Source organism: Promicromonospora sp. NPDC050249 (genome assembly GCF_040656015.1).
Classification (GTDB): Bacteria; Actinomycetota; Actinomycetes; order Actinomycetales; family Cellulomonadaceae; genus Promicromonospora.
In genome coordinates this window covers 1-114897 of record NZ_JBFAKY010000010.1, presented here as the reverse complement: position 1 = coordinate 114897, position 114897 = coordinate 1, and the positions used below count along the sequence as shown (strand labels likewise).

The following is a 114897-nucleotide window of genomic DNA, read 5'->3' as shown; positions in this document are numbered from 1 at the left end:
CGGCCGTCCAGCCCTCCCGCTCCAGGGCCTGGGCGATCGCCCGGGCCGGCTGGGTGTGCAGGGAGTTGTCCGGGCCTGCCACCTGCCCGTGCGCGCGAACCGTCGCGAGCACCGGCACCCCCGCCGCTTCCGCGCGGCCACGGGTGGTGAGCACGAGCGCCGAGGCGCCGTCGGAGATCTGTGACGAGTTGCCCGCCGTGAGCGTTCCCTCGCCCGCGAACGCGGGGCGCAGCTTCGCCAGCGACTCGGGCGTGGTGTCGGGTCGGACGCCCTCGTCGGTGCGCACCTCTACCGGCTCGCCGCGGCGCTGTGGCACCGAGACCGGTGCGAGCTCCGCCTCGAAGACCCCGTCCTTCCACGCAGCCGCGGCCCGCTGGTGCGAGGCCGCCGCGATGGCGTCCTGCTCCTCGCGCGACACGAACACCGAGCCGGTGTTGTGGTCCTCGGTCGAGATGCCCATGGAGACGCCGTCGAACGCATCGGTCAGGGCGTCGTGCGCCGTCGCGTCCAGCAGCTCGGCCGGGCCGTAGCCGAAGCCGAACCGCGAGCCGGGCAGCAGGTGCGGAGCGTTCGTCATCGACTCCTGCCCGCCCACCAGCACCACTGCGGCCTCGCCGGTCCGCAGCAGCCGGGCGCCGTCGATGATCGCCGTCAGCCCCGAGAGACACACCTTGTTGACGGTGACCGCCTGGACGTCCCAGGAGACGCCTGCGGCGACCGCCGTCTGCCGGGCCGGGTTCTGCCCGGCACCCGCCTGGATCACCTGGCCGAAGATCACCTTGTCGACGTCGGCGGCAAGCGGGCCGGCGCCCTCCAGGGCGCGTCGCGCGGCTACCGCGCCGAGCTCGACCGCGCTCAGCGTGGCCAGCGAGCCCTTCAGCCGTCCCTGCGGCGTCCGCGCCGCCGAGACGATCACCACGTCGTCAGCCCTGTTGCTCTGAGCGTTGTTCCGAGCGCTGGTCTTGTCAGCGCGGTTCTCCGCACCCGGGGCCGCGCTTGTGGCGCTTGCCGGAGCGTTGATCGGGTCAGTCATGAGACCTCCTTTGGCCGTCGTACTTCAGCGTATCGCCCGGTGCCCTGCACCCCGTAGCCCTCACACCATCGGCTCGACGAGCTCCACGGTGAGCTCCGGCTCCGTCTTCTCCACCACCTCGTCGGCGGTGACCCCGGGTGCGAGCTCGCGCAGCACCAGACCGGACGGTGTCACGTCGAGCACCGCCAGGTCGGTGATGATCCGGTTCACCACGCCCTTGCCGGTCAGCGGCAGCGAGCAGGTGCGCAGGATCTTCGGCGACCCGTCACGCGCCACGTGCTCCATGAGGACGATCACGCGCCCCGCGCCGTGCACCAGGTCCATGGCGCCGCCCATGCCCTTGACCATCTTGCCGGGGATCATCCAGTTGGCCAGGTCGCCCGTGGCGGAGACCTGCATGCCGCCAAGGATCGCGGCGTCGATCTTGCCGCCACGGATCATGCCGAACGACATCGCGGAGTCGAAGATCGACGAGCCCGGCAGGAGCGTCACCGTCTCCTTGCCCGCGTTGATCAGGTCGGGGTCCACCTTGTCCTCGGTCGGGTACGGCCCCACGCCGAGGATCCCGTTCTCGGACTGCAGCACCAGGTGCCGGCCCTCCGGCACGTAGTTCGGCACGAGCGTCGGCAGCCCGATGCCCAGGTTCACGTACATGCCGTCGGTCAGCTCGCGCGCGGCGCGCGCGGCCATCTCCTGTCGGGTCAGTGCCATGGTTCAGGCCCCCTTCGTGTCCGGCGTGGCGGACGACGGCGTGGACACCGTGCGCCGCTCGATCCGCTTCTCGATGTCGGTGCCGACGTGCACCACGCGGTGCACGTAGACCCCCGGCAGGTGCACGGTGTCCGGGTCGATCTCCCCCGGTTCGACGAGCTCCTCGACCTGGGCGATGCACACCCGCCCCGCCATCGCGGCGAGCGGCGAGAAGTTGCGGGCCGACTTGTTGAACACCAGGTTCCCGTGCCGGTCCCCGCGCAGCGCGTGCACCAGCGCGTAGTCGGTGCTGATCGACTCCTCCAGCACGTACTCGTCGGTGCTGTCCCCGAACGTGCGCACCTCCTTGGCCGGCGACGCGATGGCAATACCGCCGGCGCCGTCGTACTTGCGCGGGAGACCGCCGTCCGCCACCTGGGTGCCCACGCCCGTACGGGTGAAGAAGGCTGCGATGCCCGCGCCCCCGGCGCGGAGCTTCTCGGCCAGCGTGCCCTGCGGGGTGAGCTCCAGCTCGAGCTCCCCGGACAGGAACTGCCGCTCGAACTCCTTGTTCTCCCCCACGTATGAGCTGGTCATCTTCGCGATGCGGTGGGCGTTCAGCAGCACGCCGAGGCCCCAGTCGTCGACGCCGCAGTTGTTGCTCACCACGGACAGGCCGGCGGTGCCCTGCGCGAGCAGGGCCTCGATCAGCGCGATCGGGTTGCCGCACAGGCCGAACCCGCCCACGGCGAGCGACGCGCCGTCCGGTATGTCGGCGACCGCCTCGGCCGCGCTCGCGACCACCTTGTCGAACCCCGTGCTACCCACTTCAGTCATCGTTGACTCCTCCATCGGGCCAGTGCCGGCAGGTCGTGCCATGTGCCAGTGTCACACCCGGTCAGCGCGCGCTCCATCCGCCGTCGATGGTCCACGACGCGCCGGACACCATGGCGGCCTCCGGACCCGTGAGCCACCCGACCAGTGCGGCCACCTCCTCGGGTTCCACCAGCCGTTTCACGGCCGCCTGCTCGAGCATGACCTTCGCGAGCACCTCCGACTCCGGGATACCGTGCGCCTTCGCCTGCTGGGCGACCTGCTTCTCGATCAGCGGCGTGCGGACGTAGCCGGGGTTCACGCAGACGCTCGTGACCCCGTGCTCGCCACCCTCCAGCGCCGTCACCTTCGACAGCCCTTCGAGCCCGTGCTTGGCCGCCACGTACGCCGCCTTGTACGGCGACGCGACCAGCCCGTGCACCGAGGAGATGTTCACGACCCGGCCCCAGCCCCGTTCGTACATGCCGGGCAGCGCGGCCCGAACCAGCAGGAACGGGGCCTCCAGCATGATCCGCTGGACCAGCCGGAAGTCGTCGGGCGCGAAGTCCTGAATGGCACTGACCCGCTGGATGCCCGCGTTGTTCACGAGCACGTCCGTGTCCAGGCGGAGGGAGTCGAGCGCCTGGGTGTCGGACAGGTCCACCACCCAGGCCTCGCCGCCGACCTCCTCGGCGACCGTCTTGGCGCCGTCGCCGTCGACGTCCGCCACGGTCACGTGCGCGCCACGGGCCGCGAGCTCCCGGGCGCACGCCGCGCCGATGCCGCTCGCGCCGCCGGTCACGAGGGCGCGGCGGCCCTCCAAGATCGAGCTCAAGACCGGCCCTCCGCAAGTGCCCGTTCGCGTGCCTGGTCCTCGGCGTCGAGGGCGTGCAGCGACGCGCCCCTGGTCTCGCGCAGCGCGAGCGCCGCGACCAGCGTGATCGCAGCCGCTACGAGCATGTAGACCGCGGTGGGCCACCAGGAGCCGGTGTTCTTGAGCCAGGTGGTAGCGAGGATCGGGGCGAGGGAGCCCGCCACGATCGAGGTGACCTGGTAGCTGATGGAGACGCCGGAGTAGCGCATCCGGGTGGGGAACATCTCCGACATGATGGCCGGCTGCACCGCGTACATCATGGCGTGGAACAGCAGTCCGGCCATGAGGACGGCGAGGATCACCCACGTGTTCCGGGTGTCCATCGCGGGGAACGCGAACCAGCACCAGGTGGCGCCGAGCACCGCGCCGGCGATGTACAGGGGCCTGCGGCCGATGCTGTCCGCGATGCGCCCAATGGCCAGGATCATGACGAAGTGGAACGCGTGCGCCGCCGCGACGACGCCGAGGATCCGTGTCGTGTCCATGCCGAGAGCGGTGCCGAGATAGACGATCGAGAAGCTCACCACCAGGTAGTACAGGATGTTCTCCGCGAACCGCAGGCCCATGCCGGTCAGCACGCCGCGCGGGTAGCGCCGGATCACCTCGAAGACGCCGTAGCCCTTCACGCCCTGGTCGATCTCAGCCTTCGCCTCTTCGTAGATGGGGGCGTCCGAGACCCGGGTGCGCACGTAGTAGCCGATGACGATGACCACGGCGGAGAGCCAGAACGCGACGCGCCAGCCCCAGGAGAGGAACGCGGCGTCGGTGAGGGTGGCGGACATCGTGTAGAGCACGACGGTGGCGAGCAGGTTGCCCGCGGGCACGCCCGCCTGCGGCCAGGCCGTCCAGCGAGCCCGCTCGTCGTCCCGGCTGTGCTCCGCCACGAGCAGGACGGCGCCGCCCCACTCGCCGCCGAGCGCGACGCCCTGGACGAAGCGCAGGATCACCAGGAGCGCCGGGGCGAGGAAGCCGACCTGCTGGAACGTGGGCAGGCAGCCCATGAGCACGGTGGCGACGCCGATGAGCAGGATCGTGAACTGGAGGGTGTGCTTGCGCCCCAGCTTGTCGCCGATGTGGCCGAAGATCACGCCGCCGAGCGGCCGGGCGAGGAAGCCGACCGCGTAGGTCACGAAGGCCGCGATGATCGCGTCGTACTCGTTACCCGTCTCGGGCATGAGGACCTTGTTGAACACGAGCGCCGAGGCGGTCGCGTAGAGGAAGAAGTCGTACCACTCGACGACGGTGCCGGCCATCGAGGCGGCGACGATGCGCCTGATCAGCGACCGGTCGTCCGGTGCGCGGGTGCTCTGCTGTGCAGACATGCTGCTCCTAGGTGTCGACTCTGACACGGGTACTGGCCGGCCGGTGCGATCCGCGCGGCCTGCCACGTGTGACTCGCCAGAGTTTTCCCGGGAAGCACTGTGCGGAGCAATGACGAAGTGGGCAGACCAGGTGTGCACGGATGCACACTTGGTACGGTCGCCGCATGCCAGCCCGCAACGACCCGCCGGCCAGTCAGGTCGCCGACCAGCTCCTCGTGCTGCTGCAGGTGGCGCGCACGGGCCGGTACACGACGGCGGCGCAGGCCCTCGGCGTCAACCACACCACCGTGGCCCGTAACATCACCGCGCTCGAGCGCTCCCTCGGTGGCCGCCTCCTGGTGCGCGGCGCAGACGGCTGGGAGCTCACCTCGCTCGGCCGCCGCGCGGCGCGCGCGGGCGAGGCGGTGTCGGACGCGGTCGACCGGCTCGTGGCCGGTGACACCGAGGCCGACCCCGTCACCGGCGTCGTGCGGATGACGGCGACCGACGGGTTCAGCGCCTACATCGCCTCCCCGGCGATCGCCAGGCTGCGCGGCGAGCACCCCGAGCTGTCCGTCGAGCTCGTCACCGTCACCCGCGTGGCGACCCACCACCGTTCGGGGGTCGACATCGACGTCGTCGTCGGGGAACCGAGCGTGCAGCGCGCCAAAGCCGTGTGCCTCGGCGAGTACGTGCTCGGGATGTACGGATCGCGCGACTACCTGGCGCGGCACGGCACACCGGCCACGGTCGACGAGATGTCCCGGCACGGGCTCGTCTACTTCATCGACTCCATGCTCCAGGTCAACCACCTCGACGCACCGCGCCGCCTCGTGCCGGGCATGCAGGACGCGCTGGCCTCGACGAACGTGTTCGTGCACGTCGAGGCCACCCGCGCCGGGGCGGGCCTCGGGTTCCTGCCCTGCTTCATGGCCGACCGGCACGACGACCTCGTCCGGCTCCTGCCCGACGAGGTGACCGAACGTCTGCCCTACTGGGCGGTGGTCCGCAGCGAGTCCTGGCGGCGGCCCGCTGTGGCCGCCGTCGTGCAGGCACTGCTGGCGGAGATGGCGGAGGAGCGGGACCGAATGCTGGGTTTGTCGACGGGCCGCTGATGGCCGGCTTCCGTCGTGCGGGGCCCGTCGGTCGGGTGTAAGCGAGCTCCCGCGAATGGCGGGTGCAGGACATTCCGGGAGTGAACACACGCAAAATCGACCGGGTGATAAATGCGCTCTAATCTCAGCTCGAATGAGCGCCCGAAATATTACGGCTGCTGCTTGCCGGAGGTCGACGGACGGCACTAACATCGGCTCGTCGTTTCGACGAATCCGGCTTGTGCAAAATAGGAGGCGAGCGTTGACGAACGCGCGCGCGGAGAACTGCGATTTCTGCGAGATAGGACACGATGGTCTTGTGGGTGGCGATCCGGGATTGGCCGCGAGGCAGTTTCATGGGGATCCCGGAACAGAGCTCGGTGTGTATGCCGACATCGCGCCGGTGAAAGCCGGGCACCTCCTGCTCATCGCATCAGGCCACGACTTGACCATGGCTGCCGCACTCGCCGGGAGCGAGGAACGATGGCGCTACGTGGACGCGGTGCGCGAGGCGTACCTGAGGACGTTTCCGGGCGACGGTCTGACGATCCTGGAGCACGGTTCGGGCGGCATGGGGCATCGGCACGATTGCATCGAGCACGCACACTGGCACCTTCTTCCGTTTGAATGCGAGCTCAAGGAGATCATCGACGATGATCTCCGCCCAGCCATGGCGGCCGGGCATGTCAGGAAAAGTCGTCTGAGCGACATGCGCGCTCTTGACGATCGCTATTGCGAACGCAACTATCTTCTCTACCTCGACCATGGAAAAGATCCCGCGCCGGCGAGCCCTCCGGCTCGCGTGTGGGTCTACTCGCTGGAGACGTCACTGCCTTATCAGCAGTACACAAGGAGTGTCGGATATCGGTACACCGCGGGGGTGAAGGGCTCTCCCGTCAGCACTCTGGACTGGGACTGGGCCCTTCACGCCGGCGGCGAGCTGGTCCAGCGGACGATGACCAGACAACACGAGTTCGCAGGGCACGTCGACGCAGCCTTGGAACGGACTGTGAGTGACGCGCCCGGGGCAATGGCTGACACGCCAAGCATCTTGGCCATTGCATAACAATGCCACCATGAGCCCTTTGGACGAGCCTGCTCGCGTAGTCAGGCTCGCAGCGATGCTTCGCAGCGATGCCTGGTCAGCCACACTCCCCGGCGGCGCATCGATCTCGCTGGTCACCGGCGTGTCCGCCCGCGACGACTGTGCCGTCTACTCCCTGCCTGGTATGGATCTGGTGGTCGGGACCGACTTCGTCCGAGGCGTCGGGTTCTCGATGTACGAGAACGGGCAGATGTCGTACCGCGACCTCGGCTACTACCTGGTCGTCGCCAACATCAGCGACGTGGCCGCGATGGGCAGCCTGCCCACCGGAGTGCTCGTAGTGATCCGCTACCCACAGGACTTCGCGAACACCGCGTTCGAAGAGGTGATGCGCGGCGCCGACGATGCCGCCCGGCACCATGGGACCCGCATCGTCGGCGGCGACACGGGCACGGCTGACGACCTCTACCTGTCCGGCACAGCCATGGGCGTCAGCGAACCGGGCACTGCGCTGCTCCGGTCCGGTGCGCGACCGGGTGACCACCTCTTCATCAGCGGTGACACAGGGATCGCCGAAGCCGCGCGACAGTACTTCAAGCAGGTGGCCGCCGGTGGAGCCCGCCTGGTCGACGACGTCGAGCAGGCGCTCGGCGAGTCCTGGCGCCGCCCCCGTGCCGAGGTCGAGCTCGGGCTCGCGCTCGCGAGGTCGGGCGTCGTGACGAGCTGCCAGGACACGTCCGACGGGCTCAAGGCCACGATCGAACAGATCGCCGAGGCGAGTGCTGTCGGCTTCGACGTCGAAGCCGACAACGTACCCGTCTCGCCGCTGGTCGAGCAGGTGTCCGCAGTGACGGGCCGCACCGTGGAGGACCTGACCTTCGGAGGATCCGTGGACTTTCGCCTGGTCTTCACGGTGGACGGCGGCGCGATGACCGCGCCCGACGCCGAGGAACGATTCCCCGGCGCAACTCGTCTCGGGACGGCGGCCGATCACGACGCGGTGCGACTGGTCCGATCCGACGGATCGGCGTCACCGCTCCCCGGCAGGCCATGGCGGCACTCCTGACAGAGCACGCCGCGGCCCGCTCGGGCCGGGCCTACGGGCCATCATCACTCCGTGCATCACTCCCTGCATCACTCCCTGCATCACTCCCTGCCGGTCCAGTTCAGGACGATGGTCGTGACGACGCCGGCTGCCACGCTGGCCACCGTGGTCAGCACCGCCGTGACCCAGCCGGGAAGACCTGACGTCAGGACGAGGAAGGTCGTCGCGACCGTGACGATCGACCATCCAGCTATCGCCACGGTGGACGAAGGTAGCCGACGAAACCAGCTGAACAGCTTCATGTCCTCGAAGGCCACGCCCGTTGCCACCCGCGCCATCTGAGCCTCGCCCAGGAACCGGTCGAGCCAGTTGATGTCGACGAAGGACACGCGGTCACTGTGTTCCGCACGCAGACCTCCGTGCACCGACACGTCGTTGCACAGCTGCCTCACGAGATCGCGCACACATCGGTCGTTGATACGTTCCGGTTCAGCGACGAGCAGCGCATGAGCGACGATCACCCGCTCGGGGAAGAGCATCGTGTGGTTGCGCACCTCGTTCGGCTTCGGCACGAAGAACAGCCGGGGTACGTGCTCGATCGAGCGCCCGCGCTGGGCCCGGAGCCAATGGCGGAGCTCCGCAGCCGTGAGGCGCAGCACACGGTCGATGCTCTCCGTCGAGTAGCCCTCCCTGCGCAACGTGCCGAGGGCGATCGCGACGTAAGCCTTCTCCAGGGGCCTGAGCCGGTCGTTGTCGAACAGTTCCTGCTCGAGCCACTCCACGGCACGGTGCACCGCCTCCGAGTCGACCAACCCCGGGATCCGTCCGAGCACGACCACGGCGTGCGCCGTCGTGAGCACACGCGGACGATCGGGCTCCACCCGGATCGAGTGCCAGCCCCAGCCGCGCCCGTCGAGCATCCCGTCCACCAGACGGCGGACCACAGGTCGCGACTCGAGGTCCGGAGCACCTGCGTCGACGAGAGCCTCGACGATGGCCGTCACCTTGAGGGTGATGACGAGGTCGGTCTCGTCGAAGAGCCGCACCGAAGGGTCCTCGAGAGCCGCCTCGGGCAGCAGCTCCAGCGTCCGCCACGGCGCACGTCCATGGCGGGCGAGGGTCGCGCACGCCGCGCTCGTCCCGTGGATGCCGAACTGTCTGGTGTGGATCAGCCCGTCCGCGAACTGACCCCAGACCAGGTGATCCTGGACGTGCAGGGCGGAGTTCTCGATGGTTCGGACGAGCTGGTGGCGGGCCGCATCCATCCGCCCGAAGTCACCCGGCTCCATCTGCCTCGTGTCCATCGAGCCTCCCATTGCCCATAGAGAGACCCTTATTTTACCAACTTATTACCACAGACTCCACTAAAATGTCGCCTATGTCGTAGGCACCCTCAGCCCTCCGGAGCGTGCCGCTCCAGGAACCGGTAGACCTCCGTGGTCTCCACCCCCGGGTACGCCCCCGAGGGCATCGCCGCCAGCATCGACGCGTGAGGCCGCGCCGAGGGCCAGGCGAAGTCGCCCCACTTCGCGGAGAGCTCCTCGGGCGGACGCCGGCAGCACGACTCGTCGGGGCAGCGCGAGGCCGTCCGCTCCGTCGTGTCCCGCCCCTCGAACCACTTGACGTCCGCGAACGGCACGCCGACCGACACCGAGAACGCACCGTCCGCCGTGTTCTCGACGCGCGAGGTGCACCAGTACGTGCCGGACGTCGTGTCGGTGTACTGCGCGTACGGGTTGAACCGGTCCTCGACGTCGAACACGCGCCGCGCCGTCCACTGTTTGCACACGTGCTGGCCCTCGACCGCGCCCAGCGCGTCCGAGGGGAACCGCACGCCGTCGTTCTCGTACGCCTTGTGCAGGATCCCGGACTCGTGGACCTTCATGAAGTGGACGGGGATGCCGAGGTGCCTGGTCGCGAGGTTGGTGAACCGGTGCGCCGCGGTCTCGAACGACACCCCGAAGGCGTCGCGCAGGTCCTCGATGGCGATGGCGCGCTCGTCCTTCGCGTCACGGAGGAACTTCACGCCCGGCTTTTCCGGAACCATCAGGGCCGCCGCCAGGTAGTTCGCCTCAACGCGCTGGCGCAGGAACTCGCCGTAGTCGCCGGGTTCGGTGTGGTCCAGCACGTGCGACGCGAGCGCCTGCAGCAGCGCCGACCGGGTGTTGGAGCGACCGCGGAAGCCCTTGGACGGCAGGTAGAGGCGCCGGTTCCGGGTGTCGATCACCGAACGCGTCGAGTGCGGCAGGTCGCTCACGTAGTGCAGCGTGAAGCCGAGGTGCGCGGCGATCTCGGCCGCCATGCGCTGCGGCAGCGGGCCTGACGTGTGCCCGACGTCGGCGAGCAGCTCCTTCGCGACCTGCTCCAGCTCGGGCAGGTAGTTGTCCTTGGCGCGCATGTCGTCCCGGAGCTCACCGTTGGCCCGGCGCGCCTCCTCCGGCGTGGCCGCACGCTCGGTGTGGAGCCGCTCGAGCTCGCGGTGCAGCGCCAGGATGGTCGTGAGCGCGTCGTGGGGCAGCGACTTGCCGATGCGCACGCCCTCGATGCCGAGCGATGCGAACAGCGGGCCGCGCTGCACGCGCTCCAGCTCGATCTCCAGCCCGTCGCGCTCCGACGGCGCCTCGGCCGAGAGCAGGTCGTCCACGCCGACGCCGAGCGCCCGGGCGATGGTCTGCAGCTGCGAGAACTTGGGCTCCCGCTTGCCGTTCTCCAGCGTGCTGACCTGGGACGGCGCCCGGTCGATCGCGGAAGCGAGGTCGTCGAGCGTCATGCCCTTGCTGGTCCGCAGGTGCCGGATGCGCCGTCCGATGGTGAGGGCGTCCGGCTCCGCCTCGGCCGGACCTGTCGCCGGCGTCGAGGCCTGACTGGGCACCCGCCCGAGAGCCTGACCGGGCACCCGGGCGCGCGACTGGCCCGCCGTCCGTCCTCCACCGTTCTGCGTAGGAAGCGAAGAAGTGACGTTTCGCGCGGTTCTGCGATTGCCGGGGGTAACTGCCATGCCCGAGGGTGACATACGAGAAGGCTTCCGTTCAACAGAAGAACTGAAGTTCTTCTACCCAGATCTGCTTGTGAAGGGGGTTGCGCAGGGCAGAAGGTCGTAACACGTCACCCGGCAGGCGCGGTGACGAGGTTCCACCGAAGTCCCAGGAGAAGGAGAACGCCATGAGCGCACCCACCATCGATTCCCCGTCAGAGGCGACTGTGTCCGCGACGACCGCGTCGACTCCCGTGCGCACCGGCGACCAGGTGCAGACCGCTGCGGAGCTGCAGCAGTCCTGGGAGTCCGACCCTCGCTGGGCCGGCATCGAGCGCACCTACACTCCCGAGGACGTCGTCGCGCTGCGCGGCTCGGTCGGCGAGGAGAACACCCTCGCCCGCCGCGGCGCCGAGCGCCTGTGGCGCCAGCTGCACGAGGAGGACTACATCAACGCCCTCGGGGCGCTGACCGGAAACCAGGCGGTGCAGCAGGTCAAGGCGGGCCTGCAGGCCATCTACCTGTCCGGCTGGCAGGTCGCGGGTGACGCGAACCTCTCGGGCCAGACCTACCCCGACCAGTCGCTGTACCCGGCCAACTCGGTGCCAGCGGTGGTCCGTCGCATCAACAACGCGCTCCTGCGCGCCGACCAGATCGACGTCTCGGAGAACGGCACGCCGACCCGTGACTGGCTGGCCCCGATCGTGGCCGACGCCGAGGCCGGCTTCGGCGGCCCGCTCAACGCGTACGAGCTGATGAAGTCGATGATCACCTCGGGCGCGGCCGGCGTGCACTGGGAGGACCAGCTCGCCTCGGAGAAGAAGTGCGGCCACCTGGGTGGCAAGGTGCTCGTCCCGACGCAGCAGCACGTGCGGACGCTGAACGCGGCCCGCCTCGCGGCTGACGTCGCCGACGTTCCGTCCATCGTGATCGCCCGGACCGACGCCGAGGCCGCGACCCTGATCACCTCCGACGTCGACGAGCGCGACCTGCCCTTCATCACCGGCGAGCGCACCGCCGAGGGCTTCTACAAGGTGACCAACGGCATCGAGCCGTGCATCGCCCGCGCCAAGGCCTACGCGCCGTACTCCGACCTGATCTGGATGGAGACCGGCACGCCCGACCTCGAGCTCGCCCGCAAGTTCGCCGAGGCCGTGAAGGCAGACTTCCCGGACCAGATGCTGAGCTACAACTGCTCGCCGTCGTTCAACTGGAAGAAGCACCTGGACGACGACACGATCGCGAAGTTCCAGCGCGAGCTGGGCGCGATGGGCTTCAAGTTCCAGTTCATCACCCTGGCCGGCTTCCACGCCCTGAACTACTCGATGTTCGACCTGGCCCACGGGTACGCCCGCGAGCAGATGACCGCGTACGTCGAGCTGCAGGAGAAGGAGTTCGCCGCCGAGTCGCGTGGCTACACCGCCACCAAGCACCAGCGCGAGGTCGGCACCGGCTACTTCGACCGCGTGGCGACGGCGCTGAACCCCGACTCCTCCACCACGGCTCTGGCCGGTTCTACCGAGGCGGCGCAGTTCTGATGACCGCGACCATCGACACGCGCCCGCAGGGCGCCAACCCCTTCGACCCGGACGCCGGTCTCGCCGGGATCGGCACGCCGCCCGCAGCACGTGCGGGTTCCACGCCGACGTCGGCCGCACGCCAGGCCTCGGCACGCCAGGCCACCGGGCACCCGGCCGCCACGCCGGCACCCAGGAGCTCCGCGCCGAGCTCGCTGCCGAACGGTGGGGTGGGTGCCTCACGGACCGGCTCACGCCGGGGCGTCATCACCGTCACCGGATCGGTCGGCCCGCGCTACGGCGAGATCCTGAGCGCTGACGCCCTCCAGTTCCTCGCCCTGCTCCACGACCGGTTCGACGCCGCCCGCGACGAGCTGATCGCGCAGCGCCAGCTGCGCCGTCAGGACATCGCGGACGGCAGCGACCCCGACTTCCGGGCCTCGACACGTCCGGTGCGCGACGACCCGCACTGGCGGGTCGCCGGCTCCCGGAAGGCGCCCGGCCTGGAGGACCGCCGGGTCGAGATCACGGGTCCCACCGACCCGAAGATGACCATCAACGCGCTCAACTCCGGTGCCCGGTGCTGGCTGGCCGACGCCGAGGACGCATCCAGCCCGACGTGGCCCAACGTGGTGGAGGGGCAGCTCGCGCTGCACGACGCCATCCGCGGCTCGCTGAGCTTCACCAACGAGGCCGGCAAGGAATACACGCTGCGGTCCGCGGACATAGTCGACCTCCCGACGATCGTGTTCCGGCCGCGTGGCTGGCACCTCGACGAGGCTCACCTGCGCTACACGGACGCGAACGGCATCACGAGCGGCGCCCTGGGCAGCCTCGTGGACTTCGGGCTCTACTTCTTCCACAACGCCGCCGAGCTGATCGCTCGCGGCCGGGGCCCGTACTTCTACCTGCCCAAGCTGGAGGGGTACAAGGAGGCGCGGCTGTGGAACGAGGTGTTCGAGGTCGCGCAGGACGCGCTGGGTATCCCCCGCGGCACGATCCGCGCCACGGTGCTCATCGAGACGCTGCCCGCGGCGTTCGAGATGGAGGAGATCCTCTACGAGCTGCGTGACCACTGTGCGGGGCTCAACGCGGGTCGCTGGGACTACCTGTTCTCGATCATCAAGTGCTTCCGCACGCGCGGCGACTCGTACGTGCTGCCGGACCGCGCGCAGGTGACCATGACCGCACCGTTCATGCGCGCCTACACCGAGCTGCTCGTCGCCACGTGCCACAAGCGCGGGGCGCACGCCATCGGCGGGATGAGCGCGTTCATCCCGGACCGCCGCAACCCTGAGGTCACGCGTCAGGCGTTCCAGCAGGTCGCGGCCGACAAGAAGCGCGAGGCCGGCGACGGCTTCGACGGCACGTGGGTGGCCCACCCCGACCTGATCCCCGTGGCCGAGGCCGAGTTCGACGCCGTCCTCGGGGACGCGCCGAACCAGGTGTCGCGGCAGCGGCCGGACGTCGTCGTGGGGCAGCACGAGCTCCTCGACATCGCCTCCGCGCGGCGCGCCGGGGCGACCGTGACCTCCGCCGGGCTGCGGTCGAACGTCTCGGTGGCCGTCCGCTACATCGACGCCTGGCTGCGCGGTACCGGAGCCGCGGCGCTCGACAACCTGATGGAGGACGCCGCCACCGCCGAGATCTCCCGGTCCCAGGTGTGGCAGTGGATCGCGTCAGGCACGGTGACCCACGACGACCGGCTCCCGATCACACGGGAACGGGTCGAGACGATCCTGCTCGACGTCGTCGCCTCGCTCCCGCAGGAGCACGGCAGCCGGCTCGACGACGCGGCGGCGATCTTCCGCCAGGTCGCGCTCCAGGACGACTTCCCGGCGTTCCTGACGAACCCCGCCTACCAGGGACACCTGGTGGACTCCCCGGCCGACCAGGTCTGAGTTCGCCTCCCCAGCTGCCCGACGCCGTGCCGGTTGCCGTCTCTCTCCGCCCCACCACCCCGGGGGCTACCGGCCCGGCGTCGGGTCTTGAGGCTGCCGACAGGCGCCGGACGTCTCATGTTCACCCCTGTGCCTTCGAACGGCGCAACCCTGTGGCGTTACCCAGAACTGCCGCAGGAGGAACCATGCCCCACCCGTTCCGTGCCACGGATCTGCCCGCCTGGGCCGATCCGTCGGTCCCGGCCTCGTCCCTGGACCCGCAAGGAGCCTCCCGCCGCACGTTCCTGCGGCTCGGTATGGCCGGTGGGCTCGCGCTCGCCACCGGCGCGCACGCCGGAACCGCCGTCGCCGCGGACCGGCACGGGGATCCTCGGCTCGCCTGGCTGGTCGGCGACCACCACGTGCACTCCCGGTACAGCCACGACGCCAAGTACGACTTCGACCAGCTCGCCAGGAAGGGCGCGGAGCTCGGCCTCGACTGGATGGTCTTCACGGAGCACAGCAACCTCGGGCACCGCGACAAGGGAGCCGCCGCCGAGCACGAGGAGATCATGGCCGCGCGGGCGCGCAACCCGCGCCAGCTGATCTTCCAGGGCCTGGAGTGGTACATCCCCGCTGCCGAGCACGGCACCGTGTTCACCGCACCCGGCCGGCACGAGGTCGAGCTGCTGCGCGAGTTCGAGCGCCGGTGGGACGGCAAGCTCAACGGCTGGGCCGCTGACCTGCCCGAGAACGAGCAGCGCGCGGTGGACGCGCTGCAGTGGCTGGCCGCCCAGAAGTCGAGCGGCTACGTCGACGACGTCCTCGTGCTGGCCAACCACCCGTCCCGGCTCGGCATCGACTCCCCGCACGAGATCCGGGCCTGGCGCGACGCCGCCCGCGGGATCTGCATCGGCATGGAGGGCGCGCCGGGTGCCCAGGGCGACGCGGACCCGGACTGGGTCGCGTACCGCGGCAGCACGCGGGCCCAGCGCGGCGAGTACAGCAACGCGCCGCGCCCGGACTCCTACCCCGGCTACCCGGCCGAGGCGTACCGCACCTTCGGTGGTTTCGACTGGATGACGGCGACCGTCGGTGGCCTGTGGGACGCGATGCTGGCGGAGGGCACCCTGTTCTCGATCACCTCCAACTCCGACAACCACCGCACCATCTGGGACACCTGGCGCGACGGCGACATGCCGCCCGGCGAGAGCTTCGACTCGCTGGGCTGGAAGCCGTCACCCGTCGACACCGGGACACCCCAGCCCGGCAGCGACTTCTGGCCCGGCGAGTTCAGCCGTACCCACGTCGGCGTGACCCGGCACGGCTACCTCGACATCATGGACGGTATGCGCCGCGGCCGGGTCTGGGTGGACCACGGCCACCTCGTCGACGGGCTCGACGTCCGCCTGGTCGGAGCACGGGGCCGGAGCAGCACCCTTGGCGGACGGCTCACCGTGGAGCGCGGGACCTCGGTGGAGCTCACGGTCAAGGTGCGCAGCGCGCACCGCCCCAACCCGCACGGGGTGCTCCCCCGGCTCGCCCACCTTGACGTGATCCGAGGCGCCGTGACCGGGCCGTCGACGGACCGCGACAGCTGGCAGGCACCCGACACGCGCGTGGTCGAGCAGATCGACACGAGCAGCAGGTCCGGCACCTATCACCTGCGCATCCCGCTGGGCCGCATCACGCAGTCCTGCTACATCCGGCTGCGCGGCAGCGACGGAAAGCGGCACGGCGCCGGATATCTCGGAGCCTCGATCGACCCCGACGGCCCGCTGCCCCACGACGACAACAACGGCGACCCGTGGGCGGACACCTGGCTCTACACCAACCCGATCCACATCGACGTGCGGTAACGCCGCACCGGAAAATCACCCGGCTTGCCCTCCCGCGTCTTCCCCGCGCGGAAGTGCTCCTCTAAAGTCACCCGAGTCACGCTTTCTTCACATAAGGGCCACCGGGGTAGTAATCGGTGACCTCCCGAACGGGGAGCACGAATGAATCGCAGCAGGTACCTCGGAGCGCTCGCCGCGCTCGCGCTGGCTGCCGGGGGTGTCACCGCCCAGGGCCTCGCCGCCCAGGGCGCGACAGTCGGGGGCGCGGGCGCCATCGACCCGATAGCGCCGGTCCACGAGATCCCGGCCTCCGTCGACACCAGCCTGGTCAACGAGACCAAGGGCTCATGGTTCGTCGAGCTGGAGAGCGAGCCGGCGTCAGCGGGCACCGACAGCAAGACCCTCACGGCCGAACGCCAGGAGTTCCGCGCGGCCGCGAAGGACGCCGACGTCGACTACTCGGTCCGGCGCACGTTCCACACCCTGTTCAACGGCTACTCCATCGACATGGACTCGGCCCAGCTCGGGAAGCTGCAGCGCACCGAGGGCGTCAAGGCGATCTACCCCATGACGCAGATCGAGATCCCGGAGACCGTCCCCCGCAACGAGCCGGACATGGCGACGGCGCTCGGCATGACGGGTGCGGACATCGCGCAGAACGAGCTCGGCCTGACGGGCGAGGGCGTGAAGGTCGCCGTCATGGACACGGGCATCGACATCGACCACCCGGACCTGGGCGGCCCCGGCTTCCCGAACAGCCGCGTGATCGCGGGCTACGACCTGGTAGGCGACGACTACAACGAGGCCTCGAGCGACCCGGACCGGCGGGTCCCGCACCCCGACGCCGTCCCCGACGACTGCCAGGGGCACGGCACCCACGTGGCGGGCATCGTCGGCGCGAACGCCGAGGGCCGGGCCGACGGGATCACGGGCGTGGCGCCCGGCGTCTCCTTCGGGGCGTACCGCGTGTTCGGCTGCGAGGGTTCCACCTCCGCCGACATCATGATCGCGGCCATGGAGCGTGCCCTGGCTGACGACATGGACGTGCTGAACATGTCGATCGGCTCCTCCTACTCCTGGCCGTCGTACCCGACGGCTACCGCGAGCGACCTGCTCGTCGACCGCGGCATGGTCGTCGTCGCCTCGATCGGCAACTCGGGCGCGTCGGGCCTGTACTCGGCGGGCGCGCCCGGCCTGGGCGAGAAGGTCATCGGCGTCGCGTCGTTCGACAACACCCACGTGACCGCACGCTCCGTCGTCTCGAACCCGTCGGGCACGGCAGTGCCCTACCTGGGGCTCGGCGACGTCGCGGACCCGCCCACCGAGGGCACCACCGACCCGCTGGTCGACGCCGGAACGGTCTGCCCCAGCGTCGGCATACCGCTGGAGGCAGACGTCGCGGGCAAGACCGCACTCATCGCACGCGGTTCGTGCTCCTTCGACGAGAAGTACTCGACGGCGCACGCGGCTGGCGCAACGGCAGTCGTGATCTACAACTCGAGCCCCGGCCTGTTCTCCGGCGGTGGCGTCGTGGACCGCGACATCCCTGGCATCGGTATCCCGCAGGCCGAGGGCAAGGCCCTCGTCGCCGAGCTCGCCGCCGGCACCGAGGTGACGCTCACGTGGTCCGCCGGCGAGGTGTCAACGCCCAGCCCGACCGGCGGCCTGATCAGCTCGTTCAGCTCGTACGGGCTGTCCCCGGACCTGGCCCTCAAGCCCGACATCGGCGCCCCCGGCGGCAACATCAACTCGACCCTGCCGCTGGAGCAGGGCGGCCACGGCGTCAACTCCGGCACGTCGATGGCGTCGCCGCACGTCGCGGGCGCCGTCGCCCTGCTGCTGGAGGCGCAGCCGCGCCTGCGCGCCTCGCAGGTCCGGAGCATGCTGCAGAACAGCGCGGACCCGGCCGCGTGGTCCGGGGCCCCCGTCGGCCATCTCGACAACGTCCACCGGCAGGGTGCGGGCATGCTCGACATCCCAGGGGTCGTCCAGGCCGGCGCCAGCGTGCGGCCCGCGAAGCTCTCGCTCGGCGAGAACACGAAGACCGGAACCATCACCAAGTCGGTGACGGTCCGCAACACGACCCGCAAGACGGCCACGTACACCGTGTCGCACAAACCTGCGCGCGGGACCCACGGCAACACCTTCGCGCCGTCGTTCGCCAACGCGTACGCGGACGTGTCGTTCAGCCGCGAGTCGGTGACGCTGCGGCCGGGCGACTCCGGCGTGGTCCGCGTGACGGTCACCGCGCCCGAGGCGACGGACGCCAACCAGCTCATCTACGGCGGGTACGTCGTGGTCACGGCCGGCGACGGCACCGCGTACTCGGTGCCGTACGCCGGGTACGCGGGCGACTACCAGGCGATCGACCCGATCACGCCGATCGTGTCGGGGGGCGAGGTGGTGGCCGACCTGCCGTCGGTCGGGAGCATCACGACGTGCACCGAGTTCATCAACCTCGACTGCATCGACCCGCAGGGCGACTACGAGCTGAAGCCCGAGGGTGCCGCGTACTCGCTCGGCACCGTGAACGGTCTGCCCGACATCCCGTACACGCTTGTCCACTTCCAGCACCAGGTGGAGACGCTGCAGGTCACGGTGCTCGACGCCGAGACCGGTCGCCCGGTGGACCGCCGCGGCGCGTTCGCCGTCGACGTGACGGGCGTGGAGCGGAACGAGACGGCCGGCGGGCTCACCGCCTACGCGTGGGACGGCTCGTACACCACGCTCCGCGGGGTTACGAAGGCCGTGCCCGACGGCGACTACGTGCTCTCCCTCAAGGCCCTGAAGGCCGACGGCGACACCTGGAACCCCAAGCACTGGGAGACCTGGACCTCGCCGACGATCACCATCGACCGCGCGTAGCGGGCAGCTGAAACCGCGGCCCTCGTCGCTCGCCCCGCGGCGGGCGACGAGGGCCGCGTCACGCACCGGGGTGATCTTTCTGCGATCTGTTGTTTTTCGGGCTTTTCGCCAGTTTTCAGCCAGTACGTTGCCCGCATGTCCGACGACGAGCGTGCGCGTCCCGCCGCTGAGCTGAACCCCACCCCCGAACCCGACCTGGCGCCTGCTGCGCCGGAGGGAGACCTGCCGGCCGGCGCCGAGCCCGCCGCGCCTGAGCCCACATCTGCACCTGCACCTGCTGCTGCGGCTGATCCGGAGCCCACGCCCGCTGCCGCGCCTGCACCTGCTGCGGAGCCCGAACCCGCACCCACGTCCGAGCCCGCACCGCCGAAGGCGCCCCACAAGGCCGTGGCCTTCGTCAGGGCCAACGTCGCGGTGATCGTGCTCGCGGTGCTGCTCGTCGGCGCCGTCGTATGGGGAGCGCTCGGTACGGTCTCGGCCGGCGACTGGGAGTCCCGCGCCACGTCGCTCTCGGCCGACCTGACGAGCGCCGAGAAGAGCCTCGCCGACGCCCAGGCGACGATCGACGACCTGGAGACCGCCAAGTCGCGTGCCGAGAGCACCGCGACGGCCTGCATCGGTGCGATCGGCGACGCGGACGCGATGCTCGAGGTCTCCGCAAAGCTGGACGAGAAGACCGTCACGTACATGGACGGGCTGAACGACTTCATGGCCGCCATCACCGCGCGCGACATCGCGGCGGTCGAGACGATCGGCGCGGAGATGGACAAGCTCACCCTGCAGATCGACGACCTGTCCAAGGAGATCGAGGCGCACATCGACGCGTACGGCGACTCCGCCGAGGGCTGCCACGTCGACGACGCCCAGGACGTCTGACCCGAGGGCCTGAGCGGTCCTCTCGGCTCCGGGCGGACGCCCGGAGCCGAGAGGGTCAGCCCTGGTCGAGGCCGAGCAGGTCGTCCTCGGTCTCGCGGCGGACGAGCACCCGCGACGCACCGTCGGACACCGCGATGACCGGCGGACGCGGCAGCATGTTGTAGTTCGACGCCATGGACCGCCCGTAGGCGCCGGTCGCGGCGACCGCGAGCAGATCCCCGGCCCGCACGTCCGCGGGGAGCTGTACCTCGTGCACGACGATGTCGCCCGACTCGCAGTGCTTGCCCACCACGCGCGCCAGCACCTTCTCCGCGGCGGACGACCGGCCGACGATCTCCGCGTGGTACGCCGCCCCGTACAGGGCAGGGCGGATGTTGTCGCTCATGCCGCCGTCGATGGACACGTAGGTGCGCGTGAAGTCAGCGCTGCCGTCGTCCGACACTGTGACCGGCTTGACCGTGCCGACCGTGTAGAGCGTGAGGCCCGCCGGGCCGACGATCGCCCTGCCGGGTTCGATCGAGAACCGGGGCAGGTTCGTGCCGAGCTCCTTGCACACCCCGGTCACCGACTGTGCGATGTCCTTCGCCACGCGCTCCGGGTCGAGCGCGACCTCACCGGGCAGGTAGGCGATGCCGTAACCGCCACCGAGGTCGACCTCGTCGACGAGCAGGCCGGACCGCTCCGCCAGGTCGGCCCGCAGCCGCAGCACCACGCGTGCCGCGGCCTCGAAGCCTTCGGGGTCGAGAATCTGGGAGCCGATGTGCGAGTGGATGCCCAGCAGCTTCAGCTCGGGATGCTTCAGCACCGCGAGGAGCGCGGCCATCGCCGGGCTGGTCGCCCCGGATCCCGCGTTGACCGACAGCCCGAACTTCTGGTCCTCGTGCGCCGTCGCGATGTACTCGTGGCCACCTGCGTGCACTCCGGTGGTCACCCGGACCATCACGGGCGCCACGACCCCGCGCTCGCGCGCGAGGCGAGCGACCCGCTCGATCTCGACCAGCGAGTCCACGATGATGCGGCCCACGCCGGCATCGAGCGCCCGCAGGATCTCGGTGTCGGACTTGTTGTTGCCGTGCAGGCCGATCTCGGCGCCGGGAATCTCGGCCCGGAGCGCGATGGCCAGCTCGCCGCCCGACGCGGTGTCGACCCGCAGGCCCTCCTCGCGCGCCCAGCGCGCGACGGCCACGGTGAGCAACGCCTTGCCCGCGTAGTACACGTCCACGCCCGTGCCGACGGCGCCGAACGCCGCCTCGAACGCCGTGCGGTACGCGCGGGCCCGCATGCGGAAGTCGGCCTCGTCCAGCACGTAGGCGGGCGTGCCGTGCTGAACGGCGAGCTCGCGTACGTCGACTCCCCCGACGGCTACCGCACCGTCCGGCAGGCGGCCGACGCCGCTCGACCAGGGCGGTCCGCTCACGTCAGAGCCCATCACGTACCCGCCCATCACATCCGCTCCGGAGCGCTCACGCCCAGCAGGTCCAGGCCGTTGGCGAGGACCGTGCGGACGGCGTCGTTCAGCCACAGGCGCGCGCGGTGCGCGTCCGTGACCTCCTCGTCCGGGTACGGCGTGACACGCAGCTTCTCGTCGTCGTTGTACCAGGCGTGGAAGTCGCCGGCGAGCGCCTCCAGGTACCGGGCGACGCGGTGCGGCTCGCGCAGCTCGGCAGCCTGGGCCACGATCCGCGGGAACTCGGTGAGCCGACCGATCAGGGCAGTCTCCGAGGCGTGCGACAGCTGCGCCGGGTCGAACCCGTCGGCGCGGCGCACGCCGCGCTCGACGGCCTTCGCCCCGATCTGGACGGTCCGGCTGTGCGCGTACTGCACGTAGAACACCGGGTTGTCGTTGGACTGCTTGATCATGTCCTCGCCCTGCAGCTCCAGCGGCGTGTCCGCGGGGTAGCGGGCCAGGGAGTAGCGGACGGCGTCCTTGCCGATCCAGTCGACGAGGTCGCGCAGCTCGATGATGTTGCCTGCGCGCTTGGACAGCTTGGCGCCCCCGACGTTGACGAGCTGGCCGATCAGCACCTCGATGTTCGTCTCCGGGTTGTCCCCCGCGCAGGCGGCGATCGCCTTGAGGCGGTTGACGTACCCGTGGTGGTCGGCGCCGAGCAGGTAGATCTTGCCCGGGAACCCGCGGTCCTTCTTCGACAGGTAGTACGCGGCGTCGGCGGCGAAGTACGTGGGCTCGCCGTTCGCCCGGATCATCACGCGGTCCTTGTCGTCCGTGAAGTCCGTCGTGCGCAGCCAGACCGCGCCCTCCTTGTCGAACACGTGCCCCTGCTCGCGCAGGCGGGCTACCGCCTTCTCGACGGCGCCCGAGCTGTGCAGCTCACGCTCCGAGAACCAGACGTCGAAGTGCACGCCGAAGCCCTCCAGCACCTCGCGGATCTCGGCGAGCTGGTGCTTGTAGCCTGCCTCGCGGGCGACGGCGATCGCCTCGTCGCGTGGCAGCTCCGGCAGGTCGGGGTGGTCGGCGAGCACCTTGGCGGCGAGCTCCTTGACGTACTCGCCGCGGTAACCGCCCTCGGGTACCTCGGTGTCCGTCGCCCGTGCCAGGACGGACTCGCCGAAGCGGTCCATCTGCGCGCCGGCGTCGTTGATGTAGTACTCGGCGGCCACCTCGGCGCCGGCAGCGCGGAGGATGCGGCCCAGCGAGTCGCCGAGCGCGGCCCAGCGGGTATGGCCGATGTGCAGCGGACCGGTCGGGTTGGCGCTGATGAACTCCAGGTTGATGACCTGGCCGGTCAGGGCCTCACCCCGGCCGTACGCCGCGCCCGCCTCGACGATGGTGCGCGCGAGCTCGCCCGCCGCTCCGGCGTCGAGCGTGATGTTGAGGAAACCCGGGCCGGCGACGCCCACCGACTTGATGCCGGGCGTCGCGCCGAGGCGGGCGGCCAGGTCCTCGGCCAGCGCGCGCGGCGTCGTACCGGCCTTCTTCGCGAGCTGCAGGGCCACGTTCGTGGCCCAGTCCCCGTGCTCTCGCTGCCTGGGTCGCTCCACGTGGACCGACGCCGGCACGGCGTCGGCGGGCAGGGCGAGTGTGCCATCGGCGACGGCCGCGGCAAGGGCAGCACTGAGTGCTTCGGAGAGCTGGGTAGGTGTCACTCGACGATTCTACGGGCGAGCGCCGACACGAGGCCCACGCTTTCCACAGGCCGGGAACGAGCTGTCCGACGCCGGCCGGTGCACCGAGGCGCACCCGCCGGCGTCGGACAGGGATCAGGGCGACGTCAGATCAGTAGCGTCCAGCGACGCGAGGATCTGCCACCACCGTTCCTCGGTCGCTCCCGAGCCCTCGTACCGGACCTCGAACGCGTTGCGTCCGTCAGGCGTCAGGTAGAAGGCAGAGCGTCCCAGGAAGAGCGGCTCGCCGGTGTCGGTGCTGGTCCCGACGGTCGCGACCCCGCGCGCCGTGCCGGGTGGCTCGTACCGGTACCCGTTCTCGTCGAGGCCGAGAGGCTGGTCGTACGCCTCCATGTCCCAGGGGGTGATCAAGAGCTCCTCCCAGGTGTCATCGGAGTCGCTGGTCCAGATACCCCACGTCCCCTCGTCGCTCTTCAGCTCCGGCGGCAGCTTCAGGCGAATGCCCTCGAACGTCTCCGGCCTCCAGTCCGACGGCGGGTCCTGCAGCAGCGGGTCCGCGGAATCCAGCTTGTCGTAGGCAGTGGCTCCCTCCTTCGACTCCTCCGTGAAGCCGAGACTGCCGAGGAGCGCGGCGAGGTCGTCCTCGAGGTCCCCGGCACCCGGGTAACCGGAGAGGTTCACCATGTAGCTCCTGCCGTCCGCGCGGCGGACCTCGATGTAGGCCCGGTACTCGCCGTCGAAACGCTCGGTCCGGACGATCGACACGTCGGCGTCCGCCAGCTCGAAGCGATAGAGGCCCGGGAGATCGAGCGCGCCGCCCGACTCGAAGTTCTCCAGCCGGTCGGCCACGGCGAGCTGCAGCTCGGCCTTGCCGTCCGGCCGTCTCAGGAGCAGCGTGTCGGCCGGGTGCTCGGCACCCTCGCCGTCGACCGCCGTCCAGTCTCCGGGAGCCGCATAGGTCAAACCGTGGAACTCGGCCCCCGCCCAGCTCTCGGGCGCATCCGTGGTCTCGATGGGCGGCAGGTCCTCCTGGATGGTCGCCGGCGGTCCGTCCGGCGCGACGACCTCCCCGTCCACCTCCACTGTCCTGACGAGCCGTTCGAAGGTGTCCTGCGGCGATTCGTCGTCGGTCAGGCTCATGGTCAGACGGACCACCGTTCCCGTGTGCAGCTCGACGTCCAGCTCACCGACGAAGTCGCCGTCCCCCGGCTTCCGCTCCCAGTACCCCGGGAGGGAGACGTCGTCCGCCGAGTACCAGGACCAGCGCGCGGACACGGCTCCGGGTACATCGACGTCGGTCACCGGGTTGCCGACGAGCTCGCCGACCAGGGGTGCGTCCTCCGCGGGCGCCGTGGCGATCCACGAGGGCGCATACGCGTTCTGCCCTTCCATGGCCTCCGACTCGTTCGGGATCACCGGGTCGAGTCCCCACATCGGGTCCCCGGTGGTGGTGAACTCCTCGTAGCCTTCCGGCAGCTCGAAGACCAGCTCGTCCGAACGAACCTCTGCCGCGTCGCGCGTCCACGGCAGACCCGCCGGAAGCGCCGGTCGCTCGGCAACCCAGAGCGCCGTGCCCAGGACTGCCAGCACGATGGCAACGGCACCCCCGATCACGCCTCGGCGCGTGCGCTCGTGGCGGATCGCCCGCCGTGCCATGGCCTCGCCATCGATCCCGTCCAGCGGCCCGACCTGCCCCGCGGCGTCGTGGATCAGCTTTACCAGGATGTCGCTCTGTTCCTTCATGACTGCGCCTCCTTCCGCGAGGTCGTGCCGTTCGTCGCCGTCGCTGACCGTGGGTTTTCCGTGCCCAGGAGCTCCCGCAGCCGGTCGAGGCCGCGCGACGCGCCAGACTTCACGGCGCCCAGGGAGATCCCCAGGTCCTCGGCCGTCTGCTTCTCCGTGCGATCCAACAGGTACCGCAGGACGACGACGCGCCGTTGTGCCGCCGGGAGCTGCCGGAGCGCCCCTACCAGCTCGTCACGGTCGACGACGTGCTGCGTGCCGTCCGGCGCGGAACCCGGCCGCAGGTCGGTGGGAGCGACGAGGACGTCATGCTTGGTGCGCCGCCAGGAGTCGATCCGCGCCGTGGCGATCACCCTGCGGGCGTAGGCGAACGGGTCGCCGTCGCCGACCTTGCCCCAGGCCCGGTACGTCCGCTCCAGGGCCAGCTGGACCAGGTCGGCGGCCCGGTGCACGTCGCCGCACAACAGATAGGCGATGCGGGACAGCTCGGGCGACCGGTCTCTCGCGAAGCTCGTGAACCGCTCGGCCGCAGTGCCTGTGGCCACCACGACGGCATCGGGACCGTCCAGGACGACCGCGTCGTCACTCACCATGTCCACACCTCGTTCATCGTCGCCCGCGTACGTCAGTACGCCGGTGGGATCGGGCTCTTCGTCGATTCATGGGACACAGACGCAGGCGGTCGACGGAAGGTTGCCAGACGAGTGTCACAGGTATCGATGCACGCCACACGTCGGTCACCTGGTAGTCTCGTTTCGGCCGATACGGTGAGCGTCAGCTCATGGATCTCGGCCACGCGCCTGTAGCTCAGTGGATAGAGCATCTGCCTCCGGAGCAGAAGGTCGGGGGTTCGAATCCCTTCAGGCGCACCACCCGAAAAAGGGCCCCTCACCAGGCATAACGCCGAATGAGGGGCCCTTTCTCTGTCCGGGACCAAGAGCCGTTCCCCACCAATCTCCCCACCACAAGTCAGTGTCCCGCGTACTTATCCATGGCAGCAGCGGCGCGCGTCAATGCGTCATCGTGGGACCTCGCGTAGAGGTTGGTCACCTTGATGTCCTCGTGTCCGAGGATGTCCCGGACGACGTTCACCGGCACGCCGGCCGCGAGGTAGTTGGTCGCCGCCGTCGCCCGCAGGTCGTGGACTCGGAAGCCAGCGAACCCGCGACGAGCGACGAGTTTGGCCCAGCCCACGCGCCGTTTGAGGACGTTCCCCCGGATGACCTTTCCGCCGCGCTCAGACCCGAAGACGAGATCGCCACGCCCCTTGCCGGCGGTGTGAGCGCGCAGCGTCGCGGCCATGTGACGAGGCGACGGGACGATGCGGGTCTTCTCCCCCTTGGGCGGTCCCCACAGCAGGCTTCCCACCCGCCGGTATTCCGAGGAAAGCGTCTCGTTCTCGTCCTTCGAGACCTCTGTCACCTGACGCTGGACCTCGATAAGCCCCCGGTTGAAGTCGAGGTCACCGACGTAAGACCTTCCCGACCTCGCCGCCGTCCTAGTCCGAGTTCGCGCGCTGGACGGCTACCCCGTCGAGGGTGTCGCGGACCCCGAAGGCTGGCTGCGCCACAATAACGAACTCCAGAGTTGGACCGCCGTCGAGGACGGCGAGCCCGTCGGGCAGATCACGCCCACACGAGCCGTGCCGGAGGACGACGCTGCCCGAGCCTGGCACGACCACGCAGGCGGGGACATCGACCGCTTGGCTATCCCGGTACGCCTCTTCATAGACCCCGACCACCCGGGGCAGCGGCGCCGGACGACTCCTCATGGAAGCTGCGTTCGAGTTCGCCCAAGACCAAGAACTCGCCATCGCGTTCGACGTCATGCTCAAGGACAAGGCCGCGATCAGACTCTACGAACGACTCGGCGCTCAGCGGATAGCCACCCTCACGCATTCCTACGGCGATGGCCTCACCGAACCTGCCGCCGTCTACGTCGTGCCAACCAGTCGTTAGCCTGCCGGACTCAGGAGAGACCTCGTGAGTCCGGCTGCACCGCCGGGACTTTGATGCGTAGCCCCGCGCTCTACGATGCAGTCGTGACGGTAGATGAGATCGAGTTAATCGGACTCCTTATCGGGTCGGCAGGGCTTCTTGTTGCGCTGCTTGGCTCGGTCTTCGCCTGGCTCGCTTGGCGCGAGGCAACGCCGGTGCAGCCCTTCGAAGTCACCACGGCCTCAGAGAACATCTTCGGTCTGCGATGGCTGCGCTGGAGCCCTGTCAAAGTGGAGTACGTGATGATCCCCCATCACGCATCGATCACAACCCCCGATGGAATGCACGGCCCGTTCATTCTCAACCGTGGCCGGCAGGTCTTCTTCGACATCGCATCCGGGCCAGGCAGAGACACCGGGATCGGAGCCCCGATTGACATCGTCGTCTTCTGGCGCCCGTACGGCTGGCCAGCACGGATCTTCCAACGCGTACTCCCGCGACGGGAGCCGAAGTCATGGAGAACCCACGTCCTGGCGTCTTAGCAGGAGATCGCGACCGCGTCCGCTAGTCAGATCTCCGCAGGACCACTGCCGAATTGACCTCTATAAGATCAAGGGCGCGGCTCCGCCGCGCCGCCGGCGGGGCCCCGCGATGGGGCCCCGCGCTCCGGGCCGCAAGCGGCCCTTCGCGCACCCCACCGCACCCCGCCCGCTATTTCAGGTGATTGCTCGTCGCTTCGCGGCGGTTAGCGCGTTCGCAACGGAGCTGCCGGCAGGTACCGCAGCCTCCAGGCGGGTAGCCCTGGCGAGCAGGAAGTAGGCACGCAGTCGTCCGATCCACGGGTTCCAGACCACGGCCAAGGCAGCGCGCCCGGCTAAAGCAACGAGTTCGTCCAGGTTTCCGGGAAGGCCACCGCCCTCGGGCGTAGGAAACTGGTCGTAGTCGTCCTTGCTGACGATGCTGGCCGCGTGTGCGCACAGCAGGTACCGGCGAGTTACGGCCCGAGGTACGCGGGCGAGCATGAGGGCGGCTCCGGCATCGCGCATCGCAGCACTCAGTTCGCGTGCATCAAAGGGTGCCCATCGCAGTTCCTCAACGTGTTGAATCGCTGCGAGAGCACGGCTCCGTACCTCGCGCCTGTCTTTCGCGGCCGCGAGGAGGTGGCCCAGGATGGTTCCCAAGCCAGCGGCGCCCAAGACCGCAATGAGGGACTCGACCGAGACTAGGGGCTCGGCTTCGGCGGGAGTCATGTGCACACGATGGCAGTCACGGCTGGCGATGCACAGCCCTTGTCTAATTTCCGTAGATCGCGGACGGTCACGGCGGCCGGCGCCCGTAGCCAGCCACGTCGAGCACCCGCCTAACAACCGCCCGCCCGACGCCAGCGTGCCAGACCACCCGGCGTCGGACATGATCACGGGCAGCTGCCGGTGGTCATCTCACCAGTGGAACGACGTCCGGCTCTCGGAGGATCTTCATCGACGCGGCACCACGTCAAGACCGCTCCGCGTCACTGCGCGATGGCGCAAGCGCCAGCCTTGACCCGGCACCACGACGACGAAGAACGTGGCAGGGAGCCGGACGACGCCCCACCCCGGACGCACCAACAAGTCTCCGTTTTCGCTCCGGTTTGCCGTCGAAGGTCGTGCCAACGCATCCAAGTCGGTCGAGCCGCGATCAAGCTATCTGCGCAGGTCAGGCGGGTTGTGTCGTTCCACGTGCAACGCCGTACAAGTGCCCTCTCCAACCCCACCGCTAGCGCTGGCCAGTGCTAGAACCTACTCAGCGGCCAGCGTGTCGGAAGCGTGCTGAACTGCCCTGCCGAGCGCAGTTGCCCAATACAAGGTGCTCCCGAAGAAGTCGCCACTCCACGCGACAAGGCCGGTTCCCACCAAATCGGAGAGGCACCAGGTGACACGGTCCTCATCCAGCCCCAGCGCTTCGGTGATGCGGGCGGTACTCCATCCGGACGGCGTACCGCCCGCAGTCGGTCGCGGCCGGCTGCACATGAATCGGAGGATGCGGAAGTGGCGGGGTGTGAGACGGCTCATCGCCATAAGTGCCTGGTCTGCGTCGGCGATCGCATCGGCGGCCTCGGTGCCTGAGGCGTTCACTGCCTCCCCGAGTGTCGCGCCCATCGCTCGCAAAGTCTCGTCGTGGCCGTTCATGCCTGCGGCCCAGAGCACTCGAAGGTATAGGGGCGTGAGCTCAGGGTTCGTTTCCAGCAATTCTTCAAGGTCCTCACGTGACCGGCCCGAGATAGTCTCTGCGGCTCTAAGTGACTGAGAGGCGTTGCGCTGCCATTCTTTGCGCACCAGGGAGAGTGCTCTAGCGATGAATGGACCGGAACCAGGGATGACCGCGCCTACGACCTCACCTGCCGCATCTTCGCTCGGGTGTCTGGCTTCGCTCATCCAACAACGATAGCGAGACAGGTCCGAGGCCGGCGGACGGTCACGGGCACCTCGGACGCACCAGCACTCCCCCACCGATCTCCCCACCGGAGCATCGAAACGAGCCGCGCGACGCCGACTTTTCCGGGGGAACCGTGCCACGACAACCGCGAGATTTTCCGCCAATCCGGATCGATCCAGGATGCTCCGGAGCAGAAGGTCGGGGGTTCGAATCCCTTCAGGCGCACAGACGAAAACAGGCCGTGACCAGTACTTTCGCTGGTCACGGCCTGTCGTTTTGCCCGCTCTCTCGACCTCCTATCGGCTACTGCTGGCCTAACTGCTGGCCTACGGGTCGCTGAGTACGCTGTCCATCGCCCGCGCGCCGTTCTGGAGCACGGGGCGCAGCTCGTGCCGGTAGACGTTCTCCGTCGTCCCGATGTCGCTGTGCCCGACGAGCCGCGAGACCTCCTCGATCGGAACGTCGCCCTGGGAGAGCAGCGACACGAACGTGTGCCTCATGTCGCGCGGAGTCCACTGCTCCGGGGTGATACCCGGCACGTCACGGAGCAGGATGCGGAAGTCTCGGCGGACGTTCTCGGGCCGGAGCGCGGTCCCGGCTCCCGTCGTGAAGACCAGTTCCGGGCTTGGCCACGCCTCCCCCATCGCGCGGCGCCGGTCGTCCTGCCATGCCCACTGCCGGTTGAGCGCCCGCACGGCCAGGCTCGGCAGCGCCAGCGTGCGGCGAGACCTCTCCGCCTTGGTGTCACCGCCCTCGCGGACGGAGCGCCAGACCCACACATGCGGCACTGGAGAGAGGTGGACGTGATCCCAGCGCAGTGCCCGCGCTTCCTCGGTCCGCAGACCTACCGTGAGCGACACGACGACGTACGGGTACATCCAGTGCGCGCCGGCCGATGGGCTGTTCAGGATCGCCCGCACCTGGTCCAGCGTGAACGACCTCGACTTGCGGCCCGCGCGTCCCTTCGGGAGCTGGACCAGGGTCGTGACGTTCCGCTCCGCGAGGCCGAGCGCCACGGCGCGGTCGGGGGCCGTCGAGCAGGGCGAGACGTTCGAGCAGGCAGCCGTCCGCGAGACTGCCGAAGAGACGGGGCTCACCGTCGATGTCGTGAAGCTGCTGGGCGAGCGCGTACACCCGAACACCGGCCGCCTCATGGGCTACGTCGCGTGCGACGTCGTCAGCGGCGAGGCGTACGTCGCCGACACCGAAGAACTCGCAGACATCGTCTGGGGGTCTCCTGACACGTTCTCCGACTACGTGCCCTACGGTTTCGCGCCAGCGGTGCAGGACTACCTCACGACGAAGGTCGGATGACGAGGTAGCGGTAGCGCGGGTAGGGACTACCCGCAGAGCGCCAGAACCCCGGTTTTGGGCCATATCGAGGGTCTGGGCTGAAGGCCGCTACTCCGCTACCCCTGGTGAGAATCGTTGGAATCTAGCAGCTCCAGGGGTAGCGGGTGAGGTAGCGCCGCCGCTACCGGTAGCAGGTCGCTCCGCTACCTCCGCTACCTCGGCCTGGGTGCCGTGGGTGTGGCCGGAGGCGGCCACGGTGCTGCCCGTAGGTCACGGCGGCTGTCGTCGTCGTCGGCTGGCTCGATCCTCCGCCTAGCAACCGCCCGCCCGGCACCGCGTGGGGACGCTAGCGCTAGCGGCGTCGGCCCTCACTGGAATCTGGAGCGGGCTGGTGAACGAGCCTCGCGGCGCCGCACCTAGTGGTACAGCCGCAGATCAGGGTTCCAGAACATCTGCACCCCTCGTAACTTGCACGGTATGACGAATTCCGTAACGTTCTGGGCGCAGCCGAACAAGGCGACGCACTACGGGCTTGCGCCCGCACGGCACGGTTGGACACTCGTCGTCTCGAGCGTCTTCGCGCTCGGCTGCATCGTGGGAACCGTCTTGATCGTGCGTCACGTCGCAGCGCTCGACTGGGATCAGTACTCCGCTTGGAGCACGTTGGCGCATCGGCAACTCGCCAACAGCATCCTCGTGGGTCTGGCCCTCTCGCTCGGCGCTGTCGGGCTCGTCTATGCCAGCCACCACAGCATCCGTGGTTTGATCCGCAACAAGGCGGACGCACGACGAGACGACGCGGACACCAGCCATCAGGCGCAAAAGGCCGCTCTGACGTTGAACCAGGAAGGCTTCAAACACTGGGCGGCTCGACCGACACGAGCACCTGTCCCTTGGACCGAGGTCGTCTCCTGGACGGCAACGCAGTGCGACATCAACATCACGCTCACCGACCAGCACCACGACGGCCAGGTTGTGAACATCCCATTCGCGGACATCAACGCGGCACGGCGTCAGATCACCGCTGCGTTCGAACGCTTCAGCGGACAGCCACCGACCAACCCGCCCCCACGGAGTGACACCGCTACCTGCGATTCCTGATCAACGAACCAATCTGCGGCTGTAGTACCAGCGCACTACATCGGCGGTATCTCGTGGCTCATGGCGCTAGTGGGCTTACTAGCGCTAGCAGGAGCTGTCCCTAGCGAGACTGCCCGGTCCAGCGGTCTTAGCGCCTCTGGGCTGCTGGGCTATCTGCTGGCCTAACTGCTGGCCCATGGGGGCGACCACGCCCGGACAGCCCTGCACGGATCCGCACAGTTCTGCGGCGGGCCGACCACGACAGGGCAGGCGGAAAGTCGACCGGTTTTGGCTCCGGAGCAGAAGGTCGGGGGTTCGAATCCCTTCAGGCGCACCCATCGAACAGGCTGTGACCAGCGCGAGTGCCGGTCACAGCCTGTTTCGTTCTTTGCCTCTGCAGCCCTGTCACAGGAGGAGCGGAGCGACCGTCACGCGGTGGTTGGCGCGCTCGACGATCCACGTGTCACGTTGACGGCGACGATCTGGGTTGCGCGTGCTGTGGGGCTGGTCGGTCAGGCCGGCGCGACAACCTCTGCTCCGCAGGAGAGGCACATCAGTGTGTACTCGACTACTTCACCGTGCTGAAAGCGCACGCCCATCTCGACGGAGTACTCGTCGCACTCCGGGCACGTCCAGGTCCAGACGCCATCCTCGTCATCCTCGTCGCCCTGCTTCGCCGATCGGATGATTTCAGCCCATTCGTCGTTTTTCACGGCCAGAGACCATACCGTCTCTTCGAGGGAGAGCAAGCAGTCCAGCGCACCTGGTCCCCACACATCCACATGCCGTACGTTCGGCCGCAGGACCCACGACGCACCCGGCGTGCAGGGCGATGAAGGGAACTCAGATGGCTCTCGGGACTTACTACTACGTCGTCGAAGGCACCGGCGACAGCCAGTACCTCGCCCAGGTGAAGAACCCCGCGGCTTTCGCGGAGACCGGCACGAAAGTTCTGCGGGTCATCGTGCCCACGGGCGGCACTCACCTGATCAACTCCGGTGCGGACGGCTTCGAGGACGTCCAGTACGGCGTTCTGTCGATCCGGTCCCGGGCGGAGGGACCGGTGCTGCGGTCCTACCACGAGTGGACTCTCTCCGAGCGGGTGCCGTTCGACGGCAAGTAGCGGACCGCGCTCAGGACCGGCCCTGCGAGCGGACCGCGACCCGGAACCCGAGCGTCCGCAGCACCCGCCAGAAATACTCAGCGACCTCCTCGGCCGACACGTCGTCGGGATAGTTCGTGAGGTGGACCGCCACGGCACCAGTGAGCATCGCCTGGACCATCTCGACGTCGGCATCCGCCGCCAGCTGGCCCTCCTCGCGGGCGCGGATCACCAGATCGTGGACGCTCTGGTCGCGCGAGCCGGCGCTCGCCGCGCGAAAGGCCGCCCACAGCTCAGGGTGCTCACGCGGCACCGACATCATGCGGCGCAGCAGTATCCGGGACCGCGGCTCGCTCAGCCCGGCCGACCAGGTGGCGACCAGGTCGGCGAGGCTCGGCTGGTCGGGGACCTGGAAGGAGACGAGCACCGCCGCCTCGTTCGCCACGAGGGCTGCGACCGCCAGGTCGTCGCGCGTCGCGTACCGGCGGTAGACGGTGGTGCGAGCGACCCCCGCGCGCTTCGCCGCCTGATCGATACTCACGCCCTCGACGCCGGCCTCGGCGATCAGGTCGAGCGCCGCACTCAGAACCGCGCGGTCCGCCTCCGCATTCCGTGGCCTGCCCGGCGCCCGACGCTGCTGGGCCGTCACTGTTCAGTCCTCACCCAAAAACGATACGGCCCTGTAGCGTATTACTCGACCGGAGCGTGTGATCGGTCCCGCCGGGTGGGCGGACCACAGCCGTCCGAGCACGTCGCCGTAGAGTCCACCTCGCCATGGACACCGCACTGGACCTGACGGTTCCCGTCATCATCGGCGGCACGATCGCCGCGCTCCTCATGGGGCTGGCCAAGACCGGCCTACCTCCCTTGGGCGCACTCGGCGCCGCCGTGATCGCCTCGGTGCTCCCACCGGTGCCGGCCGCCGGGGTCGCGCTGCCCCTTCTGATCGTCGGCGACCTCGTCGCGGTCAGCACCTACGGCCGGGACGTGCGGTGGCACGTCCTGCGCGCCCTCGTGCCCAGCGTCGCCCTCGGGATCCTGGTCGGCTTCGCCGCCCTGCGCTGGGCGCCATCCGACGTCAGCGCTCGGATCGTCGGAGCCCTGCTCCTCCTCGCCGGGCTGGGCGACCTGGTGCGACGGCTCGCCGCTCGCAGAGCGGCCCGCCGTCCGGCACCCGACCCAGCGGGCAACCCGGCGCCAGGCCCGGCGACGGGCCACGCGGCCAACGGCCACACGGTGCCGGCCTCCGTCCGGCTCCGTCACCGGCTGACCCGCGCCGCCTTGGGCGCGACGGCCGGCGTCTCGACGATGATCGCGAACGCGGGCGGCCCGCCCATGAGCCTCTATCTGTTGCGCGCCGGCGTCTCGCGGGCCGGGCTGCTCGGCACGGTCGCGCTGTTCTTCCTCACGATCAACATCGCGAAGCTGCCGTTCAGCACGACCCTGGGTCTCATCTCGGCGGAGTCGCTGCACGTCTCGCTGGCCCTGTTCCCGGGCATGTTCGCGGGGCTGCTGCTCGGCCGCCTCGTCGCGCACCGCATCTCCGGCCCGGTGTTCAGCACCGCCGTGCTGGTCGCTACGGCCCTGGCAGGAGCGCGGCTCCTGCTCGGCTGACGCCGATGACGCCACTGAGCTACTGATTCGTTACTTTGTGGCGCTACTGTCCCGGTATGCCCGACGAGTCCGTGGACTTCTATCCGTCCCGTGCGCACGTTCTCACGCTCGCCCTGACCATCCTCGCGCTGGTGGTGCTGTGTGCGGTGGCCGCGCGTCTCGGCTTCGACGCCGCGCAGACGAGCGCCGCACCGGCCGCGCTGGCCGTCGTCTCGCTGAGCGCCATCGGCGTGCTGGTCTTCACCGGCCTTGGCCTCATCGTCGTGCGCCGCCTGCTGCTGCCCACCTGGCCCGTGCTCACGCTCGACGGCGAGGGGCTGACCGACTGGCTCCCCAACCTGGGCGTCGAGCAGGTGCTCTGGACCGAGGTCACCGGTGTGCGCGAGGCCCGGCTGGCCTTCCGGCAGGTGCTCGCCGTGGACGTCGCGGACCCGAGGGCGGTGGTCACGCGCCAGCGGACGTTCGTCCGGCGTATCGCCGCCTCGGCCAACATCGCCCTGGTCGGCACGCCGGTCGTGCTGAAGCCCGGGAGCATCGACAGCCGCCCCGAGGTGATCGCAGCGGCCCTGAGCGAGTTCGTGGGCGACAGGTTCGTGCACGGCACGGCGCCCCGCACCGAGCCGGTTGCGTAGACTTCTTGAATCATCCGCAGACAACCATCTGCGGAACGGTAAGTACGAGAAGCACCTACCGAGCATCAGCTGCCGATGGCGAGGGACCTCACATGAGCGATGATCGCTTCGACGAGCCCGCCCCGGCCGACGCCGACCGCGGCTACGCCGACTTCGAGTTCGAGCGCCGGTTCTTCGTGCGCGACCTCCCTGCGGAGCTCCGGGACGCGCCGGCCCTCATCGTCCAGTCCTACTTCCTGGCCGACGACGGTTACGCCCTCCGGGTCCGCGTCCAGGCCGGTGACATCGACGCCGACCTGACGGGCGACACCGACCCCGCCGAGATCCTGCGGGCGCACGTCGCGGACATCGACTTCGCGGCGGTCACGGTGAAGGGGCCGGCGGTGGGTGGCACCCGCTACGAGGCGGAGCGCGAGCTGGACCCGAGCATCGGCGTCGAGCTGGTCCGCCGCGGCGGGGCACCGATCGTCAAGGTCCGGTACGCCGTCTGGCTCGGGGCGGACGGCTGGTCGATCGACGTCTTCGGCGGTGCCAACCACCCGCTGGTGGTGGCCGAGTGCGAGCGCTCCGGCCCGGTCACGGGCCTGCAGATCCCGGACTTCTGCGTCACCGAGATCACCGACGACCGCCGGTTCTCCAACGAGTCGCTCGCCATGGAGCCCTACAGCGCGTGGGCGCCGTCGTTCGCCGCCGAGCTCGCGAGCGACGGCCCGGTGTTCCGCCAGGACTTCGGACCGAACACCCACCTGCGCTTCTGATGCGCCTCTAGACCGTCAGCCCTGCCACTCGCCCTTCTCGACGACGCCCGACACGAACTCCCAGTGCCACGGCTCGTACTTGCTGCCGCCGAGCTGGGCCCACGAGGGGTTCTGCCAGCCGTAGGACGGCGCGTTGGCCCAGAGCCACGAGAAGACCTCGCTGTCCCCGGTCTCCTTCGAGCAGAGGTCGATCGCGAGACCCCAGCCGTGCATGGACGTGCCCGGCGAGGCCGCGAAGTACCCCCTGGAGGCCTTGAGCTCGTACTGCGTGTCCAGGTCGCGGTAGCTGGCCACGAGGCACATCTCCCGGCCGAACGACGCGCGGAACGCCTCGTTGAGCGCGCTGAGCGACATCGCGGCGTCGGGCCGCAGGTACTCCCCCGCCTGCCACAGCTCGCACAGGGAGTGGTCCGCGAGCGCCCCGTTGGTGCCCTCGACGGGAGCGCTGACGTCGCAGTCCGGCAGCGGGCTGCGGTCGAGCGAGCGGCTGGCGGCCGACTCGGGCCGGGTGATCGCCTCGGCCCGCAGGACGGCCCCTGAGGTCTTCGGGCGTTCGACGGGCTGGGTCACGAGGTCGAGCACGTTCGGCCCGGTGTGCGGCGCCTCGACGTCGAACGGGGACTCGCCCGACTCCGCGGTGCCCTGCACGAACGGTGCCGCGATGGTCGCGGCGGCCAGCGTGCCGATCACGGCCGCCCGGGAGACGAACCGCTGCCCGGCGGGCACGGACGACGTCGCCCTGACTGGCCGGGTGATGGCTCCGGTGACCACCTGGTCGAACGACGTGGCACTCCGGGTCGCGACCGGCTGGCTCGCCCGAGCGGGCGTCGGCTGGATCTGCGGGCGCTGGGCCCGCGCTCCCTGAGCCCGCAGCACGTGTGCGCGCAGGGCCTGGGCGTGCTGCTCCTGCGCCTCGCGCCGGGCCCGGCGCGTCATGGGCGCAGGCTGCAGGCTCGTCACAGCCGTGGACTCCACTGATCCTCCGTCGTCGAGCGTCCGCGGCCCCTCGCGGTGTCTATGTCGCACGAGACACTAACCGGGGCGAGGCCGCCTGCCAAGCCCCGCCGGGACATCGCCCGACCTGCACATGACGTGCTCACTACCTGTCCATGCCTTCCCGCCGCCACCATCTCAACGGCGCCGGATCTCAACGGCGCTGCATCGCATCGCGCACCTCGCCCACGAGCTCCTCCAGGATGTCCTCGAGGAAGACGACGCCGAGCACCTGCCCTTCGGTGCCCTCGACGCGAGCGAGGTGCGACCCGGAGCGCTGCATGACCCGCAGCGCGTCCTCGACCTCGTCATCGGGCCCGACGGCGGCCAGTGCGCGGACCCGCCACACGGCCACCGGCTCGAACCGGGCGGGCCCCGTCGCGTAGAGGACGTCCTTGAGGTGCAGGTAGCCCACCAGCTCGTCGCCGTCGTCGCCGTGTGTCACGACGGGGAACCGGCTGAAGCCGTGCTTCGACACGAGCCGCTCGACGTCGTCGGGCGTGCTGTTCTCGTCGACGGCCACGAGGCCGCTGACGGGCACCATGACGTCGCTCGCCGTGCGGTTGGAGAACTCGATGGCGCCGGTCAGGAGGCCCTGCTCGTCGCGCAGGACACCCTCCGCCTGCGAGTGCTCCACGATGGACTGCACCTCCTCCGCGGTGAACGCGGAGGCGACCTCGTCCTTGGGCTCGACGCCCGCCAGCCGCACGGCGTGGTTGGCGATCCAGTTCAGGCCGCCGATGACGGGACGCAGCATCCGGGCGAGGAGCACCAGCGGCGGCCCGAACCACATGACCGCCCGGTCCGGGCCGGACACCGCGAGGTTCTTCGGCACCATCTCGCCGAGCACGACGTGCAGGTACACGACAAGGGACAGCGCGATGACGAGGGCGATCGGGTGGGTGAGGTCGTCGCTCACCCCGATGCTGTGCAGCGGCCCCTCGAGGAGGTGCGCCAGCGCGGGTTCCGCGACGATGCCGAGGCCGGTGGAGCAGACGGTCACGCCGAGCTGGGCGCAGGCCAGCATGAGCGACACGTGCTCCATCGCCCACAGGACGGTGATGGCCCGCCGGTCCCCCGCCGCCGCGAGGGGCTCGATGGCGCTGCGGCGCGCGGAGATGACGGCGAACTCCGCGCCGACGAAGAAGGCGTTGCCCGCGAGCAGCACGAGGCCGACGATCAGTGCGGTGGTCGTGCTCATCGGCTCGTCCCCTTCTCGCTGCGCGTCCGCTCGGCCCGGACCCGGTCCGGCCGGGACCGGTCGTTCCGGGCCCGGTCGTCGCCCGGCCGGTCGTCGGGCAGCGGGCGAACCCGCACCCGCTCGACGCGGCGCCCGTCCATGGCCTCCACGCGCAGGGTCACGCGGGCGCCTGCGGTCCCCACCGTGACCTCGTCGCCGACCGTGGGCATGCGACCGAGCTCGGCCATGACGAGGCCACCGAGCGTCTCGTATGCGGCCCCCTCCGGGACCTCGATCGCGGTGTACTCGACGAGCTCGTCCGGACGCAGCACGCCTGGCACTATCCAGGACCCGTCGGCGGCACGGGCCGCGCCGGCCCGTCGGGGGTCGTGCTCGTCCGCGACGTCGCCCACCAGCTCCTCGACGACGTCCTCCAGCGTGACGACGCCGGAGGTGCCGCCGTACTCGTCGACGACCACCGCCATCTGCATACCGAACCCGCGCAGCTCCACGAGCAGCGGGCCCAGCCGTACCGTCTCCGGGACGCGGGGCGCGTCCACCATGAGGGCGGCCGCCGGCACCTCGCTCCGGCGGTCGTGCGGCACGCCGACCGCACGCCGCAGGTGCACGAGGCCGACGACGTCGTCCCGGTCCTCCCCGATCACCGGGAACCGCGAGTGGCCGGTGCGCCGGGCGAGCGCGACGACGTCGTCCGCCGTCGCCGTCCGGTCCAGCACCGACATGCGCAGGCGGTCGGTCATGACGTCGCGCGCGCTCAGCGTGTCCAGCTCGATCGAGTTGGTGAGCAGCGTCGCGACGGACTCCTCGAGCGTGCCCTCCTCCGCCGAGCGGCGCACCAGCGAGGCCAGCTCGGACGCGGACCGGGCTCCGGAGAGCTCCTCACGCGGCTCGACGCCGATGCGCCGCAGCAGGGCGTTGGCTGAGCCGTTGAGCACGGCGATCAGCGGCTTGAACGTGATGGTGAACACCCGCTGCACCGGCACGACGATGCGTGCGGTGGCCAGCGGCGCCGAGAGCGCGAAGTTCTTGGGGATCAGCTCACCGCACACCATGGAGAACACGTTGACCAGCACGACGGCCAGGACGCCGGCGAGGCCGGCGGAGACGGCGGTCGGCACGGACGTCGCGCCGAACCCTGCCGAGAGCAGGGAGTTCAGCGCCGGCTGCGCGGTGTAGCCCAGCAGGATGGTGGTCAGCGTGATGCCGACCTGGGCGGAGCTCAGCTCGGTCGAGAGGTGGCGCAGCGCGGTGCGTACGCTGCGGTCCCGCATGCTCTGGCCGAGTACGGGCCGGGCAGCATGGCCGGACCGGGGGTTGGACGTCGCGGAGGACTGGGGGTCGGACCGGGTCCGGCCGGGTCTGTCCCCCTCCGAGTCGTCGGAGTCACCGATCACCGCGGGGTCGATGGTGACGAGGGAGAACTCCCCGGCCACGAAGACAGCTGTACCTGCTGTGAGAAGGACGCCGACGGCGACCAAGATCCAGTCGCCGGTCATCTCATGCTCCGGAGGGCGTTCGGGGGGTCTGGATTCTTCCAGGATCTTCGGTCGGGATATCGCTCGATCATCGTGCGATAGATCGTAGCGGGAACGCTCCGGAAGGGCTGCGCGCACTCGCGACCGGGCGCGCTGACACGCAGTCAGGCCGTTATCAGGGTCTTATCAGGTAGGTACGGGCATGATTGACCTATGTCATCTGGTAACCCCCAGCCGTCTGGGGCCTCGCAGCAGCCCGGTCCGGCGTCGGCCGCAGCCTCGACCGGTCAGCAGAGCGCGACCGTGCTCGTAGTGGAGGACGAGCCGACGATCGCGACGGCCATCGCTCAGCGGCTGTCCGCCGAGGGCTGGCGGGTCGAGGTCGCGCGCGACGGCTTGTCCGGCGTCGACGCCGCCTCACGGCTGCGCCCCGACCTCGTGGTGCTCGACGTGATGCTGCCAGGCATCGACGGGCTCGAGGTCACGCGGCGCATCCAGGCCGAGCACCCCACGCCGATCCTCATGCTCACCGCACGGGACGACGAGACCGACATGCTGGTCGGCCTCGGCGTCGGCGCCGACGACTACATGACCAAGCCGTTCTCGATGCGCGAGCTCGTGGCCCGGATCAAGGCGCTGCTGCGCCGCGTGGACCGTGCGGCACAGGCCGCCGCCACGACGCCGGCCGACCCGCCCATGATGATGGGCGACGTCACGGTGGACCGCGCGCAGCGCCGCGTCTATCGCGGCGGCGAGGAGGTCCACCTGACCCCCACCGAGTTCGAGCTGCTCGTCATGCTCGCCGGATCGCCCAAGACGGTGCTCACACGCGAGCGCCTGCTCGCCGAGGTCTGGGACTGGGCGGACGCCAGCGGCACGCGCACGGTGGACTCCCACATCAAGGCCCTGCGCCGCAAGCTCGGCCCCGACCTGATCCGTACCGTGCACGGCGTCGGGTACGCGTTCGAGCCGCCCGCCAACCAGGCCAGCCAGTAACTCAGACGAGGATCCGATGAGACCGCACGTACCCCGCGTCCCCGACGTGCGGCCGCTCGACCCGCTGCGCTCGCTCAAGATCAAGCTGGGCGTGCTGGTGGCGGTGACGGTCTCGGCGGCGGTGCTGATCACGTGGCTCGGCCTGCAGGCGTCCCTGGGGCCGAGCCGCACCTTCCCCCTGGCCATCATCCTGTCGCTGCTGCTCACGCAGGTCCTGGCCCGCGGCATGACGTCGCCGCTGCGGGAGATCACCGAGGCCGTCGAGGCGATGGCGGACGGCGACTACACCCGCCGGGTGCGCGCGACGAGCAGCGACGAGGTCGGGCAGCTCGCGCACGCGTTCAACCGCATGGCCGAGGACCTGGCCTCGGTCGAGCAGACCCGCCGCGACCTGATCGCCAACGTGTCGCACGAGCTGCGCACCCCGGTCGCCGCGCTCAAGGCGCAGCTGGAGAACATGGTCGACGGCGTCGTCGAGCCCACCCCGTCCGCGCTGGAGCAGGCGCACGCCCAGACGGACCGGCTCACCCGGCTCGTCACCTACCTGCTCGATCTCTCGCGCATCGAGGCGGGCGCCTCGGCGCTCAACGTGGGCAAGATCGCCGTCGGCGACTTCCTCGAGGACTGCGCAGAGGACCTCTCGATGGTCGACGCCGCCAAGGACCTCCACTACGTCGTCGACGTCACGCCGGAGGACCTCTCCATCGAGGGCGATGCCGAACGCCTCCACCAGGTGGTCATGAACCTGCTGCAGAACGCGATCCGGCACTCGCCGCCGGGCGGCGTCGTCCGCCTGGACGCCTACCCCGTCGACGGCACGGAGGGCGCCGACGTCGTGCTGGAGGTCAGCGACGAGGGCCCCGGTATCGCCGCGGCGGACCGCGAGCGGATCTTCCAGCGGTTCGTGCGCGGCACCGGGTCGACGGCGGACCGGACCGACGACAGGGGCTGGAACGGATCCTCGGGCGACACGTTCGGCGGCAGCACGGTCGGGAGCACCGTCGGGTCGAGCGGCGGCACCGGGATCGGCCTGGCCATCGTCCGCTGGGCGGTCGAGCTGCACGGCGGGCACGTCCAGGTGGTCGACTCCGACCGGGGCGCGACGATGCGGGTCACCCTCCCCGCGCGGGCACACCCGGCACCGGGCGTCTCGACCACGCACACGGACTGATCGCATCGGACTGACCGCATGCGCACCGATCGGGTAGTTTCCCGTGAGAAACGGAGAAGCCTAGGGGCGCGAGCGGTCGGAGCGTGAGACGGAGTCGCGTGATTTCTGTCACACGCCCCAAAGATTGGCCGCCCCATACGGAGCGCCGTAACGCCGCGTTGGGGACTTCCAGGCCGAACGTTGCCCGGGTTTTGCTCAGCCTGCGATAAACATGACGAACCAACTTCTTTGGCGCCTGCGCGCCCCGCAGGGCCCGCGCGGCCAAGCCCACCGGCGGGCCAGAAGGGCCTACCCTTGGAGGGTCCGAAAACATTCGGGCTTCGCGTGCTGCGACAAGGGTGGCGCGCGACGAACGCAACTGTGGTGAAGGTGGGCGATCCGCGCGTGTCCCCTAAGGCTGGTTCAGAGTCGATCAGCGTGGCGAGCTCGTCATTCGGAGCCAACGAATGGCTTGTCGACGAGCTCTACCAGCAGTACCTCAAGGACAAGAACGCGGTAGACCCCGCGTGGTGGGACTTCTTCGCCGACTACACCCCCGGCGAGAACGGCTCCACCAAGGACGGCGCACCGGCGGCAGCTCCGAAGGCTCCGGCCGACGCAGCGCCGGCCGACGGGGCTCCGGCCGACGCAGGTGCGGCCCAGGCGGGCGCGACGTCCGCTCCGGCGGCCCCCGCCCCAGCTCCCGCCCGGCAGTCGGCCCCCCCGGTGACCGGCGGCACCGCCGCCTCGGAGGCGGCGCAGAAGGTGCGCAAGAAGCGCCTGCCCGCCGACCCCAAGGTCAACCCGGCGAACCCGATCGCCACCCCACCCACCACGCACTACGCGGACACGTTCGAGCGCCCCGTTGCGCACCCGGACGCCGTCGACGACGTCCAGAAGCTGCGCGGCCCCGCCGCGCGCGTGGTCACGAACATGGAGGCCTCGCTCGAGGTCCCCACCGCCACCTCGGTGCGCGCCGTGCCCGCCAAGCTGATGGTCGACAACCGCATCGTCATCAACAACCACCTCAAGCGTGGTCGGGGCGGCAAGATCTCGTTCACGCACCTCATCGGCTTCGCGCTGGTCGAGGCGCTGGCCGACATGCCGGTCATGAACGCGCACTACGAGCCGGTGGACGGCAAGCCGGGCGTCAACCAGCCCGCGCACGTGGGCTTCGGTCTCGCGATCGACCTCGCCAAGCCGGACGGCTCGCGCCAGCTCCTGGTGCCGAGCATCAAGAAGGCCGAGGAGCTCGACTTCGCCGAGTTCTGGGCGGCCTACGAGGAGCTGGTCCGCAAGGCCCGCGGCGGCAAGCTCGCCGTGCCGGACTTCCAGGGCACGACGATCTCCCTGACCAACCCGGGCGGCATCGGCACCGTGCACTCCGTGCCGCGCCTCATGCAGGGCCAGGGCACCATCGTCGGCGTCGGCGCCATGGACTACCCGGCGGAGTTCGCCGGCGCGTCCGAGGAGCAGCTCGCCCGGATGGGCATCTCGAAGGTCATGACGATCACGTCGACCTACGACCACCGGATCATCCAGGGCGCCCAGTCCGGCGAGTTCCTCAAGATCATCTCGGAGAAGCTGCTCGGCCTCGACGGCTTCTACGACCGCGTCTTCGCGGCGCTGCGCGTCCCGTACGAGCCCGTCCGCTGGGTCCGTGACAACACGGTCGACGCCGACGTCGAGGCCGCCAAGCCGGCCAAGATCGCCGAGGTCATCCAGTCGTACCGCTCGCGCGGCCACCTCATGGCGGACACCGACCCGCTCGCCTACCGCCAGCGCAAGCACCCCGACCTGGACATCCAGAACCACGGCCTCACGCTCTGGGACCTGGACCGCACCTTCCCGACGGCGGGCTTCGGCACCAAGCCCAAGGCGACGCTGCGCGAGATCCTCGGCCTGCTGCGCGACTCGTACTGCCGCACCATCGGCATCGAGTACATGCACATCGCCGACCCGGGTCAGCGCAAGTGGCTCCAGGAGCGCCTGGAGGCGGGCTACGCCAAGACGCCGCGCGAGGACCAGCTGCGCATCCTGCGCCGGCTGAACTCCGCCGAGGCGTTCGAGACGTTCCTGCAGACCAAGTTCGTCGGGCAGAAGCGCTTCTCGCTCGAGGGTGGCGAGTCCCTGATCCCGCTGCTCGACGCGATCCTGTCGCGGGCCGCAGAGGGCGGCCTCGACGAGGTCGGCATCGGCATGGCCCACCGCGGCCGCCTCAACGTGCTGGCGAACATCGCGGGCAAGAGCTACGGCCAGATCTTCAAGGAGTTCGAGGGCCAGCTCGACCCCAAGAGCGTCCAGGGCTCGGGTGACGTGAAGTACCACCTCGGCACCGAGGGCACCTTCACGTCGGAGTCCGGCGCCACCACGCGCGTCTACCTCGCGGCCAACCCGTCGCACCTGGAGGCCGTTGACCCGGTGCTCGAGGGCATCGTCCGCGCCAAGCAGGACCGCATCGACCTCGGCGGCGACGGCTTCTCCGTGCTGCCGATCCTGGTGCACGGCGACGCGGCCTTCGCGGGCCAGGGCGTCGTGCCAGAGGTGCTGAACCTGTCGCAGCTGCGCGGGTACCGCACGGGCGGCACGATCCACGTCGTCGTCAACAACCAGGTCGGCTTCACCACCGGCCCGACGGCGTCCCGCTCGACCACGTACGCGACCGACGTCGCCAAGGGCTACCAGGTCCCGGTCATGCACGTGAACGGCGACGACCCCGAGGCCGTCGTGCGGACCGCCGAGCTCGCCTTCGCGTTCCGCGAGCAGTTCGGCCAGGACGTCATCATCGACCTCATCTGCTACCGCCGCCGCGGGCACAACGAGGGCGACGACCCGTCGATGACGCAGCCGCTCATGTACAACCTCATCGAGACCAAGCGCTCAGTGCGCAAGCTGTACACCGAGAACCTGGTCGCCCGCGGTGACATCACCGTCGAAGAGGCCGAGGGCGCGCTGCAGGACTACCAGTCGCAGCTCGAGCGGGTCTTCACCGAGACCAAGTCGGGCTTCACGCCCGCACCGCAGACGGAGCACCTCGCCGGCCTGGAGCGCCCCGAGTCCCAGCGTGAGGACGCCGGGACGATGGTGGGCTGGCAGACGGCGATCTCGCCGGAGATGCTGCAGCGGGTCGGTGACGTGCACACCACGCCGCCCGAGGGCTTCACGATCCACCCGAAGCTCGCGCAGATGCTCGAGAAGCGCCAGCTCATGGCGAAGGAAGGCGGCATCGACTGGGGCTTCGGCGAGCTCGTCGCCTTCGGCTCGCTGCTCGTCGAGGGCACCCCGGTGCGCCTCGCCGGGCAGGACTCCCGCCGCGGCACCTTCGTGCAGCGGCACGCAGTGCTGCACGACCGGGAGACCGGCGCCGAGTGGACGCCGCTGCTGTACATGTCGGGCGACCAGGCCAAGTTCTGGGTCTACGACTCCTCGCTGTCGGAGTACGCCGCACTCGGCTTCGAGTACGGCTACTCGGTGGAGCGCCCGGACGCCCTGGTGCTCTGGGAGGCGCAGTTCGGCGACTTCGTCAACGGCGCCCAGACGGTGATCGACGAGTTCATCTCGTCCGCCGAGCAGAAGTGGGGCCAGTCGTCGTCGGTCGTCATGCTGCTGCCGCACGGCTACGAGGGCCAGGGTCCGGACCACTCGTCCGCCCGCATCGAGCGGTTCCTGCAGCTCGGCGCGGAGAACAACCTGACGATCGCGCAGCCGTCCACTCCTGCGTCGTACTTCCACCTGCTGCGCCGCCAGGCGTACGCCCGCCCGCGCCGTCCGCTCGTGGTGTTCACGCCGAAGCAGCTGCTGCGCCTCAAGGCGGCTGCCTCCTCGGTCGAGGACTTCACGTCGGGGACGTTCCAGGAGGTCATCGCGGACTCGGTGGCCGACCCGGCCAAGGTGAACCGCGTGCTCCTGTGCACGGGCCGCGTGTACTACGACCTGCTCGCCGAGCGCACCAAGCGCGGCGACGAGGGAGTGGCCATCGTCCGCCTCGAGCAGCTGTACCCGTTCCCCGAGGCTCAGATCCGCGCGGAGCTCGCCAAGTACGAGGGCGCCGAGCTGGTCTGGGTGCAGGACGAGCCGCAGAACCAGGGCGCGTGGGGCTTCATCCACCTCGCCCTGCCGCTGGACATGCCGTACGTCAAGGTGGTCTCTCGCCCGGCGTCGGCATCCACGGCCGCCGGTACCGCCAAGCTGCACCAGGCGCAGCAGAAGACGCTCCTCGAGCAGGCCTTCACTCGCGGCTGACAGCTGGATGGGAGGCGGGCATCCCCTTCGGGAGGATGCCCGCCTCTTTTTGCGCTCCCGGACCGACGACGCCCGCCGTACGCTGGCGTGATGGCAGACGCAGCCTTCAAGGACCTGGTCATCGACGCCACCGACGGGCCGACGCTCGCCGCCTTCTGGTCGGGGGCCCTGGGGCTCCGGTCGCGGCCGGCCGGCGACTCCGCGGCCGAGTTCGTGCTCGAGGACGACGTCCCGCAGCACACGGTCTGGATCAACCAGGTCCCCGAGCCGCGCACCGTCAAGCAGCGGGTGCACCTCGACCTGCACGCCACGGTCGACGAGCTCCGGGCGCTCGGCGCCACGCCGGAGGTCGCGCGCGAGGACTGGACGGTCATGCGCGACCCCGAGGGCGGCGAGCTCTGCGCGTTCCCGCACCGGGCGGCGACGGTGGGCGGCTATCGCCTCTACGCGCTGGTCGTCGACTCCGCCGACCCGGCAGCGGCGAGCAGCTGGTGGGGAGAGCGGTTCGGCGTGGAGCCGAAGCGGTACTCCGACCGGCCGTGGTACCGGCTGGAACCCGGCGGCGGGCTGCCCTGGCTGATGCTCTTCATCCCGGTTCCCGAGCCGAAGACCGTGAAGAACCGCATCCACTGGGACGTGTGGGGCGAGACCGAGAGCTTTCTCGACGCGGGCGCCACGCTGCTCATGGGGCGTGCGGACTCCCCGGACCCGCATGTGTTCTGGGACGTGCTCGCCGACCCGGAGGGCAACGAGTTCTGCGTCTTCCGCCCGGAGCAGTGAGCGGCCTGGACCGCGAAGTAGAGCGCCTGTCCCCCTCCCACGAGGCTCACCTCGTGCGGGAGTGGGACAGGCGCTCTACTTCGCGGTCCTACGCGTCACCACTTGTCGTGGACGTGCTCCTTGATCATCTCGTCGTAGATCTCCCGCACGCCGGACATGAAGAGCGGGCCCAGCGTCTCCGCGTGACCGGCCGCGGCGTTGGCGCGGGCCTGCTCGACGTTGCGCGCCCCCGGGATCACGGAGGAGACGCCCGGCCGCTGCCAGGCCCAGGCGATCGCTGCCTGCGCCGGGGTCAGGGTCTCCCCGACGAGCTCACGCGCGAGCTCCGTGAAGCGGGCGGCGGCCTCGAGCCCCACCTCGTAGGGCACGCCGGAGAACGTCTCTCCGACGTCGAACGCGGCGCCCTCACGGTTGTAGTTGCGGTGGTCGTTCTCGGCGAACACCGTGTCCTTGGTGTACTTGCCGGAGAGCAGACCGGACGCGAGCGGCACGCGCGCGATGATGCCGACGCCCGCGGCGGAGGCCGCAGGCAGCACCTCGTCGAGCGGCTTGAGCCGGAACGCGTTGAGGATGATCTGCACGCTGGCGACGTTGGGACGCGCGATGGCCTCGAGCGCCTCCGTGGTCTTCTCGACGCTCACGCCGTAGGCGGCGATCGCGCCGTCGGAGACGAGCTGGTCGAGCGCGTCGTAGACGGCGTCCGAGGAGTAGACGGGCGTGGGCGGGCAGTGGAGCTGCACCAGGTCCAGCCGGTCGACGCCGAGGTTCCGCCGGGACCGATCGGTCCACTCCCGGAAGTTCTGGAGCACGTAGTTCTCCGGCACCTGGTCCATGCGCCGGCCCATCTTCGTGGCGACGGTGATGCCGGCCTCGGGGTGGTCCTTGAGGAAGGAGCCGATCGCCTGCTCGCTGCGGCCGTCACCGTAGACGTCAGCGGTGTCGAAGAAGGTCACCCCGGCCTCGAGCGAGGCCTCGAGGACGGCTCGGGCGTCGCCCTCGCTGACCTCACCCCAGTCAGCACCGAGCTGCCAGGTGCCCAGGCCCACAGCCGATACGAGCCGACCGGTCCGTCCGAGTACCTGCTGTTCCATCGTTCCTCCTTGCTGGGGCGGGCAGACGTGCCCGCATGGACCCGACATCAGGTCCTGTTCGTAGCGGGGTCGTGTGAACATCACAGAACCCGACCCCCTAGTCTGCTGTCTCACGCTACGTGGCGCAGGCATAAATTGCCCTACGGTTACGGTGTGAGTGTGACGACAGAAATTCCTCCCGTGGCTGCGGCCAGGCCCCATCCTTCCGGGGACCAGTTCCGGATCAGCCACGAAGGCCACCGTGCGACGGTCACCCAGGTGGGTGCGGCGCTGCGAGAGTACTCGGTCGACGGCCGCGACGTCGTGGTGCCCTTCAGAGCGGACGAGATCAGCCCGGTGTTCAACTGCGCCGTGCTGATCCCCTGGCCGAACCGGCTCCGCGACGGCTCCTACGAGTACGGCGGCGAGACGCACCAGCTGCCCGTCACGGAGCCCGCGCGCAACACCGCGCTGCACGGGCTCGCTGCGTGGGACCGCTGGTCGGTGATCGAGCACACGGGATCCGCCGTGACCCTCGAGCTCGAGCTGGTCGCCCGGCCTGGCTACCCGTTCCAGCTGGTCGCGCAGATCCGCTACGCCCTGTCCGACGCGGGCCTCGAGGTCACCCTCGACGTCACGAACATCGGGGCGAGCACGGCGCCCTACGGGTGCGGGTTCCACCCGTGGCTCTCGACGGGCGGCGCGGACCTGGACGAGTGCACGGTCCGCCTCGACGCGGCCACCCGCGTCACGACCGACGAGCGGCTGCTCCCGACCGGCACCGAGCCGGCGTCGGGCACCTTTGACCTGCGTGAGCCGCGCAGCGCGGCCGGGCTGGACCTCGACGACGCGTACGTCGATGTCCTGCGCGACGGCGACGGCCTCTCCTGGGCCCACCTGACCGCCCCCGACGGCCGCACGTCCGCGGTCTGGATGGACGAGTCCCAGGACGTCTGGCAGGTCTGCACGGGCGACCACATCGACCCGGACCGACGCCGGATGGGTCTCGCCGCCGAGCCGATGACCTGTGCCGCCGACGCGTTCCGCACGCGCGAGCGGCTCGTGCACCTCGCTCCGGGCGAGCGGCACGCCGTCCGCTGGGGGATGACGCTGCTCTGACGACGCCGCACCGGCGGCGCCGCCAAAGCGTCTCTGGTTCTGACCTGGGCGCACACGCGTCGGCGCGTTGGCACTGTTCGGCCACTGTCCGTGCATCACAATGGGGAACCGGCCGTCCGCCAGGCTGCCGGGAACAGGCAAGGAGAGTCCGTTGCAGGATCGCGAGGTGCGCATCTGCGTCGTCGGTGACGAGCTGGCCACGGGTGTCGGAGACGCTCGTGCGCTCGGCTGGACCGGTCGCGTCGTCGCGCGCACCCATTTCTCCCGGCCCGCCATGCTCTTCACCCTCGCCGTGCCCGGCGAGACCAGCACGCAGCTCGGCGCCCGCTGGGAGGCGGAGACCGCCACGCGGTTCGGCTCGGACTCCGAGGTCGAGAACCGCCTGGTGGTGGCCCTGGGGCGGCACGACGTCTCCTCCGGGCTCACCGTCGCGCGCTCGCGGCTGAACCTGGCGAACATCCTCGACGTCGCGGACGCGAACCGGACGGCGGCGTTCGTCGTCGGGCCGCCGCCCGGGTTGCCCGCAGAGGGCAGCCGGATCGCGGAGCTGTCGGACGCGTTCGCCGACGTCGCCAACCGGCGCAGGGTGCCGTACGTCGACACGTACACGCCGCTCGCGCAGCACGAGCAGTGGCTCGCCGACCTCGCGCAGGGTGGGGGCGTCTACCCCGGCCAGGCGGGCTACGGCCTGATGGCGTGGCTGGTGCTGCACACCGGCTGGCACAGCTGGCTGGGCCTCCCCCAGGACGAGGTCGCCTGAGCCTGACCCCCGTGCGGAAGTAGAGCTGTGGCGAGACAGAACCGGGGCCGGAGTGCTGATCCGCACTCCGGCCCCGGTTCTTTCTCGCCACAGCTCTACTTCGGCAGTGCGGTATCAGCCGCGGGTGATCGTGGCCGTTCCCGAGACGGTGTTGGTCGAGATGTACGCCGCCGCACCGGGCTCCGCGTGGTCGACGACGACGGTGCGCTGCGCGCTGGACGTCGCCTGGGCCCCGTCGATGACCACCTTGCCCGTGACGCTGCGCGCACGGAGGTTGACCGGGGACCCGGCGTCGAGCTGCACCGCTGCCGGGCCGGAGACCGTCTTGGCGTTGACGAGCGGCGTCGTGCCGATGGCGGTGACGTCGACCGCACCGGACACCGTCTGGACCGACACCCGGCCCAGGGCGCCCACCACGGACGCCGCGCCGGAGACCGTCGAGACCGATACGTCGCCCGCGTGCTCGGCGACGGTGACCGCTCCCGTGCCCGACTTGGTGGTCACGGACCCGGTGGTGCCCGTCACGGTGATGGCACCGCCCGCGGTCTTCACGTTGACCCCGGCCCGCGACCCGGTCACCACGACCTCGGCGCCGACCGTTGCGACGTCGACCACTGACGTGGCCGGCACGGTCACCCTGACGACCGCCGCGTCCTGGTCCTTGAGGCCGCGGAAGCGGTCCACGAAGCCCTCGAGCCCCGGGAAGTCGTAGGCGACCCGGAGGTTGCCGTGCTCGGCGAGGATCTGCAGCGGCCGCGCCGATACCTCGAGGACTTCGACGAGGGCGCCGGACGTGCGGTTCGGGTCGGCCACGATCTCCGCGCGGCCGTTCGTCAGCCGGACGATCAGGGTCGAGGCGCCGCCGACCTCGATGGTCTGCGGGGCGGCCACGCTCCAGGACTCGGTGGTCATCGCTGTGCTCCGTTCATTGGGGAAAGCTGCTGGGGACCTGCTGGGGAACTGGACAGATTCATGGGTTTCGGTCCGCACGACGCGGCGGAGAGGTCGTGCTGTGCGGCAGCGTCCCACGGATCGCGGAACGTGCCGAGTCGAGAACTGTGCGGAGCGTCTCCACGGTCAGCGCGGACACCGTACCGGCGACGTCCGCCTCCCGCAGATCGGCCAGGACGTCGTTACGGAACCGCTGCAGGACCGCCTCGGCGTCGTGCCGCAGGGAGTTGGACTGCGTGCGGCGTGGGTCGGGTGCGGCGCCCGGGCGCGGCCGCGTGCGGACCTCCTGGGCGGCCGCCGCGAGCTCGGCCCGCAGGCCTCGCATCGTGTCGCGGACGTCGGCCCGTACCTCGTCCGCCAGGCTGCGCACCGTCTCGGCCACGCTGCGCTCCAGCCGCCTGACGTCGTCGAACCGGGCGTCGATCTCCGCGCGGCCGGCGGGGGTGAGCTCGTAGGTGGCCTTGCGGCCTGCTCCCGACGACCCGTGCGGGCCCGGCCCGCCCGTCTCCGCCCCGGCACCCGGGACGGAACGGCGCACCAGGCCCTCCTCCTCGAGCCGGGCCAGGCGTGGGTAGATGGTCCCGGCACTGGGGCGGTAGGTACCGCCGAAGCGCCGGGTGAGCTCGGTGATGAGCTCGTACCCGTGCCGGGGCCCGTCCAGGAGCAGCACCAGGAGGTACAGGCGCAGCTCCCCGTGGGCGAACACCGGAGGCACTACAGCTCCACGGCCGACTGGTCCGCGGGCACGGTGCCGGAAGGGGCGTCGGCAACCGCATCCTGCGGCCCGCCGATCACCGTGACGTCGCCGGAGACGCCGGTCACCCGCAGGTGCATGACGCCGGGCCCTGCCGACCGGTCGCCGCCGACGACCTTCGAGCCACCGCCGCCCGTGAACTGCAGGCCGCCCAGCGTCACCCGCCCGCTGACGCTCTGCACCGAGACCTCGACGGCCCGCTCGTCCGGCACCCGCAGGAGCATGTTCCCGGACACGGTGTTGACCCGGACGGAGCGCGGCTGGTCCACCAGGTCGAACGTCACGTCCCCGGACACCGAGGACGACGTGACGGAGTCGGCGGAAGCGCTCACCACGACGTCGGCGGACACGGTGTTGCTCGTGACGTCGCCGACATGATCGCGGACCGTCACCTCGCCGGAGACGGTGTTCAGCTTGAGGTCGCCGGCCGTGCGGGAGACGAGCAGCGACCCGGAGACGGTGGACGCCGACGCGCCCGCGGTCGTACCGGCGAGGAGGCCCTCGCCGCGGACGGTGCCGAGCCGCACCGAGGTTCCGGCCGGTACCGCCACGTGGATGTCGGCGTGGGCCCTTCCGCCGAAGTCGGCGAACCGCTTCATGAACGAGCCCCAGCCGGACAGGCCGCTCTCGTGCTCGATCACCAGGCGTCCCGCCTCGAGGCGCACCTCGAGCGACCGGCCCTCCACCGAGTGCACCTCGACCCGGACCACCGGCTCGTCGTGCGCCACGATATCGAGCCTGCCGTCGACGACATGGGCGTCGACGCTGGTCACACCGTCCAGCTCGATGGTCTGCGGACCTGTGACGGTCCAGCTGTCTGCGCTCATGGGTTCCTCCGCTGCTCGTGACCGGCTCGGACCGTCGCTGCCTCAACGCGATATATCGCGTTGACCTCAGTCACGATATATCGCGTTTACCGGTCCGGCAACCCCTTTGCGACCGGACAACCCCACTATCTGTGGGATCATGGACCCATTCAGTCCGTCACCTGTCAGGAGACACCCATGAGCAAGCGCGGTCGTAAGCGCCGTAGCCGCAAGGGCTCGGCCGCCAACCACGGCAAGCGTCCCAACGCCTGAGCCGGCTCAAGCGTCCGTCAGGACCGTGAGCCGCCCAGCTGGGCACGCGAAAGGGCCGGGTACCCCATGGGTCCCGGCCCTTCGTCATGCCCGCCTGCGGTCAGCCAGGCAGGTCACTCGGCGACGGTCATGACCGTCAGCTGCTCGTGGATGCGCACCCGCAGCGTGTCCGGCGCGCGCTCGCTGCAGGAGCGGCGCACCAGCTGCTTCACGAGGTCCTCGACGCTCAGCTCCGCCAGGCACGGCGAGCAGTGGGCGACGTGCGCGCGCATGCGCGTCTCGTCCTCCGGCGTCATCTCGGAGTCCAGGTACTCGTAGAGGTGTTTCAGTGCGTGCTCGCACTCGGACTCCCCCGCCATGTCGTGCGGGATGGGTTGGATGTTGTTCACTGCGCACCTCCGGGCGCCTGGCTGACGAGTCCTCGCTGGGCGGCATAGTCGGCAAGGAGCTCACGCAGCTGCCGTCGTCCGCGGTGGAGCCGGGACATCACCGTCCCGATCGGAGTTCCCATGATCTCGGCGATCTCCTTGTAGGGGAAGCCCTCGACGTCGGCGTAGTACACGACCATCCGCCGATCCTCCGGGAGCTCGGCGAGCGCCCGCTTCACATCACTGTCCGGCAGCCGGTCCAGCGCCTCGACCTCCGCCGAGCGCAGGCCGCGCGACGTGTGCGACGCCGCGCGCGCGATCTGCCAGTCCTCGACGTCCTCCGCCTGGGACTGCTGCGGCTCGCGCTGCTTCTTGCGATAGCTGTTGATGAACGTGTTCGTGAGGATGCGGTACAGCCAAGCCTTCAGGTTGGTGCCCGGCCGGTACTGGTGGAACGCGGCGAACGCCTTGGCGAACGTCTCCTGCACCAGGTCCTCGGCGTCCGCTGGGTTGCGCGTCATGCGCAGCGCCGCGGAGTACAGCTGGTCGAGGTACTGGAGCGCGTCCCGCTCGAACCGCACGGCGCGAGCCGCGGCGTCCTCCTCCTGCGGGGAGCGCTCGGTGCTCTCGTCGTCGCCGTCCTCGCCGGTGGTCTCCGGGCTGGTCACGGTGCTGGGCGCAGTGGTGCTCTCGGCCGCGGTCGCTTCCGTGGATCCGACAACACCCTCGCTCGCGCTCGTGTCGGGGCGCGCCCCGGCATCGGTGCCGATCTCGTCGGCACCCTGGTTCTGCTCGCGGGAAGTGTCAGTCATCGCACTCGAGCCTAGCCTCGTCGGCCAGCCCGTGTTCGCCAGGGCCGCCGACAGGGCGTCCGCCGTGGCCTTCGCCGAGGTCAGCACAGAGTCAACGGAGGTGCCGAGCAGGTGCGGCGGGACCGCGCCGAACATCACGGGCGGCACCTGCGCACCCGACGTCGAAGCCGCGGTCACGCCCGACATCGGGTTCGTCCCCGTGCCGATCGCTCCGCTGGTCACCATGCGGGCCGCTGTATCCGTCACCGTGTCGATCACCCTGCTCTTCACCGGATCCTTCTCGAGGCATCGCTCCACGAGGGGTTCAACCCTCACCCCCGGCGTCGAATTCCCGGTGCGATTCCGTGCCGCCATCCTGCTGCATTCGGCGCCCTCATCTGCCAAGGTGGAGGCATGCTGCTTCGACACATCGCGCGACCCCTGCTGGCCTCATCGTTCATCTACGACGGGGTGCAGGCTGCCCGGAACCCGAGCGAGCACGTGGCCGCCGCCAGGTCCGGGTCCACCCTGGCCACCCAGGCGCTGGGCGCCGAGCCACTCAGCGAGAAGCAGGTCACCACGCTCGTCCGCGCCCACGGGATCGCCACCGCGGCCGCGGGCACGCTGCTCGCGCTCGGCAAGGCGCCACGCGCCTCCGCGCTCGCGCTGGCCCTGCTCACGCTGCCGCTCGCCGTGGTGAACCAGCCCTTCACCGCCCCGAAGGAAGAGCGCCCCGTGCGCACCGACCGGTTCCTGCACAACCTCGCCTCCGTGGGTGCGGCCCTCATTGCGGGTGCCGACCTCGAAGGCCGGCCGGGACTGTCCTGGCGGGTCCAGCAGGCCCGTACCGCACGTGCCGAGGCAAAGGCAGCCGCCGTCAAGGTCTGACGCGCGGCGACACGAAGCCGCTGCTCCGGCACGGTCCGCGATAATCTCGGCACATGACCTCCTCCACCACCGCGCCCGCACCGACATGGGAGGCGCCGCTGGCCGGCGCCCCCCTGGACGCGACGGTCGAGATACCCGGCAGCAAGTCGCTCACCAACCGGCTCCTGGTGCTCGCGGCGCTCGCGGAAGGGCCCGGCACCCTGCGCGGTGCCCTGCGCAGCCGGGACGCCGACCTCATGATCCGCGCCCTGCGCACCCTCGGTGCCCGCATCGAGGTGGGCGACCACCCGAGCACCCTCCACGTGACCCCCGGACCTGTGGCCGGCGGCACCGAGGTGGACACCGGCCTGGCCGGCACCGTCATGCGGTTCCTGCCCCCGGTCGCGGCGCTCGCCGACGGCCCGGTCCGGTTCGACGGCGACCCGGAGGCCCGCGTCCGCCCGATGCTGCCCGTGCTGGCAGCGCTGCGCACCCTTGGCATCACGGTGCACGACCCGGAATCCGGGCCGGAGTCCGCCGACCTGCCCACCCACCTCCCGTTCACCGTGGAAGGCCGGGGCAGCGTGCCGGGCGGCGCCGTCGACGTCGACGCGTCGGAGTCCTCGCAGTTCGTCTCCGGCCTCCTGCTCGCAGCCGCGCGTTTCGAGCGAGGCCTCACGCTCCGGCACATCGGTGCCACGCTGCCGAGCCTGCCGCACATCGAGATGACGGTCGCCACGCTGCGCGACGCCGGCGTCGTGGTCGACGACTCGCGTGACGGGATGTGGGGCGTCTCCCCCGGGCCGATCGCCGCCCGCGACGTCCGCGTCGAGCCCGACCTCTCCAACGCGGCGCCGTTCCTGGCCTCCGCCCTGGTGGCCGGCGGCACCGTCAGCATCCCCGGCTGGCCGACGCTGACCACACAGCCCGGCGCCATGGTTCCCGAGCTGCTGGAGCGCATGGGCGGCACCTACACCCTCGCCGACGGTGTCCTCTCCGTGACGGGGACCGGCGAGATCCACGGGATCGACGTCGACCTGCGTGCCGGGGGCGAGCTCGCGCCCACCTTCGCGGCGCTGGCCGCGCTGGCGGACTCCCCCTCCAGGCTCCGCGGGATCGCGCACCTGCGTGGCCACGAGACCGACCGCCTGGCGGCGCTGGCCCGTGAGATCACGCGGCTCGGCGGCCAGGCCGAGGAGACCCGCGACGGCCTGGTGATCACCCCCCGGCCGCTGCGGGGCGACGTCGTGCGCACCTACGCCGACCACCGCATGGCGACGTCCGCCGCACTGCTCGGGCTGCGCGTGCCCGGCGTGCGGGTGGAGAACGTCGGCACGACGGCGAAGACGCTGCCCGACTTCACCGGCATGTGGCTCCGCATGCTCGGCACGGCCTCCTGATGGGCGTCTGCTGATGGGACCCGCCTGATGGGCCGCCGCGGCATCGACGAGTCGGACTTCCACTCCCGCCCGTCCAAGCGCGGCTCGCGCCCCCGCACCAAGCAACGCCCCGAACACTCCGACGCCGTGACCGGCCTGGTCACCGGCGTGGACCGCGGGCGGTACACGCTCCTGGTCAAGGACGCCGACGGGGCCGGAACGTCCGGCGAGAAGATCGTGACCGCGATGAAGGCCCGGGAGCTGACCCGCACTCGCGTCGTCGTCGGCGACCGGGTGGACGTCGTCGGCGACGTATCGGGCGGCGAGGGCTCGCTCGCCCGGATCGTGCGCATCCAGGAGCGGACCTCGACGCTGCGCCGCACCGCCGACGACACCGACCCGTACGAGCGGATAGTCGTCGCCAACGCGGACCAGCTGGTCATCGTCACGGCGCTGGCCCAGCCCGAGCCGCGGACCGGCATGATCGACCGCTGCGTCGTCGCCGCCTACGACGCCGGCATGTCGGTCCTGCTCTGCCTGACCAAGGCCGACCTGGCCTCCCCCGACGTGCTGCGTGAGCTCTACGAGCCGCTCGGCGTCGAGGTGGTGGTCACCCGCCGGGAGGCGTCCAGCGACGAGGCCGACCGTGCGAACGTCGCCGGCCAGACGGCCGGCGGCATGATCCTGGCCCCCGAGTCCGTCGAGGAGGTCCGCGGCAGGCTGCGCGGCCTCGTGTCCGTGCTGGTCGGCCACTCCGGCGTCGGCAAGTCCACGCTGATCAACGCCCTGGTGCCGGACGCCAAGCGGGCGACCGGTGTGGTCAACGACGTGACGGGCCGCGGCCGGCACACCTCGACGTCCGCGGTCGCGCTCGCTCTGCCCGTGTCACCGTCGGACGGCGAGCCCTCCGACGCCTTCGACGGCTGGGTCATCGACACCCCGGGTGTCCGCTCCTTCGGCCTCGCCCACGTCGAGGTGTCGCACCTGCTGCGGGCGTTCGACGACCTCGACGAGGTGGCCCAGGAGTGCCCGCGAGGCTGCACGCACCTCGCGGACGCACCGGACTGCGCGCTCGACGACTGGATAAAGGCCTCCCCGGAGGACGAACGGCCGGCCCGCGAGGCCCGGCTCACCTCGTTCCGCCGTCTGCTCTCGTCGCGGACCGGCTCGGACGCCTGACCGTGACCGACAGTTCGCGCTACGGCGCGGTGGACGTGCAGTACCTGGACGACGGCGGCGCGCGGGCGGCGCTGGTCGTCGCCGAGGACGCCGCGTTCACCACCCTCGTCGACGAACGTACGGTGCTCGTCGAGCAGGTGGCGGCGTACCGACCCGGCAGGTTCTACGAGCGCGAGCTGCCGGCCCTCGAGCGGGTCCTGTCCGGCGTCGCGCCGGTGGACCTGCTGATCGTCGACGGGTACGTGGACCTCGACCCCGAGGGGAGCCCCGGGCTCGGCGCCCACGTGGCCGACGCGGGTCTGGCTCGCGTCGTCGTCGGTGTCGCCAAGACCCGGTTCCGCACGGCGACGCATGCCGCCGAGGTGCTGCGCGGCCTGTCGGCCCGGCCGCTGTACGTCACGGCGTCCGGCATGCCGGTCGACGCCGCCGCAGCCCTGGTGCACGCCATGGCGGGCGAGGCGCGGTTCCCGGACGCGCTGCGCCGCGTCGACCGGCTGGCGCGTGGGGCGGTACCCGCCGCCTGAGGCTCTCTGCCGACCTCATGGCCGGACTCACGGCCGGACTCAGGGCTGGAGAAACATCCAGCGGTGACCCTCCACGTCCTCGGCGCGGTACAGCCTGCCGTACGGGGCCTCCTCGATCTCGGAGAGCAGCCCGGCGCCGGCCGCCTGCGCACGGGCGAAGTGGGCGTCGATATCGGTGACGCGGACCAGCACCCCGTCGATCACCCAGGGCGTCGACAGCCACGCGTCCGCCGCGGTGCAGTGCTTGCGGTGCGCCGACGGACCCTCGTAGGACGCGAGCTCCGACAGCATCACACGCCCGCCGCCGGCGTCGAGCTCACCGTGGGAGAGATGGCCGTCGTCGTCCAGCCAGCGTTCCGCCTCGGTGAAGCCGAAGGCCTCGATGAGCCAGTCCATGGCGGTGACGCCGTCCTGGTAGGACAGCATGGGGATGACTGCGGGTACGGCAGCGGCTGTGGGTTCGGACATGACAGACCTCCTCGCTCTCGAACAAATGTACGAGTCTTTCGAGGATCTGTCGAGCGGGATCCGTCCGGTGCCCGTGCCTACACGACCTGGAAGCCGAACAGCTCGACGGCCCACGGGTCCAGCCGGCCGGCGGCCGGGCCGCCGTCGTCGGATCCGTCGCCGCTGAATCCGAAGAACTCCTGCAACGCGTGCTCCCCGAGGACCAGCGGGTGGAAGGGGAACGGGTACGCGGTGCCGCCCGGGGCCGGATGCCTGCCCGCCCAGAACGGCTCCTCGAAGGCGAGCCGGTCCCCGGTGTCCTCGAGCACCCCGTCGTCGGGCGACAGGCTCAGCGAACGGACGAGGGCGCCGTCCTGCCACACCGCGAAGGCGAACCAGTCGACGGCGCTGTGCATGGCGTGCAGGTAGAGCGTGCGGCCAAGGCTCGCATCGACCAGATGCGCCGGCAGCTGCGAGGGCCGGTCGAGCATGAGCGCCTGGTCGCACAGGACGTCGACCGCCGGTGTCGACAGCGCGCACGCACGCCCCTGCGGCGGGAACACCGCGTCGCCGAGCTCCCACGGCTCCTCACCGTCCGGCTGGATCCGTGCCGGCGGCCACAGGAGGCCGAGCAGCTCGGCCGCGCCCGCCTCGTCGGCGAACTCCGCGGCGTCCGCCAGCCCTTCCGCCACGTCACCGTCCGCGTACACGAGCATCGCTGTCTTGGCGCCCATCTTGTCTCCTGCCGTCGGCTGCTGTGCCTGCCCTCGACGCCCCGCCCCGGCGCCGCACACGAGAGTACGGGCACCCGCCGACATCGCCACCGGGCCTGTACACCCGGCCGGGGCTCGCGCTCGGCCCAGCACACGGCAGACTGGGCACATGCGCATCTACGTGCCCGCAACGCTCGACGAGCTCGACGCCGTCACCCACACCTCCGGTGCTGCCCGCTGGACCGTCGCCCCGCGCCGCGTGCACGCCGTCACGAAGGACCTCGAGGCAGGCCTCCCCGACGAGGACGCCGAAGGGCTCGAGTACATCGCCGCGCTGAACGCCGCCGACGACTCCCTGGCGCTGATCGCCGGCCGTCCCGACGCCGCGCACCAGCGCGTGGTCATCACGGTGGAGGTGCCGGACGAGGCGGTCGGCCCGGTCGCCGGCACCACAACCTCCGGGAGCCCGGACGACGACGAGCCGGTCGCCTCGGAGATCGAGGTCATCAGCACGGTCGAGAACGTGGCGATCGTCTGCGTGCACGTCGACGAGCTCGAGGCCGCCGGTGACATCGCGGACGTGCTCGCCGCAGCGGACGAGGAGAGCGACGCCGAGGCGACCGCCGACATCGGCGCGGAGTCGGAGACCGCGCTGGACGAGGCGCTGGAGCGGGTCACCGACCGGGACCTGCTCTGGTACGACTGGAGCGAGATCAAGAACATCCCCCGCGCCTGACGCGACCCGACGACGAAGGCCGCGGGGTCCGGGATCCCGCGGCCGCCCCAGCCGAAGCGCGCTCAGGCCAGGTAGTCGAGCGCTTCCTTGTGCAGCTTGCCGTTCGTGGCGATCGCGTTGCCGCCCCACGGCCCGGGCTTGCCCTCGAGGGACGTGAACGTGCCGCCGGCCTCGGTGACGATGGGCACGAGTGCGGCCATGTCGTACACCTCGAGCTCGGGCTCCGCGGCGATGTCGACCGCGCCGTCGGCCACCAGCATGTACGACCAGAAGTCGCCGTACCCGCGTGTGCGCGCGCAGGCCCGCGTCAGGTTGAGGAACCCGTCGAGCGAGCCGCGCTCCTCCCAGCCGCCGAGGGACGCGTAGCTGAAGGACGCGTCGGAGATCCGGGACACGCCGGACACGGACATCCGCGAGGCGGCGGCAAGGGACTTGCCCGTCCAGGCGCCCGAACCCTTCGCGGCCCACCAGCGGCGGCCCAGTGCCGGCGCGCTGACCAGGCCGACGACCACGTCCTCGCCGTCGGCGAGGGCGATCAGCGTCGCCCACACGGGAACGCCGCGCACGAAGTTCTTGGTGCCGTCGATCGGGTCGACGATCCAGCGCCGCGCACCGTTGCCGGCAGAGCCGTACTCCTCACCGACTATCGCGTCGCGCGTGCGGGCGCGGGCGAGCTGACCACGGATGAAGTCCTCGGCCGCCCGGTCTGCGTCGGTCACCGGCGTCAGGTCCGGCTTGGTCTCGACCTTGAGGTCCAGCGCCTTGAACCGAGACATGGTGATGGAGTCGACCTGGTCGGCGATCACGTGCGCCAGACGCAGGTCGTCGGCGTAGTTGTCCTTCGTCATGGCGGCCACGCCCACAACCTAGCGCCGGATGTCACTTTTCCGCCGCCGAGCCGCGCCGATCGGGCCGATTGTTACGAGCGCGCTCCCGGGAGGTCGGAGCCGGCGCCGTCAGACCGCAGCGGGCACCAGTTCCCGGACCCGGCTCGCGAGCCCCACGAACGCCGCCCGAGCCGCGGAGCCCGGGGCGCACTCGGCGAGCACCCGCCCCGCCAGCAGTGCGGCGTCGAGGCCCGCCGGGTCGTCCGGCACGAGATGTACGTCGTCGACGCCCGCGTACCGCGCGAGTGCGTCGCGGACCTGGGACTCGGCCCGCCGCCCGACGGCGGAGTCGCGTACCCGGTTCACCACCACGAGCCGCGCCGCGGGCACGGGCACTGCCGCGTCGCGCAGGTCCTCCAGGCCCCGCACCAGGCGCTGCAGACCGACCGGGTCCGCGCCGCCGACCACCACCACGATGTCGGCCGCCTGCAGGGCGCTCAGGGTCGCGCCGTTGCGCTGGGGCGCCCGCGTGTCGTACATCAGGTGCTCGTCGGTCTCGAGGACCGGGCCGCAGTCGACGACGGTCCAGGCAGCGAGCTCGCGGGACCGCTGGAACACCATGTCCAGCGAGGCCGCGGGCAGCTCAGGCCACCGGGATGCGCGCGTGATGCCGGTCAGCACCCGCACGCCAGGCAGCACCACGGGGCTGTGCCGGGCGAGCGTCACCACGTCGAGCACGCCCTGACCGGCCGCCCGGGCCGCCGCGGCGAGCCCCGGTGCGTCGTCGAGCAGCCCGAGGCGAGAGGTGACCGACGACGCGTACGTGTCGGCGTCGGCCAGCAGGACCGTGCGCGTGCCGTTCGGCGGTGCCGCTGGACGCGGCCGGCGCAGCCGCCCGGAGCGGCGCGGAGCGGCGGTCCCGACCCCGGCGAGGGCCGCGGCGAGCTCGATGGCGGTGGTGGTCCGACCGGGCGACCCGACGGGACCCCAGACCGCGATGATCGTGCCGGGCCTGCCTCCGAGGTCCGGCAGGGCGGCGACGGGTGCCGCCACCTCCGGAGCGTCGCCCCGCACCGCGGCGACGAGGCTCTCCGCGTCCCCCTCGGCCACCACGACGTCGCACCCCAGCCCCGCGAGGCGCCCCTCGGGCGTCGCCCGGTCCTCCAGGGCCACGACCCGCAGACCCGCGCCGCGCAGCCGTGCCACCGCTTCCCGGTCCAGGCCCGGCAGGTCCTCGGAGACGACGGCGGCCGTCCCTGCGCCGGCCTCTGCCGCCGCGAGAAGCTCTGCGAGCTCCGCGCAGCGGCGCGCCACGGTCACCTGCGGCTGCGCGCCGAGCACGGTGACGGCGTCCGCCTCCACCTCGGGCGCGTGCACCGCCACGAGCACGGTGACCGCACGCTCCTCGCTCATCCGACGTCACCCGCCACCGGCACGACGGCGACCGTCCCGGCGTCCGACAGCGCGCTGAGCACCGTCGGGAGCGAGTCGGCCGGGACCAGGACGTGCAGGGTCACCGTGCCGTCCACGATCATCCCGCCCTCGTCGGCCTCCACCTGCTCGACGACGACGTTCCGCGCGAGCGTGCTCGGCGCCGGCTTGTCGTCGGCGGCGTCCGGCGCGATCGGGGCGTCCGGCACGAACCACAGGTCCACCACCGCGCCGGGACGGATCCGGTCCGAGAGGCCGGAGGCGACCGGCACCGCCACGGACCGGACGTCGGCACCGGCGCCGAGCGCGGTCAGTGGGACCAGCTCGCCGTCGTCCACCACACGGAGCACCACGAGGTCGGCGGGCAGCGGCTCGTCCGCCGGAAGATACCGGCCGGTCCCGGCACCGAGCCGGACGTCCACGGCACGGAGTCCGTCGGCCGTGAGGGGCTCCCCGGGTGTCAGCGCACCGTCCGCGACGAACGCCGGGACGGTGCGGCTCGCCGACGAGACCACCCACGAGCCGAGCGCCACCGACACCGCGACGATGACGACGCCGGTCAGCAGGCGCGGATCACGCCAACGAGGTCGGCGCAGCCGCGCGGCCACCGGCTCGGGGAGAGCCTGACCCGGGCCCGGGGGTGGCGGGGCATACGTCATCTCGAACCTTCCGCGTACTTTGGTGGACTTTGGTTAGACCGTCGCGTACAACTTCGCGTACGACTCGAAGCGACGATCCGGACAGAATGGCGCACAGCGTAGGCAGAGCGCCGGAACCATAGTGATCGAACGTCGCCGATCCGGCATCAGATAGACACTTCTTGTGGATAACCCCCTCATGTCGGTGTCTCGTGCCACACTGTTCCCATGGAAAAGCGCTTTCTCTCTCTGGCCGACGTGGTCGAGACCCTGAACATCTCGATGGCCCAGGGCTATGCACTGGTTCGGACCGGCGACCTTCCCGCCATCCAGGTGGGGCCCAAGAAGGTCTGGCGCGTCGAAGCCGCAGAGCTCGAGGCATACATCGAGCGCATGTATGCAAAGAGCCGCGAACGACTCAAGGGCTCGGCGACCACGGACGCCTGAAAGCCCTCAGCTGCACACCGACGGGACCGGGCGCACTCCATGCGGAGCGACACCGGTCCCGTTCTCCATTTGCGATATTTGTTAAGGATCCTGAAGGGTCCTGAAGGATTCAGGGCGCCTCGCTCACGACCAGCAAGGCGCTGAACGGAACCAGGCGAGTTCCACGGTCATCGAGCACATCGACGTCCAGGTGGTCCCGTCCGACCCGCGCGATCCGGCCGCCCACGATGCCGCTCAGCGTGCGGACGGTGACCCGTGCCCGGTCGCGCTGCAACGCTCGTAGCACCGGACCCAGCCCCAGCGCGGCACGCCGCGACGTCGCAGGCGTGGCCTGACGGGCAAGCCCGTGCACCCCGGTGAGCGCCGCCAGCGGTACGAGGTGCTGGCCGACCGGTTCGGGCCGGACACCCTGGACCAGCGCCCACTCGTCGGCGGCCTCCCGGACGACGCCGCGCAGCGGAGCGCCGGCGAGCAGCTCCAGCGTCACCACCGCCCCGACGACGGCGCGGAACCGGTCCGCGAGCGTCATCGTCGCGTGCTCGGCGCGCGTCATCTCGGAGACCAGCGCATCGGACTCGGCCGCCGACTGCGCGTGAGCCTGCGCCTCGAGGTCCCCGAAGAGCGCCTCCCAGCGAGTGGGACCACCCGGGTGCATGAATGCCATGGGACCACCCTGCGTCATCCACAGCCATCCCGCTCTCCGGTGGACACCCCAGCGACACCCAGGTTGAATATCGGTCATCGCTCAGTATCAAACGCTATCAACTAGATCTGAAGCGTCCGATCGGATCCGTAGCCGACTATCACAGGGAGAACCATGTCGAACACCACCCTCCCGAACACTCCATCGGGATACCGCCCCAGCCCCCGTCCCGGGGACCGCCCGGTGGGCCCCGCGCCGTCGACGAGCGCTCGGCGCGGCCTGGCCGGCCTGGTCACCCTGGCCGTCGCGTTCACCGGCGCCGTCGGCGCGCTCGGCATACGCACCTGGCAGGTCGGCTCGGACCTGGGTGCCGCGCTCTTCCCGGTCGAGGACATCGTCGAGCTCGCGACAGTCGCAGCGGGCACGGTGGTGGCCGGCTGGGTCGGCCTGCATGCGTTCCTGGCCCTGGCCTGTGTCCTCGCGGGCCGCCGGGGTCCACGCTGGGCGGCGGGCGAGCGAGCCGTGGCACTGCACGCTCCGGCCTTCGTGCGCCGCCTCGCCCGCGCGGCCGCCGGGGCCGGTGTGGGCCTCGCCCTCACGGTGCCTACCGCCATGGCGGCCGACCTGGCCTCTGCGACGGCGCCGTCCGCGGACGGCGGTGCCGCCGTCGTGGTCGACCTCGGCTGGCAACCGACCGAGCGGGTGGCAACCGACCGGACAGATGCCCGTGCGACGGACCGCTCGGCCACGTCGAACCAGCGGCCCAGACCCGAACGGTTGTCGCTGGTCAACCGCGGCCAGCACACGGGGACCGGACGCGAGCCGCTGGTCGTCGTCGAACCTGGCGACACGCTCTGGGCGATCGCGGCCGGCAGGCTCGCCGCCGGCCAGGCCGGCACGCCACTGGCCGACGCCGAGATCGCCGCCGCCGTCACGCGGTGGCACCACGCCAACCGCCAGGCGCTGGGCGCGAACCCCGACCTGATCCGCCCCGGCATGGTGCTGCGCCAGCCCTGACCGGGCGCCGGCCGGCCCATCGCCGGACCGCCCGCCGCATCCCTTCCCATCTCGCCCGAGGAGACCCCATGACCACGCTCCCGCAGGACCCACCGACACAGGGCGCACCCGGCTCCGCCCGTCCGGTGCGGCCGGCCACGCCCGCCCGCCGGACGCCGCCGGCGCGGGCGGCGGCCCCGGCCCCGGCCACGCCGATCCGCCGACCCGTCACGCCGCCGGTCGGACCGGTCACCGGGCCAGGGATCGGCCGGCGGCTGCGGCGCATGCGGATCGGCGGGACGCCGTACGCGGAGCTGCAGAACGCGGCAGCGGCCCTCGAGGCGGTGACCGGCCGGCCCGCCCCCGAGCCGGACCCGACCCTCCCCGACCCGACCGCGCAGGTGTGCCGCGTTGTCCGCGCTGCCGTAGAGGTACTGCGCGGCGAACGGCCCGCGGCACAGCTCGCACGCTGGGTCACCCCGCAGGTCTACGACCAGCTCCTAGAGCGCGGACGGCTCATGCGCGAGGCGCAGCAGAGCCGGCCGCCGCGACCCAAGGCGCACGCGGCGACGGTCCGGCGCGTCCGGATGGTGCGGCTCGGCGCCTCGTCCGCCGAGGCGGCGGTGATCCTGCACGACGAGGGCCGCGTCCGGGCGGCCGCAGTCCGGCTGGAGGCGCGGCGCGGGGTCTGGCGGGTAGCGGTCCTCGAGATCGGCTGAGCCGGAGGTGCAGCGCAGGGTGCGGGCCGAGGAACGAGGCATGCGCCCGGAGCGGAACCGCAGGCTCGCCGACCCTCATAGAGCCTGACCCCAGATCGGGCCGGTCAGACCCACTCGACGATCAGGTCCGCCTCGTCCCGGGTCGCCGCTATGAGGTCCGCGTTGCGCTGGTCGGTGCCACCGGCCCAGGCCTCGGCGTCGGGCAGGGGCTTGCCGTAGGCCTGGTGCCGGGCGACGAGGCGCCGCAGACGCTCGGCGTCCGGCAGGTCGACGTACCAGACCTCCGCCATGTGGGCGCGCGCCGTCGGCCAGGCGCCGCCGGGGGCGAGCAGGTAGTTGCCCTCGGTGATCACCAGCGGCTCGTCGGCGACGACCGTGCCTGCGGCTATGGGTTCCTCGATCTCGCGACGAAACTCCGGCGCGTAGACGGGCGGGTCGCCCGGGAGCCGGTCCGCGAGCCTGCGGATCAGGGCGGCGTACCCGGCGTCGTCGAACGTGTCGAGGGCGCCCTTGCGGTCGCGGCGGCCGAGCGCCTCCAGGACGGCGTTCGAGAGGTGGAAGCCGTCCATGCCGACCACGACGGCACTGCCAGGTGCCAGCCCGTCGACCAGAGCGGCGGCCAGCGTCGACTTTCCGGCGCCGGGCGGTCCGGTGATGCCGAGGACCCGCGCCCGGCCGGTGTGGGCGGCGTCGGCCGCCAGCTCTGCCGCCCGCCCGACGAGCTCGGCAGTGGTCAGGCGCACGACAGGTTCTCCAGCCAGGAGCGGGGCCCGACGTGCTGCACACGGAGGGACGCCACCCGCACCGCTTCCTCGACGGCCGCTTCCAGGCCCGCACCGCGGGCGAGCGCCACGGCCAGTGCGCCGTGGAACGCGTCCCCTGCGCCGAGCGTGTCCCGCACGTCGACCTTCGGTACACCGGTGGTGCCGTGCCGCCCGTCGACGTCGCACCAGGTCACGGGGTCCGGCCCGTGCGTGGCGACCGTGGCCCGGGAATGCGCGACGGAGGCCGGCGCGCGGAAGTCCGCCGACCGGGCGGTGACGTCCGCCTGCCCCATCAGATCGGCGAAGACGGGCCGCCAGCGGCCTGCGTCGAGCACGATCAGGGGGCGCGGCTCCAGGGCGTTCGCGTACGCGAGGACGCTCCGCGCGAGATCCGGATGATGCCCGTCGAGCAGGACGACGTCGGGCCGCGGCAGCGCGTCGAGACCGCCGGGCGTGACGTCGACCCTGTCGGTCAGCATGGCGTCGGGCGAGACCACGGACCGGTCGCCCGTCGCGTCGTCGACCATCACCGCCGAGACGGCCAGCGGGATCTCGTGCCCCTCGGCGGTGTCGTAGATCTCGACGCCGTGCCGCTCGAGGTCACCGCGCGCCGCCGAACCGACCGGACCCGAACCCAGCGCACTGATCAGGAGGGCCCGCGCCCCCAGCGTCGCGGCGGTGACCGCGGCGTTCGCGGCAGGGCCGCCCGCGGAGACGTCCTGGCGAACGGCGGTGATCTTCTGGTTCGGACCCGGCCGAACGGCGCTGCGATGGATCACATCGAGCGTCGTCAGACCGGCAAACCAGCAGGTCACGGGCGCATTTTCGTTGACTTTGGCTGGCACGTCGGGCATGTGCAGAGGCTACCTGTGAAACTCAGTGCCAGTGACCGGGGATACGGTCCGAAAATGACCACAGCAGGGCGGAGGGTGCCGGGTTCGCCGAGTTCCCGATGGCCGCGCTGGTGACCCACCCAAGCCGCGAGGCGATGGCGCACGGCGGCGAGAGCTGCCTCCTGCGCGACCTCTACCGGGCTCAGGCCTCGCCCTCCGGGTAGGCCCGCTCGGCGTAGACGCGCAGCGCGTCACGGACGAACGTGGCCCCCTCGGTGCCGCCGTAGTTCGCGGCGAACCGGTCGTCCGCCACGTACATGTCGCCCAGGCCCAGCAGGTAGCCCTTGTCGGGGCGGCCCTGCTCGTGGCCCGGCGTGCCCGGGATCGAGGAGAGCCACTCGGCATGCCGGGCCGCGACAGCCTGCGCCTCGTCCGAGGCCGGGTCGAGCCCTGCCTCGGCCGCGTCGATCCAGGCCCTGCCCAAGGCCTCGGCCCCGACCTTCCACTGCTGCTGCCCGTCCTTGCCCAGCCCGCGCCACCACGCGTCGCTCTTCGCGTACGCGTCGCGGCCCCAGCGCTCGGTCACCTCCTGCTCGTACTGGGTGTGGTCGAATCCGTCGAGCATGTCCTTCGCCATGATGTCCTCCTTCGCTTCGGGGTCCTTCTCAAGAGCTGCGATCGTTCGTTCGACCGACGCGATCTGCCGCGCCAGCCTGTGCTGCTCCGCCCGCAACGAGTCGAGGTGCCGGCGTAACGCCTTCGCCTCGTCCTGTTCGCTGTCGAGCGCCTCGGCGATGTCGCCGAGGCCGAGCCCGAGATCGCGCAGCAGCAGGATCCGCTGCAGCCGCACCAGGGCGGCGCGGTCGTAGCGGCGCGGGCCGCTCGCCGTCACCCGGACGGCGGGCAGGAGCCCTACCGCGTCGTAGTGCCGCAGCGTCCGGCTCGTGACGCCGGTCAGCCGCGCGATCTCTTGGATGGACCAGTGCATGTCCATCACCGTAGAGGTTGACGTCGCGTCAACTTCAAGCCCTGATCCCAAGAAGTTTTTGGTCGGGCCCATGACCGCCTGTGGATAACTCGGATAGCTCCAGCGCCCGTCGGTCAATACTGAAGCCATGACCACATCAAGCGACATCATTCCGGATCAACCGCTGGCCGACGACGCAGCCCTGCTCGCGTTCGTGAGGTTCCTGCACGACGGCGTCACACCACGCCGCCGCACGCTGTGGTTCGTCATGCTGGACCACCACCGTCGCCCGCTGCCCGTGATCGTGCCGATCGACCACGTACCGGACGAGCCCGACGTCCTCATGGTGGGCAACCTCGGTCAGGCCTGGCACGAGATCCTGCGGGACGAGCCGGGCTCCTCGGTGGTGCTGATGCTCGAACGGCCGGGTCCGGCAGTCGCCTCGTTCGACGATCTCGCGTGGCGGGCGGCCCTCCGCTCGGCCGCGGCGGAGCACGGCATCACGCTCGCCGGGTTCTTCCTCGCGACGGCGCACGGTGTCCGTCCCGTCACGCCGGACTGACGGGTGCGCGCGGATCCCGGGTCAGTCCCGGAGCAGCTCCCACTCCTCGTCGGTGAACAGCCGGGACCGGATGAGGAAGCGCACGCCCTCGGGCGCCTCCACGCTGAACCCGGCACCGCGGCCGGGGACCACGTCGATCGTGAGGTGCGTGTGCTTCCAGTACTCGAACTGGTTACGGCTCATCCAGACCGGGACAGTGAACGCGGCGCTGTCGGACCCGATCGCGAGGTCGCCGAGGTGCACGTCGGCGTCACCGGTGATGAAGTCGCCGTCCGGGAAGCACATGGGCGACGAGCCGTCGCAGCAGCCACCGGACTGGTGGAACATGAGCTCGCCGTGCCTGTCGCGCAGCCGCACGAGCAGCGCTGCCGCTGCGTCGGTCAGCGCGACCCGTGCGGGCGGCGCGGAAGACGCCTGAGGCGAGCGGACGTCGTCGGACATGAAGACCTCCTGGTGGCGGGGGCCGGGATGCCGGACGTACAGGTCACCCAGCTGCCTGTACGTCCGGCACCTCGGGGATCAGAAGAAGCCCTGCTTGCCCTGCGCGTAGCTGACCAGCAGGTTCTTCGTCTGCTGGTAGTGGTCGAGCATCATCTTGTGGTTCTCGCGCCCCACGCCCGAGCCCTTGTACCCGCCGAACGCGGCCGCGGCCGGGTACGCGTGGTAGCAGTTCGTCCAGACCCGGCCGGCCTCGATCGCCCGGCCCGCGCGGTAGGCGTCCGCACCGGACCGGGTCCACACACCCGCGCCCAGCCCGTACAGGGTGTCGTTGGCCACCTTGATGGCGTCGTCGAAGTCGCCGAACTCCGTGACCGCCACGACCGGCCCGAAGATCTCCTCCTGGAAGATCCGCATGGAGTTCTTGCCCTCGAAGATCGTGGGGGTCACGTAGTACCCGCCCGCGAGGTCGCCGTCCAGCTCCGCCCGGAACCCGCCCGTGAGCACCTTGGCGCCCTCCGCCTTGCCGATGTCGAAGTAGCTGAGGATCTTCTCGAGCTGGTCGTTGCTCGCCTGCGCGCCGATCATCGTGTCGGTGTCGAGCGGGTTGCCCTGCTTGATCGCCTCGGTGCGCACGACGGCGTCGGCCAGGAACGACTCGTAGATGTCCGCCTGGATGAGCGCACGCGACGGGCAGGTGCACACCTCGCCCTGGTTGAGGGCGAACATCGTGAAGCCCTCCAGCGCCTTGTCGTAGAACTCGTCCTGCGCCGCCGCGACGTCGCTGAAGAAGATGTTCGGCGACTTGCCGCCGAGCTCCAGCGTCACCGGGATGATGTTCTGCGACGCGTACTGCATGATCAGGCGGCCCGTCGTGGTCTCGCCCGTGAACGCGATCTTGCGGATCCGGTGGGAGCTCGCCAGCGGCTTGCCCGCCTCCGCGCCGAACCCGTTGACGACGTTCACGACCCCCGGCGGCAGCAGGTCCGCGATGAGCTCCATCAGGTACAGGATCGACGTCGGCGTCTGCTCGGCCGGCTTGAGCACCACCGCGTTGCCCGCAGCGAGCGCCGGCGCCAGCTTCCACACGGCCATCAGGATCGGGAAGTTCCACGGGATGATCTGCCCGACCACGCCCAGCGGCTCGTGGAAGTGGTAGGCGATGGTGTCGCCGTCGATCTCGCTGATCGACCCCTCCTGTGCCCGGATCGCACCCGCGAAGTAGCGGAAGTGGTCGATCGCCAGGGGCAGGTCGGCGGCCAGCGTCTCGCGGACCGGCTTGCCGTTCTCCCAGGTCTCGGCGACCGCCAGCTCCTCGAGGTGCTCCTCGATGCGGTCGGCGATCCTGTTCAGCACCTGCGCCCGCTCCGTGACCGACGTCCGACCCCATGCGGGTGCCGCGCCGTGCGCGGCGTCGAGGGCCCGGTCGATGTCGTCGGCGTCGCCGCGCGCGACCTCGGTGAACGTCCGCCCGTTGACGGGGCTGGGGTTCTCGAAGTACTGGCCGTTCGCCGGGGCCACGTACTCGCCACCGATCCAGTGGTCGTACCGGGGCCGGAACGTGGCGATGGCGCCTTCGGTACCCGGGGCTGCGTACACGGTCATGGTCTGCCTCCTCGCAGGTTCTCTCGTGCCCGCCGTCGGCTGCCCGACGGCGGGGTCACGCCCGGGTGCGGCGGTGCAGCCGGGTGGGCCGAGGTTAGGCAGCGGGGCGTTGCATCGGGGTTGCAACCGGACCGTGACCCGGGCGGGGCAAGCCGGGCTCGTGGCGGAACAGATGGACAACAGAGGACGGATCACCCGGACGAGAGGCCTACCCCCATGACTTTCGCACCCCGCACGACCCGCATGTCCTTGTCCGCCGCGGCCGGGCTGCTGGCCGCGGCGCTCGCGCTCACGGGCTGCACCGCCGACGCCGGCGGCGGGGCCGAGCTCGCCGTCGACGTACCGGGGCCGGTGGCTCCCGTCTTACCGGGCGACGAGGCTCCGAGCAGTGAGTCGCTCGGCGACGACGCGATGGGCGGAGCGACGAGCAGGGACGTGGCGCCGCCGCTCCCTGAGCCGGGGACACCCGATACCGAGGAGTACGACGACTCCCCCGAGACGCCGTTCCAGGACGTCGCCACGAGCCCGCTGTCCACGTTCTCGGCGGACGTCGACACGGCGTCCTACTCGAACCTGCGCCGCCAGGTGAACCAGGGCGTCGCGCCCGAGGGCGTGCGCATCGAGGAGCTCGTCAACTACTTCGACTACGACTACCCGGCGCCCGCGCCGGACGCGGAGCACCCGTTCTCGATGAGGGCCCAGGTGGCGACCGCTCCCTGGAACCCGGAGCACCAGCTCGCCATGGTGGGCGTCCAGGCCACGGAGGCGATACCGACGTCGAAGGGGAACAACATCGTGTTTCTGCTCGACGTGTCCGGGTCGATGGACGAGCCGAACAAGCTGCCGCTGCTCGCCGAGTCGTTCGCACTGCTCGTGGAGCAGCTCGACGAGGACGACCGCGTGTCGATGGTGACCTACGCGGGCGACAACCAGGTGGTGGCGGACTCGGTACCCGGTTCGGAGCACGGCGTGCTGGTGGACCACCTGCGGTCGCTGCGTGCGGGCGGTTCCACGGGCGGCGCCGACGGCCTGCGGACCGCGTACGAGCTGGCCGAGGAGAACTTCGTCGATGGCGGCAACAACCGGGTGATCCTCGCGACGGACGGCGACTTCAACGTGGGCCCGTCCACCCCTGAAGAGCTCACGGACCTGATCGAGGCCGAGCGGGAGTCCGGGATCTACGTGTCCGTGCTCGGCTTCGGCATGTACAACCTGAAGGACAGCACGATGGAGGCCATCGCCGACCACGGGAACGGCAACTACGCCTACATCGACACCCTCGCCGAGGCGCGCAAGGTCCTGGTGGACGAGTTCGACTCGACCATGTTCGTGGTGGCCAAGGACCTGAAGCTGCAGGTGGAGCTCAACCCGGCGACCGTCTCCTCGTACCGGCTGATCGGGTACGACAACCGGCGTCTGGAGGACGAGGAGTTCGACGACGACACCAAGGACGCCGGCGACGTCGGCGCCGGGCACGCGGTGACCGCGTTCTACGAGCTCGTCCCGGTCGACGCCGGCCCTGGCACGGACCCCGGCTCCGACGTCGGCGACCTGAAGTACACCGAACGGGAGATCGGCACCAGCGACGACTTCATGACCGTGCACGTCCGGTACAAGGCACCGGACGGTGACGAGCCCGGCACGAGTACTGAGGTCGAGCTTCCCGTCGGCGCGGACGCTTTCACGTCGGCGCCGACGGCGGACTTCCTCTTCGCCTCCGCCGTGGCGGAGCTCGGGCTGATCGCCACCGCGTCGGAGTTCCGGGCCGACGCGAGCCTCGAGGCCGTCCGGGAACGTGCGTCGAGCGCCCTGGGCGCAGATCCGTACGGCTTGCGGGCGGAGTTCGTCGATCTGGTCGACGCCTACCGCCGGGTCGCGTGATCGCTGCTACGCATCAAATGCACTGCCGTGGGCATAGACACTCAAAGCATTGGCCCGGCCGGAAAGCTCGATCGGGGGCGGTGCGCAGTGACAAAGAGACCCGGAAATCGTGGAAAGAGGTTTCGACCCATGAAGAGCGCCGGAACTTTAGACCGTCGGCAAATGCCGACGAATACGGTTCAGGAACCCTCGCGGGACGTCAGGATCGTCCGGTCACCCACGGGATCCCGGGAATCCAGGACGCGCTGCGCGCCCTGCGACTGCTGGACCATGTCGACGGCGACCCGCAGGTCCTCGGTGGCCCAGTCCAGGGAGTCCTCCACGTAGGTCGCCTGGGCGAGCAGCGTCTCGGCCTGCGTCACGGAGGACGGCGGGGCGTCCGTCACACGCTGCGCGGCGGCCGACCGGGCGTCGGCGATCGCCTGCGCGAGGACGTCGCGGGTGGCGGGGTCAGCGACCTGGCCGTCGGAGTGCTCGTAGACCCGCTCGGCCATGGCCATCACCGCGGTCAGGTCGTGCGACCGGGCCGCCGTGGTGCTGACCTGGATGTCGATCTGGGAGCTGAGGGTCATGAGGTGGCTGGCCTTGTCGGCGCTCGCCGAGGCCGCCCAGAGAGTGATGGCGACGGCGACGCTCGTGACGATCGCGGCGCCGAAGACCCAGGGGCGCCGTCCGCGGGCGCCGGCCAGGTCGGCGAGCGCCGGCTCCGGCTGCGGCGAGTCGAGCGGCGGCAACGTTGCCGCGTCGTGCGCGGGAAGTCGGGCCGGTCTGTCGCTCGGCTGTTCGTCGTTCTCGGATATCGCAGGTTCCGCCTTCACCAGGGCGATGGTGTTCAACTCTTCCCCCAAAGAGAGATCCCATGAAAACAACATGTCGGGCTCTAAGCCCTATTAACTACCGATGAGAATGACGCTAGAACCACTTCTTGAGTAGCGCGCGGCGAGACCGTAATACACCTGTGATCTGTGGAAAGTCGTTCGGCCCGGTGGCTGGTCCGCGTTCGAGGGCGGGCAGCCTGTCACCGGGGAGGCCTGGCGCCTAGACTGGCGTGGTTCGACGACGGCGTCCGAACGAGGTCTGGGGCAGCATGGCGAAGGTGCCACACCGGGACGCGCAGTGGGTACGCGCGGCGTACGAGAGCTTCGTCGGTTCCGCCGGCTCGCAGGAGCCCGCGGGGATCGACCCCGTCGTCGCGGCCTCGTGGCGCAGGAGCCTCCGTAACGGTGTGGACCCGGACCAGCCGAGCGAGGTGACCGTCGCGGCGTCGGGCGATCTCGAGGACTACCGCCGCAACCATCCCCTGGCCGTCGCGATGCCCCTGGTCCGGGACCTGGTGGGCGGAGCGACGGGTGACGACCTGGTGGTCGCGGTGTCGGACGACGTCGGCCGGCTGCTCTGGGTGGAGGGGCGCGGACCGGTGCGCTCAGCGGTCGACCACGTCGGGTTCGTCGAGGGCGCGGTGTGGCGCGAGGAGTCCGTCGGCACCAACGCGCCCGGCACGGCCCTGGCGACGCGGCGCCCGGTCCAGGTGCTCGGCGCCGAGCACTTCATGCGTCCGGCCCAGCGGCTGAGCTGCACAGCGGTGCCAGTGCGCGACGCGGCGGGCGGGATCGTCGGCGTCCTCGACCTCACCGGCGGGAGCGTCGCCGGGAGCCACGTCGCCCTCGCGCTGGTCCGGGCCACCGTCGCGATGGTCGAGCGCGAGCTCGCCACCCGCGCCGCCACCCGGGCCCGCGGCCCCGGCGCGACCGACCAGCCGCCGGACCTCCGGCTGCTCGGGCCGCCCACGCTGCGCGGTCGCCGGCTGTCGCTGCGCCATGCCGAGATCCTGCTCCTGCTCGCCGAGCATCCGCGTGGCCTCGGCGCGGAGGAGCTCGCGGTGCTGCTGCACCCCGGCGACCTGTCCCTGGTCGCCGTCCGCGCGGAGATCTCCCGCCTGCGCCGGGTCGCGGACGCCGTCCTCGGCAGCCCCCTGCTCGCCGGCTCCCGCCCGTACCGGCTCGCCCGGCCCCTGCGGTCCGACGTGGGCACGGTGCGCTCCGGGCTCCGGCGCGGCGACGTGCGCGGCGCACTCTCCGCCTATCCCGAACCCCTGCTGCGACGGTCGGTCGCGCCGGGCGTCGAACGGTTGCGCGAGGAGCTCGAGGCCGAGGTCCGCGAGGCGGTACATACCTGCGACGACGCGACCGCCGTCGAGCACTGGACGGCCCGTGGCGAGGGTGCGGACGATCACGCGGCCTGGACGCGGCTGGCCCGGCTCGCGCCGCCCGGCGGGCCGCAGTCGGTGCGGGCCCTGGCACACCTGCGCGTGCTGGAGCGACGCCTGTCCTGAGCCGGGATCTTTTCGGCGGGGCCGGGTGTTCCCCTACTTGTCAGTGCACGTGCTCTACGAGGAGGCCCCATGCCAGCGCCCATCGACACTTCGGACAAGATCGCGCAGTACGCCCACCCGGAACGACTGGTGAGCACAGCGTGGCTGGCCGAACACCTGAAGGACCCGGGGATCGTCGTGGTGGAGTCCGACGAGGACGTGCTGCTCTACGAGACCGGCCACATCCCTGGCGCCGTGAAGGTCGACTGGCACACCGAGCTGCAGCACCCCGAGATGCGCGACTACCTGGACGGCGCGGCGTTCGCCGCCCTCATGGGCGCCAAGGGCATCACGCGCGACACGACGATCGTCCTGTACGGCGACAAGAACAACTGGTGGGCGGCGTACACGGCCTGGGTGTTCACGCTGTTCGGGCACTCCGACGTACGTCTGCTCGACGGCGGCCGCGGCCTGTGGAGCGCCGAGGGCCGCGAGCTCACCACGGACGTCCCGGCGCCCGCACCCGTCGAGTACCCGGTGGTCGAGCGGGACGACACCGCGATCCGCGCCTTCCGCGAGGACGTCCTCGCCCACCTCGGCAACGGCCCGCTCGTCGACATCCGCTCCCCGCAGGAGTACACGGGCGAGCGCATCGCCATCCCGGACTACCCGGAGGAGGGCGTGCTGCGCGGCGGTCACATCCCGACCGCGCGCAACGTCCCGTGGGCGACGGCGGTCGCAGAGGACGGCACGTACAAGACGCGCGAGGAGCTCGAGGCCATCTACACCGCGGGCCTCGGCATGAGCCCCGACGACGCCGTCGTCACCTACTGCCGCATCGGCGAGCGCTCGAGCCACACGTGGTTCGCGCTCACCCACCTGCTCGGCTACACGAACGTGCGCAACTACGACGGCTCCTGGACCGAGTGGGGCAACGCCGTACGCGTACCGGTGGCGACGGGCAGCGAGCCGGGCACCGTCTGACCGCTGTGAGCGGGTGGGGGCGTCAGGTGCGGCCGAAGGCCTTGCGCAGCTCGTCCTTCGCGCGTTCCAGGACCTCGCGCTGGTCCGCGTCGAGCTCCTTGCCGGCGCGGTTCACGTAGAACGTGAGCATCGACATCGCCGAGCGGTACGGGGAGCTCTTGCGCCGGTCGCTCGCCTCCGCCGAGCGTTTCAGCGAGCGGGCGATCCGAGCGGGGTCCTGCCACGTGAAGACACCCTCTTCGAGGTCCAGGGCGTCACTGCCCTCGGTGACGTCCTGGGACCAGCGTTCGCGGTCTTTCTTCGACCGCTTCTTCTCGGCCATACGTCAACCGTACGACGCCGTCCGGTCGCTCGCCCGAGCCTCCGCGGCGGTGGGAGGATGAACAGATGAGCACCAACGACGTCGACCTGCCCGAGGCCCTCGCCGAGCTGCGGGACGCCTTCCTGGAGACGCCCGAGCGCGACCGGCTCCAGCTCCTGCTGGAGGTCTCCCGCGAGCTTCCGCCGCTGCCCGCCAGGTACGCGGACGCGCCAGAGCGGCTCGAACGGGTCCAGGAGTGCCAGTCCCCCGTCTACGCCTTCGCAGAGGTGGACGACGCCGGGGTGGTCGCCTTCCACGCGAGCGCACCGGAGGAGGCGCCCACCACGCGGGGCTTCGCGTCGATCCTCGCGCAGGGCCTCACCGGTCTGACGGCGCAGCAGGTGCTGGATGTGCCGGAGGACTTCCCGCTCCAGCTCGGCCTGACCAAGGTGGTCAGCCTGCTGCGCCTCAACGGTATGGCGGGCATGCTGACGCGCGCCAAGCGTCAGGTCCGGGAGCAGCTGGCCGCCGCTCAGGTCTGACCTGTCGGCCGCACCGGGCGAGAACGGGGATATGTGCGGCGCCGGCCCGCGCCGACACATAACCCCGTTCTCGCCCGGCTCCCCCTCCTAGCCGAGGCGGGCGCGGAGCCACGGGATGCTGGCCTCCGCCTGGATGCGCTGGAACGCACGCACGTGCGGGATGCCGGGCGGCGGGTCCTGCAGCGAGCTGCGCGCGAAGTAGGCGGTCAGCACGGCTACCCACACCGTTACCGCCTCCGGGTCCACACCTGTCGGAAGGGGTGTCCGCGCCAGGACCTCCTCCGGGGCCGGCCCGCCCGTGGCATGGACGGCCGGGAGCATGCCCGTCTGGTTCAGGAAGGCCGCGCCGCGCACGGCGTGCGGCCAGTCCACGGCCACCGCCTCCTCCACCCCGTCGGCCCGGCGGACGACGAGCACGTTGTCCGCGCGCAGGTCACCATGCACGAGATGCGGACCGGCGAACGCCTCGGCCTGCCGCTCGGGCGACGCGATCTCGGCGATGCGGTCGAGGTTCGCCGCGAGCCACGGGTCGTAGGTCGCCAGGCCCGCGGGACGTTCGTCGGCAAGCTCGGCCGACTCCGGCCACGCACGGTCGCTGAAGGCGGGGAACGCGCCGGCGTCCGGCACCTCGTGCTCGCCGATGCGCCGGGCCAGGTGCTGCAGGCGGTCGAGGTCGTCCAGGTCCCACGGCTCCGTCCGTGGTGCTCGCCCGTCAACCACGTCCGACGCGACGACCACCCACGCGGGCTCGGCCTCCCCGGGGTCTGGCAGCTCCATGATCCAGCGGAAGGCCGGCGCGGGGACGTCGTCGGGCAGCGCCGCCGCACGCACCGCCTCCCGGCGGTGCAGGCGCGCGGCGACCTCGTGCTCCGTCGAGGCGACCTTGACGAACGCGCTGCCCGCCGCGGACTCCAGCGTGAGCGCCCAGCCGGGCGAGTAGCCGCCGTCGTGCGAGGTCCAGCCCGTGACCGGGCCACCGAGCCGCGCGGCGACGGCGTCGCGCACGTGCGCCGGGAGATCGGGCCAGGTCGGTCGGACGCGCGTCATGCGGCGATCATGCCAACCGCCCGCGATCCGCGACGAGGACATTTCCGGCTGCGCAGGTCACGACGGCGCCGTGAGAAGATACGGACGCACATTCCGGTTCGAAGCGTCGCGGACTCCGGCACCTTCGACCCGTTCGGGAGCAAGCCATGGCAGGGGTCCACTGGACCGCGGGCGGGGCCTCCTTCGCCGCCCGCTGGCGTTCCGAGAACGATGCGCCGGCGCCGGAACGGGTAGTGGTCGTCGACGACGGCACCACCGCCAAGGCCGCCTACCGCATGGCACGCGGCGGCGACGGACTCCTGTGGCGGGGCGACTTCCACAATGCCCGGCAGCTGCTTCGCGCCATGGACCGCCTGCACGAGCGGTCCCGCACCGGCCGGACCGGACCTGGCACCGGACCCGGCACAGCGGGCGGCGCGACCGGCGACGGACTCGCTGCGCTCTTCCACGGCCACCGCGCGGCACGCGCCGAACGCGCCAGGCTCCTCGGTAGCCTGCTGGTCCTGCTCGAACCGGACCACACCCTGAGGCTGGGCCGTGCGCCTGACGTCCGCGCGGCCTGCGACCATGCCTACGGCCCGGCGGACGGCACCGGCAGCGCACCAGAGGTCGAGCCTCGCGGGACCTGCGTGGCGCTCACCGAGCTCGTCGGTGTGCTCAGCGCATTCCAGTGGCACCAGCAGGGCGTCGAGGTCGACGCCCTGGACGAACGCATCCATCCCGCGTACGGCGTCTTCTCACCGGTGCGCGGCGAGTACGTCGACCTGGTAGCGCAGGTGCCGTTCACCGGAGAGGACGCGCCGCCGGTGGCCTTCGACCTCGGCACCGGGACCGGCGTGCTCGCGGCTCTCCTCGCCCGGCGCGGCGCCCGCACGGTCGTCGCCACCGACATCAACCCACGGGCGGTGGCCTGCGCCCGCTCGAACGTGCGACGGCTCGGGTTGGCCGACCGGGTGCAGGTCGTCGAGGCGGACCTGTGGCCCAGCGGCAGGGCCGACCTGATCGTCTGCAACCCGCCGTGGCTCCCCGCACGCCCGACCTCGGCTCTCGAGCTCGGCATCTACGACGCCGGGTCCGACCTGCTGCACCGGTTCCTCGACGGGCTCACCGAGCACCTCGCGCCAGGGGGCGAGGGCTGGCTCGTCCTCTCGGACCTCGCGGAGCACCTCGGGCTACGGACCCGCGACGAGCTCCTTACCCGTATCTCCGACGCCGGGCTGCGGGTCGCCGGCCGGCACGACACGAGCCCGCGGCACCCCCGGGCGAACGACGCCGCCGACCTGCTGCACGAAGCACGACGGCGCGAGGTCACCTCCCTGTGGCGCCTGATTCCTGGTGCTTGATTCCTGCACCTGACACCCAATACCCGACCTGGACGACCGTCCTGTATCACCACTGTGATGTCGGAGTTACGGGCTTTTCCTATCACTCTTCCGCCAGGTTCGATCCTGGATTGTCTCGTTTCATTCCGCACTCGCCTCAATGCGTTCCGATTGACAGGGTGAAAAGTGCGTCTGACTCTTCTTCTTGGAACACACGAGTGTGCTCTACCGCTGTTTCGACGGAGCTATTCGAGGGGAAATACCATGATCCGAGGATTCCGTGCAGTCAGCCGAGCTGTCGTTACCGTGGCCGTCTCGGCGGGCATGGTCTGCGCAGCCACGACAGGGGCAAGCGCCCTGGTGACGGCCGAGGGCGATGCGCCTGCGGCCGCGGTCACCGCAACCGATCCGGTGCCGGAGGTCGCGGCTGAGCCCGAGGCCGCTCCGGAGGCCGCGACCGAGGTCGAGGCAGTTCCGGAGGCCGCGACCGACGTCGAGGCAGCGCCGGACGCCGCGTCCGAGATCGAGGCGGTACCTGACGTCGCGACCGACGCCGAGGCAGTCCCGGACGTCGCGACCGAGGTCGAGGCAGTACCTGACGTCGCGACCGAGGCGGTGGCAGTACCCGAAGCCGCGACTGCGGTCGAAGCAGTTCCTGACGCCGCGGCCGACCTCCCGGTGCCGGACGTCCCCGTGCCTGATCTCCCGGTCCCGGACCTCCCGGTCCCGCTCCCGGTTCCTGACCTCGGCCTGCTGGACGGCCTGCTCGCCACGCTCGGCGACCTGCTCGGCTCGCTCCTCGGCAGCCTCGGCCTCCCCCTGCCCCTTCCCCTGCCCCTCCCCCTTCCGGGGATGTGACGAACTCGCCGGACGTCGCCAGCACGGCCGGTATCTGACGTCTTTTCCGCCAGCTGTTCGCGAACGGTGGGGCTGGTGCAAAAGACTACCGGTGAGGCCCTTTCCCGAATTTCGGGAAAGGGCCTCACTGGTTTGTGAAGGACCGGGTCGCGCATTTCATCACCGCACGTAGAACACTGCTCTTGATCACTTGAGAGCCTGTGCGATCCGACGTACCGCCTCGTGAAGCTGGTCGGGGGTGCTCGCGGCATAGCCGATCACCAGGCCTGATGGCCCATGGCCCAGCCGGTGCGCCGAGAGGGGCTGCACGCGAACCCCGACCTCGCCCGCACGCCGGACGACTGCGGCGTCGTCGATACCCGGCACCGTCACGAGTAGGTGCAGGCCGGCGGCCACACCGTGGGCGGTGCCGTCGGGCAGATGGGTCGCGAGCGCCGCGAGCAGGGCGTCGCGGCGGGCACGGTGCCGTCGTCGGACCTGGCGGAGGTGCCGTTCGAAGGCGCCGGTGGTGATGAAGTGGGCGAGCGCGAGCTGGGACAGCGCCGGACCGGCGAGGTCGGACCAGTAACGGGCCTCGACCAGCTCGGCCTGGAGTGCGACGGGTGCGAGCAGCCAGCCGATCCGGATCGCCGGGGCGAGCGACTTGGACACGCTGCCGAGGTGGACCACATGGTCGGGCGCGAGCGCGCGCAGCGCGGGCACGGGCGGGCGGTCGTAGCGGTGCTCGGCGTCGTAGTCGTCCTCGATGACCAGCCGGCCGGGAAGGCCACCGGTGCCCGACGGCGGTGCGGCGCGCGCCCAGGCGACCAGCTCCCGGCGTCGGTCCGGGGCGAGCACCACCCCGGTGGGGAACTGGTGCGCAGGGGTGACCACCACCGCGTCCACGCCTGTCCTGCCGAGCGCCGCGACCTCCAGCCCGTCCTGGTCGACGGGGATCGGAACGGGTTCCAGGTCCCACCGCCGGAGGTGCTCGCGGGCGCCGAAGGATCCCGGGTCCTCGAACCCGATCCGGCGCAGCCCGCGCGCACCGAGCGTCCGGGCGAGCAAGGTGAGGCCCTGCGAGACGCCGTTGACCACGAGGATGTCGTCGGGGTGCGCGCGGAGCCCCCTGGTGCGCGCGAGCCAGCCGGCCAGCGCCGTGCGGAGGGCGGGCAGGCCGCGCGGGTCTCCGTAGCCGAGCTCGCTCGACGTCAGCCCGGACAGTGCCGCGCGTTCCGCGCGGGCCCAGGCGGCGCGGGGGAACGCCGAGAGGTCGGGCAGGCCTGGCGACAGGTCGATCAGGTCGGTTGCCGAGGCAGCGGGGCCGGTCAGGTCCGGCGGCATCGTCCCGGCGAGGGCCGACGGCGGGGCCCAGGCCGCACGGACCGTCGTACCGCCCCCGTGCCTGCCGGAGAGCAGACCCTCGTCCGTGAGGCGGCGGTAGGCGTCGACCACCACGCCGCGTGAGCAGCCGAGCTGGTCGGCGAGAACGCGAGTCGCGGGCAGCCGGTCGCCCGGAGAAAGCCGGCCGTCGGACACGGCGTCCCGCACCGTCTCGACCAGCCACGCGGCCAAGCTCCCGCGGCCGGCCTGCGCGGGATCGAGCTGGAGGAAGTCCGCCCCGGGCATCTTGGTCCTCTCGATCGTTGCAGGTTTGGCACTGTCGGATATACCAAGGTACGAGCAGGCTCGCAGACATGACGACCACGACGCCACCAGGCTTGCGGGCCGCGGAGCCCACCCCCACCGACTCCGGCCCCGAGCACCACACCCGCCCGCAGGTGAGGCAGTGGTCCGGGCCGCTGTACGCGGGTATCGGGATGGCCCTGGTCGGCAGCCAGGTGGCGGTCTCGGGGGTGCTCGCCGACGCTCCGCTGTTCGCGGTGCAGGCACTCCGGTACACGCTGGCCGCTCTGGTGCTGTTCCTCGTCCTCCGGTTCACCGGACGCTCCGTCCCGGTACCGCGTGGCCGGGAATGGGCGTGGCTCGCGGGTGTGGCACTGACCGGGCTGGTGCTGTTCAACGTGGGTGTCGTGCGCGGCGTCGCGAATGCCGAGCCCGCGGTGATCGGGGTCGCCGTCGCGGCGGTGCCCATCCTGCTGGCGCTGGTGGGGCCGCTGCTCGGTCAGACCCGGCCGACGCCGATGGTGGTGGCCGCCGCGATAGTGGTGACCCTGGGCGCCGTCCTGGTGACCGGTGGCGGGCGCACCGACGCCGCTGGACTGGGCTACGCGCTGCTGACCCTGGTCTGCGAGGCGGGGTTCACCCTGCTGGCGATCCCGGTGCTGCGCCGGCTCGGGCCGCACGGCGTGTCGCTCCACGCGGTGTGGATCGCGGCGGTGGCGCTGTGGGCGCTCAGCCTGACGACGGAGGGACCGGGCGCTGTCGGTTCCCTGCGGGCCGAGCACGTTCCCGCGGTGCTGCACCTCGCCCTGGGCGTCACCGTCGTGGCGTTCCTGCTCTGGTACACGGCGGTCGGGCGGATCGGGCCGGGGCGGGCCGGGCTGTTCACCGGCGTCGTGCCCGTGGCGTCGGCCGTGGGCGGTGTCCTGCTCGGCGGCCCCGTGCCCGGGTTGATGGTGTGGCTGGGTGTCGCGGTCGTCGTGGTCGGCGTCGTGCTGGGGATGCGCACCGGTCCGACGCGGTAGGGGTCGTCTCGGACTCAGCCGGCCGCCAGGATCGGTCAGGCTCCGACCGCCTGCGGGTCCCGGCCCAGGAGGCGCAGGGCGTCGAGCCAGGGATCGACGCCGGTCTCGGCCAGCGGCTCGCCGAAGACGCCGGGCGATCCGCCGGGCCGGCTCGCGATCTGCCGGGCGAAGTCGAGGACGAGCGCGGTGACGGCGTCGTCCGGCCGGTAGGTGTCGCCGAGCGCCGTGGCGACGTCCCAGGCGTGGACCGCGGCGTCCAGGAGCTGCATGCTGAGCGCTACCGCAGGGGTCACCTGGATGTCGAACTCGGCGAGGTGGACGACCGCGGTCTCGTCAGCCGGCCCGAACGCGGCCCGCAGGGCCTCGGCGGACGCGTCCCACTGGGCGACGGCGTTCGCCGGGGTGACGTCCGGTCCCGCATAGGCGGCCTCGTCCGCGTCGCCGGTCGTGACCGCGGCCGCGAAGCCGAGGTTCTGGCCGATCATGTGCGACAGCAGGTCCGCGAGGTCCCAGCCGACGCACGGTGTGGCGATCCCGAGGTCGCCGCGGGCCGCCCGGTCGACCAGGGCAGTGGTGTCGGCGAGGGCTTTGTCGTGGAGGGTGAGCATCTCCGAATAGGTAAGCATACGTAGACGATACACCATGGTAGATCGTAAGAAGGTGGTTAGGATCGCCAGGTGGAGCGACCCGAGCTTGGCTACCTGCTGTCCCGGCTGATGCGGGTGGCGATCGCCCGCGAGGAGCCGATCCTCGAACGCGCCGGTCTGCGGATGTGGGACTACGCGGTCCTCAGCGCGCTGACGGAGCAGGCCGCCCCGACCCAGGCCCAGCTGGCGGCTGCCGCAGGGCGCGACAAGACGCGGCTGATCGGCAACCTCGACCGGCTGGCGGAGCTCGGCCTCGTCACCCGGGAACCGGACCCCGCGGACCGGCGCAACCGGGTGGTCTCCCTGACCGTCGAGGGCCGGCGGGTCCTCGAACGGTGCAGGACCGAGATCCGTGAGATGGAGGACGACCTGCTCGGTGCTGTGCCGGCGGGCGACCGGGAGGCCTTCGAGCGGGCGCTCACCGGGCTGGTCGAGTCGCTGGACGACACTCGCGATCACTGAGAGAGACCGCGGCCGGCCCTGGCCGCCTCGCGACTTCGGTCGGTGGCACGGCCGCTGATCTCAGTTCGGTCGGTTGCCCTGAGATCGGTCAGTCAAACGACCGATCTCAGGGCAAGCGACCGAAGTCACGGAGGCTCTGGGTGCAAGGGACCGAACGGGCCGGACGACCGGCTCACTCCTCGAACCGGTAGCCCGCCCCCGGGTGCGTGAGGATGTGGCGCGGGTGCGACGGGTCCTTCTCCAGCTTGCGCCGCAGCTGCGCCGTGTAGACGCGTAGGTAGTTGGTCTCGGTCGAGTACGCAGGGCCCCAGACCTCGTGCAGCAGCAGCTTGCGGTCCACGAGCCGGCCGCGGTTGCGCACCAGCACCTCCAGCAGCGCCCACTCGGTCGGGCTCAGCCGCACGTCGGCCCCGCCGCGCGAGACCTGCCGCCGCGCCAGGTCGATCCGCAGCTCGCCCGCGACGACCACCGGCTCCTCCGGATGAGCGGGCTCCGCCCGGCGGACGGCGGCGCGCAGCCGCGCGAGCAGCTCGTTCATCGCGAACGGCTTGGTCACGTAGTCGTCGGCGCCGGCGTCGAGGGCGTCCACCTTGTCGTCGCCGAGCTGCCGCGCGGACAGCACCACTATCGGCACCCGCGTCCAGCCGCGGATCCCCGCGATCACGTCGAGGCCCGGCATGTCGGGCAGCCCGAGGTCGAGCAGCACCACGTCCGGCCGGGCGGACGCCGCAGCGTCCAGCCCCGCAGCACCCGTCGGCGCGACCGTCACGTCCCAGCCGTGCGCCCGCAGGTTGATGGCCAGGGCGCGGGCGAGCGCGCCGTCGTCGTCCACCACGAGGACGCGGTTGCCCGTCACCGCCCGCTCTCCCCCGCCGTCCGGCTCCCCCGTCACGGGACCATCCCATCATCCCGACCAGAATCCGGCGCCGGTTCGCGCGGCACGGTGAGCACCATCGTCAGGCCTCCGCCGGGTGTGTCCTCCGCCGCGATCCGGGCGCCGACGGCGTCCGCGAGCCCCGACGCGACCGCCAGCCCGAGGCCGAGACCGTTGACGCTCGTGTCGTCGAGCCGCTGGAAGGGCTCGAACATGGTGGCCTTGCGGTCGTCGGGCACGCCGGGCCCGGTGTCGGCGATCCGCAGCTCCACCGCCGCGCGCGTCGCCGAGGCAGTGAACAGCACCTTCGCACCGGGCGGGGAGTGCCGCACCGCGTTGGAGACCACGTTCGCCACCACCCGCTCGAACAGGCCCGGGTCCGTGTGCACGAGCGGGAGGTCCTCGGGCACGTCGAGCGCGAGGTCGGAGAGCCACGGCTCGACGGCGATCGGCACCACCTCCTCCAGGGACGCGGCGCGCAGCACCGGGCGGACGGCGCCGGTCTGCAGCCGCGACAGGTCCAGGAGGTTGCCGATGAGCCGCTCCAGCCGGTAGGTCGAGTCCGCGATGGTGGCGGTGAGGATGTCGCGGTCCTCGCGGTCGAGCTCGACGTCGGGCGAGGCGAGGCCGTCCACCGCCGTGCGGATCACCGCGAGCGGGGTGCGCAGGTCGTGCGAGACGGCGGCGAGCAGCGCCGTGCGGGTGCTCTCCGTCCGCTCCAGCACCTCCGCCTGGGCCGCCTGCTCCCGCAGCCGCCGGTGTTCCAGCACGATCCCGGCCTGCGCGCCGAACGCCTCGACGACCTGCCGGTCGCTCGCCGGGAGGACGCGGCCGGCCAGCAGGAGCCGGTGCCTGTCGTCGATCGCCACCTCGGTGACGGGCCCGTCGTCCGTGGCACCGGACCTGCCGGACCCGCCGGACCCGACCGGACCCGCCTCGGTGGTGGCCCACCTCTCGTGGGCCACCACCGCCCACGGCGCGCGGTCGTCGGCGCGTTCCTCGAGCCGCACCTCGGCCATCGCGAACGTCTGCGCGAGGCGTTCCACTATCGCCTGCGCCGTGTCCTGACCCGACAGCACGGAACGCGAAAGCGCCGCGAGCGTCGATGCCTCCGCCCGCGCCCGGTAGGCCTGGGTGGTGCGCCGCGCCGCGAGGTCGACCACCGACGCGACCGCGACGGCGACCACCACGAACACGGCGAGCGCCAGCACGTTCTCCCCCTCGGCGATCGTCAGCCTGCCCACCGGCGCCGCGAAGAACCAGTTCAGGCACAGGTTCGACACGACCGCTGCCACGACCGCCGGCCACAGCCCGCCGATCAGGGCCACGCCGACGACCCCCGCGAGGAGGAGCATGGCGTCCGTCGCGAGAGCGACGTCGTCCCGGCCGATCAGCAGCAGCACCGCCGTCAGGGCCGCCGGCAGCACCAGGGCCGATCCCCAGCCCGCCGCCCGGCGCCTCGGGGACAGCGACGAGTAGCGGGACCCGACGCCCGTCCCGACGTGTGCCCGTTCGTGCGTCACCAGGTGCACGTCGATGGCGCCCGAGAGGCGTGCGATCTCCGCGCCGGAGGACCCGAGCAGGGCCTGCCGCCACACGCTGTGCCGGGAGACGCCCACCACGATCATCGTCGCGTTGACCCCGCGCGCGAAGTCCACGACGGCACTCGGCACGTCCTCCCCCACCACCGTGTGGAACACGCCGCCGAGCGACTCGGCGAGCGCACGGTGCGCCGCGATGGTGGCCGACGGCGTCGACGGCAGGCCGTCGGTCGGCAGCACGTGCACCGCCAGCAGCTCGGTACCCGCCGCCCGCTGGGCGATCCGGGCCGCCCGGCGCAGGAGCGTCTCCGTCTCCGGGCCCCCGGTGACGGCAACGACTATGCGCTCGCGGGCGGGCCAGGTGCCGCCGATCGCGTGGTCGGCGCGGTACCTGGTCAGGGCGTCGTCCACCCGGTCGGCGAGCCAGAGCAGGGCGAGCTCGCGCAGCGCCGTCAGGTTGCCGACGCGGAAGAACGACGACATGGACGCGTCGATCTGGTCCGCGCGGTAGACGTTGCCGTGCGCGAGCCGACGCCGCAGCTGTTCGGGCGAGAGGTCCACGAGCTGGATCTGGTCGGCCTCGCGCACCACCTTGTCCGGCACCGTCTCGCGCTGCCGGACGCCGGTGATGGCCTCGACGTCGTCCGTCAGGGAGGCGAGGTGCTGCACGTTGACCGTTGTGACCACGTCGATGCCGGCGTCCAGCAGGTCGTGCACGTCCTGCCAGCGCTTGGGATGCTCCGAGCCGGGGGCGTTGGTGTGCGCGAGCTCGTCCACCAGCACCACCTCGGGTGACCGCTCCACCACGGCCGGGACGTCGAGCTCGGTGAGCGTCGTGCCCCGGTGCTCGACGAGCCGCCGCGGAAGCATCTCCAGGTCGCCGATCCGTTCGACCGTCGCGGTCCGGCCGTGCGTCTCCACGAGACCGATCACGACGTCGGTGCCCCGTGCGCGACGGCGGTGCGCCTCGTCGAGCATGGCGTAGGTCTTCCCTACGCCCGGGGCCGCCCCCAGATAGACGGTGAGGCGGCCCCGGCGTCCGGTGGTCATGGCCTCAGTTTGCGTCATCGAGGGCGAGATTGAGCGCCAGCACGTTCACGCGCGGGTCACCCAGGACGCCCAGGTCGCGGCCTGCGGTGTGCTGGGCCACCGCGTGCTCGACGTCGGCCACGGGGAGGTCGCGCGCCTTGGCGACGCGGGCCACCTGGATCGCCGCGTACGCAGGACTGATCTGCGGGTCCAGGCCGGAGCCGGACGCCGTGACGGCGTCGGCCGGGACGTCCACCGGGGCCACACCCTCCAGGGCTGCCACCGCGGCCTTGCGCTCGTCGATCGTCGCGACCAGGTCGGGGTTGAGCGGGCCCAGGTTGGACCCTCCCGAGGCGAGGGTGTCGTACCCGTCCCCCGCCGCGGACGGGCGGGGGTGGAAGTACTCGGGGCCCGTGAAGCCCTGGGCGACGAGCGCCGAGCCGACGGCGTCGGAACGTGAGGTGGTGCGGGCGCCGTCGGCCTGGACGAGCGAGCCGTTCGCCTGCCAGGGGAAGGCCACCTGCCCGACGGCGGTCATCGCGAGCGGGTAGACGAGCCCGGTGACGAGAGTGAGGACGAGCAGCATGCGCAGCCCGGCCAGCGAGTGCCGGGTCAGCGTCGCGAGGTCGCTCGCCACTGTGGTCGATGCCATGTGAGTTCCTTTTTCGAGCTGATACGAAGGCCGGGCTACAGGCCCGGGAGCAGCGAGACGACCATGTCGATGAGCTTGATCCCGATGAACGGGGCCACCAGCCCGCCGAGGCCGTAGACCAGTAGGTTCCGCGTCAGCAGCGACGACGCCGACGCCGGCCGGTACCGCACACCGCGCAGCGACAGGGGGATCAGCGCGAGGATGATCAGCGCGTTGAAGATGACGGCCGACAGGATCGCCGAGCCGGAGCTCTCCAGCCGCATGATGTTCAGCACCCCGAGCTGCGGGAACACGGTCACGAACATGGCGGGCAGGATCGCGAAGTACTTCGCGACGTCGTTCGCCACGGAGAACGTGGTCAGCGCCCCGCGCGTGATCAGCAGCTGCTTGCCGATCTCCACGATCTCGATGAGCTTGGTGGGGTCGGAGTCGAGGTCCACCATGTTGCCCGCCTCCTTCGCGGCGGACGTCCCGGTGTTCATCGCGACGCCGACGTCGGACTGGGCGAGCGCCGGGGCGTCGTTCGTGCCGTCCCCGGCCATCGCGACCAGCCTGCCGCCCTCCTGCTCGCGGCGGATCAGCTCGAGCTTGTCCTCGGGGGTGGCCTCGGCCAGCACGTCGTCCACACCGGCCTCCTCCGCGATCGCCCGCGCGGTCACCTGGTTGTCTCCCGTGACCATGACGGACCGGATGCCCATGGCGCGCAGCTCGTCGAACCGCTCGCGCATGCCCTCCTTGACCACGTCCTTCAGGCGGACGACGCCGAGCACCCGCGCGGGCCCCTCGCCCACCTGTTCCGCGACGACGAGCGGTGTGCCGCCCGCGCGCGAGACGTCGTCGACATGCCCCTCCAGCTCCGCGGTCTCCTGCTCCGGGACCTGCGCGCCGGTGCTCCGCACCCACCGCTGGATCGCGCCGCCGGCCCCCTTCCGGATGCGGACGACGCCGTTGGTCGAGCTCGTCGAGACCACCGACGCCGGCAGGTCCACCCCCGACATCCGCGTCTGCGCCGTGAACGGCACCAGCTCGGCGTCCGCCGGCAGCTCGTCGCCCGCACCGCACGTCCCGTCCACCAGCTCGACGATGCTGCGCCCCTCCGGGGTCTCGTCGGCCAACGAGGCCAGCCGAGCCGCTGCCGCCAGCTCCTGCGGCGTCACGCCGCCTACCGGCAGCACCTCCGTGGCCCGCCGGTTGCCGTAGGTGATGGTGCCCGTCTTGTCGAGCAGCAGGACGTCGACGTCGCCCGCCGCCTCGACCGCACGGCCCGACATCGCCAGCACGTTGCGCTGCACCAGCCGGTCCATCCCCGCGATGCCGATCGCGCTGAGCAGCGCGCCGATCGTCGTCGGGATCAGGCAGACCAGCAGCGCCACCAGGACCAGCAGCGACTGCCGCGAGCCCGAGTACACGGCGAACGGCTGCAGCGTGGCGACCGCCAGCAGGAACACGATGGTCAGCGACGTGAGCAGGATGTTCAGCGCCACCTCGTTCGGCGTCTTCTGGCGCTCGCTGCCCTCGACCAGGGCGATCATCCGGTCCACGAACGTGGACCCGGCGGGCGCCGTGATGCGCACGACGATCCGGTCGGACAGCACCACCGTGCCGCCCGTGACCGCCGAACGGTCGCCGCCGGACTCGCGGATCACCGGTGCCGACTCGCCGGTGATCGCCGACTCGTCCACCGACGCGACGCCCTCGATGACGTCCCCGTCGCCCGGGATGGTCTCGCCCGCCACGACCACCACGACGTCGCCCACCTGCAGCGTCGAGGACGGGACCTCGGCCGTCGGCAGCAGGTCCAGCCCGGTGCGGGTGGCAGCAAGGGTTTCCTGCGGGGCCTCTACCTTGCGCGCCGTCGTCTGCTTCTGGGTGGCGCGCAGCGTGGAAGCCTGCGCCTTGCCGCGGGACTCGGCGATGGACTCGGCAAGCGTCGCGAAGAGCACCGTCGCCCACAGCCACACGGTGATCCACCAGGCGAAGACACCCGGCTCGATGATCGCCAGCACGGTGGTGACGAGGGCGCCCACCTCGACGACGAACATGACCGGCGAGGTGTAGAGGACGCGCGGGTCGAGCTTCCGCAGCGCGCCAGGGAACGAGGCACGCACCTGCGCCCAGGTCAAGGCACGCGGCGTCGTGCGCTTCGAGTGCCGGCTCCCGCCGTCCGTCGCGGGCTCGCGGGTGGGGACGTCCGGGATGTTCCGGGTGTCGATGGTCATGACAGGGACTCCACAACGGGACCGAGGGAAAGAACAGGGATGAACGTGAGCCCCACGACGACGATCGCCACCGTGGCCACGAGGCCCACGAAGAGCGGGCGGTGCGTCGGCAGGGTGCCCGCCGTCGCCGGGACCGCCGTCTGGCTCGCGAGGCGCCCGGCGAGCCCCAGCACGAGGGCGATTGGGACGAACCGGCCGGCGAGCATCGCCAGACCCTGCGTCACCTCGTAGAACGGGGTGCCGGTGGTCAGGCCACCGAAGGCCGAGCCGTTGTTGTTCGCGGCCGAGGCGTACGCGTACAGCACCTCGGACAGGCCGTGCGGGCCGGGCTCCTGGATACCGGCGAGGCCCGGCTCGACGACGACGGCGGCCGCCGTCCCCACCAGCACCAGCGCGGGCACCGTCAGCACGTACAGCGCGACCAGGGTCATCTCCTGGCGGCCGATCTTCTTGCCCAGGTATTCGGGTGTACGGCCGACCATCAGGCCCGCGATGAACACGGCGACCACTGCCAGGATCAGCATCCCGTAGAGGCCGGAGCCGGCGCCGCCCGGTGCGACCTCGCCCAGCAGCATGTTGAACAGCACGAGGCCGCCACCCGGCGCCGTGAACGAGTCGTGCATCGAGTTCACCGCGCCGGTCGACGTCGCCGTCGTCGCGACCGCGAACAGGGCACTTCCGGCGAGCCCGAACCGGGTCTCCTTGCCCTCCATGGCTGCGCCCGCCGCCTGCGGAGCCGCACCGGGGCCTGCCATCTCCGCCCAGGTGGTGAGCACCAGGGACGCCAGGAAGAGCCCGCCCATGGCACCGAGGATCGCCCAGCCCTGGCGCTTGTCGCCGACCATGATGCCGAACGTGCGCGGCAGCGTGAACGGGATGAGCAGCAGCAGGAAGACCTCGAGGACGTTGGTGAACGGCGTCGGGTTCTCGAACGGGTGCGCGGAGTTCGCGTTGAACGGGCCGCCGCCGTTGGTGCCGAGCTCCTTGATGGCCTCCTGGGAGGCGATCGGGCCGCCGAGCGCGTGCTGCGTGGCGCCCTCGACAGTGGTGAGCGCGGTGTGCGGGTCCAGGTTCTGGATCACACCTGCGCCCATGAGGACGAGCGCCGCCAGCACGGAGAGCGGCAGCAGGATCCGGGTCACGCCGCGGGTCAGGTCGCTCCAGAAGTTGCCGATGCGGGCGTCGGTCCCGGACCGGGCGAAGCCGCGCACCAGCGCGATCGCGACCGCCATACCGACCGCCGCCGAGACGAAGTTCTGCACGGCCAGCCCGGCCATCTGGACCAGGTGCCCCGCCGCCGCCTCGCCCGAGTACCACTGCCAGTTGGTGTTCGTGGTGAAGCTGACGGCGGTGTTCCACGCGCCCGCCGGGTCGAACCCTGCGAGGCCGAGGCTCCACGGCAGGTGCTCCTGCAGGCGCAGCATCCCGTACAGGAAGAGGACCGAGACGAGCGAGAAGCCCAGCAGGGACATCAGGTAGGTCGTCCAGCGCTGCTCGGCATCCGGGTCCACGCGGACGGCGCGGTACCAGAGGCGCTCGATCCGCAGGTGCCTGGGGCTGGTGTAGGTGCGCGCCATGTACGCGCCGAGCGGCGCGTGCACCGCGGCGAGGGCGGCGAGCAGCACGAGGATCTGTGCCGCCGCAGCAAGGACTTCGGTGCTCACGGCGGTCACCGCGTCCGGTCGGCGCGGATCAGCGCCACGAAGAGGTACGCGAGGCCCGCGAGGGTGAGCACCAGGCCCACGGCGTCGAACGGGTTCACTTCCGCCTCCCCAGAGGGCTGACGGACGACTCGTTCGCGGTGGCGCGACGCGCCACCACTGCCACCACGGCGAAGAACGCCACGGTCAGGAGGATGAAGGCCAGATCGGTCATGTCTCAGGTCTATGCCCGACGGCGCCCGGCGGACCGTGCCCTTGACGGAACGTTGACACGTGCGCCGACGACCCTGACACCCCCCTGACACCGAGGCCAGGCCGCCGAGGGAGAACTGCGGCGAGATGGAACTGCAGCGAGGTAGTCAGCCAGCGAAGCAGTCGCTCAGCGGCCCGCGCGTGAGTACTGGACGACAACCTCGCTGGCCGGCTACCTCGCTGCAGGACTACCTCGGCAGGGTGGAGGCGGCGGCAACCGCGCGGGCTACCTCGATCGCGCCCGGCTGGTCGCCCTCAGAGAACACGGACAGCGCCACGTGGTCCGCGCCCGCATCGAGGTGTGCCCGCACCGCGGCGAGAATCGCGTCAGCATCACCCACGGTCGCGATCGCGTCGACCAGCTCGTCGCTCATGGCGGCGATGTCGTCGTCGCCGAAGCCCATCCGGCGCATGTTCGCCGCGTACCCGCCGACGGAGAGCAGGAAGCCCAGCGGCCCGCGCACGGTCCGGCGGGCACGGCCGAGGTCGGCGTCAAGCACCACCGGCTGGATCACCACGAGCGTCGCGTCCGGTCCGAGCACCTCGCGCGCCCATGCGGTGTAGCCGGGCGTCACCAGCATCGTGATCGCGCCCGCCGCGCGGTCCCGCGCGAGCTCCAGCTTGCGGGGACCGAGGGCCGCGATCAGCCGCCGCGCCGCGGGCAGCGACACGTCCGCGTGGTCGAGCTCGTCCAGGAACTCGCCCAGCCCGGCGAGCGGCCGTGCCACCCGCTGCGGCGCCCCGAAGCCACCGACCAGCCGTTCCGCCTCGCCCTCGTCGAGCGCCCTGAGGAGGCGGACGACGTCGTCGACGCCGTGGACGTCCAGCGACACGATCGCGGGAGCTACCGCGACCTTCTCCGTCGCGCGGAGCAGGTCGGCCAGCGGTTCGAGGAGCTCGAGCTGCCCGCCGAACAGCCAGAGCGCGGAGAAGCCCAGCCGCTCGGCCTCTGCGGCCTGCTCGACGTGCGCCCGGTCGTCCGCGACGTTCAGCACCAGGCCCAGCGACCCCAGCTCCAGCTCACTCATCAACAGCTCCCTCGCCGATAGCGGGCCCGTTGGCCCCTGTCGGCGACGACGCTAAGACCTCAACCAAACCTGAGGTCAAGTGGCGAGCCGGAAGACAACGACGCCCCTACCCAGGGGTTCGGCCCGGAACCGTGGGAGGTCCGGGCCGAATCACTGGGTAGGGGCGCGCGTCGCGTCACTCAGAAGTCGAAGAGCTCCCCCAGGAGGGACTCCTTGCGCTTCTTCTTGTAGCGCGGGTCGTCGTGCCTGCGGTCGCCGTCGTACCGGCGGTCACGGTCCCGGTCGCCGTCGTACCGGCGGTCGCCGTCGTACCGGCGGTCCCGGTCGCTGTCGTAGCGACGGTCGTCACGCCGGCGGTCGTCGTAGCGCGGGTCGTAGGCCGGCTGCGGCGAGCCGTAGGGCCCCGCCTGCACGGGGTTCGGCGCCGGCGGGGCCGACGGCGCGGCCGGCCGGTTCTCCGCGGCGATCTCGGTCTCGACCGAGCGGTCGATGACCTTGTCCAGCTCACCACGGTCGAGCCACACGCCACGGCACGTGGGGCAGTAGTCGATCTCGATCCCCTTGCGCTCGGACATGACGAGCGTGGTCTGGTCGATGGGGCACAGCATCGTGTGGTCTCCTAGCGGTCGTCGTCTGCCGGTCACCCAACGGACGAGCCGGTCGTGCGGTTCCGTGACGTCGGTGTCAGCTGCCTGGATCCGCGTGAAATCCCACGCTCTCACGAGAGACCGGATCACCCAACAGCGCGAGCCCCGAGTAGACGACGGTCGCGGCACCGTCGTCCTGGGCCGCCACCACAGCCCACACGATCCCGGCGATCAGCGCCAGCCCGGCCAGGACCGCGAACGTGATCTTCCAGGCCGACCACGGGCGTTCGCCCACCACCTCGGCGGTGCGCGCGTTGACCAGCACCTGGAACGGCTTGCCGCCGTACAGGTAGGTGGCGATCCACACCGGCAGCAGCAGGAGCTTGTACGTCACGTCGAAGTAGCTGGTGGCCACGTGGTGCACCTGCTGGACGTCGCCGCCGATGTCCCGCTCGCAGTCGTTCTCGATGACGGGCGCCATCTCCCGCTTGGCCGCGTCCAGCCCCGCCTCTGGCTCGACGTCGTACCGGAGGGTCTCGTAGCCCGCGAGGTAGTCCGGCTGGTACGCCGCCGCCTGCTCCAGCGGCCACGGGCTCAGCTTGGCCAGGTGCTCGGGCATGACCCGCCGCGTCCCCGTGACGAGCACGTCGTCGAAGGCCCGCGCGACCGTGCCAGACGCCGGGTACCAGGCCGTCTTCTGCACCTGCCGGGTCTGGGTCTGGCTGCGCCCCTCGGAGTCGGTGGTCGTGTACGTCTCGGTGACCCAGTAGTGCTCGCCGCGCTGCCCGGTGTAGTCCGACCGTGTCTGCGTGTCGAACGTCCAGTGCGGCAGGTAGACGCCGTGCGCCTGCTCCGCGGACACCACCTTCTTCAGGGCCGACGGCGCGAACCACCGCGAGCGCACCCACTTCTGCAGCGCGTCCTGCATGGCCGGCCGGTCGACCCCGAAGGGCAGCACGGCCTCCGGCTCGACCAGGCCGAGGCTCTCGACCTCGGCGACCATGGGCGACCCGCAGAACCCGCACTTCTGCGACAGGTGGTCGCTGGTCGTCATGGCCCCGCACGTGCCGCACTTGTACTCGTGGGTGGCCGGCGCGGCGGGCCGCCGCATCGCGGCGAGGGTCGCGAAGTCGTGCTCGCGCACCTCGCCGCCGGTCGGCGTCACCTGCTGGGCATGCCCGCAGTACGGGCAGGTCAGCGCGCCGGTCCCGGCGGCGAACTCGACGCTGGCCCCGCACTGCTCGCACGGGTAGGAGCGGTGCGCGGTGACGCCGCCCTCTGTCAGCTCCGCCATCGTCAGGCCTGCGGGAGGGGCGGCGGGGTGGCGCCGAGGTGCTTCGCCACGTCCGGCACCGACGACGCCGGCTCCCAGCCGGCCATGCCCGCGCGCCAGATCAGCGTGCCGGCCGTCAGCGTGCCGGCTGCGGCCTGGGCGGCGAGCGCGGCGTCGTCGAACGGGCCGGTCTGCGCGCCCCCGTTGCCGAGGTACCAGCCGGGCATCGGCGGCGGGCCGGCCGGTGCAGCCTGGGCCGGGGCGGTCTGGGTGGGCGGCACTATCGCGTTGCCCACCGACTGCCCGAGCCCCATGCCGATCACCGCGCCGGCGCTGCCGCCGCCCTCGGCCGCGGCTTCCATCGCCTGACCCGCCTGGAACTGCTGGAAGGCGGCCATGCTGCCGACCGTCCCGGACGAGACGATGCCCATGGAGGTGCGCTTGTCGAGCGCCGCCTCGACCTCCGGCGGCAGGGAGATGTTCTCGATGACGAACTTGGGCACGGCGATGCCGAGGTCCGCAAGCTCGTCGGTGAGCCGGGCCGCGAGCTGGTCGCCGAGGTCACCGTGGTGGGCGGCGAGCTCGATGACGGGGATACCGGACGAGGCGAGCACGCTCGCGAGGTGGCTCACCATGTTCTGGCGCAGGTACTCGTGCACCTCGTCGGTGCGGAACTGCGGGTCGGTGCCGACCAGCTCGCGCAGCAGCTTGGACGGGTCGACGACACGGACCGAGAACGCGCCGAAGGCCCGCACGCGCACCATGCCCAGCTCCGGGTCCCGCATCATGACGGGGTTCTTGGTGCCCCACTTCATGTCGGTGAACTGGCGGGTGCTGACGAAGTACACCTCGGCCTTGAACGGCGAGTGGAAGCCGTGCTTCCAGCCCTTCAGCGTCGAGAGCACCGGCAGGTTCTGCGTCTCGAGCGTGTAGGTGCCTGGCACGAACACGTCGGCGATGACGCCCTCGTTGACGAAGACGGCGGTCTGCGACTCGCGCACGACGAGGCGCGCGCCCATCTTGATCTCGTTCTCGTAGCGGGGGAACCGCCACACGATGGTGTCGCGCGTGTCGTCGAGCCATTCGACGATGTCGACCAGCTCGCCCTTGATCTTGTCCAGCAGGCCCATGACGTGCTCCTCTTTCGTTCCTGTTCAGGACGCTCGCCCGGACGCTGCAAGCACTCGGACCCTACAAGTCCGGCGCGCCGCGGGGAACGAAAGAAGGTCTTGACCAGCGGTATCCGGCGTGCCTAATTTCGTACGGGTGTGCTGCGGGTGGCGCGGCGCGAGCGATCAGGGAGACGACGATGTCTGCTGACCCTCGTTTGTCCCGCCGCCTCGTCGCAGTGGTGGTGGGGGCCACGCTCCTGGCCGGCGGTGCGGTCTCCGCCGGGATCCTGTCCGTGAACGCCGGGGCGCCCGGGCCTGCCGCCCCGCCCAGCGCCGGCCCTACCGCCGTCGAACCGACCGTCGAACCGACCGCCGGACCCACTGCCGAGCCACAGGAGCAGCAGCCGCAGCCGCCGGCCGACACGGCGACGAGCTGGGTGGGCACCTGGGCGACGGCCCCGACCGCGGTGCCCGAGACCGGCGTCGAGCACCTCGAGGACGTGACGGTGCGCCAGGTGGTGCACACCAGCATCGGCGGCGACCAGGTCCGGCTCCGCCTGACCAACGAGTTCGGCGAGGAGACCCTGGTCCTGGGCGAGGTGCACGTCGCGCTGCGCGACGGCGCGGACGGGACCGACCTCGACCCGGCGACCGACCGCACCGTGACGTTCGGCGGCGCGACGTCGGTGACGGTCCCCGCGGGCGCCCCGCTGGTGAGCGACCCCGTGGACCTGGTGGTCCCGCCCGACGCCGACCTGGTCGTGAGCAGCTACCTGCCCGAGCCGACGGCCGTCACCACGGTGCACCACTTCCCGTTCCAGGTGAATGCCGTCGCCCAGGGCAACGTGACCGCCGAACCCTCGGTGAACCGGGTCCGTGAGCTGGACCAGTGGCTGTTCCTGTCCGGGGTGAGCGTCGCGGCCCCTGCCGGGTCCGCGGCGGTCGTCACGCTCGGCGACTCCATCACCGACGGCGCGGCCACCCGGGTCGGCGCCAACCACCGCTGGCCGGACCTGCTCGGCGACCGGCTGCGGGACGCGCCCCGTCTCGCCGACCGCGGGGTGCTGAACGTGGGCATCTCCGGGAACCGGCTGCTCCACCCCAACCCGGATGCCGACAAGGAGCGCGAGTCGTTCGCCGCCTACCTCGGCCATTCCGGGCTGCGGCGCTTCGACCGCGACGTCCTTGCTCAGCCCGGCGCGAGATACGTGATCACCCTGCTGGGCGTCAACGACATCGGGCAGGCCGGCGGCCGTTCAGCGCCGGCCGACGAGGCGGTCACCGCGCAGCAGCTGATCGACGGCCACCGCCAGGTCGTCGCCCGCGGCCGCACCGCCGGGCTGACCGTCTACTGCGGCACGATCCTGCCGTTCGGCGGGACGCCCGGGTATGACACACCGAGGAACGAGGCAGTGCGCCACGCGCTCAACGAGTGGATCCGGACCAGCGGTGAGTGCGACGCCGTGATCGACTTCGACGCCGCCGTCCGTGACCCGGCAGAACCCACGGCGCTGCGCGCCGAGTACGACAGCGGCGACCATCTGCACCCGAACGACGCCGGGATGGCGGCGATGGCGGACGCGGTGCCGCTGCACCTCTTCCGCTGATTCGCTGACCTCCCTGACCGGCTCTCCGCCCGGCGTCGTATCACGTGGCAGCGGACGACTGCCAGTGACCTGGACATGTGAGAGAGTTTCACCAGCAGGGGTGACACCCGGCGAACCTGTCCGGAGGTGCAAGGACCGATGACCGTCCTCGTGGCGTACAACGAGTCACCCCAGGGTGAGGCCGCGATGCGCGCCGCCGTCACCGAGGCGACGCGACGTGAGCAGGAGCTGGCCGTTCTCGTGCTGACTCCGCAGGTGGGGGCCAAGGTCCCCGCGGCGCTCGCACACCTGCTCGACACCGTGCCCGGCAGCGTCACCGTCGCGCCGATAGTGTTCCGCGCCGAGCACGCCGACGTCGCCGACGCGATCGTCGACCAGGCCGAGGCGGTCTCGGCCGACCTCGTGGTGATCGGCTCGCGCAAGCACTCGACCGTCGGAAAGTTCCTCGTCGGGTCGACGACGCAGCGGGTGCTGCTCGACTCCCCCGCACCGGTCCTCGTGGTCAAGGCCGGCTACGCCTGACAGCCCGTCGTCGAGCCACACCTTCCGTTGGTCGAGCGTGTCGAGACCCGGTGAGGGTCTCGGCACGCTCGACCAACGACCGGCCTACTTCACCGCGCCCGACGTGATCCCCGAGATGATCTTGCGCTGGGCGACGACGAAGACCGCCAGCAGCGGAAGGCTCATCAGCACGACGTAGGCGAAGATCAGGTGCCAGTTTTCCAGGTACAGCCCGGCGCTGGCGACCTGGAACAGGTTCAGCGGCAGCGTGTCCAGCCGCCCGCCGACCACGAAGAACGCGTAGAACACGTCGTTCCAGACGTACAGGCAGATCAGGATCGTCGCCGTCGACAGCACCGGCGCCAGCAGCGGCAGGATGATCCGGCCGAACACGCGCAGCGGGCCTGCGCCGTCGACCCGTGCCGCCTCCTCGAGCTCTACCGGGATCGTCCGGATGAACCCGGTGACGAAGAAGATGACCGTCGACAGGTACATGCCCATGTAGACGCCGATCATCCCGATCGCCGTGCCCGCGAGGCCGAGCTGGCGCAGCAGCAGTACGACGGTCACGACCGCGGGCGGCAGCACGATGCCGCTGATCGCCAGCGCGTAGAGCACCGCCATGAGCCGCGAGCTACGGCGGGCGAGCACCCATGAGGCGAGGGACCCGAGGGCGAGCACCCCGACGACCGCCGGGACCATGACGAGCAGGCTCCCGAAGAACGCGGCGGGCACCCGGCCGTCCTCCCAGACCGCCGCGAAGTTCTCGGCGTACTGCCAGGTGGTGGGCAGGGACAGGTCGGGGTTGAGGGCCTCGCCCTGGCTCTTGCCCGCCGTGACGACCACTATCCACAGCGGCATGCCGATCAGCAGGACGACGGCGAGGAGGGCCGCCACCGGCTGGACGCGCCGCCAGGCTCCGTGCCTGTTGTTCACGTGCCGTGTGGCGCTCACAGGACTTCCTCTCGCTTGCGCAGGGTCCGGATGACGGGGAACGCGAGGGCCACGACGACGAGGAAGAGCACGAGGCTCATGGTCGTGGCCTGGGCGAACAGACCCTGTCCGAACGTGCGGAAGACAAAGATGTTGAGCAGCTCGGTGGTGCGGGCCGGCCCGCCGCCGGTGGTCGCCTGGACGATGTCGAACCCGTTCATCGAGCCCAGCAGCGCGGTCGCGACGTTGAAGGTCAGCGCGGGCGCGAGCAGCGGGAACCGGACGTGCCGGAAGGCGCTCCAGGCGGAGGCGCCGTCGAGCCGGGCGGCCTCGAGCACGTCCTCGCTGATCGTCTTCAGGCCCGCGAGGTAGATGAGCATCGACAGGCCCATCCACTTCCAGGAGTGGATCAGCGCGACCACCACCAGCGTCCACGTGGTGTCCCCCAGCCAGGGGATCGTGACCGGCTGGCCGGTCAGGGCGCTGAGGATGGCGTTGGCGGCGCCGTCCGGCTTGAGGATCGCCTGGAACACGTAACCGGCCGCGAGCGCGGACATGACGACCGGGATGAAGAACATGACCCGGGCGAACCGGTTGATCCTCGTGTCCCGCTCCAGGAGCAGTGCGAGCAGCAGCCCGAAGAGGTTCTGGAAGATCGCCACCAGCACGGCATAGATCAGCGTGATCCGCAGCGACGAGAGCAGGGTGCCGCTCGAGATGAGGTCCTGGAAGTTCTGCAGCCCGACGAAGCCGATCTCGCTCTTGAAGCTCGACCAGTCGGTGAGCGCGTAGACGAAGTTGAAGATCGTCGGCAGGAAGAAGAACACCCCGAGGATCGCGAACGCCGGGACGAGGAAGGCGGCCGGATGGTTGGCGCGGTGGCCGACGTTGGTGCGCACCGCGTCAGAAGCCTTCGATGCCCTGGGCTCGGGCGAGCTGGGCGAACTGGTCCTGGGTCTGCTGCGCGACCTCTTCGGGCGTGGTCGTGCCCTGGATCATGTCGGCCAGGTAGATGTACAGGTCGGGGTTCGCCACGGCGAGCGCCTGCATGGACCCGACGGACTCGCCGAGCGACGCGTGCGCGTCGAGGAGCGCCTGCGGCACCGAGTCCGGCGTCGGGACGCCGTCCTGCAGCGAGATCGTGTCGCGGTCGGCCACGAAGTCGGCGTAGCCGTCGCCCAGCCAGTACGACAGCAGCTGGCGCGCCGCCGCCTCGCGGTCGGCGTCACCGGTCCGGAAGGCGACGAGGGCGTTCGACTGGTCGGGGATGAACGTGCCGACGTTGCCGGTGGGCGAGATCGGGAAGAAGCCGATCTTCTCGTCGAGCTCCGCGGCGTCCGCCTTGGCCTGGAGCTGGCCGAAGAACGAGTTGACCTGGACCGCCATCGCCGCGTCGCCGGCGAGGAGGGCGTCTGCCTGGTCCTCGAACGTCGCGGTCTTGATGTCCTCGTTGAAGAGGCCTTCGTCGATCAGGCCCTTGTAGGTCTCGATGGCGCCGAGGATCGTCGGGTCGGTGAACTTCTCCTCGCCGGTGTTCACGCGGTCCCACAGCCCGTCCTCGGCGGCGTCGGCGAGCTGGACCTGCACCCACCACTGCGTGGCCCACTGGTCGGCGGCCATCTCGAAGAACGGCGTCTCGCCCTCGGACCTCAGGGTGCGGGCGGTCTCGAGGAAGCTGTCCCAGTCGGTGGGGGTCTCGGTGATCCCGTGCTCCGCGAAGACCTCCTTGTTGTAGTACACGCCCTCCACCGCGGGGCTCGTGATGAGGGCCGCGTAGCGGGTGTCGTCCAGGATGCCGGTGATGTCGGCGAGCCCCTCGCCGTACGAGTCGACCCACGGTGCGCCGTCGAGCGGCTGCAGGTTGGTCGGCGCGTTGAGCGCGGTGAGCATCGAGCCGGTCGGCTGCCAGAACGCCAGGTCGGGCTTGTCTCCCGTGGCGACCTTGGTCTGCACGCCCTGCTCGTACGGGTCGGGGATCGTGACGACCTCGACCTCGGCACCGGTCAGCTCCTCGAACCCGGCGATGACGGCGTCGGGCGCGGTGTTGGAGTTCTGCGCGGCCCAGATGGTGAGCGTCGTGCCGGTCAGGTCCGTGTCCTGCGCGGGCCACTCCGCGGCCCCGGTGGCGCCGCCCGGTTCGGCCCCGCCCGGACCGGCCGTCGGGTCGCTGCATCCGGCCACGAGGAGGCCGACGGCGAGTGTCGCGGCGGGGACGGTCAGATACTTCTTCATATCGACTCCTTGGAGGTGCGCAGTCATCACCGACTGCGGGTCGTGCGGGGCCGTTCGGCCCCGGTGGTCAGACGAGCCCGGCGTGCCGGACTCTCAGGACGCGGGCCTGCGGGCCTGCGGGAATCTGGATACGGACGGGGCCGTCCCCGTCGCGGGCGACGCGCCACCCGTCGGTGGGCGGCCCGTAGGCGACGTCGACGGCTCCGGCGGGCAGGTCGAGCTCGAGCTCGGTGCCCTCTGTCCCGCGCCACCAGACGACGACCAGCGACTCGTCGATGCCGCGCAGGCCGGAGGCCACGAGCGGGGCGTTCCAGTCCGGCAGCCCGAGCGGCCAGAACGGGACGGCGTCGACCAGCTGGGACGTCCACCGCTTCGCCAGGTCCACGCCGTCGGCGACGAGCGCCGCCTGCTCGGGCGTCATGTCGTGCAGCCTGCCGGAGAGGTAGAGCTGCCCCGCGAGCCCCGTGGAGAGCGTGAAGACGATCTCCTCGTCGGTCATGTCGGGCTGCGGGTAGGCCCAGTTCGCTGCCTGCTCCGGCACGATGCCGACCAGCGCGCCGGCGGCGATCGGCGGGTAGAGCAGGGGGTTCTGCTGGTCCGACGTCGACTGCAGGTCGAGCCGGGACAGCAGGGCGTAGTCCGAGCGCATGGCACCGGACGCACAGTTCTCGATCACCAGGTCGGGGTGCCGGGCGAGCACGCCGTCGATCCAGTCGAGGTGCGCACGGTTCTGCTGGAGCAGGCCGTCGCCCGGGCTGTCGGCCTCCAGGTCGGTGCCCGCGCCCGGCGTGACGTTGTAGTCGAGCTTGAGGTAGCCGACGCCGAAGCACTCGACCAGGCGGTCGACCACCTCGTCCAGGTGCTTGACGACGTCGCGGTGCCGCAGGTCCAGCAGGTGCCTGCCGTGCTCGGTGATCCGGACGCCGTGGCGCTGCAGGAACGCCTCGTCCGGCAGCCGCTCCGCGAGCGGGCTGCGCACGCCCATGACCTCGGGCTCGAGCCAGAGCCCCGGCACCATGCCGGCGGCGCGGATCGCGTCGACGACGCGACGCAGGCCACCGTCGGGGAACCGCGTGACCGAGGGCTCCCAGAGGCCGACGGAGTCCCACCAGTCGCCGCCGTCGTCGTACCAGCCGGCGTCTATGCAGAAGTACTCGGCCCCTGACCGGCCCGCCGCTTCGACGAGCGGCAGCAGCTTGGCGGTCGTCGGGTCGCCCATGAGCGTGTTCATGTAGTCGTTGAAGACGACGACGGGACGGCGCGGGTTGCGGCGCAGCGCGCGGCGGTGCCGCGTCAGCTCGGCCAGCGACTCCTGCCAGCCCGCCGACGCCGCGACGGATACCGGGACGGTGTCGAACGACTCGCCCGCCCGCAGCACACGGGTCCAGGCGTGGTCGTCGTCGGTCGGGCCGAACAGGCCCAGCACGAGCACTTCGGAGTCCCGCGCGTCCAGGCGGACGCCGAGCTCCGCGCGCCACGCGCCGTTGTGCTCGACCTGCCAGGCGAGCGCGGGTCCGCCGTCGGCCAGGACGACACCCGCCGGGTTGTACCGGCCGGACGACCACGAGCCCGTACTGACCAGGCTGCGGGAGCCGCGGGCGTCCTGGTGCTGGTGCGCGGGCAGGTCGAGCCCGACGAGCCCTGCCTGGTCCGAGAGCCTCGTCCAGGCCCAGCGGTTCTCGCCCACCCACTCGCCGTGGCCCTCCAGCGACAGCGTGTCCGCGACGGGGGCTGTACCGACCGGGTGCCCGATCACCAGCGACGACACGGCCTGGAGCACGAGAGGTGTCGAGCCGTCGTTCCGGACGGTCGTCCACGACTGCAGCGAGGTGCCGTCCCCGCGCACCCGGAGGTGCGAGGTGACGTGCAGCGTGGTGTCGGCATCACCCTGGAAGACCCGGACCGTCCGCCAGCCGTCGGCCTCCGTCACGTCGTGGCCCAGCACCCGCAGCCGTGCGCCGATCGCCGTGGCGGTGTTGCGGGTGTTGCCGCTGGCCCGGCCGTGCCCGACCGCGAGGATCTCGACCAGGGGCTGGGTCGGTGTCTCGGCGACGGGAGCGGCGTCCGTGTCGGTGTCCGCGGACGGGCCTGCCGTCGACAGCGCCGCCGGGGCGTCGGCGGGCAGGACGAGCGCCAGCCCGGCCCCGTCCCGGGACCAGAGCGCTACTCGCGTCGCTGCTGAGTGATGGTTCGCCGTCGTCGGCTGGCTTCCTTGCACGACGTCATGAAAGCGCATATCAGAACGGAGTGCAAGACTCCGCCCGGCAGCACTCGTTTCAGGGAGTTAGCGCGTCGCAACCGCTTTCAGCGGGCGCCGACCGCTCTGCCAGCACGCGGCGCGGCAGAGGAGCGCAGGATCAGATCGGGGACAAAGCGCACCGATGCCGGGACGTTCCCGCTGTCGATCTGGGCATTGAGCAGCTGGAACGCCTTCTGCCCGAGCCGGACGAAGTCCTGGCGCACCGTGGTCAGCGGCGGCGTCCACAGGTGGCTGAGCGGGTGGTCGTCGAACCCGATGACGCTCACCGCCCCGGGCACGCTCCTGCCGGCGTCGGCCAGGCCCTTGGTCAGGCCCATCGCGAGCTCGTCGTTGCCGCAGAGCACCGCCGTCACCTCGGGCTGGAGGGCGAGCCGGGTGCCCGCGTCGTAGCCGGAGTCCGGCGACCAGTCGGCGTACAGCACGGGCGGGACCGGGGCGCCCGCCTCCGTGAGCGCGTCGCGCCAGCCCAGCAGACGGGCGCTCGGCCGGCCGGGGGACGGGATCGCCACGTGGTGCACGGTGCGGTGCCCGATCTCGAGCAGGTGCTTGGTCGCGCGGGCGGCAGCGAAGCGGTCGTCCATGAACGCGTGCGCCACCTGCTCGTCCGCCGGCCGGCCCGAGGCCGCGGCGACGACGGGCAGCCACGGCGGGATCGCGGCGAGCGCCGCGACACCCGGGGGGTCGTACTCGAGCACTATGGCGCCGGCCATCGGCTGGCCGAGGGCGTGGTCGATCGCGGCGTCGACCGTGCGCTTGTCGTCGGTCTCGACCACGGAGATGACGACCATGTAGCCGGCCTGACGTGCGGCCTCCTCGATGCCCTGGAGCGTCGAGGCGTAGCCGTACCGGGTCGTGTCCCCGGCGAACACGGCGATCATGGGCTGCCCGCCCGTCGCGAGCGCCCGGGCGGCCCCGTTGGGCCGGAAGCCCAGCTCCTTGATGGCCGCCATCACGCGCGCGCGGCGTTCGGGCCCTACCGGCACCGAGCCGCTGAGCACGCGGGAGACGGTGGGGACGGAGACACCGGCGACGCGCGCGACGTCGGCGATGACAGGCGGCTTCATCGGGCGGTCAGGTTCCACGGGGCCAGGCTACGTCGAAACCCCGCCGCCGCCGGAGGGCGCTCTTGCCAAACCCGGATGATTAGCGCTTTCATAGTCCGGCACCGCGTCCCTGACGCGATCCCGGTCCCGATCCACGAAGGAGTGGAATACAGGTGAGCATTCCTGATAGCGCAGATCAGAACCGATCGCGGCGGACGCCCCGTCAGCGATCCTGGCAGTGGTCCCGACAGCGACGAGGATGGAGCGGTATCGCGGTGACAGCCCTGATAGCGGCAACACTCACGGTCGCGCAGCCTGCGGCTGCCGAACCCGACAGCCTCACGGTGGACTTCGGGGCGACGACCGGGGACTTCCGGGGTGGTGCCACCGGCACGCTCTACGGGTTCGGCGACGAGGGCGTGCCCACACAGGCGCTCATCAACGGCGCGCACATCACCAACTCCTCGCAGAAGCCGCCGTTCGGGACGCAGCACCCGAGCGGGGACATCCTCAAGGTCGAGGACGGCTTCTTCGCCAAGCACGGCCAGGAGCTCGCGATCTACATCCAGGACCACTACCCCGACTGGCCGTACCACCGCGGGGTGCGCGTGGGCGACGTGCGTACCTACGACCAGGCCACCGGGGAGTACGTCGAGGAGCCCAACGGCGTGTGGGACTACCTCGAGGTCGTCGAGCTCATGGTGGAGGTGGTCGCCACGCAGTCCGACCACCCCGAGGAGTACCTGTTCATCCCGTTCAACGAGCCGGACGGCATCTGGTACCAGAACTGGCCGAACCTGCGTGACACCTTCCTCTCCGACTGGAAGGCGGTCCACGACAAGATCCAGGAGGTCTACGCCCGCCACGGGCTGGCGCCCGCCCGGATCGGCGGCCCCGGCGACGCGCGCTGGCAGCCCGAGCGGTCGCGGGACTTCCTCACCTTCGCGAAGCAGAACGACGTGCTGCCCGACGTCTTCATCTGGCACGAGCTCGGCATCGAGAACCTCGCGACGTTCCGGTCGCACTTCGCGGACTACCGCGCGCTCGAGCGCGAGCTGGGCGTCGCGCCGATCCACGTCAACATCACCGAGTACGGCATGCTGCGCGACATGGGCGTGCCCGGCCAGCTCATCCAGTGGTTCTCCATGTTCGAGGACGCCAAGGTCGACTCGCAGACCGCCTACTGGAACTACGCAGGCAACTTCTCCGACAACAGCGCCCGGCCCAACGGCGCCAACGGCGGCTGGTGGCTGTTCAAGTGGTACGGCGACCTGGCCGGCTCCCAGACCGTCCGGGTGACGCCGCCCGAGCTGGACGTCGCCGACACCCTGCAGGGCATCGGCGCGATCGACGCGGCCAACCGCCGGGCGACCGTCCTGTACGGCGGCACCGACTCCGACGTCCGCCTCGACCTGCGCGGGCTCTCGCGCGGAGTGTTCGGCCAGTCGGTCGACGTCGAGGTCCGCGAGGTCACGTTCACCGGGGCCGAGGGCCTGGCGGGCACGCCGCGCGTCGTCCACGCCGTCGACGGTGCGCGCGTGGCGAGCAACGGCACGCTGGCCCTCACCGTGCCGACCTACGACCGCTACGCCGCCTACCAGGTGGTGGTCACCCCCGCGCAGGACCGCGTGGTGACGGTGGACCCCGTCTGGACGACGAGCATCGAGGCCGAGGACACCCAGCTCACGGCGGCCCGGACCTACGCCCAGGACCCGCAGGGTTCCGGCGGCTGGAAGTTCCTCGCCTCGGGCGGGGAGGACGTCGGGTCGTTCAACCAGCCGACGTCGGGCGCTGACTGGACGGTCACCGTGCCCCGCACCGGCACGTACCGGTTCCAGGTCATCGGCGCCACACCGGGCAAGCCCGGCAGGCACGCGCTGTTCGTCGACGGTTCGCACCGCGACGACATCCAGTACACGGCCGACCTGGCTCTGACCGACACGGCCCGGTGGCAGTACCGCGGCAGCACGGAGGTCGCGGTGGAGCTCACGAAGGGCACCCACGTCCTGTCCGTCCGGGCGAGCCGGGACGGCAGCCAGGTCCTGCCGAACTCGGACATCACGCTCGACAAGTTCCTGCTGACCGACGTCACCGACGGTGAGCCGACCACGTACCCCGCCAGCACCCTGCGGTACTACGGCGGCGCGGGCCTGAGCTGGCAGTCCGGCACGCGGGGCTTCGGCGCCGTGTCAGGTCAGGGCCAGCGGGCCGACGCGTACCTCACCGCCATGGAGACGGGCTACTACGACGTCGCCGTCGACTACCAGACCGGCGGGGCCTCGGACCTGCGGCTGGAGCTCGGGGGCCGGGTCCTCGCGGACGTACGGGTCCCGAACGGCGGCCACCGCCGCACCACCGTCCGCGCCCACCTCAACGAGGGGATCAACGAGCTCGAGCTACGGTCCGGTCGCGGCGCCCGCGTGAAGTCGGTGACCGTCACCCGGGCAGCCGAGGGCGACGCCGCGGCGTCGACGTTCGAGGCCGAGGACCTGACCCTGCGCGGCGACGCCGCTGTGGTGAGCCTGGACCCGTCGTCGGGCACCAACGCCTCCGGGGGCAGGTACGTGGGGTGGGTCGGCCAGGGGAACGGTAACCACATCGCCGTCCCGCGCGGTGCCGGCTTCGACGCTCCCGGTGACTACGACGTGGTGGTCCACTACGCGAACGCCGAGACCTCCGGGGAGCACGACTACAACCCGCAGGTGGTCGACCGGCAGGTGGTGGTCACCGAGGGCGACGACGCGGCGCCCGTCGGCTCCGCGTACTTCCGGTACACGTACTCGTGGCACAGCTTCTGGCAGCGGACCATCCCGGTCACGCTGACCACGGGTACGGACGAGCTGAGGCTCGGCAACCCGACGGCCTGGGCCCCGGACATCGACAGGGTGACGGTAGCCCCGCTGGTGGTCGGGACCCCATCGACGAGCCGGATCCGCTGAGCAGACAGGTCGTTCTGCCGAGACAGAACTGCAGCGAGACAGAACCAGGGCGAGATAGAACCGCAGCCTGTGCTGCGGTTCTATCTCGCTGCGGTTCTACTTCGCTGCGGTTCTACTTCGCCAGGGTCAGGGCTGGCTCGTGGGGCTGGTTACCCGGGCCGAGATCTTGGTGATCGCCTCGTCCAGGTGCGAGGTCGGGATGTCGTGGGACGCCGCCCGACGGCGCACCGCCCCGCCGATGGCGTCGAGCTCACCCTCGTGCCCCGCCTCGATGTCAGCCTGGAGCGACGACCGCATGAGGGCCGGGAACCCGCTCAGGATGCCCCGGAGGTCCTCGCCGGTGGTCGGCACGCCCTCGGCGGTGGCCGTCGCCGCGATCTCGGCCAGCAGCCCGGTGGTCAGGCGCGGGTCGCGGGTCAGCGCGTCCCCGATGCCCGTGCCCCAGGCCGAGGTCAGCAACGCGAGCGGCGCGAGGAAGCGCAGCTTCTTCCACAGCACCTCGGCCTCGGTCCCGCCGGTGAGCACCTCGATCGGGGTGTCCCGCAGGGCGGCGACCAGGCCGAGCTCCGCGGCGTCGTCGGGGACGACCGCCCGCAGCAGCGTGCCGCGGTGCCGGACCAGGGCAGGGCCGAAGCCGCCCGCGCCGGTCCGCAGCGTCTCGCCCGCGATGGTGGCGCCGACCACCCGCACGCCGGGCAGCGCCGAGCGCAGGACGTCGAGGTGGTCCAGGCCGTTGAGCAGGGACAGCACCTCGACGGGCGCGGTGCCGGCGAGCAGCGCCGCGGCGTCCGCCACCCCCTCTGCCTTGACCGCCACGACGACGCGCGCACCCCGGGGAACCTCCGTCGCGGCCCGCAGCGGGGCGTGCCACGTCCCGAACTCGTCGGTCTCGATGTCGAGCCCGTGCTCCGTGACCTGCCGCGCGGTCTTCTCCCGGGCGACCACGACGACGTCGTGCCCCGCCTGCTGGAGCATGCCCGCGACCAGGCCACCGATCGCGCCCGGGCCGATTACCGCGATGAGGTTGTCAGTCATGCGCCACATGCTAGGCAGCCCCGGGGCCGGTGATTCGTGCTGGTCTACCCTCTGGACATGGCAGCTGTTGCGCTCGGGGTCCCGTCGGTGCGAGGCGTGCCCCGGCGCGCTGCCACGCCGGGTGGCCGCCCGCGCCCCGCGACACCGCTGCTCGTGGACCGGTACGGGCGCGTCGCACGCGACCTGCGGGTCTCGATCACCACCGCCTGCTCGCTGCGCTGCACCTACTGCATGCCGGCCGAGGGCCTGCCGCTGGTGCCACGCGACGAGCTGATGACGCCGGAGGAGATCGGCCGGCTGGTCGGCATCGGCGTGCGCGACCTCGGCATCCGCGACATCCGGTTCACCGGCGGCGAGCCGCTCATGCGGCGCGACCTGGAGGAGATCATCGGCGCGGCGCGGACGGCGGCGGACGACGGGATGGCGGCGAGCGCGCCGACGTCGGCCGAACGCGTCCGCATCGCCATGACCTCCAACGCGCTCGGGCTGGACAAGCGCGTTGGTGCGCTGGTCGCGGCCGGGCTGGACCGCGTCAACGTCTCGCTCGACACCGTCAACCGGGAGGCCTTCGCGACCCTGACCCGCCGCGACCGCCTCGACGACGTGCTCAAGGGCATCCGCGCGGCGCTGGCCGCGGGCCTTGCACCCGTCAAGATCAACGCGGTGCTCCTGCCCGAGACCCTGACGGGCGCCGCCGACCTGCTCGCGTGGGCCGTCGAGCACGGTTGCAACCTGCGCTTCATCGAGGAGATGCCGCTCGACGCCGACGGGCAGTGGACGCGCGACGACGTGGTGAGCGCCGCTGACCTGCTCGGCGTGCTCGGGTCGCGGTTCAGGCTGACGCCGGCCGGCCGCGAGGACCCGTCGGCCCCCGCCGAGGAGTGGCTGGTCGACGACGGTCCGGCAACCGTCGGGATCATCGCGTCGGTGACCCGGTCCTTCTGCGGGGCGTGCGACCGCACCCGCCTGACCGCCGAGGGCACCGTCCGCTCGTGCCTGTTCGGCAACGAGGAGACGGACCTCAAGGCCCTGCTCCGCAACGGCGCCACGGACGACGAGGTGGGCGACGCCTGGCGCGCGGCGATGTGGGCCAAGCCCCGCGCACACGGCAGCGACGCCGTCGAGCTGGCGGCCGACGCCTTCGCCCAGACCGAGCGCAGCATGGGCGCCATCGGCGGCTGACCGAGCCCCCGTCCCGCCGAACCGCAACTTAGCGGTGCATCCGGGCGGCCGAACCGCAACTTGGCCGTACGCCGGGGTGGCTCGGGGCGGCCGAACCGCAAGATGGCCGTGCACCGGGGAGAGTCGGGACGGCCGCACCGCAAGTTAGCTCTAGACCGGGGAGGCTCGGGCGGCCGAACCGCAAGATGGCCGTGCACCGGGGAGGCTCGGGCGGCCAAACCGCAAGATAGCCGTGCACCGGGGAGGCTCGGGCGGCCGAACCGCAAGATAGCCGTGCACCTGCTCGTCGAACCGCAACGACACGCCGGTGCACCGCGCACATTCGGCGTGTCGTTTCGGTTCGACGAGCAGGTGCACGGTCAAGTTGCGGTTCGGCGGAGGCACGCACGCGCAACTTGCGGTTCGGCGGAGGCAGGCAGGCACGTACGCACGCGCAACCTGCGGTTCGGCGAGGGGCGGGTGCACGTGCGACCTGCGGCTTGGCGAGGGGCTTCGGCGTGGTTGAATTTCGGCGTGAGTACAGCGACCGAACGGCCGCACCGCATCATGATCGTGACCGACGCCTGGGAGCCGCAGGTGAACGGCGTCGCCACGGCGCTCTCCCGCACGGTCGCCGAGCTTCGCCGCATGGGCTGTGTCGTCGAGATGGTGACGCCGTGGGACGGCTACCGGACCATCCCCCTGATCACCTACTCCGAGATCCGCCTGCCCATCATGGCGCGCGACGAGGTGGAGCGGCGGTTCCTGGAGTTCGCGCCCGACGCCGTGCACATCGCCACCGAAGGTCCGCTCGGCTGGTACGCACGCGCCGTCTGCGACCACTTCGGCTTCCCCTTCACGTCCAGCTATCACACGCAGTTCCCCGAGTACCTGACCGCCCGCTGGTCGTGGATCCCGCTCTGGGCCGGGTACCGGTACATGCGCACGTTCCACGGCAAGTCCGGCGCCGTGCTGGTGACGACGCCGACCATGCGCGCGCAGCTGACCCGGTGGCGCATCAGCAACGTGACGCCGTGGAGCCTCGGCGTGGACACCGAGCAGTTCCACCCCCGTCGTCGGGCGGCGACGGCAGAGCCCGGACGGGGCCGCGGGGTGTACGGCGACCTGCCCGGACCCGTCTTCCTGTACGTGGGGCGGCTGGCCGTCGAGAAGAACGTCCAGGCGTTCCTCGACCTCGACCTGCCGGGCTCGAAGGTGGTGGTCGGCGACGGACCGGCCAGGGCCGACCTGGAGGCGGAACACCCCGACGCGCACTTCCGGGGGCGCCGTTCGGGCGAGGACCTGGCGCAGCACTTCGCCGACGCCGACGTCCTGGTCTTCCCGAGCCGCACCGACACGTTCGGTCTGGTCATCCTCGAGGCGATGGCGTCGGGGACCCCCGTGGCCGGCTTCGACGCGCCCGGCCCGCGCGACCTCATCCCCGGGTCCGGCGCGGGTGCCGTCGACGACGACCTGCGGGCCGCCTGCCTGGCCGCACTCGACTGCTCACGCGAGGAGACGCGAGCGTACGCCGAGCTCTTCTCGTGGCGGGCGTGCGCCGAGACGTTCTACGCCCAGCTCGACGTGCCGCCCCCGCCGGTGCGGGAACGTATCTGGCGACGCGGCATGCAGCGGCTACCGGCCATCAACCTGAGCGTGCCCAGCCTGACCAGCTTCACCGTGACCGGTCTGTCGATGCCGAGCCTGACGCTGCAGTCGGCACGGGACCTGACCCAGCGCATGCACCCGGCCCGGCTCCCCGAGCTGCTGCCGGACCGGATGCCCGGCAGCGACACCGTGCGCCGGGCGGCCACGCGGATGCGCCGGATCGCTACAGGCCGACCCACTCGGACTCGCCGTCCGTGAACTGCTGCTTCTTCCAGATCGGCACCTCTGCCTTGATGCGCTCGACCAGCAGGGAGCACGCCTCGAACGCCTCCTTGCGGTGACCGGCCGACGCCGACGCCACGAGCGCGACGTCCCCCACCACGAGGTGCCCGAACCGGTGGGTCGCCGCGACCCGCAGCCCTGTCTCGGCGGCCACCGCCTGGCACACTTTTTGCAGGACGGCGGTCGCGTCGGGGTGTGCCTCGTAATCGAGGCTCGTGACGCCCCGGCCGCCGTCGTCGTCGCGGACCACGCCACGGAACGTCACCACGGCTCCGCACTCGGGGGCGGCCACCGCTGCCTCGACGGCCCGCCCGACGGCGTCGTCGAGCACGTCCTGCGTCACCCGCACCACCTGGTCCATCAGCACTCCCTCGTCTGTGCCGGGCGCCCGTCGAGCGCCGGTGTCCGGCCCGGCGTCACAGCGGCCATGTGGTCACCTCTGCACCCTCGTCGAGCCTAGTCGCGGCAGCGGGGACGTCGATCAGCACGTCCGCGGCCGCCATCGACGCCACGAGGTGCGACCCCGGCCCGCCGACGACGGCGACCCGCGCGCCGGCAGCGGCGTCGTCGACCCAGCGGCCCCGCAGGAGCTGACGCTTCCCGGCCGGTGAGACGACCGCGGCGTCGAGCACCGCGGGGACCTGCCGCACGGGCGGGAGGCCGCCGGCCTGCCGCAGGAGGTCGCGGAGGAACACGACGAACGAGACCTGGGCGCTGACCGGGTTGCCCGGGAAGGCGAGCACCGGCCCGCCCGCGAACCGCCCGAGGCCCTGCGGTCCGCCGGGCTGCATGGCCACCGAGCGGAACGTGACCTCCGGCAGCGCGTCCTTGACCACCTCGTACGCACCCTGGCTGACGCCGCCGGTCGTGAGCACGAGGTCGCACAGCGCCACCGCGCGCTCCAGGCCCGTGCGCACGACCTCGGGGTCGTCGGGGAGGGTCAGGCGCAGGCCCACCCGCCCGCCCGCAGCGACGACGGCGGCCGCGAGCGCCGGGCCGTTGGCGTCCCAGATCTGGCCGGGTCCGGGCTCGTCGTCCGGTGCGACGAGCTCGCTCCCCGTGGACACGACGGCCACCGAGACCGGCACGCTGACCGTCAGCCGCGCGATACCGCAGGCCGCGGCGGCCGCCACGTGGTGCGGCGCCAGCACGGTCCCGGCGCGCAGCACCACTGCGCCCTCGGCGACGTCGGAGCCGGGCTCCCGGACGAACTGACCTGCTTCCCGACCGCGGCCGATCTCGACCTTCGCCGCGGAGCCGTGGTGGACGCCGTCGTGATGGGCGCTGTCGTCGCGGACGCCGTTGAACGTCACGTGGTCGGTGTCCTCGACGGGGACCACCGCGTCGGCGCCGTCGGGTACCGGCGCGCCGGTCATGATCCGGACCGCGGTGCCCGGCGTCAGCGGTGCGGGCTCGCCCGGCGCCGCGGCGACGTCCCCCACGACGGGCAGGGTGACGGGCGCGCCGGGCCCCGCCGAGGCGACGTCGGCCGCGCGGACCGCGAAGCCGTCCATCTGCGAGTTGCGGAAGCGCGGCAGCGGCCCGGGGGCGACGACGTCGCTCGCGAGCACCCGCCCGAGCGCCCCCTGGTCGACGGGCACCTCTTCGGTGGGCCGGTCGGCGAGCTCCGCGAGGAGCTCTGCGACGTCGGCCCGATGCTGTTCCACGTCAACGCGCTCGCTCATGCTCGCAACCTACCCGGGACGCCCCGGGCGGAGCACACCCGCTGCCCTGGCGTCGTGGCGGCATCCGGCGCCAGAATCGACCATGCACATCCACGCGCTGAGCAACAACGGGACGACGCCCGACGGCGCTCTCGTGCGCCGGGACTCGCAGTCCCCGGACGGCCTGCGGATCCTCGACTCGGTGCTGGCCATGCGGCCGACGCCCGACGTGGTGCTGCGGGCCCGGCAGCGGGTGGAGTACGACGGCAACATCCGCAACTGGGTGCGCTACTCCACGCAGCGCGAGCCCGGCGGCATCGATGTCGCGTTCGAACGCGCGGACCTGCCGCCCGGCGCGCGCGACGGCGTGCCCTCGTTCGCGCGGTACCTGCTGGTGCTGGAGCTCGCGACGGTCGGCGCCTGGGCCGAGTACACCCAGCTCGACGACGCCGACCCGACACGCACGCGGCAGGCCCTGCTGGTCCGCACCGACACGCAGCCGCTCCTGCTGCCCGACGGCATCTCGACGTCCGCGATGCGCATCGACCAGCTCCTCGACGGCAGCCCCGCCAACGCGTTCTGGTGCGACAGCTTCGGCGTGCTCCAGGCCGACTACATCGAGACGTTCCCTGACGGCACCCAGATCAGCGGCATCTCGTGGCGCACCACGTGGGAGGGCATAGTGCCCTGGCTCGACGCCGAGGTGCGGGACGCGCTCGACGCCTCGGGCATCCTGACGTAGCCCGGCTCGCGGCGCGTCCCGCCTAGCGGTGCACGTGCGCCCGGTGCCCGACCGCCGCCGAGACGTCCTGCTCGGCCACGGCCAGCAGCCGGTCCGCCAGCCGCCGCAGCGCCCGGCCCGCGGCGATCTCGTCGCCGATCAGCGGCACCTCCGCGTCGCCCGGCGACTTCCTCGCGTGGCCGACGGCGCGCAGCGCGTCCGGCGGACCGTTCGTCACCGTCGCCTCCGCCGTCGTGCTCCCGCCCGACTCGACCACCGTGATCCGCACGTCCCAGGTGAGCGCCCTGGCCTGCCGCGGCTGCTCGCGCCACTCGTCCGAGCCTGCCTCGACCTGGGCGTCGACGATCGTGTCGGAGCCGGGGTAGACGAGCGTCTCCTCGCCCGTGTCGGACCACCTGACCCGGTAGGGCGGCGAGCCGTCGTCGTGGGGACACTCGGTCACCACGCCGTCGCGCACCACGCCGCCGACCACTCCCGAGGCCGTGACTATCCGGTCGCCAACCGCTGCCTTCATGGGGTCCTCCTCGCGTCGCTGCGATCGGTTCCATCATCTCCCCCCGCCCAGGTTTACGGCATCCCCGATGGGGCCTACTCTGCTGAGCACGGTTCAGTACGCGGGGCGAGGGGGCACCGCGGGCCGTCGACCTCGGAGTACTCGATGACGAGCACGAACGAGACCAGGACGGCCGCGCCCCGGGGCGTCTCCCGTCGGCAGGCGCTCGCCTACCTGGTCGCCGCACCAACACTCGCCATCGCGATCGACCTCGCCAGGCCCGACGCCGCACGGGCGGCGACCGCTCCGGCGGTCGTCCCGTCGCTGCCCGGACCCGCGGAGCTCCTGGACCTCACCGAGGCCCAGACGCTCGCGGCGGCACCCACCTCGATGCTGATCACGCTCACGCTGGGTACCGACGGGATCGTGCGGTTCGCGCTCCCCCGCTCGGAGAACGGTCAGGGCATCACCACGTCGACGGCGATGCTCATCGCCGAGGAGCTCGACCTGCCGGTCGAGCGGGTGGACGTGACCCTGGCGGACGCGCGGCCCGAGCTGCTGTTCAACCAGCTCACCGGCGGGTCGAACACCACGCACTCGACCTACCTCCCGGTGCGCACCGTGGCGGCGGCGGCGCGCACGCGGCTGCTCACCACGGCGTCGGCCCGGACCGGCGTCGCGGAGCGCGACCTACGGACCGACGGCGGCGCCGTCGTGCTGCCCGACGGGACCCGGATCGACTACGGCGACCTGGCCGAGGCCGCGCGGGTCGCGCGCACCACCGCCATCGGGACGCACCTCAAGGACGTGTCCGAGATGCGGGTGATCGGCAGGCCGCGCGGCCGCGTCGACGCCCGCGCGGCGGTCACCGGCGCCAAGAAGTACACGATGGACCTCGACGTGCCCGGCGCGCTGCCGACGATGGTCTGCCGTCCGCCGACGCTGAACGGCACGGTCCGCGCGGTGCGCAACGCCGCGGCGGTGCTGGCGATGCCCGGCGTCACGCACGTCGCCGAGATCCCGACGGGCGTGGCGGTGCGTGCCGAGACGTTCGGCCAGTGCGTGGACGCCGTCCGGGCGCTCGAGGTGGACTGGGCCGACGGTCCCGTCGCCGGGATGTCGGACGCGGACGTGCTCGCCGAGCTGCGCGGCGCCCAGCTGCCGCTGGCCGTGCCGAGGGTGCCGCTGCTGACCACGACCATCGACACCGACTTCACGTTCTGGTTCTCGAGCAACAGCG

The 114897-nt window shown here is 71.2% G+C and carries 105 protein-coding genes, 1 tRNA gene and 2 pseudogenes (1 of these 108 only partly in view); 47 read left to right on the top strand and 61 right to left on the bottom strand.

Annotation, left to right across the window (positions count from 1 at the left end; translation table 11 throughout):
- The 5 genes from AB0I32_RS10615 to AB0I32_RS10595 form a co-directional block, all read right to left on the bottom strand.
- On the bottom strand, positions 1–919 hold the 5' portion of the coding sequence (locus AB0I32_RS10615) for an acetyl-CoA C-acyltransferase (protein ID WP_357505722.1). Its footprint begins 254 nt before the window's first position; the window shows 919 of its 1173 coding nt (coding positions 1–919); its start codon is at positions 917–919; its stop codon lies off the left edge, out of view.
- 174 nt (positions 920–1093) lie between these two features.
- Positions 1094–1744, bottom strand: coding sequence for a CoA transferase subunit B (locus AB0I32_RS10610; protein ID WP_357505597.1), 651 nt, complete (start codon positions 1742–1744; stop codon positions 1094–1096).
- Between the two features lie 3 nt (positions 1745–1747).
- Positions 1748–2560, bottom strand: a complete 813-nt coding sequence (locus AB0I32_RS10605) for a CoA transferase subunit A (RefSeq protein WP_357505595.1) — start codon at positions 2558–2560, stop codon at positions 1748–1750.
- Positions 2561–2621: 61 nt separating this feature from the next.
- Positions 2622–3371 carry a 3-hydroxybutyrate dehydrogenase gene (locus AB0I32_RS10600; RefSeq protein ID WP_357505593.1) on the bottom strand — a complete coding sequence of 250 codons (750 nt, stop codon included), beginning with the start codon at positions 3369–3371 and terminating at the stop codon, positions 2622–2624.
- Entirely contained in the window at positions 3368–4732 is a 1365-nt protein-coding gene (locus AB0I32_RS10595; RefSeq protein ID WP_357505591.1) for an MFS transporter, read from the bottom strand. Before AB0I32_RS10595 ends, AB0I32_RS10600 begins: the two co-directional genes overlap by 4 nt.
- A 164-nt stretch (positions 4733–4896) precedes the next feature.
- Here AB0I32_RS10595 and AB0I32_RS10590 point away from each other — a divergent pair, with 164 nt between their 5' ends.
- The 3 genes from AB0I32_RS10590 (at position 4897) to thiL (ending at position 7916) form a co-directional block, all read left to right on the top strand.
- Positions 4897–5826, top strand: a complete 930-nt coding sequence (locus AB0I32_RS10590; protein WP_357505589.1) for a LysR family transcriptional regulator — start codon at positions 4897–4899, stop codon at positions 5824–5826.
- 241 nt (positions 5827–6067) lie between these two features.
- Positions 6068–6871 carry a hypothetical protein gene (locus AB0I32_RS10585; protein ID WP_357505587.1) on the top strand — a complete coding sequence of 268 codons (804 nt, stop codon included), beginning with the start codon at positions 6068–6070 and terminating at the stop codon, positions 6869–6871.
- Positions 6872–6926: 55 nt separating this feature from the next.
- A complete protein-coding gene (gene thiL / locus AB0I32_RS10580; RefSeq protein WP_357505585.1) occupies positions 6927–7916 on the top strand; it encodes a thiamine-phosphate kinase in 990 nt (329 codons plus the stop codon).
- An 80-nt stretch (positions 7917–7996) separates the two neighbouring features.
- Here thiL and AB0I32_RS10575 read toward each other — a convergent pair whose 3' ends face one another.
- Both AB0I32_RS10575 and AB0I32_RS10570 read right to left on the bottom strand, forming a co-directional pair.
- Positions 7997–9199, bottom strand: coding sequence for a hypothetical protein (locus AB0I32_RS10575; RefSeq protein WP_357505583.1), 1203 nt, complete (start codon positions 9197–9199; stop codon positions 7997–7999).
- An 89-nt stretch (positions 9200–9288) separates the two neighbouring features.
- On the bottom strand, positions 9289–10767 hold the full coding sequence (locus tag AB0I32_RS10570) for a helix-turn-helix domain-containing protein (RefSeq protein WP_357505581.1): 1479 nt from the start codon (positions 10765–10767) through the stop codon (positions 9289–9291).
- Between the two features lie 290 nt (positions 10768–11057).
- Here AB0I32_RS10570 and aceA point away from each other — a divergent pair, with 290 nt between their 5' ends.
- From aceA to AB0I32_RS10545, 5 genes are all read left to right on the top strand, one after another.
- Positions 11058–12407 (top strand): isocitrate lyase, encoded by a 1350-nt coding sequence (gene aceA / locus AB0I32_RS10565; RefSeq protein WP_357505579.1) that lies wholly within the window; start codon positions 11058–11060, stop codon positions 12405–12407.
- A complete protein-coding gene (aceB, locus tag AB0I32_RS10560) occupies positions 12407–14287 on the top strand; it encodes a malate synthase A (protein ID WP_357505577.1) in 1881 nt (626 codons plus the stop codon). Before aceA ends, aceB begins: the two co-directional genes overlap by 1 nt.
- Before the next feature lie 185 nt (positions 14288–14472).
- Positions 14473–16125, top strand: a complete 1653-nt coding sequence (locus AB0I32_RS10555; protein ID WP_357505575.1) for a PHP domain-containing protein — start codon at positions 14473–14475, stop codon at positions 16123–16125.
- A gap of 141 nt (positions 16126–16266) precedes the next feature.
- A complete protein-coding gene (locus AB0I32_RS10550; RefSeq protein ID WP_357505573.1) occupies positions 16267–18969 on the top strand; it encodes a S8 family serine peptidase in 2703 nt (900 codons plus the stop codon).
- 135 nt (positions 18970–19104) lie between these two features.
- A complete protein-coding gene (locus AB0I32_RS10545) occupies positions 19105–19845 on the top strand; it encodes a hypothetical protein (protein WP_357505571.1) in 741 nt (246 codons plus the stop codon).
- Positions 19846–19900: 55 nt separating this feature from the next.
- Here the strand turns inward: AB0I32_RS10545 and lysA are convergent, their stop codons facing one another.
- The 4 genes from lysA to AB0I32_RS10525 all read right to left on the bottom strand — a co-directional run bounded on the left by lysA (position 19901) and on the right by AB0I32_RS10525 (position 25265).
- Complete coding sequence (gene lysA / locus AB0I32_RS10540; protein WP_357505569.1) at positions 19901–21274, bottom strand: diaminopimelate decarboxylase; 1374 nt, start codon at positions 21272–21274, stop codon at positions 19901–19903.
- 14 nt (positions 21275–21288) lie between these two features.
- On the bottom strand, positions 21289–22950 hold the full coding sequence (gene argS, locus AB0I32_RS10535) for an arginine--tRNA ligase (RefSeq protein WP_357505567.1): 1662 nt from the start codon (positions 22948–22950) through the stop codon (positions 21289–21291).
- Positions 22951–23064: 114 nt separating this feature from the next.
- Positions 23065–24672 carry a hypothetical protein gene (locus AB0I32_RS10530; protein ID WP_357505565.1) on the bottom strand — a complete coding sequence of 536 codons (1608 nt, stop codon included), beginning with the start codon at positions 24670–24672 and terminating at the stop codon, positions 23065–23067.
- Positions 24669–25265, bottom strand: coding sequence for a SigE family RNA polymerase sigma factor (locus tag AB0I32_RS10525; RefSeq protein WP_357505563.1), 597 nt, complete (start codon positions 25263–25265; stop codon positions 24669–24671). Before AB0I32_RS10525 ends, AB0I32_RS10530 begins: the two co-directional genes overlap by 4 nt.
- A 203-nt stretch (positions 25266–25468) precedes the next feature.
- Here AB0I32_RS10525 and AB0I32_RS10520 point away from each other — a divergent pair.
- Positions 25469–25544, top strand: a tRNA-Arg gene (locus tag AB0I32_RS10520).
- Positions 25545–25641: 97 nt separating this feature from the next.
- On the opposite strand, the pseudogene AB0I32_RS10515 reads toward AB0I32_RS10520, so the two are convergent.
- Positions 25642–26127 (bottom strand): annotated as a pseudogene (locus AB0I32_RS10515) (tyrosine-type recombinase/integrase); the annotation flags it as partial.
- 290 nt (positions 26128–26417) lie between these two features.
- On the opposite strand from AB0I32_RS10515, the pseudogene AB0I32_RS10510 reads away from it, so the two are divergent.
- A pseudogene (locus tag AB0I32_RS10510) lies at positions 26418–26630 on the top strand (GNAT family N-acetyltransferase); the annotation flags it as partial.
- Positions 26631–26713: 83 nt separating this feature from the next.
- Entirely contained in the window at positions 26714–27151 is a 438-nt protein-coding gene (locus tag AB0I32_RS10505) for a hypothetical protein (protein WP_357505561.1), read from the top strand.
- A gap of 174 nt (positions 27152–27325) precedes the next feature.
- Here AB0I32_RS10505 and AB0I32_RS10500 read toward each other — a convergent pair whose 3' ends face one another.
- The 3 genes from AB0I32_RS10500 to AB0I32_RS10490 form a co-directional block, all read right to left on the bottom strand.
- Positions 27326–27859, bottom strand: a complete 534-nt coding sequence (locus AB0I32_RS10500; protein WP_357505559.1) for a hypothetical protein — start codon at positions 27857–27859, stop codon at positions 27326–27328.
- A 528-nt stretch (positions 27860–28387) separates the two neighbouring features.
- The gene (locus AB0I32_RS10495; RefSeq protein ID WP_357505557.1) at positions 28388–29023 is read right to left on the bottom strand and encodes a hypothetical protein; all 636 of its coding nucleotides are present in this window, start codon (positions 29021–29023) and stop codon (positions 28388–28390) included.
- A gap of 327 nt (positions 29024–29350) precedes the next feature.
- Positions 29351–30121 carry a site-specific integrase gene (locus tag AB0I32_RS10490; RefSeq protein WP_357505555.1) on the bottom strand — a complete coding sequence of 257 codons (771 nt, stop codon included), beginning with the start codon at positions 30119–30121 and terminating at the stop codon, positions 29351–29353.
- Between AB0I32_RS10490 and AB0I32_RS10485 the strand changes: the two genes are divergently transcribed.
- Positions 30009–30338 carry an NUDIX hydrolase gene (locus tag AB0I32_RS10485; RefSeq protein WP_357505553.1) on the top strand — a complete coding sequence of 110 codons (330 nt, stop codon included), beginning with the start codon at positions 30009–30011 and terminating at the stop codon, positions 30336–30338. The genes AB0I32_RS10490 and AB0I32_RS10485 overlap by 113 nt on opposite strands.
- A 456-nt stretch (positions 30339–30794) precedes the next feature.
- On the top strand, positions 30795–31418 hold the full coding sequence (locus AB0I32_RS10480; protein ID WP_357505551.1) for a hypothetical protein: 624 nt from the start codon (positions 30795–30797) through the stop codon (positions 31416–31418).
- A gap of 491 nt (positions 31419–31909) precedes the next feature.
- On the opposite strand, the gene AB0I32_RS10475 is transcribed toward AB0I32_RS10480, so the two are convergent.
- Positions 31910–32110 (bottom strand): hypothetical protein, encoded by a 201-nt coding sequence (locus tag AB0I32_RS10475; protein ID WP_357505549.1) that lies wholly within the window; start codon positions 32108–32110, stop codon positions 31910–31912.
- A gap of 134 nt (positions 32111–32244) precedes the next feature.
- On the opposite strand from AB0I32_RS10475, the gene AB0I32_RS10470 reads away from it, so the two are divergent.
- Positions 32245–32520, top strand: coding sequence for a hypothetical protein (locus tag AB0I32_RS10470; protein ID WP_357505547.1), 276 nt, complete (start codon positions 32245–32247; stop codon positions 32518–32520).
- 10 nt (positions 32521–32530) lie between these two features.
- Here AB0I32_RS10470 and AB0I32_RS10465 read toward each other — a convergent pair whose 3' ends face one another.
- Positions 32531–33148 (bottom strand): TetR/AcrR family transcriptional regulator, encoded by a 618-nt coding sequence (locus AB0I32_RS10465; RefSeq protein ID WP_357505545.1) that lies wholly within the window; start codon positions 33146–33148, stop codon positions 32531–32533.
- Between the two features lie 125 nt (positions 33149–33273).
- Here AB0I32_RS10465 and AB0I32_RS10460 point away from each other — a divergent pair, with 125 nt between their 5' ends.
- From AB0I32_RS10460 to AB0I32_RS10450, 3 genes are all read left to right on the top strand, one after another.
- Positions 33274–34113, top strand: coding sequence for a TSUP family transporter (locus tag AB0I32_RS10460; protein WP_357505543.1), 840 nt, complete (start codon positions 33274–33276; stop codon positions 34111–34113).
- Between the two features lie 56 nt (positions 34114–34169).
- Positions 34170–34745: an STM3941 family protein gene (locus AB0I32_RS10455; protein ID WP_357505541.1), complete on the top strand. Its 576-nt coding sequence runs from the start codon at positions 34170–34172 to the stop codon at positions 34743–34745.
- 92 nt (positions 34746–34837) lie between these two features.
- On the top strand, positions 34838–35503 hold the full coding sequence (locus AB0I32_RS10450) for a CYTH domain-containing protein (RefSeq protein ID WP_357505539.1): 666 nt from the start codon (positions 34838–34840) through the stop codon (positions 35501–35503).
- Between the two features lie 15 nt (positions 35504–35518).
- Here the strand turns inward: AB0I32_RS10450 and AB0I32_RS10445 are convergent, their stop codons facing one another.
- The 3 genes from AB0I32_RS10445 to AB0I32_RS10435 form a co-directional block, all read right to left on the bottom strand.
- The gene (locus AB0I32_RS10445; RefSeq protein ID WP_357505537.1) at positions 35519–36439 is read right to left on the bottom strand and encodes a M15 family metallopeptidase; all 921 of its coding nucleotides are present in this window, start codon (positions 36437–36439) and stop codon (positions 35519–35521) included.
- A gap of 211 nt (positions 36440–36650) precedes the next feature.
- Positions 36651–37697 (bottom strand): hemolysin family protein, encoded by a 1047-nt coding sequence (locus tag AB0I32_RS10440; protein ID WP_357505535.1) that lies wholly within the window; start codon positions 37695–37697, stop codon positions 36651–36653.
- Complete coding sequence (locus AB0I32_RS10435) at positions 37694–39193, bottom strand: hemolysin family protein (RefSeq protein ID WP_357505533.1); 1500 nt, start codon at positions 39191–39193, stop codon at positions 37694–37696. Before AB0I32_RS10435 ends, AB0I32_RS10440 begins: the two co-directional genes overlap by 4 nt.
- A gap of 192 nt (positions 39194–39385) precedes the next feature.
- Between AB0I32_RS10435 and AB0I32_RS10430 the strand changes: the two genes are divergently transcribed.
- The 4 genes from AB0I32_RS10430 (at position 39386) to AB0I32_RS10415 (ending at position 46340) form a co-directional block, all read left to right on the top strand.
- On the top strand, positions 39386–40168 hold the full coding sequence (locus AB0I32_RS10430; protein ID WP_357505531.1) for a response regulator transcription factor: 783 nt from the start codon (positions 39386–39388) through the stop codon (positions 40166–40168).
- A 16-nt stretch (positions 40169–40184) separates the two neighbouring features.
- On the top strand, positions 40185–41339 hold the full coding sequence (locus AB0I32_RS10425; protein ID WP_357505529.1) for a HAMP domain-containing sensor histidine kinase: 1155 nt from the start codon (positions 40185–40187) through the stop codon (positions 41337–41339).
- A 417-nt stretch (positions 41340–41756) separates the two neighbouring features.
- A complete protein-coding gene (locus AB0I32_RS10420; protein ID WP_357505527.1) occupies positions 41757–45560 on the top strand; it encodes a multifunctional oxoglutarate decarboxylase/oxoglutarate dehydrogenase thiamine pyrophosphate-binding subunit/dihydrolipoyllysine-residue succinyltransferase subunit in 3804 nt (1267 codons plus the stop codon).
- 90 nt (positions 45561–45650) lie between these two features.
- Entirely contained in the window at positions 45651–46340 is a 690-nt protein-coding gene (locus tag AB0I32_RS10415; protein WP_357505525.1) for a VOC family protein, read from the top strand.
- A 95-nt stretch (positions 46341–46435) separates the two neighbouring features.
- On the opposite strand, the gene AB0I32_RS10410 is transcribed toward AB0I32_RS10415, so the two are convergent.
- Entirely contained in the window at positions 46436–47431 is a 996-nt protein-coding gene (locus AB0I32_RS10410) for an aldo/keto reductase (RefSeq protein ID WP_357505524.1), read from the bottom strand.
- 153 nt (positions 47432–47584) lie between these two features.
- Here AB0I32_RS10410 and AB0I32_RS10405 point away from each other — a divergent pair, with 153 nt between their 5' ends.
- Positions 47585–48529 (top strand): aldose 1-epimerase family protein, encoded by a 945-nt coding sequence (locus AB0I32_RS10405; protein ID WP_357505522.1) that lies wholly within the window; start codon positions 47585–47587, stop codon positions 48527–48529.
- Positions 48530–48680: 151 nt separating this feature from the next.
- Entirely contained in the window at positions 48681–49289 is a 609-nt protein-coding gene (locus AB0I32_RS10400; protein WP_357505520.1) for a GDSL-type esterase/lipase family protein, read from the top strand.
- A gap of 114 nt (positions 49290–49403) precedes the next feature.
- On the opposite strand, the gene AB0I32_RS10395 is transcribed toward AB0I32_RS10400, so the two are convergent.
- The 5 genes from AB0I32_RS10395 to AB0I32_RS10375 form a co-directional block, all read right to left on the bottom strand.
- The gene (locus AB0I32_RS10395; protein WP_357505518.1) at positions 49404–50201 is read right to left on the bottom strand and encodes a hypothetical protein; all 798 of its coding nucleotides are present in this window, start codon (positions 50199–50201) and stop codon (positions 49404–49406) included.
- Between the two features lie 58 nt (positions 50202–50259).
- The gene (locus AB0I32_RS10390) at positions 50260–50955 is read right to left on the bottom strand and encodes a PadR family transcriptional regulator (RefSeq protein ID WP_357505516.1); all 696 of its coding nucleotides are present in this window, start codon (positions 50953–50955) and stop codon (positions 50260–50262) included.
- A complete protein-coding gene (locus AB0I32_RS10385; protein ID WP_357505514.1) occupies positions 50955–51821 on the bottom strand; it encodes a DUF4097 family beta strand repeat-containing protein in 867 nt (288 codons plus the stop codon). Before AB0I32_RS10385 ends, AB0I32_RS10390 begins: the two co-directional genes overlap by 1 nt.
- Before the next feature lie 365 nt (positions 51822–52186).
- Entirely contained in the window at positions 52187–52462 is a 276-nt protein-coding gene (gene rsrA, locus AB0I32_RS10380; protein WP_357505512.1) for a mycothiol system anti-sigma-R factor, read from the bottom strand.
- The gene (locus AB0I32_RS10375; RefSeq protein WP_357505720.1) at positions 52459–53253 is read right to left on the bottom strand and encodes a sigma-70 family RNA polymerase sigma factor; all 795 of its coding nucleotides are present in this window, start codon (positions 53251–53253) and stop codon (positions 52459–52461) included. The genes rsrA and AB0I32_RS10375 overlap by 4 nt, the downstream gene beginning before the upstream one ends.
- A 393-nt stretch (positions 53254–53646) precedes the next feature.
- On the opposite strand from AB0I32_RS10375, the gene AB0I32_RS10370 reads away from it, so the two are divergent.
- From AB0I32_RS10370 to AB0I32_RS10355, 4 genes are read left to right on the top strand one after another with little or no spacing between them, the layout of a single operon-like run.
- A complete protein-coding gene (locus AB0I32_RS10370; protein WP_357505510.1) occupies positions 53647–54120 on the top strand; it encodes a DoxX family membrane protein in 474 nt (157 codons plus the stop codon).
- Between the two features lie 53 nt (positions 54121–54173).
- Positions 54174–55499 carry a 3-phosphoshikimate 1-carboxyvinyltransferase gene (gene aroA / locus AB0I32_RS10365; protein ID WP_357505508.1) on the top strand — a complete coding sequence of 442 codons (1326 nt, stop codon included), beginning with the start codon at positions 54174–54176 and terminating at the stop codon, positions 55497–55499.
- Positions 55500–55526: 27 nt separating this feature from the next.
- Positions 55527–56657, top strand: coding sequence for a ribosome small subunit-dependent GTPase A (locus tag AB0I32_RS10360; protein ID WP_357505506.1), 1131 nt, complete (start codon positions 55527–55529; stop codon positions 56655–56657).
- Between the two features lie 2 nt (positions 56658–56659).
- The gene (locus AB0I32_RS10355) at positions 56660–57181 is read left to right on the top strand and encodes an endonuclease V (RefSeq protein WP_357505504.1); all 522 of its coding nucleotides are present in this window, start codon (positions 56660–56662) and stop codon (positions 57179–57181) included.
- Between the two features lie 39 nt (positions 57182–57220).
- Here the strand turns inward: AB0I32_RS10355 and AB0I32_RS10350 are convergent, their stop codons facing one another.
- A complete protein-coding gene (locus AB0I32_RS10350; protein WP_357505502.1) occupies positions 57221–57649 on the bottom strand; it encodes a VOC family protein in 429 nt (142 codons plus the stop codon).
- 77 nt (positions 57650–57726) lie between these two features.
- The gene (locus tag AB0I32_RS10345; protein ID WP_357505500.1) at positions 57727–58362 is read right to left on the bottom strand and encodes a hypothetical protein; all 636 of its coding nucleotides are present in this window, start codon (positions 58360–58362) and stop codon (positions 57727–57729) included.
- A gap of 148 nt (positions 58363–58510) precedes the next feature.
- Between AB0I32_RS10345 and AB0I32_RS10340 the strand changes: the two genes are divergently transcribed.
- Positions 58511–59077, top strand: a complete 567-nt coding sequence (locus tag AB0I32_RS10340) for a hypothetical protein (RefSeq protein ID WP_357505498.1) — start codon at positions 58511–58513, stop codon at positions 59075–59077.
- Positions 59078–59139: 62 nt separating this feature from the next.
- On the opposite strand, the gene hisN is transcribed toward AB0I32_RS10340, so the two are convergent.
- The 3 genes from hisN to AB0I32_RS10325 form a co-directional block, all read right to left on the bottom strand.
- Complete coding sequence (hisN, locus tag AB0I32_RS10335; protein WP_357454331.1) at positions 59140–59925, bottom strand: histidinol-phosphatase; 786 nt, start codon at positions 59923–59925, stop codon at positions 59140–59142.
- Between the two features lie 108 nt (positions 59926–60033).
- Positions 60034–61317, bottom strand: a complete 1284-nt coding sequence (locus AB0I32_RS10330) for a hypothetical protein (RefSeq protein WP_357505496.1) — start codon at positions 61315–61317, stop codon at positions 60034–60036.
- Positions 61314–61994: a hypothetical protein gene (locus AB0I32_RS10325; protein WP_357505494.1), complete on the bottom strand. Its 681-nt coding sequence runs from the start codon at positions 61992–61994 to the stop codon at positions 61314–61316. Before AB0I32_RS10325 ends, AB0I32_RS10330 begins: the two co-directional genes overlap by 4 nt.
- Before the next feature lie 207 nt (positions 61995–62201).
- Here AB0I32_RS10325 and AB0I32_RS10320 point away from each other — a divergent pair, with 207 nt between their 5' ends.
- Complete coding sequence (locus tag AB0I32_RS10320) at positions 62202–62420, top strand: helix-turn-helix domain-containing protein (protein WP_116673897.1); 219 nt, start codon at positions 62202–62204, stop codon at positions 62418–62420.
- A gap of 109 nt (positions 62421–62529) precedes the next feature.
- Here the strand turns inward: AB0I32_RS10320 and AB0I32_RS10315 are convergent, their stop codons facing one another.
- Entirely contained in the window at positions 62530–63084 is a 555-nt protein-coding gene (locus AB0I32_RS10315; RefSeq protein ID WP_357505492.1) for a hypothetical protein, read from the bottom strand.
- A gap of 153 nt (positions 63085–63237) precedes the next feature.
- Between AB0I32_RS10315 and AB0I32_RS10310 the strand changes: the two genes are divergently transcribed.
- Positions 63238–64080, top strand: a complete 843-nt coding sequence (locus tag AB0I32_RS10310) for a LysM domain-containing protein (RefSeq protein ID WP_357505490.1) — start codon at positions 63238–63240, stop codon at positions 64078–64080.
- 68 nt (positions 64081–64148) lie between these two features.
- Positions 64149–64778, top strand: a complete 630-nt coding sequence (locus tag AB0I32_RS10305; protein ID WP_357505488.1) for an Rv3235 family protein — start codon at positions 64149–64151, stop codon at positions 64776–64778.
- Between the two features lie 104 nt (positions 64779–64882).
- On the opposite strand, the gene AB0I32_RS10300 is transcribed toward AB0I32_RS10305, so the two are convergent.
- From AB0I32_RS10300 to AB0I32_RS10290, 3 genes are all read right to left on the bottom strand, one after another.
- Positions 64883–65521: a nucleoside/nucleotide kinase family protein gene (locus AB0I32_RS10300; RefSeq protein ID WP_357505486.1), complete on the bottom strand. Its 639-nt coding sequence runs from the start codon at positions 65519–65521 to the stop codon at positions 64883–64885.
- Complete coding sequence (locus AB0I32_RS10295; RefSeq protein WP_357505484.1) at positions 65512–66357, bottom strand: PfkB family carbohydrate kinase; 846 nt, start codon at positions 66355–66357, stop codon at positions 65512–65514. Before AB0I32_RS10295 ends, AB0I32_RS10300 begins: the two co-directional genes overlap by 10 nt.
- 220 nt (positions 66358–66577) lie before the next feature.
- Entirely contained in the window at positions 66578–67363 is a 786-nt protein-coding gene (locus tag AB0I32_RS10290; protein ID WP_357505482.1) for a MerR family transcriptional regulator, read from the bottom strand.
- 127 nt (positions 67364–67490) lie between these two features.
- On the opposite strand from AB0I32_RS10290, the gene AB0I32_RS10285 reads away from it, so the two are divergent.
- Positions 67491–67904: a hypothetical protein gene (locus tag AB0I32_RS10285; protein WP_357505480.1), complete on the top strand. Its 414-nt coding sequence runs from the start codon at positions 67491–67493 to the stop codon at positions 67902–67904.
- Positions 67905–67925: 21 nt separating this feature from the next.
- Here AB0I32_RS10285 and AB0I32_RS10280 read toward each other — a convergent pair whose 3' ends face one another.
- Positions 67926–68345, bottom strand: coding sequence for a DUF779 domain-containing protein (locus AB0I32_RS10280; protein ID WP_357505478.1), 420 nt, complete (start codon positions 68343–68345; stop codon positions 67926–67928).
- 78 nt (positions 68346–68423) lie between these two features.
- Entirely contained in the window at positions 68424–69947 is a 1524-nt protein-coding gene (locus AB0I32_RS10275) for an aldehyde dehydrogenase family protein (RefSeq protein ID WP_357505476.1), read from the bottom strand.
- Between the two features lie 216 nt (positions 69948–70163).
- On the opposite strand from AB0I32_RS10275, the gene AB0I32_RS10270 reads away from it, so the two are divergent.
- Positions 70164–71828 carry a VWA domain-containing protein gene (locus tag AB0I32_RS10270; RefSeq protein WP_357505474.1) on the top strand — a complete coding sequence of 555 codons (1665 nt, stop codon included), beginning with the start codon at positions 70164–70166 and terminating at the stop codon, positions 71826–71828.
- A gap of 179 nt (positions 71829–72007) precedes the next feature.
- Here the strand turns inward: AB0I32_RS10270 and AB0I32_RS10265 are convergent, their stop codons facing one another.
- A complete protein-coding gene (locus AB0I32_RS10265) occupies positions 72008–72646 on the bottom strand; it encodes a hypothetical protein (RefSeq protein ID WP_357505472.1) in 639 nt (212 codons plus the stop codon).
- A gap of 269 nt (positions 72647–72915) precedes the next feature.
- Between AB0I32_RS10265 and AB0I32_RS10260 the strand changes: the two genes are divergently transcribed.
- Together AB0I32_RS10260 and AB0I32_RS10255 are read left to right on the top strand one after the other, a co-directional pair.
- Entirely contained in the window at positions 72916–74160 is a 1245-nt protein-coding gene (locus AB0I32_RS10260; RefSeq protein WP_357505470.1) for a transcriptional regulator, read from the top strand.
- Positions 74161–74229: 69 nt separating this feature from the next.
- Complete coding sequence (locus AB0I32_RS10255; RefSeq protein ID WP_357505468.1) at positions 74230–75123, top strand: sulfurtransferase; 894 nt, start codon at positions 74230–74232, stop codon at positions 75121–75123.
- A gap of 22 nt (positions 75124–75145) precedes the next feature.
- On the opposite strand, the gene AB0I32_RS10250 is transcribed toward AB0I32_RS10255, so the two are convergent.
- The gene (locus AB0I32_RS10250; RefSeq protein WP_357505466.1) at positions 75146–75445 is read right to left on the bottom strand and encodes a DUF3175 domain-containing protein; all 300 of its coding nucleotides are present in this window, start codon (positions 75443–75445) and stop codon (positions 75146–75148) included.
- A 65-nt stretch (positions 75446–75510) separates the two neighbouring features.
- On the opposite strand from AB0I32_RS10250, the gene AB0I32_RS10245 reads away from it, so the two are divergent.
- The gene (locus tag AB0I32_RS10245; RefSeq protein WP_357454199.1) at positions 75511–75966 is read left to right on the top strand and encodes a SufE family protein; all 456 of its coding nucleotides are present in this window, start codon (positions 75511–75513) and stop codon (positions 75964–75966) included.
- Positions 75967–76053: 87 nt separating this feature from the next.
- On the opposite strand, the gene AB0I32_RS10240 is transcribed toward AB0I32_RS10245, so the two are convergent.
- Positions 76054–77013 (bottom strand): hypothetical protein, encoded by a 960-nt coding sequence (locus tag AB0I32_RS10240; RefSeq protein WP_357505464.1) that lies wholly within the window; start codon positions 77011–77013, stop codon positions 76054–76056.
- 146 nt (positions 77014–77159) lie between these two features.
- Between AB0I32_RS10240 and AB0I32_RS10235 the strand changes: the two genes are divergently transcribed.
- Positions 77160–78356 carry a class I SAM-dependent methyltransferase gene (locus tag AB0I32_RS10235; protein ID WP_357505462.1) on the top strand — a complete coding sequence of 399 codons (1197 nt, stop codon included), beginning with the start codon at positions 77160–77162 and terminating at the stop codon, positions 78354–78356.
- Between the two features lie 285 nt (positions 78357–78641).
- Positions 78642–79193, top strand: a complete 552-nt coding sequence (locus AB0I32_RS10230) for a hypothetical protein (RefSeq protein WP_357505460.1) — start codon at positions 78642–78644, stop codon at positions 79191–79193.
- 186 nt (positions 79194–79379) lie between these two features.
- Here the strand turns inward: AB0I32_RS10230 and AB0I32_RS10225 are convergent, their stop codons facing one another.
- A complete protein-coding gene (locus AB0I32_RS10225) occupies positions 79380–80801 on the bottom strand; it encodes a PLP-dependent aminotransferase family protein (protein WP_357505458.1) in 1422 nt (473 codons plus the stop codon).
- Positions 80802–80869: 68 nt separating this feature from the next.
- On the opposite strand from AB0I32_RS10225, the gene AB0I32_RS10220 reads away from it, so the two are divergent.
- On the top strand, positions 80870–81820 hold the full coding sequence (locus AB0I32_RS10220; RefSeq protein WP_357505456.1) for a DMT family transporter: 951 nt from the start codon (positions 80870–80872) through the stop codon (positions 81818–81820).
- 35 nt (positions 81821–81855) lie between these two features.
- Here the strand turns inward: AB0I32_RS10220 and AB0I32_RS10215 are convergent, their stop codons facing one another.
- The gene (locus AB0I32_RS10215; RefSeq protein ID WP_357505454.1) at positions 81856–82446 is read right to left on the bottom strand and encodes a TIGR03086 family metal-binding protein; all 591 of its coding nucleotides are present in this window, start codon (positions 82444–82446) and stop codon (positions 81856–81858) included.
- A gap of 51 nt (positions 82447–82497) precedes the next feature.
- On the opposite strand from AB0I32_RS10215, the gene AB0I32_RS10210 reads away from it, so the two are divergent.
- The gene (locus AB0I32_RS10210) at positions 82498–82929 is read left to right on the top strand and encodes a MarR family transcriptional regulator (RefSeq protein WP_357505452.1); all 432 of its coding nucleotides are present in this window, start codon (positions 82498–82500) and stop codon (positions 82927–82929) included.
- A 172-nt stretch (positions 82930–83101) separates the two neighbouring features.
- Here AB0I32_RS10210 and AB0I32_RS10205 read toward each other — a convergent pair whose 3' ends face one another.
- The 10 genes from AB0I32_RS10205 to AB0I32_RS10160 form a co-directional block, all read right to left on the bottom strand.
- Positions 83102–83821 (bottom strand): response regulator transcription factor, encoded by a 720-nt coding sequence (locus AB0I32_RS10205; protein ID WP_357505450.1) that lies wholly within the window; start codon positions 83819–83821, stop codon positions 83102–83104.
- Entirely contained in the window at positions 83818–86394 is a 2577-nt protein-coding gene (locus AB0I32_RS10200; protein WP_357505448.1) for a DUF4118 domain-containing protein, read from the bottom strand. The genes AB0I32_RS10205 and AB0I32_RS10200 overlap by 4 nt, the downstream gene beginning before the upstream one ends.
- A 4-nt stretch (positions 86395–86398) precedes the next feature.
- A complete protein-coding gene (kdpC, locus tag AB0I32_RS10195) occupies positions 86399–87025 on the bottom strand; it encodes a K(+)-transporting ATPase subunit C (RefSeq protein WP_357505446.1) in 627 nt (208 codons plus the stop codon).
- A 35-nt stretch (positions 87026–87060) separates the two neighbouring features.
- Positions 87061–89244, bottom strand: a complete 2184-nt coding sequence (gene kdpB / locus AB0I32_RS10190; RefSeq protein ID WP_357505444.1) for a potassium-transporting ATPase subunit KdpB — start codon at positions 89242–89244, stop codon at positions 87061–87063.
- Entirely contained in the window at positions 89241–90908 is a 1668-nt protein-coding gene (gene kdpA / locus AB0I32_RS10185) for a potassium-transporting ATPase subunit KdpA (RefSeq protein ID WP_357505442.1), read from the bottom strand. The genes kdpB and kdpA overlap by 4 nt, the downstream gene beginning before the upstream one ends.
- A gap of 5 nt (positions 90909–90913) precedes the next feature.
- Positions 90914–91006, bottom strand: coding sequence for a potassium-transporting ATPase subunit F (locus AB0I32_RS10180; RefSeq protein ID WP_116673876.1), 93 nt, complete (start codon positions 91004–91006; stop codon positions 90914–90916).
- Positions 91007–91345: 339 nt separating this feature from the next.
- Positions 91346–92185 carry a TIGR03620 family F420-dependent LLM class oxidoreductase gene (locus AB0I32_RS10175; protein ID WP_357505440.1) on the bottom strand — a complete coding sequence of 280 codons (840 nt, stop codon included), beginning with the start codon at positions 92183–92185 and terminating at the stop codon, positions 91346–91348.
- A gap of 179 nt (positions 92186–92364) precedes the next feature.
- A complete protein-coding gene (locus AB0I32_RS10170) occupies positions 92365–92793 on the bottom strand; it encodes a zf-TFIIB domain-containing protein (protein ID WP_357505438.1) in 429 nt (142 codons plus the stop codon).
- A gap of 76 nt (positions 92794–92869) precedes the next feature.
- Complete coding sequence (locus AB0I32_RS10165) at positions 92870–94066, bottom strand: hypothetical protein (RefSeq protein ID WP_357505436.1); 1197 nt, start codon at positions 94064–94066, stop codon at positions 92870–92872.
- Between the two features lie 2 nt (positions 94067–94068).
- Complete coding sequence (locus tag AB0I32_RS10160; RefSeq protein WP_357505434.1) at positions 94069–95175, bottom strand: SPFH domain-containing protein; 1107 nt, start codon at positions 95173–95175, stop codon at positions 94069–94071.
- A 179-nt stretch (positions 95176–95354) separates the two neighbouring features.
- On the opposite strand from AB0I32_RS10160, the gene AB0I32_RS10155 reads away from it, so the two are divergent.
- Both AB0I32_RS10155 and AB0I32_RS10150 read left to right on the top strand, forming a co-directional pair.
- The gene (locus AB0I32_RS10155; protein ID WP_357505432.1) at positions 95355–96764 is read left to right on the top strand and encodes an SGNH/GDSL hydrolase family protein; all 1410 of its coding nucleotides are present in this window, start codon (positions 95355–95357) and stop codon (positions 96762–96764) included.
- 138 nt (positions 96765–96902) lie between these two features.
- Complete coding sequence (locus AB0I32_RS10150) at positions 96903–97286, top strand: universal stress protein (protein WP_357505430.1); 384 nt, start codon at positions 96903–96905, stop codon at positions 97284–97286.
- Between the two features lie 84 nt (positions 97287–97370).
- On the opposite strand, the gene AB0I32_RS10145 is transcribed toward AB0I32_RS10150, so the two are convergent.
- The 5 genes from AB0I32_RS10145 to AB0I32_RS10125 all read right to left on the bottom strand — a co-directional run bounded on the left by AB0I32_RS10145 (position 97371) and on the right by AB0I32_RS10125 (position 103772).
- Positions 97371–98219: a carbohydrate ABC transporter permease gene (locus AB0I32_RS10145; RefSeq protein WP_357505428.1), complete on the bottom strand. Its 849-nt coding sequence runs from the start codon at positions 98217–98219 to the stop codon at positions 97371–97373.
- Positions 98216–99097: a sugar ABC transporter permease gene (locus AB0I32_RS10140; RefSeq protein WP_357505426.1), complete on the bottom strand. Its 882-nt coding sequence runs from the start codon at positions 99095–99097 to the stop codon at positions 98216–98218. The genes AB0I32_RS10145 and AB0I32_RS10140 overlap by 4 nt, the downstream gene beginning before the upstream one ends.
- Before the next feature lie 4 nt (positions 99098–99101).
- Positions 99102–100430 (bottom strand): carbohydrate ABC transporter substrate-binding protein, encoded by a 1329-nt coding sequence (locus AB0I32_RS10135; protein WP_357505424.1) that lies wholly within the window; start codon positions 100428–100430, stop codon positions 99102–99104.
- 67 nt (positions 100431–100497) lie between these two features.
- A complete protein-coding gene (locus tag AB0I32_RS10130) occupies positions 100498–102648 on the bottom strand; it encodes a glycoside hydrolase family 36 protein (RefSeq protein WP_357505422.1) in 2151 nt (716 codons plus the stop codon).
- Between the two features lie 86 nt (positions 102649–102734).
- On the bottom strand, positions 102735–103772 hold the full coding sequence (locus tag AB0I32_RS10125) for a LacI family DNA-binding transcriptional regulator (protein WP_357505421.1): 1038 nt from the start codon (positions 103770–103772) through the stop codon (positions 102735–102737).
- Positions 103773–104008: 236 nt separating this feature from the next.
- Between AB0I32_RS10125 and AB0I32_RS10120 the strand changes: the two genes are divergently transcribed.
- Complete coding sequence (locus AB0I32_RS10120) at positions 104009–106672, top strand: hypothetical protein (protein WP_357505419.1); 2664 nt, start codon at positions 104009–104011, stop codon at positions 106670–106672.
- Positions 106673–106798: 126 nt separating this feature from the next.
- Here the strand turns inward: AB0I32_RS10120 and AB0I32_RS10115 are convergent, their stop codons facing one another.
- Positions 106799–107707 carry a 2-dehydropantoate 2-reductase N-terminal domain-containing protein gene (locus AB0I32_RS10115; protein WP_357505416.1) on the bottom strand — a complete coding sequence of 303 codons (909 nt, stop codon included), beginning with the start codon at positions 107705–107707 and terminating at the stop codon, positions 106799–106801.
- A gap of 57 nt (positions 107708–107764) precedes the next feature.
- Between AB0I32_RS10115 and moaA the strand changes: the two genes are divergently transcribed.
- Both moaA and AB0I32_RS10105 read left to right on the top strand, forming a co-directional pair.
- Entirely contained in the window at positions 107765–108889 is a 1125-nt protein-coding gene (gene moaA, locus AB0I32_RS10110) for a GTP 3',8-cyclase MoaA (protein ID WP_357505414.1), read from the top strand.
- Between the two features lie 513 nt (positions 108890–109402).
- The gene (locus AB0I32_RS10105) at positions 109403–110734 is read left to right on the top strand and encodes a glycosyltransferase family 1 protein (RefSeq protein ID WP_357505412.1); all 1332 of its coding nucleotides are present in this window, start codon (positions 109403–109405) and stop codon (positions 110732–110734) included.
- Here the strand turns inward: AB0I32_RS10105 and AB0I32_RS10100 are convergent.
- Positions 110700–111119, bottom strand: coding sequence for a molybdenum cofactor biosynthesis protein MoaE (locus tag AB0I32_RS10100; protein ID WP_357505410.1), 420 nt, complete (start codon positions 111117–111119; stop codon positions 110700–110702). The genes AB0I32_RS10105 and AB0I32_RS10100 overlap by 35 nt on opposite strands.
- A 55-nt stretch (positions 111120–111174) precedes the next feature.
- A complete protein-coding gene (gene glp / locus AB0I32_RS10095; protein WP_357505408.1) occupies positions 111175–112443 on the bottom strand; it encodes a gephyrin-like molybdotransferase Glp in 1269 nt (422 codons plus the stop codon).
- 82 nt (positions 112444–112525) lie between these two features.
- Between glp and AB0I32_RS10090 the strand changes: the two genes are divergently transcribed.
- On the top strand, positions 112526–113164 hold the full coding sequence (locus AB0I32_RS10090; protein WP_357505406.1) for a hypothetical protein: 639 nt from the start codon (positions 112526–112528) through the stop codon (positions 113162–113164).
- 22 nt (positions 113165–113186) lie between these two features.
- Here AB0I32_RS10090 and AB0I32_RS10085 read toward each other — a convergent pair whose 3' ends face one another.
- Entirely contained in the window at positions 113187–113678 is a 492-nt protein-coding gene (locus AB0I32_RS10085; protein ID WP_357505405.1) for a dsRBD fold-containing protein, read from the bottom strand.
- 144 nt (positions 113679–113822) lie between these two features.
- Between AB0I32_RS10085 and AB0I32_RS10080 the strand changes: the two genes are divergently transcribed.
- Positions 113823–114897: molybdopterin cofactor-binding domain-containing protein (locus AB0I32_RS10080; protein WP_357505402.1), on the top strand; the 1075-nt coding region annotated here is incomplete at its 3' end.

Coding starts and splice junctions, on each gene's coding strand:
- AB0I32_RS10450 (WP_357505539.1), top strand. CDS start 34,838: ATGAGCGATGATCGCTTCGACGAGCCCGCCCCGGCCGACGCCGACCGC.
- AB0I32_RS10275 (WP_357505476.1), bottom strand. CDS start 69,947: ATGACCGTGTACGCAGCCCCGGGTACCGAAGGCGCCATCGCCACGTTC.
- AB0I32_RS10305 (WP_357505488.1), top strand. CDS start 64,149: ATGACCACGCTCCCGCAGGACCCACCGACACAGGGCGCACCCGGCTCC.
- AB0I32_RS10090 (WP_357505406.1), top strand. CDS start 112,526: ATGCACATCCACGCGCTGAGCAACAACGGGACGACGCCCGACGGCGCT.
- AB0I32_RS10370 (WP_357505510.1), top strand. CDS start 53,647: ATGCTGCTTCGACACATCGCGCGACCCCTGCTGGCCTCATCGTTCATC.
- aroA (WP_357505508.1), top strand. CDS start 54,174: ATGACCTCCTCCACCACCGCGCCCGCACCGACATGGGAGGCGCCGCTG.
- AB0I32_RS10135 (WP_357505424.1), bottom strand. CDS start 100,430: ATGAAGAAGTATCTGACCGTCCCCGCCGCGACACTCGCCGTCGGCCTC.
- glp (WP_357505408.1), bottom strand. CDS start 112,443: ATGAGCGAGCGCGTTGACGTGGAACAGCATCGGGCCGACGTCGCAGAG.
- AB0I32_RS10270 (WP_357505474.1), top strand. CDS start 70,164: ATGACTTTCGCACCCCGCACGACCCGCATGTCCTTGTCCGCCGCGGCC.
- AB0I32_RS10245 (WP_357454199.1), top strand. CDS start 75,511: ATGAGCACCAACGACGTCGACCTGCCCGAGGCCCTCGCCGAGCTGCGG.
- AB0I32_RS10155 (WP_357505432.1), top strand. CDS start 95,355: ATGTCTGCTGACCCTCGTTTGTCCCGCCGCCTCGTCGCAGTGGTGGTG.
- kdpC (WP_357505446.1), bottom strand. CDS start 87,025: ATGGCATCGACCACAGTGGCGAGCGACCTCGCGACGCTGACCCGGCAC.
- AB0I32_RS10175 (WP_357505440.1), bottom strand. CDS start 92,185: ATGAGTGAGCTGGAGCTGGGGTCGCTGGGCCTGGTGCTGAACGTCGCG.
- AB0I32_RS10525 (WP_357505563.1), bottom strand. CDS start 25,265: ATGGTGAGTGACGACGCGGTCGTCCTGGACGGTCCCGATGCCGTCGTG.
- AB0I32_RS10605 (WP_357505595.1), bottom strand. CDS start 2,560: ATGACTGAAGTGGGTAGCACGGGGTTCGACAAGGTGGTCGCGAGCGCG.
- AB0I32_RS10085 (WP_357505405.1), bottom strand. CDS start 113,678: ATGAAGGCAGCGGTTGGCGACCGGATAGTCACGGCCTCGGGAGTGGTC.
- AB0I32_RS10115 (WP_357505416.1), bottom strand. CDS start 107,707: ATGACTGACAACCTCATCGCGGTAATCGGCCCGGGCGCGATCGGTGGC.
- AB0I32_RS10260 (WP_357505470.1), top strand. CDS start 72,916: ATGGCGAAGGTGCCACACCGGGACGCGCAGTGGGTACGCGCGGCGTAC.
- AB0I32_RS10360 (WP_357505506.1), top strand. CDS start 55,527: ATGGGCCGCCGCGGCATCGACGAGTCGGACTTCCACTCCCGCCCGTCC.
- AB0I32_RS10425 (WP_357505529.1), top strand. CDS start 40,185: ATGAGACCGCACGTACCCCGCGTCCCCGACGTGCGGCCGCTCGACCCG.
- AB0I32_RS10395 (WP_357505518.1), bottom strand. CDS start 50,201: ATGACCACCGAGTCCTGGAGCGTGGCCGCCCCGCAGACCATCGAGGTC.
- AB0I32_RS10220 (WP_357505456.1), top strand. CDS start 80,870: ATGACGACCACGACGCCACCAGGCTTGCGGGCCGCGGAGCCCACCCCC.
- AB0I32_RS10445 (WP_357505537.1), bottom strand. CDS start 36,439: ATGACGCGCCGGGCCCGGCGCGAGGCGCAGGAGCAGCACGCCCAGGCC.
- AB0I32_RS10530 (WP_357505565.1), bottom strand. CDS start 24,672: ATGAAGGAACAGAGCGACATCCTGGTAAAGCTGATCCACGACGCCGCG.
- AB0I32_RS10440 (WP_357505535.1), bottom strand. CDS start 37,697: ATGAGCACGACCACCGCACTGATCGTCGGCCTCGTGCTGCTCGCGGGC.
- AB0I32_RS10225 (WP_357505458.1), bottom strand. CDS start 80,801: ATGCCCGGGGCGGACTTCCTCCAGCTCGATCCCGCGCAGGCCGGCCGC.
- AB0I32_RS10215 (WP_357505454.1), bottom strand. CDS start 82,446: ATGCTTACCTATTCGGAGATGCTCACCCTCCACGACAAAGCCCTCGCC.
- AB0I32_RS10435 (WP_357505533.1), bottom strand. CDS start 39,193: ATGACCGGCGACTGGATCTTGGTCGCCGTCGGCGTCCTTCTCACAGCA.
- AB0I32_RS10345 (WP_357505500.1), bottom strand. CDS start 58,362: ATGGGCGCCAAGACAGCGATGCTCGTGTACGCGGACGGTGACGTGGCG.
- AB0I32_RS10500 (WP_357505559.1), bottom strand. CDS start 27,859: ATGACTCCCGCCGAAGCCGAGCCCCTAGTCTCGGTCGAGTCCCTCATT.
- AB0I32_RS10610 (WP_357505597.1), bottom strand. CDS start 1,744: ATGGCACTGACCCGACAGGAGATGGCCGCGCGCGCCGCGCGCGAGCTG.
- AB0I32_RS10310 (WP_357505490.1), top strand. CDS start 63,238: ATGTCGAACACCACCCTCCCGAACACTCCATCGGGATACCGCCCCAGC.
- AB0I32_RS10555 (WP_357505575.1), top strand. CDS start 14,473: ATGCCCCACCCGTTCCGTGCCACGGATCTGCCCGCCTGGGCCGATCCG.
- AB0I32_RS10410 (WP_357505524.1), bottom strand. CDS start 47,431: ATGGAACAGCAGGTACTCGGACGGACCGGTCGGCTCGTATCGGCTGTG.
- hisN (WP_357454331.1), bottom strand. CDS start 59,925: ATGACGAAGGACAACTACGCCGACGACCTGCGTCTGGCGCACGTGATC.
- AB0I32_RS10495 (WP_357505557.1), bottom strand. CDS start 29,023: ATGAGCGAAGCCAGACACCCGAGCGAAGATGCGGCAGGTGAGGTCGTA.
- AB0I32_RS10280 (WP_357505478.1), bottom strand. CDS start 68,345: ATGTCCGACGACGTCCGCTCGCCTCAGGCGTCTTCCGCGCCGCCCGCA.
- lysA (WP_357505569.1), bottom strand. CDS start 21,274: ATGGGCTCTGACGTGAGCGGACCGCCCTGGTCGAGCGGCGTCGGCCGC.
- AB0I32_RS10480 (WP_357505551.1), top strand. CDS start 30,795: ATGACGAATTCCGTAACGTTCTGGGCGCAGCCGAACAAGGCGACGCAC.
- AB0I32_RS10200 (WP_357505448.1), bottom strand. CDS start 86,394: ATGACCACCGGACGCCGGGGCCGCCTCACCGTCTATCTGGGGGCGGCC.
- AB0I32_RS10250 (WP_357505466.1), bottom strand. CDS start 75,445: ATGGCCGAGAAGAAGCGGTCGAAGAAAGACCGCGAACGCTGGTCCCAG.
- AB0I32_RS10255 (WP_357505468.1), top strand. CDS start 74,230: ATGCCAGCGCCCATCGACACTTCGGACAAGATCGCGCAGTACGCCCAC.
- AB0I32_RS10100 (WP_357505410.1), bottom strand. CDS start 111,119: ATGGACCAGGTGGTGCGGGTGACGCAGGACGTGCTCGACGACGCCGTC.
- AB0I32_RS10350 (WP_357505502.1), bottom strand. CDS start 57,649: ATGTCCGAACCCACAGCCGCTGCCGTACCCGCAGTCATCCCCATGCTG.
- AB0I32_RS10575 (WP_357505583.1), bottom strand. CDS start 9,199: ATGGACACGAGGCAGATGGAGCCGGGTGACTTCGGGCGGATGGATGCG.
- AB0I32_RS10165 (WP_357505436.1), bottom strand. CDS start 94,066: ATGGCGGAGCTGACAGAGGGCGGCGTCACCGCGCACCGCTCCTACCCG.
- AB0I32_RS10330 (WP_357505496.1), bottom strand. CDS start 61,317: ATGAGCGAGGAGCGTGCGGTCACCGTGCTCGTGGCGGTGCACGCGCCC.
- thiL (WP_357505585.1), top strand. CDS start 6,927: ATGCTTCGCAGCGATGCCTGGTCAGCCACACTCCCCGGCGGCGCATCG.
- AB0I32_RS10385 (WP_357505514.1), bottom strand. CDS start 51,821: ATGAGCGCAGACAGCTGGACCGTCACAGGTCCGCAGACCATCGAGCTG.
- aceB (WP_357505577.1), top strand. CDS start 12,407: ATGACCGCGACCATCGACACGCGCCCGCAGGGCGCCAACCCCTTCGAC.
- AB0I32_RS10240 (WP_357505464.1), bottom strand. CDS start 77,013: ATGACGCGCGTCCGACCGACCTGGCCCGATCTCCCGGCGCACGTGCGC.
- moaA (WP_357505414.1), top strand. CDS start 107,765: ATGGCAGCTGTTGCGCTCGGGGTCCCGTCGGTGCGAGGCGTGCCCCGG.
- AB0I32_RS10595 (WP_357505591.1), bottom strand. CDS start 4,732: ATGTCTGCACAGCAGAGCACCCGCGCACCGGACGACCGGTCGCTGATC.
- AB0I32_RS10545 (WP_357505571.1), top strand. CDS start 19,105: ATGTCCGACGACGAGCGTGCGCGTCCCGCCGCTGAGCTGAACCCCACC.
- AB0I32_RS10285 (WP_357505480.1), top strand. CDS start 67,491: ATGACCACATCAAGCGACATCATTCCGGATCAACCGCTGGCCGACGAC.
- AB0I32_RS10460 (WP_357505543.1), top strand. CDS start 33,274: ATGGACACCGCACTGGACCTGACGGTTCCCGTCATCATCGGCGGCACG.
- AB0I32_RS10550 (WP_357505573.1), top strand. CDS start 16,267: ATGAATCGCAGCAGGTACCTCGGAGCGCTCGCCGCGCTCGCGCTGGCT.
- AB0I32_RS10150 (WP_357505430.1), top strand. CDS start 96,903: ATGACCGTCCTCGTGGCGTACAACGAGTCACCCCAGGGTGAGGCCGCG.
- AB0I32_RS10415 (WP_357505525.1), top strand. CDS start 45,651: ATGGCAGACGCAGCCTTCAAGGACCTGGTCATCGACGCCACCGACGGG.
- AB0I32_RS10590 (WP_357505589.1), top strand. CDS start 4,897: ATGCCAGCCCGCAACGACCCGCCGGCCAGTCAGGTCGCCGACCAGCTC.
- AB0I32_RS10455 (WP_357505541.1), top strand. CDS start 34,170: ATGCCCGACGAGTCCGTGGACTTCTATCCGTCCCGTGCGCACGTTCTC.
- AB0I32_RS10320 (WP_116673897.1), top strand. CDS start 62,202: ATGGAAAAGCGCTTTCTCTCTCTGGCCGACGTGGTCGAGACCCTGAAC.
- AB0I32_RS10430 (WP_357505531.1), top strand. CDS start 39,386: ATGTCATCTGGTAACCCCCAGCCGTCTGGGGCCTCGCAGCAGCCCGGT.
- AB0I32_RS10290 (WP_357505482.1), bottom strand. CDS start 67,363: ATGCACTGGTCCATCCAAGAGATCGCGCGGCTGACCGGCGTCACGAGC.
- AB0I32_RS10470 (WP_357505547.1), top strand. CDS start 32,245: ATGGCTCTCGGGACTTACTACTACGTCGTCGAAGGCACCGGCGACAGC.
- kdpB (WP_357505444.1), bottom strand. CDS start 89,244: ATGACCATCGACACCCGGAACATCCCGGACGTCCCCACCCGCGAGCCC.
- AB0I32_RS10315 (WP_357505492.1), bottom strand. CDS start 63,084: ATGGCATTCATGCACCCGGGTGGTCCCACTCGCTGGGAGGCGCTCTTC.
- AB0I32_RS10325 (WP_357505494.1), bottom strand. CDS start 61,994: ATGACGTATGCCCCGCCACCCCCGGGCCCGGGTCAGGCTCTCCCCGAG.
- AB0I32_RS10375 (WP_357505720.1), bottom strand. CDS start 53,253: ATGACTGACACTTCCCGCGAGCAGAACCAGGGTGCCGACGAGATCGGC.
- aceA (WP_357505579.1), top strand. CDS start 11,058: ATGAGCGCACCCACCATCGATTCCCCGTCAGAGGCGACTGTGTCCGCG.
- AB0I32_RS10235 (WP_357505462.1), top strand. CDS start 77,160: ATGGCAGGGGTCCACTGGACCGCGGGCGGGGCCTCCTTCGCCGCCCGC.
- AB0I32_RS10160 (WP_357505434.1), bottom strand. CDS start 95,175: ATGGGCCTGCTGGACAAGATCAAGGGCGAGCTGGTCGACATCGTCGAA.
- AB0I32_RS10170 (WP_357505438.1), bottom strand. CDS start 92,793: ATGCTGTGCCCCATCGACCAGACCACGCTCGTCATGTCCGAGCGCAAG.
- AB0I32_RS10340 (WP_357505498.1), top strand. CDS start 58,511: ATGCGCATCTACGTGCCCGCAACGCTCGACGAGCTCGACGCCGTCACC.